Raw genomic sequence first — 115,343 nt, 5'->3', positions numbered from 1 at the left:
GCCCAGGGATCTGCGCGATGCTCGCCCAGGCGTTGGGCAGCGTTTTTCACGGTAAAGGACGCAGGGCCGATCTTATCGGTCAACTCTTCCCAGGCTAACGGCATCGAAACCGGAGCACTCGGCCTTGCGCGCGTCGAATAGGGCGCGACCGCGGTGTTGCCGCGGCCGTTGCGCAGGTAATCGATGAAGATGTGGCCGGTTCGCTTCGCCTTGCTTGCGACCGACAAATATGTCTGCGGGCTATCGGCACTCATGGCGTGCGCCATTGTCTCGGCCATATCCTTGACCTGCGGCCAGTCTGCCTTGGGTTTAAGGGAGGCGACCACGTGCAGGCCCTTGCCGCCCGAGGTCTTGACGAAGGAGGTAAGCCCCAGCGCAGAAAAACGCTCCCTTATTTCCTTCGCAGCCGCGATGACCTTGGCCCAGTCGACATCCTCGCCGGGATCGAGATCCATGATGATCATGTCGGGTTTTTCCCAATGATCGGTGGTGGTGCCCCAGGGGTGCATTTCCAGCGCCGCGGATTGGACGAGTGCCGCAAGACCGTCGAAATCAGCGATCATCAGCAGTTTGGCACCGCCCTTATCCTCGGGATCGGCGATTTCCTCGATATGCGGATTGATGCCTTTCCAGGCGTGTTTCTGGAAGAAGCGCGGCCCGCCTATGCCATCCGGACAACGCAGCAGCGCCAGGGGACGATTGACGACGAAAGGCGCCATGCGCAGCCAGGCCAGTGCGTAATAGTCGACGAGATCCTGCTTGCTGACGCCGTCGTCAGGCCAGTAGATCCGCTCGGGATGCGTCAATTGAACGGAGGTTTCGATCCGGTTCTCAATGGGCGTCTTTGCCATTCGCATGCGCTCCATCTTCTTTCGGCGCGAAAGCCGCGCCGAGCAAAGATTACCATTGCCCGGCGCGAAAAGTCGATCACCTCTAGCGCTTTACGGCATGAGCTGGCCGCCATTGACCTCTATGACCTGGCCGGTGATGTAGCCGGACAGTGTCGGAGAGGCCAGAAACAGATAGGCGCCGACGCAATCCTCCGGAGTGCCGACGAAGCCCATGGGAATGGTCTTGCGCTGCAATTCCATCTGTTCGTCGTTGGTATAACGCTCGTGGAACGGCGTTGCGATCACGCCCGGCGCCACCGCATTGACGCGGATCTTGTCGTTGACGAATTCCTTGGCGTGACCGTGGGTGATGGTCGAGACGAAGCCCTTGGAGGCGGCATAAAGGATCGCGCCATTGCCGCCGCCGTTGCGGGCGGCAATCGACGTGGTGTTGATGACGAAGCCGCCCTGCTTCTTGAGGTGAGGGTGGGCGGCACGGGTCGCCGCAAGTACCGAACGGGCGTTCAAGTTCATCACGCGCTCATAATGCTCGTCGCTCATGGCCGAGGTCGGCAGTCGTCCGAGCATGCCGCCTGCATTGTTCACCAGGCCGTCGAGGCCGCCAAGAGCTTCAGCGGCTTCACTGACGACGCGTTCCGTCTCGCCATCCTGCGAGACATCGCCCTGGATCAGATGAACTACGCCGCCGCTGGCCTTGATTTCGGCAGCCAGCCGTTCGGCCGGTTCGCGGCTGGCATTGAAGTGAAGGCCGACCTTCATGCCCTGCGCGGCGAAGGCGAGTGCAAGCGCCGCCCCGATACCGGTCGAAGCGCCGGTGATCAGTACACGCTTGCCGGCAAGATCGGGAATACGAATGGACGCAAGGGATTGCGCAAGTTCTGTCATGACGACTCCTCCTGAACATCAGATAATCATATGATGAAATCAGTGCAGTCTTAGCAGGCACAGCCGCGCCAAGGCAATCGGGGGGGCACCGACAAAAAGACGCGGCGCTTCACTTGCGAACTAACATCTCCAGCTTTGGGGAAGGCGGGCAAATAATCTTGTTGCCTGAAAATTTCTCCCATCGAGCATAAGAAGAGCACAGCACTCAGCCGCGAATCGATCTGGCGTTACGGTGCCACGGCGGATAAGGAAGATGGCAATGGAGTCGAGCGCCTGGTCTTCATTCACAATGAAGCGATGGCGACTGCGGCTTTCGACAACAGAGAGAGACCGAATATATCATGAGCAAGAACAAGCTGATCCGTTTCGACATTGCCGATAGTCAGGCCGGCGGCCAGCGGCGTCCTTTTGCCAAGGCCGTGCGTGCCGGGGATTTCGTCTATGTTTCGGGTCAGGTTCCCACGATTAATGGCGAGGTCGTGGTCGGCAATATCGTCACGCAGACCGAGCAGGTCATCGCCAATATCAAGGAAGTCCTCGCCCTTGCCGATTGCACCCTTGAGCATGTGGTGAAGGTCAATGTCTGGCTGGACGACGCGCGCGATTTTTCCAGCTTCAACGCGGTCTTCCAGAAGCATTTCATCGACCATCCGCCGGCGCGCTCGACGGTTCAGTCGCCGATGATGGTCGACGTAAAGGTCGAGATGGACGTCATCGCCTACAAGCCGCTCGACTGAGCTGGCGCCCCCTTGATTGTTCAGAGGCTCCGTTTTGAGGTGTGGCGTCCAAAACGGAGCTGTCTTGCAATGAAGTGATTGCGGTGCGCGCGACTGCGGCGCCGCAATCCGGATCCCGGCCAGAGTCCTGATCCTGGATGATTTCCCGATTTTCATGATTGCAATGCCGGTTGCTCTCCTATCCGGCCTTGACGACGCATTCTGATACTTGTCTGCGGGCAACAATCTGTTCCTGGGCGTTTCCCCCGTTGAACAGCAGCCCAAACCGGCCAAGCCGTGTTGCCGGCAATACGGCCGGCGCGGGCCGGGCCTGCCAGTCTCCCCATACTTCTTGATCGTAACAGATCACCGCTCAGCCGGCAGCGGCTGCGCGCGAATGCTCATGCCATCGCCTGTTGATTTCCAATCAGCGGATTGACGTCTGTTCAAACTCACGATTAAATCAATTTGATTGACTACTCGAAATAAACGAGAGGGAACTGAAAATGGGAATGAAGAAAAGCAGATTGCGTAATCTTTTGCACCGGGCTCCATGGCTTGCGACGGCGGCATTGGGCGCCACGCTGGCATTTGGTTCGGGTATCGCCTCGGCCGCCGAATCCGTGCTGACGATGCACATCGAGGAGCAGACCAGCTGGGTCAGTAACTTCAATCCCTTCGATTTGGCCGGTCGCCGCCAGAGCACGATGGATTTCATCTATGAGCCGCTGGTTATCTTCAACGCCAATGACGGCGGCAAGCCGGTCTGGCGTCTGGCGACGAGCTACAAGTTCTCCGATGATCTGATGTCGATCACCTATGATCTGCGTCCCGGCGTGAAGTGGTCGGATGGCCAGCCGCTGACCTCGGCCGACGTGAAATACACGATCGAACTGATGCTGAAAAATCCTGCCGTCGACACCGTCGGCGTTGGCCAGACCGTTGCTTCCGTCGAGGCGCCTTCGCCGACCCAGGTAAAGATCAACCTCAAGGCCGTGAATTCGGAATTCCCCGAATCTCTGGCCGACCTTGCCGTCGTGCCGGAGCATATCTGGAAGGACATTGCCGATCCGGTCGCCTACAAGAATGAGAAGCCCATCGGATCCGGGCCGATGACGGAAGTTCGCCGCTTCACTCCGCAGGTCTATGAACAATGCCGCAATCCGAACTACTGGGATGCAGCGTCGCTGCATGTGGATTGCCTGCGCCTACCGCAGATCTCGGGCAACGACCAGATGCTGGCGCTGCTGCCGGAGGGCACTGTGGACTGGATCGGCTCGTTCCTGCCGCAGATCGACAAGACCTTCGTGGCACTCGATGCTCAGCATAACGGTTACTGGCAGCCGCCCGCCGAAACCGTCGCCTTCGAGATGAACTACAAGTCCACGAATGTCGGCAACCTCGAAGCCTTCAAAGACCTCAACTTCCGCCACGCTTTCAGCCTGGCGATGGATCGCACGTCGATGGTCGATATTGCCGGCTTCGGCTATCCGGTCGTCAATCTGCACGCCAGCGGGCTGCCGCCGCGTTTCGAATCGTGGCGCAACAAGGCTGCCGAAGGCGACAAGGATGCCTTCATGGGCTTCGACATCGACAAGGCGAACAAGATTCTCGACGATGCCGGTTACAAGAAGGGTGCCGACGGCTTCCGCACGACGCCGAGTGGCAAACCGATCGTCTTCCCGGTCATCGTGCCAAATGGCTGGACTGATTGGATCGACGCCGTGCAGATCGCGGTCGAGGGGCTGCGCGCCATCGGTATCAATGCCTCCGTCGCCACGCCTGAATACGAGCAATGGCGCAAGCAGCTTCTCGATGGCAGCTTCGATGTCGTCATGAACTCGCGCGCCGATAGCGCCACACCGTTCCAGGGCTACTATCAAAGCCTGTCGACGGCCTATGCCGGCCGCCTCACCGTCGCTGCGCCTCGTTACTCCAACCCGAAGCTCGACGCACTCTTCGATCAGTATCGGAAGTCGTCCTCCGATGACGATCACAAGAAGATCTTCAACGATATTCAGGTTCTGATCGCCGACGACTTTCCGGTCGTGCCGGTATTCAACGGCCCGACCTGGTATCAGTATTCCAGCAAGCGGTTCACGGGCTGGGTCACCGACAAGGACCCAGTGATGAACCCGGAAAATCACGACAACAATCGCATGCGTCTCATGCATCTTCTGCGTCTGAAGCCGGTCCAATAAGACCACAGCAAAGGAAGCGGATATGCGTATTTCAAGCCGGCGCCTAGGCGTCTATGCGGTGGCTTTGGCCTTCGCGATTGTCGTGAACTTCATCCTTCCCCGGCTTATGCCGGGGAGTCCCGTCGACGCCATGGTGGCCCAGCTCGGGCCACGGGCAACGCCCGCCGCCGTCGAGGCGATCAAGGCGCGCTTCGGCGAGATCGATCAGCCGATCATGATGCAGTTCGTCGACTATCTCAAAGGCCTCGCGACGCTCGATCTCGGCGTTTCGGTCAAATACTATCCGCAGACCGTGGTGCAGGTGTTGAGCCGTGCCACGATCTGGACGGTCTTCCTGGTGGTGACGGCGATCATATTTTCGCTGTGCCTCGGTGTCGTGCTCGGCGCGATCTCGGCATGGCGCCGCGGCGGGCGGTTCGACACTGTCGTATCGCCTCTCTCTGTCATCATGTTCTCGATACCGCCCGTGATCATAGCCCTGACGATCCTGTTCGTCTTTGCGGTATCGCTGCGCTGGTTCCCTGTGGGGTATGCCTATGATCCCAATCTCGATCCGGGCTTCAATTTCACATTCGCCGGCAGCGTCTTCATGCATGCCATCCTGCCGGTCCTGACGCTCTCGCCCTTCCTCATCGGCGAATTTCAGACGACCATGCGCTCCTCCATGATCGTCATATTGGGGGAGGACTATGTGACCATGGGGCGGGCGAAGGGGCTAAGCAACCTCGCCGTCATGTTCAGTTATGGTGCCCGCAATGCTCTCCTGCCCGTACTGACCAACCTGGCGCTGATGCTTGGTGCCGTCTTCGGCGGCTCGATCGTCACGGAAATCGTCTTCAATTATCCGGGTCTCGGCCTGACGCTGTTCACCGCCAGCGTGGCCCGAGATTATCCCGTCATTCAGGGCCAATTGCTCCTGATGACAATGGCGACCCTCATAGCGAACTTCCTGGTCGACATCATCTACGGCCTCGTCGATCCGAGATTGAGGGAGGGGACGTAATGAGCTTCACACTACGATCGATCCTCGCTCAGAAAAAGGCTCTCGTCGGCTTCGTCATCATTGCTGTGCTATGCTTGATGGCGATTTTCGCTCCTGTCATCGCGCCGGGCGAGCCTGGTGCACGCGTTGGCCGTTCGCATCAGGCGCCATCGGTCGAGCATGTCTTCGGAACCACCAAAATGGGCCGCGACGTCTATCGTCAGTTCGTCTGGGGTGCCAGGAGTTCGCTTTCGGTAGGCTTTGCGACCGGTATTGCCATTACCGTCATCGGGACTGCCATCGGTCTTATCGCCGGCTATGCCGGCGGCAAGACGGACGCGGTGCTCGATCTCGCCACCAACGCCGTGCTCGTTATACCGAACATGCCGTTGCTCATCCTGCTCGCCTCCTTCGCAGGCACGGTCGGGCCGATGACGATCATGACGATCATCGCCTTGACGTCATGGCCCTGGGGCGCGCGCATGACGAGGTCGCAGACGATGGCGCTGCGCAATCGCGATTTCGTCACAGCCGCCAAGATGATCGGCGAGCCGGCGTGGCGGATCATCTTCGTGGAAATTCTGCCCAATCTGACGCCACTGATCGGCATCAACCTTGTCGGCAGCATTATCTATGCAATCGTCGCGCAGACCACGCTCGAATATCTTGGCTTCGGCGATCCGCTGAAGGTCACGTGGGGCACCATGCTCTACAATGCCCAGAATGCCTCGGCGATTATGGTTGGCGCATGGTGGGACATTGCAGTTCCCGCCGCCGGTATTGCGCTTACGGGCCTCGGCCTTGCGCTGATCAACTTCACCTTCGACGAAATCGCCAATCCGCAATTGCGCTCAGGACCGGCGCTGACCCGGTGGTTCCGCCTGACTCGGGCTCGCAATCGGATGATGAGGGCTGGCCAATGAGCGACAATCTGCTGGAAATTGAAAACCTCAATATCGACTATCTGGTCGACAAGGGCGACTTCCGGGCGGTGAAGAATGTTTCATTCAACATCGGCCGTGGCGAGATCTTCGGTCTCGCCGGCGAATCCGGTTGCGGCAAGAGCACCATTGCCTATGCCATAACCCGGCTTTCCAAGGCGCCGGCCTGGGTCAGCGGCGGAAGCATCCGCCTGGATGGACAGGATCTACTGCGGATGCCGGAGACCGAGCTGCAGAAGATCCGCTGGAAGCGGATCGGCATGGTGTTTCAGAGCGCCATGAACTCGCTCAACCCGCTGATGCGGGTGGAGGCGCAGTTTCACGACGTCCTGCACCGCCACACTGGATGCTCCCGCCAGGAATCCCGCGCTCGCGCCGAGGAAATGTTCAAGCTGGTGGGCATTCCCCCGCATCGCGTCAGCGACTATCCGCATCAGTTTTCCGGAGGCATGCGCCAGCGCATCGTCATTGCCATCTGCCTGGCGCTCAGACCCGAACTCATCATAATGGACGAGCCGACGACGGCGCTCGATGTCGTCGTTCAGCGCGAGATTCTGGAGCAGGTTCTCGACCTCCAGCAGACCTACGGTTTCTCGGTGCTGTTCATCACCCACGACCTGCATCTGATGGCGCAGCTTTGCGGGCGTATCGGCGTCATGCTGAAGGGCGAACTCGTCGAAGTCGGTGACGTCACGCAGGTCAGCCAGGCGCCCGCTCATGAATACACGCGCAAGCTCTGGAACGCCATTCCGCAGCTTCCAGGCAACGTCCACCTTTCCGGAGCTTTGGTATGAAACCGCAGACACAGGCATCGATTGCCGAGCCCGTCATCAGGCTCGAGAACATTCAGCGCGATTTCGGCCCCGTGCAGGCGCTCAAGAGCGTATCCTTCTCGCTCTTCGCGGGGCGTGCGCTGGCACTCGTCGGCGAATCCGGTTGCGGCAAGACCACGTGCGCCCGGATCATCGCGCGGCTCGACAGGCCGACCGGCGGCAAGCTGTTCTTTCACGGGCAGGATCGCACCGCACGCGGCTCCGCCAAGGACGAACGGCTATACCGCAAGGATGTCCAGATGGTCTTCCAGGACCCGTTCTCCTCGCTCAACCCGGCCTTTACCGTCAATCATCATCTGTCGCGTCCGCTGCAGCTGCACGGGCAGGACAAGCCGAAGGCCGAGCGCGACGAAGACATAATGCGGCTTCTGGAAAGCGTCGGTCTCGATCCGGCGCTGACGCGGCAGAAGTTTCCGCATGAGCTATCGGGGGGTCAGCGCCAGCGCGTCAATATCGCCCGTGCCCTGGCTGTTTCACCGAGCATTCTGGTGGCCGATGAGCCGACTTCGATGCTTGACGTCTCGATCCGCAAGGACATTCTGGAATTGCTCGCGCGGGTGAAGCGGGAAAACGACCTCGCCATGCTCTACATCACGCATGATATCGCCACGGCTGCCCATGTCGCCGAGGAGATCGTCGTGATGTTTGCCGGTCAGATGGTGGAGTGGGGCGACACGAGTACGGTGCTCGCCGCTCCGAAGCATCCCTATACCCAACTGCTGCTGTCTGCGGTTCCGGATGGTGGGCGCCGGTTCGTGACCGGCGGCAGCGCCCGCTTCCTTGAGCAGGCGGAGAAAATCCGCGCGCTCAGCCGTCCGATCTCGACCGTGGTCGAACAGCTCGGCGCCAATCATTTCATGCGTGCGCTTGTCGCACCGAACTAGGGGGATTTCATCTTGGATTATCTGGTCAATCTATCGACCCTGCCGGTAGATACACAGTCGCCCGAACGCATGGCGAAGGCAGGCGTCACCATCAGGCGGGCACTGCCGCCGGAGCTGAGGCTCATTGTTGGCTGGGTCGGCGAACAATTCGGCCAGGGCTGGGCAAGCGAGACGACCGTGGCGTTGACGCGTCAGCCGCCGACCTGCTTCATTGCCACGCGCAATCAGGAGCTTGTCGGCTTTGCCTGCCATGAGGCGACGGCACGCGGCTTCTTCGGTCCAACTGGCGTTGCAGAAGACGTTCGCGGTCTCGGCATCGGCCGCGCACTGCTGTTTGCCTGCCTCAACGATCAAAAGGCCATGGGCTACGCCTATACGGTCATTGGCGATGTCGGCCCATCGGAGTTCTACGAGAAAACGGTCGGCGCGGTGCCGATCCCCAATTCCGCGCCCGGCATCTATGCAGGCATACTCAAGCTTTGAACGATCCTTTAGATAAAGAGAGAATACTCATGTCGATACCGCGATCCCTGGCTCTGCGGCTGGAAACAACCTGGAACCCGCCGGCTGACGGCAAGGAATTTTCCTATGTGTTGCGGCTCAAGAACCTTTCATCCGAGCGGCTTTCGGGCTTCTCGCTTTGTGTCAGCGGCCCCGGCCGCGTCGATCCGGCCGGCATCGTCGAAGGTGCCACGGTCTCCAAGCGGCTGTCCAACTTCACCGAGTTCCGGCCGCCGGAAGGTTTCGTGCTGGCCGCCGGCGAGACCTGGACCATCACGGTCCGTGCGCTAAGCTGGCAGTTTCGCCACTGGAATGATGGCGCCAATAGCGCCTATCTCGCATTGCCCGATGGCACCACGGTTTCACTTGGCACGGAGCCGACGCGCACATCGTCAAGCAATGCGCCGTTGAAGCGCGGTGCGGAAATCTACCCGGTGCCGGCCAATCCGCCGGTGCCGTTGTCGATCATCCCCTGGCCGAACCGCGTTGCCGTTTCCGCCCGCCGCCCGCTGCCGGCAGGCTTTGCCTTGAAGGCCGCCGCGCCGGAAGCGCAGGCTGCCGCGGAAAGTTTCACGGCCCTTGTCGAGCATCTCTTCTCGGCCGAAGGTCTCATCCGCTCCGAGGCGGAAGGGGCAGTGCCGGTGGACCTGCACCAGGTTGAAGGTCTCGGTGCCGAGGGCTATAGGCTAGTGTTCTCGCCTGAGACCATCACGGTCGAAGCGAGTACACAGTCCGGCTTCGTCTATGGCCTGGTCACCATCGGCCAGATCTGGCGCGGCGCGCGTCTGCACCCGCAGGCATTCCATTTCCCGGCAGGTGGCGAGATTGTCGACGAGCCGGCCATGGGATGGCGCGGCTTGCACCTCGACGTCTCACGCCAATTCTATGCCACAGCCGAAATCAAGAAGCTGATGGCGGTGCTTGCCTGGAACAAGCTCAACCGCTTCCATTGGCATCTGTCGGATGATGAATCCTGGCGTGTCGAGATCGACGCTTATCCGGCACTGACGGAAATTGGCGCATGGCGTGGTCACGGCCTGCCGCTGCCGCCGCTTCTCGGCTCCAGCCCGGCTCGCACCGGCGGTTATTATACCAAGGCGGCGGTGCGTGACATCGTCAACTATGCCAAGGGTTTCGGCATCGAGATCCTGCCGGAAATCGATATACCGGGCCATTGCTATGCCATGCTGCAGGCAATTCCCGAGCTTCGCGATCCGAACGAAGCCGGCAGCTATTATTCGGTTCAAGGTTTTCCGGATAATTGCATCAATCCGGCGCGCGAAAAGACCTACGAGGTTATGAAGACGATCCTCTCCGAACTGATAGAGCTCTTCCCGTTCAAGACGATCCATATCGGTGCCGACGAAGTGCCGCTGGGCGCCTGGTCCGGCTCGCCGGAGGCGCTGGCGCGGCTGCGCGAACTCGCTGGTGATGAAATTGCGGAAGCACATGCCAAGCGATTGAACGTCATCACCAATACGCATGGCGCCGATGACATCCATGGCTCCGGCGCGGCATTCCTTCAAGCAGAGTTCCTGGAACGTATCCAGGCATTTCTCGCCGAAAAGGGCTGCGTGACCGGCGGCTGGGAAGAGGCGTCCCATGGCGACAGGATCGACAAGGACAAGAGCTATCTCTGCAGCTGGCGCAATGTCGAAGTCGCGGCCGAGCTTGCCGGGCGCGGATACGAGATCGTGGTTTGCCCGGGGCAGGTCTATTATCTCGACATGGCGATGCGCCCGGATTGGGACGAGCCCGGCGCAAGCTGGGCGGGCCATTCGGATCCGGAGAAACTCTACACCTTCGATCCCGTCGGTGGCTGGACGGACGCCCAGAAAGAAAAGCTTCGCGGCGTTCAGGCCTGCATCTGGTCGGAGTCGATGACTGATCGGGCCATCTTCGACCGGCTGGTCTTCCCACGTCTCTCGGCGCTTGCCGAAACCGGCTGGACGAAGCCATCGGCAAAATCCTGGGAGCGGTTCAAGGCGCTTGTCGGCACGATGCCGCTGCTCTACGGCCTGCATCAACACTGACGCATAATCGTCAGGCGCGGCAACTGAGTCGCGCCTGACAGCAGATCAATGATTTCGCCGTTCATCACATCTGCTGGACGGCGCGATGGATGATCGGCTTCTGCAGGACATCGAACTGCGGGTTCGTTTCCGAAAAGATCGGCAGGGCGGCGGCGCCGAGAATGGCGGTATCCTTGCCGGTCGCCCCGACCATCACGCGAGGAATGCTGCGCTTTTCCATCGGGTTCACGGGGATATGAAGCGGCTCCAGACGAGCCGCGAGCTGTGTCATCAGGGATGTAGGCGCGCTGCCGCCAAGCACGATTGTCTGTGGATCGAAGGCAAGCTCGAGAAAATCGATCGTCTGGCGCAGCGGCTGTACTGCCTGTTCGAGCCAGACTTCCAGTCCGCGGCTGTTGGCTGCGATCATCGCATCGAGATCGTCAGGCGAAAGCTCCTGGGCGTCTTCGATGCCAAGATATTCGTAGGCCACGGACGGCGATACATAGCGATCGAGGCAACCGCGCTTGCCGCAGCTGCACAGCCTGCCTTGCGGCTCGACGATGATATGGCCGATTTCGCCGGCATTGGCGCGGCTACCCTTGTAGAGATGGCCATCAAGGAACATGCCGGCGCCGATGCCGCCATCGCCCGCCAGAAAGAGATAGACGAAGCTCCCAAGGCCGCGCGCGACGCCGTAAAGCCGTTCACCGATCGCCGCGGCGGTCGCATCATTCTCGACAATGACAGGCACTTTGATATGCCGCTGCAGTTCGCGGGCTACCGGGAAATCCTGCCAGCCCGGCAGGTTGAGCGGGCTGAGCGATGTAACGCCGCCATCCGCATAGCGTCCGGGCAAGGCGATGCCGGCGCCGAGCAGTCGGTCACGATCAAAGGAAAAGGCCTCCAGCAAATCCCTGACGATTGCGGCAAGCACCGGCATCGCCTCGGTCGGCCCCGGCCTGTCGACATGGCGCTCGATGCGGGCGCGAACCGAGCCGGAAAGATCCGTGAGTACGCCGGCGGCCCGTTGGCGGCCGAGTTCGAGGCCGATGGAATAGGCTCCATTCGGGTTGATAGTATAGGGAATGATCGGCTGGCCACGGGCAATTCGCTGAGCTTCCATCGGGATCAGCAAATGTGAGCGCGCCAGCTCCTCGACGATATTGGACACGGTCTGCGTTGTTAGTGCCGTCATTCGGGCGATCGCTGCGCGTGACATCGGTCCGTTGGTGCGGATGGCCTCGATCACGACACGCCTGTTATGCGATTTGGCCTGTTCGAGATTCGTGCCTGAAATGGTCTTCATGAGATGATCGGAAATTTCTGGATCAGCGTTCGGATAGCGTTGTTGCTTGTCACGGGCTGCTGTTGCGTGACGGGGAGGGCGGGGCGTAATTTGCCGTTGTTCGCCCGGTATATAGCCACTTTCCATTCTTTTATCGATTGGTTCAATACGCGACGGATCAATGGGCGAAAGGTTAGCTCGTGCGGGAGGGCTTTTTCTGCTCCATCGGCGATCGGAGAAGCCTTTGCCGCGAGCTCTTACGATTCCCAAGCAGCCACCAAGAAACTGGCCGGCGCCGCTAAGACGAGGCTCGTCAAGAAGTGCATGGCCGACGCCGTCAGCGGCTGATCGCTGGATCAGACACATGGCTTCCTGTGCCTGATCCAGCGCCGGTCTGATTGATTGCCCCTTTGGCAGACGAGGGATCATTCCGTAGTCTGAGGCCGATGGGGCTCCATTTTTAAAAGCGGTGATTATAATCGCCCGGCTCGATACTGATCGACGACATTCCTGCAGGCCCGAATGGTCAATGCCATGACGGTCAGCGTGGTGCCGGCGATGCCGCTGCCCGGGAAGGCGGAGGCATCCGTTACGATCAGGTTGGGAACGTCCCAGCTCTGATTGTGGGCATTGAGTACGGAGTCCTTGTTTGAGGTCCCCATGCGCGCGCCGCCGGTCTCGTGGATGGCTGCCCCCATGCACATGGTCTTGCGAAACCACTGTCGGAACATGAAACGGCTGAATGGATCGGCATCGGGAAAGGCGCCACGGCCCATTTCCCTGAGACCGGTGGGCGAACCGATGAATTCCAGCTCGCCGCCGACGCCGCGCACCATGTCGATCAGCACCTCTTCCTGTCGACGCAGCAGAGCATGTTCCTCGTCGCCCATGATGCAACGGATGTGGGGGACCGGGATGCCCCAGGCATCCTTGCGTCTTGCGTCGAGCGTGATGCGATTGTCGGCATAGGGCAGCATGCGGCCGAAGCCGAAGAACGCCAGCCGCGCGGGCTCGTCGTCCGGCGTCGGTGCCCGGCCGATGCTGCCCTGATAGTCGAAATCACCACGGCCCGCGTCGCCTTCCCCGAAACGCGGAACGAAGATACCGCCGGAAGGATTGTAGAAGGGGTCCGTTGGAGCCGAGTCGTCGACCGCCCAGCCCTTTGCCGTCGCAAAGGAGCCGAAGGCCAGGCATGGCAGCTGATCCATGAAAAAGCGCCCGAGCATGCCCGAGCTATTCCCCAGTCCCTGGGGATAGCTGGCGGTCGCCGAATTGAGAAGCAGTCGCACGCTTTCGATCGGCGATGCCGAAAGCACCACGAGGGCTGCGCGTGCAGTCTCGACCTTGCCGGTGACGCGATCGATGAATTCCGCACCCGTTGCCCGCTTGCCGGATTGATCGGTCGTGATGCGGCGCACGATGGCGTCGTGGCGGATGGTCAGCCGACCGGTTGCCAATGCCTCGCGCAGGGGTTTTGGCGTGCGCTCGGCATCCGGCGCGATATAGCGCCAGGAAACGACGTGACGCTCCGGCCAACGTCCCTCGACTTCCGTCTTGAAGGTTTCTTCGGCAGGCGTCAGCTTCGCCGGGTGGGCGTAGACGCCATCAGGCAGGGTCTTAACGTCGTCCGGATTACCATAGAGCCCGAGGCTGGATTCGACCTCGGCGTAGTAAGGCGCAAGTTCGTCATAGGAAACTGGCCAGTCGACACCCTTGCCGGTCTTCGACCGAATCTTGAAATCATCGTCTGTCCAGCGCAGCAGCACGCGGCCGAAGCTGTGCAGTCGGCCGCCGCCCTGACGGCCGCGTATCCATAGGAACGGCGCGTCCTTCGGGGTCGTGTAGGGATTTTTCCGGTCGTTGACGAAGAAATGGCTGAACCGCTCCGTAAAGAAGGCTGCGCGCGCCTGGATAGGCTGGCCCTTCAGCGTGGCGCGTGCCCGCTCCCAGATATTGATGCTGCTGGCGGGCGCCTTCTTGCGGTTCGGGTCGAAATCCCTCGGCGTCACCGCGGGACCGGCCTCCAGCAGCAATACCGAAAGCCCTTGGGCGGTCAATTCCTTGGCGGCGAAGGAGCCGGCGGCGCCGGAGCCGATCACCAGCGCGTCATAGATAGTCTGAGACATGAGTCATTTCCGTATGCTGTGAAAGCGATTTTAAAGGCGGGCGCCATCGGCGTCGAAAAGGGAGGCTTTGGCGATATCAAGCCCCGGGGCGATCGCCGTGCCCGGTTGGAGGACGGCATCGCCCATGATGCGATAGGAGAGGCTTTGGCCTGCCCAGTCGAACCACAGCACCGTGTCAGCTCCCATGGGCTCTACGACCGAGACGATGCCCGGAATGGTGGGCCAATCGCTTGCCACACCCTCCGGCGCGATATGTTCCGGCCGGATGCCGAGCGTGGCGGGACCCGCCTTGATGGCAGCCAAAAAGGGATAGCTGGTCAGATCAATGACAAGGCCGTTACTTTCGAAGACCGGCGTGCCTGACCTCAGAACAAACTCGCCCTTGATGAAGTTCATCGCCGGTGCGCCGATGAAGCCGGCCACAAAAAGATTTGTCGGGCGATGGTAGATCTCGGATGGACTGGCGAGCTGCTGGATCACGCCGTCCTTCATGATGGCAATGCGATCGGCCAGCGTGAGCGCTTCCACCTGATCGTGCGTCACATAGATCATCGTGTTGCCGAGGCTCTGGTGCAGCTTCTTGATCTCGACGCGCAATTCGTTGCGCAGCTTGGCATCGAGATTGGACAGCGGCTCGTCGAACAGGAAGACATTCACTTCGCGCACCAGGGCACGGCCGATCGCGACGCGCTGGCGCTGGCCGCCCGACAGTTCAGAGGGTCGGCGGTCGAGCAGCTTGTCGAGATGCAGAAGCGAAGCGGTGCGGGCGATGCGCGCCTCGATCTCGGCCTTGGGAAGGCCCGCCACGCGCAGACCGAAGGAGAGGTTCTTGCGCACCGACATGCGGGGATAGAGCGCATAGGATTGGAACACCATGCCGATGCCGCGATCCTTCGGTTCGGCCCAGGTGACGTTCTTGTCCGATATCCAGATCTCGCCGTCGCTGATGTCCTGCAGGCCGGCAATGGAGTTGAGCAGGGTCGACTTTCCGCAGCCGGACGGCCCCAGCAGCACCAGGAATTCGCGCGGGGCAATGTCTATCGACATCTTCTCGATGACGGTGTGATCGCCATAGGCGATCTTGAGATCCTTGACTGACACGGCCGGCTGCATGGCGTTACCCCTTCACGGCGCCGGCGGCGACACCACGCAGGAACCAGCGGCCGGAGAAGAAATAAATGGCGAGCGGAACGACGGCAGTCAGGATGGTGGCGGCCATGTTCACGTTGTAGGCGCGCTCGCCCATGGTGGTGTTGACGATGTTATTGAGCTGCACCGTCATCGGCAGGTTGTCGCGCCCGGCAAAGACCAGGCCGATCAGGAAGTCGTTCCAGATGCCGGTGAACTGGAAGATGGAGGCGACGACGACCATCGGCACCGCCATGGGCAGCATGATCTCGAAGAAGATGCGCCAGAAGCCGGCGCCATCGACGCGCGCGGCCTTGCAGAGCTCTTCCGGGATGGCCACGAAGTAATTGCGGAACAGCAGGGTCACCAGCGGCAGACCGAAAATGACATGGACCAGAACGACGCCGGCGACCGAATTATAAAGGCTCAGATTGGCGAGCAGCCGCACCAGTGGATAAAGGAAGATCTGATAGGGAATGAGGCCGCCGGCCATCAGCAGATCGAACAGAAAGTTTGACCCCCTCGGCCGCCAGAAGGAGAGGGCATAGCCGTTGATCGCGCCGATGAAGACGGAAATGGTAACCGCCGGCACGGTGATCTTCACCGAATTCCAGAAGCCGATGCGGACGCCCAGGCATTGCGTGCCCATGCAGGCTCCCGACCAGGCCGTCTTCCACGCATCGAAATCGATTGTATCAGGCAAGGCGAAGATGCGGCCCTGGCGGATCTCCTCCATCGTCTTCAGCGATGTGACGAGCATCGTATAGAGCGGCAGCAGGAAGAACAGCGCCGCAAGGATGAGGAAGGCATAGAGCCCGATCTGGCCGGCCGTCGGCCGCGAGGGTTTCGGGCCGCGGGGATGAAGGATTGCCATCAGTGCGCGCCCCTTCTTCTGGCGCGCATGTAGAGCGCATAGCGAAACGGTGCGACGGCCATGACGACGGAGAGCACGAGCACCGTGGCGCCTGCGCTCGCCAGACCGAGGTTCTGGCGTTCGAACAGATTGTCCATGATGAATTTTGCCGGCACTTCCGTCGAATAGCCGGGACCACCGCCGGTCTGCGCCACGATGAGGTCGTAGGTCTTGATGACGCCCATGGAGAGCAGCATGCCCGATGCGGCAAGCGCCGGCCCGAGTTGCGGCAGGATGATCGAGAGATAGATGCGCCAGATCGGAATGCCGTCGATCTGCGCCGCCTTCCATTGCTCTTCGCCGATGCCGCGCATGCCCGAGAGCGCAATGACCATGACGAGGCCGGCGCCCTGCCAGACGCCGGCGAAGACGACCGTGTAGATCGCCATGTCGCGGTTGACGATCCAGTCGAAGACGAAGCTCTGCCAGCCGAGCGCCCTGACCGTGGCCTGGATGCCGAAGGTCGGGTTCAGCATCCATTGCCAGATCAGACCGGTGACCACGAAGGACATGGCATAGGGATAGAGGAAGATGGTGCGGAAGACGCTTTCGAAGCGGACCTTGCGGTCAAGTGCTGCCGCCAGCACAAAGCCGAGGGCGAGGCAGCCTCCAACATAGAGCACGCCGAAAATCAGCACGTTTTCCAGGGATGCAAGCCATCTCGACGTCCGGAACAGCTTGGCATACTGGGCAAAGCCGACATAGTTGGACGATGGGAAGATCGTCGAATCCGTAAAGGACAGGCGCACCGACCAGACCATCGTGCCGATATAGATGAAGATCGCGGCAATCCACGTCGGCAGGAGGGCATAGGTCGCAGCAAGGGGACGTCTGCGCTTGGCTTGCATCAGCAAACCCTTTCAAAAGGAATGAGCAGAGCCGATCGGCTGTCTTACTGCCGATCGGCCCGTTACGAGGCCCTACTCGAAGATCGCGAAGAACTTCTCGGCACCGGAGGCGCTATCCTCGGACGGATTGGTCCAGAACTCGTCGACGAAGTCGTTGAGCGCGCCGGCCTGCTGCGGAGAGAGGATCAGGGCTTGGTCCGGCACGATCTTGCCCGCACTCATCAGTTCCAGCCCCTTTTGCGCACATATGTCGAGCTTCGACTTGTCGACGTCGGTGCGCATCGGCACGGAACCTTTTTTGAGCGAAAATTCGACCTGCACGGCTGGATCCATCGCGACCTCCGCGAGCAGCGTCTGGCCCTTCTGGGATGCCGCATCGGCGATCTTCGGGAAGGAGAAGGAGTCGGCGACATAAACCATGCCCGGCGATTGCGGCGCGAGCATGCAGCCATAGTCCTTGCCCGGCTGCTTGCCGGCGGCAACGAATTCGCCCTTGGCCCAATCGCCCATGAATTGCACGCCGGCCTTGCCGGTGATGACCATGGCGGTCGCGTCGTTCCAGTTGCGGCCGGCCGCACCCTCATCGACATAGCCACGCAGCTTGCCGAGAATATCGAGTGTCTTCTTCACACCCTCGGTGGATGCGTCGCTCTTCTCCTTGTCGGCATAAATCTTGAGAAAGCCGTCGATGCCGACCTGGGTCAGCAGGATCATGTTGAAGACCTTGGATTCCTGCCAGGATTGGCCACCCCAGGCGACCGGCAGAACACCAGCGGCCTTGAGCTTGTCGAGAGCGGTGAAGAATTCGTCCCAGTTCTTCGGCTCGTCGCTCACGCCGGCCTTGGCGAAGGCGTCCTTGGAATAGAACACCCAGCTTTCGCCATGGGCGTCGCTGGGTGAAAGATAGACCTTGCCGTTATAGGAGATGAGATCATAGATCGATTTCGGCAGGACCTCGGCCCATTTGCCCGCTTTCGCGACGTCGTCGATCGAATTCAGAAGGCCCTGATTGACGAAATCGGTATTGGCAAGGCCGATCACGGCTTGCTTGGCAGCCGGCGGATCGCCCGCGACCAGTCGGTTCTGGAAGGCGGCATCGGCCGCTCCGAAACCGGCAATGGAGGAGTCCTTCCAGACGCCGCCGCGCTTTTCGAATTCTTGGCTGATGACGCCGAGGGCGGCGGCCTCGCTGCCGGAGGTCCAGGAGGTCATGACCTCGGCCTGCGGCTTGTCTTCGGCATAGGTCGGGGTGGATGCCGCAACGAGGGCGGCTCCCACCAATAGCAGTTTCATTCTGTTTTTCATCGTTCCACCTTTTCAAAAAGGCCCTCTTTGCGGGGCCGTTTGGTCTTTAGATCATTGGTATCAGCGATAGATCGGCAGAAGCGCCTGCCGCACGAGCGTCAGCCCGTTTGCGATGTCGCCGACCGGATCGGGCGCGGCGTCGAGCTCGAGGATGGCCCAGCCTTGATAGCCACGGTCGCGCAGGAGCCTGATCCAGCCCGGCCAATCGACGCGACCGAGGCCGAAGCCGCAGAAATAGGGGCGATGGCGGTCATGGATGTGCTCGTCGATCACGGTATCGGCCGGCATTGGCCCGAGCGCGTCTTTCCAGTGAGCGATGATGACGCGCTCATGGTGGCGGTCGACAAGTTGCAGCGGATCGGAGCCTGCGACGATGATATGGGCCGTATCCGGGCACATATGCACATAGGCGGGATCCGTCAGCAGCATCAGCAGATCGACATCGCGCGCGGCTGCGAAGATCGAGTGCGCTTCGGTGTGGAGCGCCAGCCGCACACCCTTGGCGTAAAGGGTGGCGCCGAGGCGATTGAGGAAATCGGCGATCTTGCGCGCCTGCTCGAAATCGAAGAACCGAGCAGGCTGCGCGCCGAGGGTCTGGCGAAGCGGCGCACCGATGACCATGATGTCGCTGCCGCAGGCCTTGAGGAACTCGGCGTATTTCTCGGCTTTTTCGATGATGGCGGCTTGCGCGGATGCTTCGGTGAAATCGCCGGCGGCTTCGAGCTCAGCGAAGAAACCGCTCGCCAGCGTCAGCCCACGCTTGGAAAGCTCGGCGGCGAAGGCTTCGACCGAGCCATAGGTCTTCGTCGCATCCTGCCAGTTGAACGGCGAGAAGGTCAGCTCCACGCCGGTGACGCCGGAAGCCTGCACGGCATCGAGAATCTTGTCCCAGAAGGCGCGCGGCTCGCTGCGGGACAGGGCGATGATGCCATCATAATCTCTAACGCCCCAAAATCCGGGGTGGAAGAAAGTGACGAGATCGACGCCAAAGCGAAGCCGTTCCGTTGAGGTCATGAGACTATCCGTTCCTAAGCATGGAAGATCGTTCGCGGAGCTCTGCTCCGCAGCAAATAATCCTTAATGATTTCAATGCACTGCAATTGGCAATCGTTTGCCGTGCCTAGATAGTAGACAAGTCGTTTTTATATGCAAGCGGTTTTTGGCAATCGTTTGCTAAAGCTCTGGGATTGCCGTAGCATCCCGCGCAGCAGGCATCGGGAAGGACGTAAAAAAGTGAAAAATAACAAGGATCTGCCCGTGGAAGAGCATTCCGGACCCTTGATGGCGGATGTCGCCCGGCTGGCAGGGGTCGCCATCTCGACGGTCAGCCGGGCGCTGGCCAATCCGGGCCGTGTGAATGAAAAGACGCGCGCCAAGATCGACGCCGCCGCCAAGCACCTCGGCTATACACCGAATGCCATGGCCCGAGGCCTTCGCGTCGGAAAATCCAATGTCGTCATGATTGTCCTGCCGGGTTCGCTCTACTATGGCGTCTCACAGGTCATTCCGCAGGTTCTCCAGGGCATCAACCGGTCCCTGAGCCAGAATGGCTACCATCTGATGATTGCCAACCTCGATCGTGACGAGACCTCGGAGCGTCACATCCTGGATCTGGCCTTCGGCGGCACGGTACGCGGGGCCATCATTCTCTCCTCCGATCTGCCTGTTGATGGCGGCCGGTCGCTCAAGGATTCGGCCCTGCCGATCGTTTCTCTCCTGTTCGACATGAGCCATGCGGCTCTGCCGAGCGTGGTCACCAATGATCGGCAGTCCGTTCGGGAAGCGACGAGCGAACTGATCGCTCTCGGCCACAAGCGGTTCCTTTATCTTGCCGGGCCGGTGGGCAACTACCATGACAACGAACGTTATCTTGGCGTTCTTGAAGCGCTCGCCGCGGCAGGACTGTCCGAAAAGGCAGTCGTCAGGTCCGGAGGCACCCTTGATTATCAGCACGGCTTCCAGATCGGCGTCGCCGCGGCCGCCGAATTCGCCGATCTCACGCAGAAGCCGACGGCCGTCATTGCCACGAGCGATGACATGGCCATTTCATTTATGAGCTGCGTCCAACGAACGGGCTGGAAAATTCCGGAGGATCTTTCCATCGTATCGTTCGACGGAGCGCCGGTATGCGAATATTCCTCTCCTCCGCTCTCGACGATCGAACAGCCGGTCGAGGAGATGGGGCAATTGGCTGTGAGCTTGCTGATGGAACGCATCGATGCGCCGGAAAGGGGAGCGGCGGCGCGTCACGTCATTTCGAGCAAGCTCATTCGGCGCGAAAGTTTCGGCCCGGCACGGCCGAGCAGCTAACGGCCGCATCTCGCTCCCCGTGCAATAAATCGCTGATATTTGAGGGGCGAGATATCGGAATCCGGCTTGGGGCATTCCTTTACCATCGGGCTCTATAATCCGGTATAGATGCTAATTTCGAAAGGCCTATACTGGATAAGATGCTGGGCACGGAAATCGTCGCATTCCTTGAAGCATGTCCGATGGCGGCGCTTGTGATCGACGCCAGAGGGGCCGTCGTCTTTACGAATGCCGAAGCTCGCAATTTCTTTGGCATTGGAGACCAGCCTCACACCTCCGTCATCTCGGATCTGCTGCCTGACTGGCCGCTGGTTTCGGCAGCATCGCAGCAGCTTATCGTCGCCGGCAATGGCCATGGACGGGACTGTCACGTCAAAGTCATGACGTGGCAATCGGCCTCTGACGTGATGACTGCGGTTCTTATCGAACCGGAGACCGAAGAACGGCGGGCGGCTTCGGTGGCGCGTGAGGCGAACCTGCGTCTTCGATATGTCATCGAGATGTTGCCGGAAGCCGTTTGCGTCTTCGATGCCAACGACCGTTATGTTCTCTGGAACGAGAAATATGCGGAGCTCTACCCGGACATTGCGGATTATCTCAAACCCGGCGTCGCTTTCGAGGACATATTGAAGGTGAGCCTTGCGAGCAACCGAATGCGGGAGGTTGTCGACGACAAGGAGGCCTGGCTGCGGCAGCGCATGCGGAAGTTTCGTCAGCCCGTTTCACAGGAAGAGCAGCAGCTGCGCGACGGACGGTGGCTGCGGCATGACGACCGGCGCACTCCCGATGGCGGCGCCATCGGCACGCGGGTAGACATCACCGATTTGAAACAGCGCGAGGAATGGCTGCACCAGCTTTTTGACGCCAATCCGATGCCCATGCTCCTGTGCGACGGCAGCAGCCTTCAAATCCTGCAGGCCAATCGAGCCGCATTGGATTTCTACGGTTTCGGGAAAGCGACATTGCTCTCCTGGAGAGCATGCAACATGCATGTCGAGAGCGAGACCGATCGATTTGCAAAGGCGCTTCTCGAACTTGGTGGTGACTGCGAGGCCAGAACGGTCTGGCGGCAAAGAATAGCCGATGGCAGCGAGCGCCATGTGCTGATCTATGTTCGCGTGCTGCACGAAGGCAAGGAACGCCGCCTTCTGTTGACCGTTGCCGATGTCAGTGACCGAATCCTCGCGGAGGCGGAAGCCAACCGTCTCGCCGAGCACGACATGCTGACCGGGTTGCCGAACCGGATGCGCTTCTACAAGGCCCTTGGCGAAGCATTGAGAGCAAATGATGGAAAGCGAGTCGCCGTTTTCTGCCTCGATCTCGACGGCTTCAAGCCGGTCAACGACACATTCGGGCATGCCGCAGGTGACGATGTGCTCAAGATGGTGGCCGAGCGTCTGCGAGGTGCCGCGAGGGGCAATATGGTCGCGCGGCTCGGCGGCGACGAATTCGCCATCCTGATGGAAGCTCATGCGGGAGATGTCGCCGAGCTGGCACAGGGCTGCATCGCTGCTTTCAAATCATCCTTCCTCATCGACGGTGTCCCGGTCGATATCGGCATCAGTGTCGGCGTTTCGGTGGCACCTGCGGAGGGTCAGGATGGACAAGCCCTGGTTCGGGAGGCCGACCATGCCCTCTACAGGGCCAAAGCCAATGGGCGGAATACCTGGCAAATGGCGTCCGACGGCTATCGGCATCGCAATGTTCCGAGACGTCGAAGGTGAGGTTGGCGGCGCTCGCATGCGGCTCTTGAACTTGGCCCGGCGACCCCTCATCTGATTAGCAACTGTTTCAATCTGTCGAACTGACAGCCTCTCGCTTTTTCACAGTTGCTGCCGGTCCTCGTAGCGACGCGCGTCCGCGTCGGAGGAGTTTTTCATGGGATTCATTGATCGCGACATCCAGCCCTCATCCGATGCCGGGCTGCTGGATGCCTATTCTCAATCGGTATCGAGTGCCGTCGATGTCGTCGGTCCGGCCGTCAGCCGGATCGAGCGATTGGGCGGCGGGGCCGGGCATGGCTCCGGCTTTGCCATCTCGCCGGATGGCCTCGTCGTCACCAACAACCATGTCGTAGACGATGCGAAGGCCGTCCGCATCAAGACCCCTGAGGGCGCGACCATCGAGGGCAGGGTGCTCGGCCGCGATCCGGACACCGACCTTGCCCTGATCCGCGCCAATGACTGGCCCGGCGCATGGGCTCGGCTTGGCGATTCCAAGACGCTGAAGCGCGGTCATATCGCGATCGCCATCGGCAACCCGCTCGGTTTCGAATGGACCGTCACGGCCGGTATCGTATCGGCGCTCGGCAGGTCGATGCGCGCGGCGAGCGGCCGGCTGATGGAAGATATCATCCAGACGGATGCAGCACTCAATCCGGGTAATTCGGGCGGGCCGCTGGTGTCATCGGCGGGCGAGGTGATCGGCGTCAATACGGCCGTCATCCAGGGCGCCCAGAGCATCGCCTTTTCGGTCGCCTCGAATACGGCCAAGCACGTCGTCTCGGAGATCCTGCGCTTCGGTCACGTCAGGCGTGCCTATATCGGCATCGCCGCCGACACGGTGGAACTGCATCGGCGGATTGCACTGGAAGCTGGCGTCGCGCACTCGACCGCCGTGCGGCTGCGGCGCGTCGAAAAGGACAGCCCCGCAGAAAAAGGTGGCTTGCAGGAGGGCGACTACCTGCTCGCCATCGATGGGCATGCCGTGTCAGGCATAGACGATGTCGTCAGGCTTTTGGATGGCGACAAGATCGATACAGAGATCGAGGTGCTGATCTTCAGCGTCGGTGGCTTGATCGAGCGACGGCAAGTGAAGCCGTCGGCTCGTCCTGCGATCTAACTGCCGATTGCTATCCTCTGCCGACCAATGGCATTTTCGTCGCCATGACGGTCATCGAAAGCACGTTGGCATCGAGCGGCAAGGTGGCCATGTAGACGACGGCGCGCGCCACGTGTTCGGCGGAGATCGTCGGTTCGGCGGCGACCTCTCCGTTTGCCTGCAGCACGCCGGCGCTCATCCGTGCCGTCATGTCGGTTGCCGCATTGCCGATATCGATCTGGCCGCAGGCTATGTCGAAGGGGCGGCCATCGAGCGCCGTCGACTTCGTCAGGCCGGTGATGGCGTGCTTCGTGGCCGTATAGGGTGCTGAAAGCGGGCGCGGCGTCGTCGCTGAGATCGAACCGTTGTTGATGATGCGGCCGCCGTGGGGCACCTGGTTCTTCATCAGCCGGAAGGCCTGCTGGGTGCAGAGGAATGCGCCGGTGAGGTTCGCTCCGACGATGGCGTTCCACTGTTCGAAGGTCAGTTCCTCCATCGGAACTGCGGGCAGCCCCATGCCGGCATTGTTGACCAGAAGATCGAGGCGGCCATATCGGCTGGCAATGGCATCGAAAAGGGTGCGGACGGATACCGGATCGCTGACATCGGCAGCAACCGCGAAAAATTCCGCGCCGGTCTCCTCCGTAAGCTCCGTGGCGGATTTTTCAAGGACATCTGCCCGCCGCCCGGAGATCACAACCTTGTAGCCGGCTGCACCGAGTGCTTTTGCCATGGCGCGCCCGAGACCCGTGCCGCCGCCGGTCACCAGCGCTATTCCATTGTGCGTGGTAGGTGAAGCCTCGGTCATGCAAGCCTCCCGTCCAGTTCGTCTTCGATGTGAACCTGCAAGATCTCGTCGAAGCTCTGCTCCGCCTTGAAGCCGAGATCGCCGGCCCTTTGCGCATCGAACTGTGTCGCCCACCCGGCGACGATCCGCTCGATCACCGGATCCGGTTCCCGCCGGATGAGGGCGACCGCCTTGTCGCCGGCTACCCGTCGCAGTGCGTCGATTTCATCGGAAACGAGCGCCGACAGTCCAGGCATGGTGAGATTGCGTCGCGGCCCGATCTTCGCAGTATCGAGCGTTGCGGCGTGCAGGAAGAAGCCGACTGCGGAGCGCGGGCTTGCAAACCAATGCCGCACAGTGTCGCTGACGGGCAGAATGGCCTCCTTGCCGACCAGCGGCTCGCGCAGGATGTTCGAGAAGAAGCCGGAGGCGGCCTTGTTCGGCGCACCGGGACGCACGCAGATGGTGGGCAGCCTGATGCCGATACCGTCGAAAATGCCTCGCCTGGAATAGTCAGCGAGCAGAAGCTCGGCGATCGCCTTCTGCGTGCCGTAGCTTGTCAACGGCGCGGTCAAGAATTCATCGCCGATAACCTCGGGGAAGGGCGTACCGAATACGGCGATGGACGACGCAAAGATCACGCGCGGCGTGTACTCAGTCTTCAGGCGCTGCTGGCGAATGGCTTCGAACAGCGCTCGCGTGCCATCAAGGTTGACGGTGTAGCCCTTGTCGAAGTCCGCTTCCGCTTCGCCGGAAACGATGGCGGCAAGATGGAAGATCACGTCGGGACGGTCTTCGATAAGCTTGGCTGCGACACCGGCATTCGCGAGATCCATAGTAACAGCCTTCGAAACGGCCTTGAGAGCTTCCGGTACCGGCGGCTGGATCGCATCGGCGAGCGTCAGGCGATCGATCGACTGTCCGAGAGCCTTCGGCTCGGCTGCTATCCTGTCGACAAGCTTGCGGCCGATCATGCCCGCAGCGCCCAAAATCAATACAAGCATTTCGGCTCTTCCTCCCAAGGGGCTGGTGTCGGTCTTAAAGATAGTCACCGCCGTCTCCTCGCCAATCCCCTTGCATCGGCCCAATCGACGGCGGTCAAAAACGGTTCAGATATGAACTGCTGCCCTCATCGATACGCCTGTAGCCAGGCCAGGCCAGCTTCCGTAGTGGTTGCCGGCCGATATTCAGCCCCGATGGGCCTGTCATAACCGAGCTTTTCGATAAAGCGCAGGATATAGCGGTAGTCGATTTCGCCGTGGTCCGGTTCGCGGCGATCCGGGACGGCGGCGATCTGAATATGGCCGATGGCGTCCAGATGCGCCTGCAGCCTATGCGTCAAGTCGCCCTGCATGATCTGAATATGATAGCAATCGAACATCAGCTTGATGTTCTGCGCTCCGACCGCGGAGATGATGTCGAGCGCCTGCTCCATCGTCTGCAGGAAGTATCCCGGCGCATCGCGTTGGTTCAGCGGTTCGATCAGCACGTTCGCTCCGACCTTGCCGGCACGCTCGCAGGCATAGCGCAGATTGCCAATGAAGGTGCTCCGTGCCTCTTCGCCACTGCTCTTTCCAGCCATCACATGCACGTTTCGCGTGCCGGTGGCGGCGGCATAGTCGAACGCCTGGTCGATCGCCCGGCGTGCCTCGTCCTCGCGGCCCGGCAAGGCCGCCAGCCCATTGTCGCCGGCCTCGACACGACCTCGGCTGGTGTTGAGACCAAGCATGGGGAGGCCGGTTTCAGTGAGCGCCTGACGCACGATCTCGGCTGATGTGTCATAGGGATAATGGCATTCCACCGCGTCGAAGCCGGCGGCCTTGGCGGCCCGGATCGCGTCTGGAAGCGAAAGCTCCTGCCAAAGGAAGCCCAGATTGGCGGAAAAGCGCAGCATGTTCAGTCCCACTCCACATCATAGGTGCGAACCAGATCGGCAATTTGTGCGTCGGTCAGCAGGGAGGGATTGGCCCCCCGTGTCAGGATGGCAAGTTTTGCCGTCTCTTCCAATTCCTCGATGGCATAGATCGCCGCCTCCAGATCCTTTGCCGAGACGACGGGTCCGTGCGCCGCCAGCATCACGGCGCTGCGTTTGCCGGCAAGGCCGCGGATCGCATCGCCCATGGTCGGGTCACCCGGCATGAAATAGGGCAGGAGTTTCACCTTGCCGAGCTTCATGATCGAATAGGCCGTGAGCGGCGGCAACATATTGTCGCTATCGATATCGGGCAGAACAGACAGCGCGACCGAATGGCTGGAATGGAGATGCACGACCGCGCCCGTCTTGTCCGGTCGGGTCTCGTAGAAGGCCGCATGCAGCGGCATTTCCTTCGTCGGCTTGTCTCCGCCGATCAGGCGTCCATTGCCGTCGAACAGCGAGAGGCGTGAGGGGTCCAGGCGCCCGAAGGAACTGCCTGTCGGCGTCACCAGCAGGCGACCGTCGCTGAGGCGCGCGGAAATATTCCCGGAAGAACCGGCGGTGAGGCCCCGGTCGTAAAGCGATTTGGCCATCAGGCATATCTGCTCGCGCAGCTTGGCTTCCTCGCTCATGCCGCCTCCAGCCGGGTGAAGGCATCCGTGAAGAAGGTCTCGCCGCCGAAATTGCCTGATTTCAGCGCAAGTGCAATCGTCTCGCCCTCCACATCCGCGAAGGTCCAGGGAACGCCGGGCGCTATTTCCGGGCCGATCGTCAGATGGGTAACGCCGAGAGCCTGGGTGATCGCACCCGAGGTCTCGCCGCCGGCAACGACGAAGCGGCGTGTGCCGAGGCGGAAGGCTTCGTGAGCAATCTTGGAAAGCGCGTCTTCGACCACCTGGCCGGCCTTATCTCGCCCCAATTGCTCCTGCGCCTGGCGCACTTCGTCGGGCTCGGCGGTGGCGTAGATGATTTTTGCAGCGTCAGCGGGTTGCTTCTGCAGCCACTGGCAGGCTGCCGCCGCACCTTGTTCCGCAAGGGCGATAGGATCAAGCCTCAGGCTGATACTGTGCGCCGCATAGTTGGCGACTTGCTTGCGTGTCATGGCGGAGCAACTTCCCGACAGGACGATCTGGCCGCCCGCGACGTTTGGCAATGTTTGGCGGACCTTAGGTGGTGCCGCAAGGCCTTGCTCCACGTACAGCCGCGGAAGCTGGCCGGCGATCGCGCTGCCGCCGGTCAACAGGGGAAAATCCACCGTGGCGGTGGCGATCGTGCGCAGGTCATCATCGCAAACGGCGTCGACGATCACATGCTGCACGCCGTCTTCCCCGAGCCGCAGCAGCCTCGCTCTCAGCGCCGCTGGACCCTCGGAAACCGCGATGCGGTTGGCGAGACCGGCCGTACCGCGCACCTGCGGCGTCAGAAGCCGCACCAGGCTCGAATCACGCATCGGCGTCAGCGGATGGTCCTTCATCGGACTTTCCGAAAGAAGCTGCTCACCGACGAACAGATGGCCCATGAATATGCTGCGGCCGTTTTCGGGAAAGGCCGGGCAGTAGATTGCTTGCCGGGCGCCGGTCTGTGCCATCAGCATTTCCGCGATCGGACCGATATTGCCCTCCGGGGTGCTGTCGAAGGTCGAGCAATATTTCCAGAAGAACCGGGTCGCGCCCGCGTCTTTCAGCCATTCCAGCGCCTGTCGCGCTTGCTCCACGGCAGTCTGGACCGGCGCTGTCCGGCATTTCAGGGCGATGACTTCGATGACGGCTGCATCGTTGTCGTCACGTTTCCTCTGCGGCACGCCGATCCGCAGCGACACCGGCAGTCCGCTGCGCGAGAGGAGCGCGGCAAGGTCCGTCGCTCCGGTAAAATCATCGGCGATGCAGCCGAGCAGGAGTGCCATGCTCTAGTTCTCCATGCCCGGCAGGATGGCGCCGCTCTTGCGGGCGAGGATCTTTGCGACGGCAGCGTCATCCTCGAGGCCGAGACCTGCTTCGGAAGCCTCGACGAAGAGGCTGAGCGCGGTTGTTGTAAGCGGCGTGAGGGCTCCCGCCCTTTCGGCCTCGGAGGCGACAATGCCAAGGTCCTTGACGAAGATGTTGACCGCCGAGCGTGGGGTGTAATCACCCGAAACGATGTGTTCGCCCCGGTTCTCGAACATCCATGACGAGCCCGCCGAAACGCTGATCACCTCATAAAGCGTCTTCAGGTCGATGCCGGCCTTGGCGGCAAGCGTCATGGCTTCGGCGGTTGCCGCAATGTGCACGCCTGCGAGAAGCTGATTGATCATCTTCACCTGGGAACCAGGGCCGGGCCGATCCCCCAGCCGGAACACCTTGGCCGAAATGGCGCCAAGGACAGCGGATGCTCGATCGAAGGCCTCTTGCGGGCCGGATGCCATGACGGTGATCTCGCCCGCCAGCGCGCGAACATGACCTCCGGAGACCGGTGCGTCGATGACCAGCATGCCGGCTGCCTCCAATCTTTCGGCAATTGCCGTCGTGGCGCTCGGTGCCATGGTCGTGCAAAGTAGAAAGACAGTTGACGGGCGTGCAGTTTCCACCGCACCGTTCGGCCCGAAGAGAACGTCTTCGACTTGCTTGCTGTTGATGACGTAGACGAGGACTACATCGGCCGTGTCCACTGCCGAGGCCGGCGTGGTGCAGGCGTCCCCGCCTGCTTCCGTGAAGCGCGTGAGGATATCGCTGCGAACATCGCATCCCCGTACAACAAAGCCTGCTTTGAGAAGGGATATCGCTGCGCCCCAACCCATCGATCCCAGTCCGATGACGGCTGCCTTCACTACGTCCTGCACGGCGCTACCTCTGCAAATATCAATAATGTTACCGATACCGGTATCGATACCATGGCCAATCTCCTCCGTAATTGTCAATAGACGGCAGTTTGCATTTTGGTGGAAACATCCTATGAAGAAGAGCGGCGCCAGCCAAGGTGCGGCTTGTCATCGAGGGCTGCTTGGGCATGCGCAAACCCACTCTGGAAGAAGTCGCGATCGAGGCAGGCGTCAGCAAAATGACGGCGTCGCGCGCCCTTCGCGGTTCCGCCGATGTCTCCAGGGAAACCCGTGAGAGGGTCCTCAAGGCGGCGACGCGGATGAGCTATGTGGGCAACAGGCTGGCGCTCTCGCTTTCCTCGCAACGCACCAATCTGGTCGCCGTCGTCGTGCCCAGCATGTCGAACATCGTGTTTCCCGAAGTTCTGGCTGGCATTTCCGCCGGGCTGGATGGTTCCGGCATGCAGGCCGTGTTCGGCATATCCGACTATGACGTCGCCAAGGAGCGCGACATCATCCGCGACATGCTCTCCTGGCAGCCTTGCGCCATCATCGTTACCGGTCTGGATCAGCCGGAGGAGACGGTGAGATTGTTGAAGCATGCAAACATTCCGGTCATCCAGCTTATGGATCTCGATGGTACTCCGATCGATTTCAATGTCGGGCTGTCGCATGGCGGGGCGGGCGAGGACATGGCAAGGGCACTCGTTGGGGCCGGCCGCAGACGGTTCGGCTATGTCGGCAGCGCACTCGAAAAGGATCTGCGCGCGGGCAAGCGCAAGGCCGGCTTCGAGCGTGTGTTGCGCGAGCACGGCCTGCACTTCGTGGACCAGTCGATCGATGACGCATTTTCCTCGATCGCCTTGGGCAAGCGGCTGACGACGGCCATGCTCGCGGGCGTTCCCGATCTCGATTGCATCTATTATTCCAATGACGATATGGCGAGCGGCGGATTGTTCGCCTGCATGGAGCTCGGCGTTGCTGTGCCCGAAAAGATCCTGATTGCCGGGTTCAACGGGCTGGATCTCGTCAACTCCCTGCCGTCGCCGATTGCGACATCCCGCTCACTAAGACGCTCCATGGGCGAGGTTGCGGCGCAGCTGGTCCGTCAGGCGGTGGCGGGCGATCAGGATGCCTTCCAGAAAACGGTTGCGTTCAAGCCTGTGATCACAGGAATTGACGGCTACGATGATGCGGCGGACGAGTCGGAGAAGGCTCGCTTGCTGCCATGATCAGCATGGTATGATCCCGGTCGGGCTCGGTTGTTGCTTGAGCCTTTGTTAGGTTGATGGTGATACTGGCACTACGTCACCTTCTCAAACAGAGGATATTTGAGAATGCATCGCCCCCAACAATTGCTTTTTGCCCTTACCTTCACTGCCATGACAGCCGTTTTATCAAGCGTATGGGCTGCCGGCTTTGAGAACATTATCGTCTCGACGGAGAAAGATGCCGACACGACGCAGGATAGCTTTGCCCCGGATACGCCGAAAATCTTTGTTTCGGCTGAACTCGCCGAGGACGTCCCCGCCGGAAGCAAGGTGAATATTGCCTGGATCTCCGTCGATTCCGGAGGAGCCGCTCCGCCGAACTACAAGATCGATGAGGTCAATCTCGACATCACATCGATGATCAATCACGTCAATTCCGCGTTGACCAAGCCGAACAGTGGCTGGCCGGTCGGGACATACAAGATCGAATTCTCTGTCAACGGCAAGCCGATGGAGTCGGTCGATTTCGCCGTCAAATAGGGCCTGGGCTATTTACGCCTGCAGTATATGCCTGCGCGTCAGCTCCTTGAGCATGTCCACGTCGCCTTTCTCTATCGCGTCGACCATCAGCTGATGTTCGTGGCCCGACTGCTCGATGCGGGCGCGGGTGCGCCATTGCGATACGGGCGCCGATGACGTCCGCTGCCGGATCTCCGTGATTAGTTCGACGAGTTCCTGATTGCCGGCGAGCGCCAGCAAATGCCGGTGAAAGGCAAGATTGGCTTCGTAGAGCTCAAGCATGGTGCCGGTCAGCACCAGCTCGTCGAAGCGCGAGGCAAGCGCCCGCAAATTCGCGACATCGTCTTCGCCGGCGTTTGCGACGATCCGGTCGCTGACCGCCGTTTCAAGGATGACGCGGATGTCGCTGACTTCCTGAGCGCGGCGCCCGTCCTGCTCGTGCACGTGATAGCCGCGATTGGGAACATGCTCCACCAGCCGCTTCTGCACCAGCCTGTCGAGCGCGCGGCGCACTTCCGGCCGCGTACAGTTGTATCGTCGTTCGAGATCGATCTGCTTCAGCCATGTTCCGGGCGGAAGCCTGCCGGCGAGGATATCCTGGAGAATGAGCTCGGTCACATCCGGCGTCTCCGCCTCTTTTGCTCGCGCTGTCGCTTCAGCTTCCAGCGAATTCATGTAGCTCTCCCAAGCCTCCCGATTTCCGCGATGACTATCATAGGTCCAGGCTCATCAACAACGACGTGCCCGTTGTCGCTGCCGAAAAAATATTCATGCACATCTCTTGCGCACCCATTTCAATTGGCACATAAATTGGTGCCAATTTGATATCCATTACATGAGGCGGATGCAAGTCCATGCAAAATTCTGATGCGGTCTGGGAAATCGTCGAGAGAAAACGCGCGGCGTTCTTTGCGCTCAGCGATCGGATCTGGGGTATCCCCGAGACGAATTATCTCGAATATCAATCCGCCGAAGAACATGCTCGCATGCTTGAGAGCGAGGGCTTTCGGGTCGAGCGCGGACTTGCCGGCTTGCCGACAGCAGTCATGGGAGAGGCAGGCGAGGGCGGACCGGTTATCGCGATACTGGGTGAGTTCGATGCGCTGCCGGGATTGAGCCAGGAGGCCGGGATCGCCGAGGAGCGCCCCTTGATCAGCGGCGGCAACGGCCATGGCTGCGGTCATAACATGCTCGGCTCCGGATCGATGCTGGCCGCCGCCGCCGTCAAGGATTTCCTTGCCGAAAACGGTCTGAAGGGCAGGGTGCGCTATTATGGTTGCCCCGCCGAAGAGGGCGGTTCTTCCAAGGGCTTCATGGTGCGGTCCGGCGTCTTCGATGACGTCGACATCGCGATTTCATGGCATCCGGCAGCCTTTGCCGGCGTCAACAATCCGATCTCGCTCGCCTGTAACGAGCTCAACTTCCACTTCTCCGGCCGCGCGTCGCATGCTTCTGCTACGCCCCATCTTGGACGCAGTGCGCTCGACGCGGTCGAGTTGATGAATGTCGGTGTCAACTACATGCGCGAGCACATGCCGTCGACGGCGCGCATTCACTACGCCATCACCGATGCGGGCGGTGCGGCGCCGAACGTCGTGCAGGCGCGTGCGACGGTCCGCTATCTTGTTCGCGCGCGGACCTTGCCGGAGCTTCTGTCACTGGTTGCGCGGGTCAGGAAGGTTGCAGATGGCGCCGCGCTGATGACCGAGACGACCGTACGCAGCGAGATCATCAGCGGCGATGCCAATCTGGTCGGCAATACGCCGCTCGAGGAGTGCATGTTTTCGAACCTCGAGCGTCTTGGGCCGCCGGTGTTCGATGATGCGGATCGCGAGACGGCGCGTAAATTCCAGCAGACCTTCAGTGCTGAGGATATCGCGGCTTCCTATGGTCGTTTCTCGCTGAAGCCGAAGAAGGGCCAAGCGCTCTGCGAGGAGATTTTCCCGCTGAATGCCGGTGATGGAACTCTGGTCGGCTCCACGGATGTCGGAACCGTCAGCTGGGTCGTCCCGACGGTCCAGATGCGCGGCGCCACCTATGCGATCGGCACGCCGGGGCATTCCTGGCAGCTTGTCGCCCAAGGTAAGTTGCCGGTGGCGCACAAGGGAACCGAGCATGCAGCCAAAGTGATGGCGAGCACGGCTACCGACCTCATCCGCAATCCGCAGCTCATCGAGGCCGCCAAGGCCGACCACAAGGCGCGGCTCGAGGGCACGCCTTTCGTCAATCCGATCCCGGACGACGTCAAGCCGCCCCTCCCGGAGACGGCCAATGGCTGAGCTGGCCCTGAAGCCCGATCGCGAGCGCCTGATGGCGCATATCACAGAGTTTGCCCGCCGAGTGAAGCTCTCGGGGACGCCTGAGGAGCTCGAAAGCTTTCGGTACCTTCAGTATCAGATGGATAGCTACGGTTATCGGACACAGCTCTTGTCGCATGACGCCTACATCAGTCTGCCTGGCGCGACGAAAGTGGAGATCGACGGCAAGAGCCTCCGCTGCATTACTCATTCCATGTCGGTCTCGACATCCGCGGCCGGAGTGGCCGGCGCTCTCGTTTATGTCGGCGAGGGTAGCGAGGCGGATTTTTCCGGCAAGGCCGTCGCCGGGAAAATCCTTCTGGTGGATGGGATCGCGACCGAGGAAGTGGCAGCATTTGCAAGCGCCGCCGGTGCTCTCGGCCAGCTTCATATCAGCCCGAACGAACATCTTTATGAAATGTGCGTGTCGCCGGTCTGGGGCAGCCCGTCGCAACATACGCGCGCCAATCTGCCGACGACAGCCATCTGCACCGTTGCCAAGGAAGACGGTGATCGCTTGCGCATCCGGCTTGCGAGCGGCGAAAAAGTGCAGGCAAGGCTCACGGCGGAGGTGGATACCGGCTGGCGCAAAACGCCGCTGCTGGTTGCCGAGCTTCAGCCGACCGGCGAGGATACGCCATTCGTGCTCTTTTCGGGGCATCATGACACCTGGCATTTCGGCGTCATGGACAATGGCGGCGCCAATGCGACGATGCTGGAGGCCGCCCGTCTACTTGCCCTTCACGCGGCTGATTGGCGACGTAGCCTGCGCATATGTTTTTGGTCCGGTCATTCGCACGGCCGCTATTCCGGCTCGGCCTGGTATGCGGACGAATATTTCGACGATCTCGATCGTCGTTGCGCCGTTCATGTGAATGTTGACTCCACCGGCGGCGAGGGGGCAACAGTGCTCACCAATTCCGGCGTGATCGACGAGTTGCGGCCCTTGGCTTCGGACGTGATCGAGCGCGTCACCGGGCAAAAGCACGCCGGCAGGCGGCATGGCCGGGCTGCGGACCAATCCTTCTGGGGTGTCGGCATCCCCTCGATGTTCGGCAGCCTCAGCCATCAGCCGCCCGGCCCGGTCAAGATGCTGACGGCGCTCGGATGGTGGTGGCATACGCCACATGATACGGCCGAGCATATCGACCCCGATAATCTGAGCCGCGACACACAAATCGTCCTCGAGGTCCTGTGGCGGCTCTTGACGTCGCCGGTTCTGCCTCTGGACTACACGGCCTATGCCGCAGCGCTCGGCGAACAGATCACGCGCCTGCAGACAGGGCTTGATGGCCGCATCGACATTTCCGTTTTGGCAAAGGCGGTCAACGAGCTGAACGATAAGGCGAGAGCCATCCTCGAGGCAGGTGATGTCTCTGTCGACAGGGCTGAGAGCATCAATGCTTCGATGATGCGTGCCGCGCGCCATCTGGTGCCGCTGAATTATACGAGCGGCGAGCGCTTCCATCACGATTCCGCCCTGCCGCACCCTGCCTGGCCTTCACTGGAGGGGCTGCGTGCGCTGGCCTCATTGCCCGTCAGATCGCCCGAGACGGCCTTTTATGCTGTTCACGCGCGCCAGGTCAGAAATCGTGTTGCCCATGCGCTGAGAGAGGCCAATGCGGCACTCGGATCGGCGCTGAACGACTGATTGCCAAATGCAATAACCGGCTGCGCAAAGTGGCTGTAAATAAAAAGGGAACTGAAAATGAAGAACAAAAGCCTGCTTGCCGCCGTATTCGGGGCGATCGCCGTTCTGGCTCCGCTTGCTGCCGACGCCAAGGATTGGACGCATGTGAAGGTCGGCATCGAGGGTGCTTTTCCGCCCTGGAACCTGATGGATTCCAGCGGCAAGCTCGCCGGCTTCGACGTCGATCTCATCAACAGTCTGTGCAGCCGCGCCAAGGTCGACTGCGAGCTGATCGCCGGCGAGTGGAATGCGATGATCCCGAGCCTCGATGCCGGCAAGTTCGATCTTGTCATGACGCTCGGCATCAACGAGAAGCGCAAGCAGGTCGTCGACTTCACCGTTCCCTATGCCAGCGGCGTCGCGAGCTTTTTCCTTTTGAAGGATGGCCCAGTTTCCGCGCTGCCGATGACAGGCGAACGGCTGAACCTGAACGACAAGGCCAAGGCCGATCCGGTGATGGCGGATATCGGCAAGGCCTTGAAGGGTAAGACGGTCGGCGTGGTACAGTCGACCAGCCAGGAGCAGTTGATCACCGCCTATTTCGGCTCCGATGTCACCGTGCGCGCCTATAAGAGCTCCGGCGAACGCGATCTCGATTTGAAGGCGGGCCGTGTCGATGCCGGTTTCGACAGCGGCGTCTATGAGACCTCCGTCCTCGGCAAGCCGGGCAATGAGGATCTGATGATGTCGGGCCCGATGGTCAAGGGCGCGATGCTTGCGACGGAAGTGGCGCTTGGCATGCGTAAGGGCGAAACCGATCTGAAAGCCAAGTTCGATGAGGCCATCAAGCAAGCCGCCAAGGATGGGACGATCAAGCAGCTCTCGGAAAAGTGGAGCAAGATCGATCTGACGCCGACTTTCGACGCCAATTGAGTGTCCTCGCCAGACATCATCCCTAGCTGAGGCTTAGACAATGATACGATTTGCCAGAATCTGCTCTTCCCGGGCAGCCCCATGAACCAGCCAGGCATATTTGAACTTGCCGGCTTCGGCCCGGACGGCTGGGGACATGCCCTTCTCGCCGGGGCGTGGATGACCATCCTCGTCGCGATTGCCGGCTATGCGGTCGGCGCCTTCATCGGGACCTTCGGTGCCTGGGCGAAGATTGCCGGCAATCGCTTTGCGCGCACCGTGGCCGATGCCTACACGACCGTATTGCGCGGCATTCCCGATCTGCTGGTCATCTACCTCTTCTATTTCGGCGGAAGCGCTGTCGTGACGGCAGTCGGCAAGCTTTTCGGGGCGGAAGGCTTCCTTGGCTTTCCCGGCTTCCTCGCCGGCTCGCTTGCCGTGGGCGTCACCTCGGGAGCCCAATTCACGGAGGTGCTGCGGGGCGGGTTCAAGGCGGTGCATCCCGGTGAAATCGAGGCGGCTATTGCCTGCGGCATGCCGCGCGGGCTGCGCCTACGTCGCATCATTGCGCCGCTGACGCTGCGCCACGCGCTTCCCGGCCTTGGCAATGTCTGGCAGGTCGTTCTGAAGGAATCGGCGCTGGTATCAATCACCGGCGTTGCCGAACTCTTGCGTCAGGCCCAGGTCGGTGCCGGCTCGACCGGGCTTCCATTCGATTTCTACCTGATTGCCGGCGTGATCTATCTGATGATCTCGACCCTTTCGAGCCTCATCCTCCAACAGGCCGAGCGGCGTTTGTCGCGCGGTGTGAGGAGGCGCTGATGGATTGGCAATTCCTTGAAGAGACCTTCGTAAGTCTCGTCGGCGCGCTCCCTCTGACGATCGAGCTTGCCGTGACATCGATTTGCCTCGGCGCCATCCTGGCGCTGCTGCTGGCGCTGGCGCGTCTCTCCGGCATCGCCGTCCTCGATTGGTTCGCGCGCCTCTATGTCTTCGTCTTCCGCGGTACGCCGCTGCTGGTTCAGATCTTCCTGATCTACTATGGCCTCGGCCAGTTCCCCGCTATACGACATAGCATCTTCTGGCCATTCCTGCGCGAGCCCTATTGGTGCGCCGTCCTGGCCTTGACCTTGAACACCGCCGCCTATGCCAGCGAGATCATTCGCGGCGGCCTGCTCTCGGTACCGCACGGGCAGGTCGAGGCCGCTCGTGCCTGCGGCATGCATCGCATCATGCTGTTTCGCCGCATCGTGTTGCCGCTCGCCATTCGTCAGGCATTGCCGGGTTATGGCAACGAGATGATCTCGATGGTCAAGGCGACGTCGCTTGCCTCGATCATCACGCTGATGGAGGTGACCGGTGTTGCCGCCAAGATCATCTCGGAGACCTATCGCGCAATCGAAGTCTTCGTCGTCTCGGGCGCCATCTATCTTCTGATCAATTTCGTGCTGACGCGTCTCATCCAGCTTGCCGAATACAGGTTGAGCCCGCACCTGCGCCCCGCTCCTTCCAGTACTCGCTCCACCACCGAGGCAGTTGCCGCAGGAGATCCTCAATGATGGCCATACCAGTCGCACTCAGCGTGCGCGACATGCACAAGAGCTTCGGGCCGGTCGAGGTTCTGAAAGGCATTTCACTCGACGCCCTGGAAGGGGACGTCGTCTCCATTCTCGGCTCTTCCGGTTCGGGAAAATCCACCTTCCTGCGCTGCATCAATCTTCTGGAGACACCCGATTCCGGCGAAGTGACAGTGGCCGGCGAAACGATCCGCATGCAGAGCAACACCCGCGGACCGCATCGCCCGGCGGATGGAAGGCAGGTCGACCGCATTCGCTCCCAGCTGGGAATGGTATTCCAAAGCTTCAATCTGTGGTCTCACAAGACCATCCTCGAAAACATCATCGAGGCGCCGATTCACGTCCAGCGCCGTTCGCGCGCAGAATGCGTCGAGGAAGCAGAGGCCTTGCTTGCCAAGGTTGGCATTGCCGACAAGCGCAACTTCTATCCCGCACATCTGTCGGGCGGCCAGCAGCAACGTGCCGCCATTGCCCGTGCGCTCGCCATGCGGCCGAAGGTCATGCTCTTTGACGAGCCGACGTCGGCGCTCGATCCCGAGCTTGTCGGCGAAGTTCTGCGCGTCATGCGGGCGCTTGCCGAGGAGGGGCGCACGATGCTCGTCGTCACGCATGAGATGGGCTTTGCGCGTGATGTCTCGAGCCGCGTCATCTTCCTGCATAAGGGCGTCGTCGAGGAAGACGGCAGGCCACAGGATGTCTTTGCCGGCTCGCGCTCCGAGCGCTTCCGCCAGTTCATCAGCAAATGACCAGTCAAGCTCAATCAGAAAAGGGGAACTCGATAATGAAATACCTTACCGGAATTCTCGCGGCCGTGATGATGGTCGCCACACTTGCCGTCTCGACGGTCGTGCGGGCGGAGGAAAAGAAATGGACGCATGTGACGATTGCGACCGAAGGCGCTTTCCGGCCATGGAACTTCACCAAGGCCGACGGCAGCCTGGATGGCTATGAAATCGAGCTGATCAAGTATTTCTGCGACCATATGAAGGTCGAATGCACGACCGTCATCCAGCCCTTCGACGGCATGATCCCCGCGCTCAATGCCGGCAAGTTCGATGCCATCATTTCGGGCATGTCGGCAACCGCCAAGCGCGAGGAAGTCATCGCCTTCAGCGATTCCTACGGCACGACCGGCCAGACGTTCGCGACACTGAAAGATTCCACGCTTGTCGGTCTGCCGCTGAAGGGCGAGGTCTTTTCGCTGGCGACGGACGAGGCCGGAGCGGCTGCGGCGGTAAAGCAGCTCGAGCCGATGCTCAAGGGCAAGACGATCGGTGTGCAGACGGCATCGATCGCCGCGACCTTCCTCGACAAATACCTCAAGGGTGTCGCCGATATCCGCGAATACAAGACCACCGAGCAGCACGATCTCGACCTGAAGGCCGGTCGCGTCGATATCATCATGGCGTCGATGGCCTATCTCTCGACGGCGGCTGCAAAGCCGGGCAACGAGGACATGGCCGTCACAGGCCCGCGCTTCCAGGGCGGCCTTCTCGGCCGTGGCAGCTCTGTCGGCCTGCGCAAGGAGGATACGCAGCTGAAGGCGATGTTCAACGATGCGATCGCCGCCGCGAAGGCCGATGGCACGATCGCCAAGCTGTCACAAAAGTGGTTCGGCTTCGACGTCACGCCGAAGTGAGGCTTTCCATGGTGGGGTGAATGCGATGAACCTGACGGCCGGTTATGGCCGTCAGGCCGTTACTCCCGCGACCTTTTCGGCGATATATCGGTTGCGCCGCCGTACATTTCGCAACAAGATTTCCCATAAATTTCACGGGTCAGAAACATTCGGAAACAGTCGGGGCCAAATGATCGGATAAATCAGCAACGCAGAGAGATCACCTTTGTTGCGGAGTCCGATCGCCGATGCTTCTTCCAAATCCATGGCAGCGAGAAAAGCTGAGCCATATCGTTGTGACGACCTTTCACGAGAAGGGTTATCGCGACTACGGCAAAAAATGCATAGAGACATTCCTCACTCACTGGCCGCAGGACATCTCCCTCGTCGTCTATGCCGAGAATGTCGAGATCGAGGAGAAGGATCGCCGCCTTCTGGTGTTCGATCACGATGAAACCTTGCCGCGGCTGCGTGATTTTCGTGAAGCCTATGGCCGAAACCTGCAGGCTAACGGATTTCGCCCCTCGGCCAATGGCTTGGTACGCGATTTTCGTTGGGATGCCGTTCGGTTTTCCAACAAGGTTTTTGCGGTCGCCGATGCCATCAGGCGCTATCATACCATGGTCGATCAACTGATATGGCTCGATGCCGATACGGTCACCCATAGGGACATTCCAAGGAACTTCATCGATAAGATCGCGCCGCGCGGAAACCAGCTTGCCGCCTATTTGAACCGGAGGATATATCCGGAGTGCGGATGGGTGGGGTACAACCTGCGCCATCGCGAGATATTGACCTTCGTCGAACGTTTCGAAGGCGCCTACACGTCGGGCTATTTTCAGACCCTGAAGGAAAGCCACGACAGCTTCGTCTTCTGGAAGGTGCTCCAGCAGATGGAGGGCGACGGGGAAGCCCGTTTCAAGCCACTCGGTTCGAACCTGACGAAGACCCATGTCTTCATCAATAGCGTTCTGGGCAGCTACATGGATCACCTCAAGGGCGACAGAAAGCAGGACGGAAAGAGCCGCAGGAGCGATCTGAAATGGAACCGGCGCGAGGCCTGGTGGCAATGATGGTGGATAATCGCGACTGCGACGGGCTCCGCATTTTGTAGGTAGCTACTCCATACGGGCGAGTTGCCATTATCTCGCGCAAGCGGCTAATCTGAATAGAATAAAGAATTCGGAGATTCATGTACGACGATTCGATTCTGCCGGCAGATGTCGCCGTGGTGCTGGGGTTGATGTGGAACATCATCGCCCCACTCGCCGCCTTTTGGGCCACGGGAAAATATCCACGCATGCGTTTGGTTTTTCATGGGCTCGCCTGCTTCGTTGTCCTGCTCTCCCCCTTGACGGCGATGATCCTCGGGTTGCCGGGTCTGCTTCCCGAGGAGGAAGAAAGCCCAGGAGCGCGTTTTGTGTTTTTGCCGCTTATCTTTGAGGCGGCAGTCATCCTGCTGCTATATTGTTTGGCTGGAGCAATGCTGCTCTCAAAATCGGTTCATTCGGCGATTGCGGACTGGCGCCGTAGCGATCAATCCCCTTAAACCGCCGCGGAAATCATCGCGCGCATCTTCAAGCCCCGTCGCATGACCGCTCGCCCGGCAAGGGTCACGAATAAAGCGATCGTCTACTCTCTATGTGATTTGGGTTGGATCGATGCTCTTGCCGCGCCGTCAGTTATGTCGACACGAGGGATCGTCAGAAAGGCCTCCAGCGTCTGTACGATGCTGGTCGATCTGTAGGATATCGAGTCGACCTCGGAGCTTTGCAGGATCAGTGAGCGGATGCGATCCATGAGAGCGGCATCCGGTTCTTGGCCGTCACCCACCATTTCGACCTTGATATAGACTGAAGACATAGACCCCCCGTCGCTGTCCTATCGTTTATTTCCTACCACTCGCAACGTGTCCATCAGGCGTGGACTATCACCATATCAGCAATTTATCATATTGCGAATAGACCCCAGTATGCCATGGTACGGTGCGGCGATTAAGCGACGCTGAATTGCATTCTCATGCCGGGGGCTATTCTGTTGAGATCGGTTAATTTGACTCTAGCGCCATGATGCGCCCCGACTAAACTTTATCCGGCGGCAATCGCGTTCAGGCAGAGTTCAGGCGAACCGTCGTATTGCTGCCTCCGTCTAATGGACAGAAAATGGGGGTAAGGGAATGTTTGAACGTTTGATACGACTCTCTCGCGTCGCCCTGATTGGGCTCGCCGCGATGCAATTGATGACCTCGGCCGCAACGGCGCAATACTACGGCGGCGACGATGACAACGGGCCGCCGCGTTGGCAGCGTGACCAGGGCCGGGATTGGGATCGCCCGCCAAGAGGCTGGGATCGTGATCGCGATCGGGGCGGCTGTGACCGGGGCGAACTCATGCGAGCCGCGCGTGCAGAAGGTTTTCGGCGCATCGATTCGGTTCAAAGCGACGGCCGACGCATAGTCGTTCGCGGCTGGAATGATGGTGGGCCCGACCGCATGGTCTTCGCCAACCGGCGCGGTTGCCCGTCTCTCAATTGACGCTCAAAGTGTGCTGTAAGCTGGAGCCGATGGCAAATCGGCTTCCGCTTACCTCCGCACTGACATCCGCTTTCGACTGGCTGCCAGCTGCTCATCAAGGCTGAGTGCTTCACGATTTGAGCGGCCTATCTGCAATCCCGTCCAATAAATGCCGGGCCATGCAGCAGGGCGGAAACGGTTTTTGTCCACGTTTTTCTGTTCAGCCCTCGGGCTGTCGCTTTGGTTAGGCGATAGCGAATTTTGTTTTCGCGCGGTCCGTGCTGCGGTCATGCTCGGATTTGGCCGGCGCGTCGATGTGGTCGACCTTCTGCTTGATCATGAAATGCCAAGAGACACCCCATGGATCCCGCACCTGGCTGCATCGCTCCGTCGAGCGGCCTTTGCTAAGCGCATCCCGCAACCGGTCTGCCTCAGCTTGCGTTTCGCATTCGATGGTAATCGAGGAGTCGTGGTCGGAGAAATCGAGCAGCCCCGCCTCGAAGCCCATAAATGCGCGATTGCCAAGCGTGAAGCCTGCGAACTTGACGCTGCCGGCCGGTCCGTTTGGATCGCCGTTTAGAATGTTCGACACCCACCCGATCGACGAGCCCGGGATCAGCGAGGTATAGAGTGCGATCGCCGCTTCCATGTCCCGTCGAAACCAGAGATGTTGTCTAATCTTCATCGGATACTTCCTCCTTCGTGACCCGGCCTGGATGGGTACGCGGGCTGAGGGAAAGCGGTCGTTTAATTATAATTCATGCCGCCGACGAGCCGCTTTCTTGTTGGTTTTGTTGAGCGGCGGCGCCGGCGGCATGACAGAAGAGTTACCGGGACCCGTGCGCGCTCACCCCTGCGACGCGCGGACGGCTATGCAGAACTAATTTCCTGTAACTCTTCCAGCAAGCGCCATGACGTAGTCGTCTGCTATATCTGCCAAGGTCAGAGCGACCTCCGGCTCGTTCCAGCCTGCGGCAAGCACCACCTGCACGAAATCTCGAAATGCTACTGCAAGGACTTCCTCCCGCTCGACAGCGCGGTAGGCGTCGGTGGTGGAATGTTGCGGCCTGCTGATCTGTATTGTCTGACGGGCGGATACCATTAATATGCTCCCCAAAGATCGTTTTACTGGACGCAGAGTACACTCATTATGTACTCAGCTTTTTTTAGCTGCACGGTTATTCTGCTTCTTTTTTAATGGGTTACGCGTAGCCTGTCGTTAGCCACGCATCCGGAAACTTGCAGCAGCGTACATTTTCGCAATTACTTAACTATGATTCGGAGGCTTTGCAGGGAGGCGGTCATCAATGTGCGCGCTCATGCCGCCCGAAACATCGGCGCATCCGATGAATTGATGATTTATATGAGATGTCCGCAGCGTTCAGCGGCTGTGACCAAGCGTTCTCAGCCATTCTTCGAAAGAATGAGCCCCCTCATCGTCTTGCGATAGCGGGAATGGGCGGCCGAGATAGGGCTGCGAGATAAGATTCCTGGCCTCACGCGGGCTATAGCCGAACTCCTTGCTGAAGGCGCGGCTGAAATGCGCGGCGGACGAAAAGCCGACTGCATAGGCGATGTCGAGGATCTGCTGCCGATTGGAGGGGTCGCTGAGCGCGGCATGCGCGGATAGAAGTCGGCGGCGCTGAATATAGTGATGCACACCGCCATCCTGTTCGAAGACCTGATACAGTCTGGTGCGGGACATGCCGAGCTCGCGGCATATCTGCTCCACCGTCAGATCGCTCGCGACAAGATTGCGCTCGACGAACCGCCGCACTCGCTCCATCAGGGCAAGAGTGCTGTGGTGTTCAGTGTCGGCAGACTGTGCCGCCGAAGCTGCAGCGCCAGCCCAAATCATCCCACGCACGGTTTGGACAACATGGGGCAAATCCGTCGCTATAAAGTTTGGAAGATTGGCTACGATACTATCGAGATATTCGATCAGCAGCTGGGTGAAGGTCCCCGAAAGGGCAGTATTGTTTTTGATCTCGATTGCGGCAGGGGCGTCGGACAGCAATGCGCGCGGCAGAAAGAGCGACAGAGTTTCGGCGTCGGTGGAACGCCCCCGAAAGGGGTGTCCCAGCGATCGCAGTTCGACTTTGCCCGGCTCGCCTTCGCTGACATACCCATCCACCTCGGTCCATGTCCGGCCGCTGCGCAGCACGGAAACATGCCAGTGATCGATAAGATCTGCTTTTACCTTCGCTTGCGAGCGCATGTAGCTGTGGGCAAGTGCACTGTGCTCAACGATCAACATCCCGCCCAGATTCCATGCCGTGTGGTCGGCGGCAAATTCGGTTTCCCGCGGGGCGTTGTCTGGAAGCCGAGTGTCCACGACGGGTGTCATATAGGCCCGCCACGCGGCAAATTGTGCCTCCGGTTCAAGATCATGTGTGGAGAACAGCAACGGCTTCAGTACGGAAGGTGCCTGTGACTCTTCGCTGCCAACTTTCGGCGGACGCGGAAAGCGACGCCTATCGCGCGGCGAGGTCTTGGTCTCCTCGCTCAGCACATCTTTCTTGGTTTCGACCACGGGAGATTCTTCTTCGCGTCGAAAGTCAGGCAATCTGGCCTCCCCAAATGGCATCAGGACAGAACAGAATCGTCATTGTGAATCCGCATCCATTGTTTAGCGCAAAATCGCACTCTGTTAAATCGGAGGTCGTCCAAGCCTGTTCCGGGTCGTCGTTTTCGCAGAGGCAGCCTGCCGTAAGTTGTGCTGAGGCCTCGTATATTACGCCGCCTACACATTCATTTGTTGCGCACTTTGAAAAAAACAAGGCTGGAGGGAATGTTAGCGTATCGCTCCCACAGGGATTGCCCGAAGGTTTCGATAGGTCAGCCCGATTCGATGCCGTCTGCTGCCAGCTAAAGAATACTTACATGTCGACCATATTGCCGCCAAACGGGAGTGATGCATTCACAGACGCGCTTGTCGTTAAGGCCGACATGCCGGCTACCTGCACCTGACGCGAAGGCATCTGACATATGAAGATAGATCGGCGCTCCTTCCTGATCGCAACAACCCTTGCGATGATGTCCACGAGGGTGCGGGCGGCGTCTTCAGATCCCAGCATCCCGCTATGGCCAGGCCAGCCTCCGGGCGGCGGCGGACCATCGGGTCCTTCCGAAAGCGATGGCAAGGGCGCCGTCAGCAATATAGCCGTGCTAAGCCTTGAGGTTTTCGCGCCCGCACGCGCGAACGGAGCCAGCATTCTTATTGCCGCCGGCGGCGGCTATAAGCGCATTGAGATGGAAAAAGAGGCTTATCCGGCAGCCCGCTGGCTGACGAACCGCGGCATCACCGCCTTTGTTCTGAGCTATCGCCTGCCGAGAGAAGGGTGGAATGAAGGCCCGCTGGCACCGCTTCAGGATGCACAACGCGCCCTGCGCATCATTCGAAGCCAGGCGGAGCGCCGTCGGCTGGATCCCTCGCGTATCGGGGCTCTCGGTTTCTCGGCCGGCGGTCATCTGATCGGTCTGGCGGCGACGCAGTCGGCCTTCGCGTCCTACCAGCCGATCGACACGATCGACCGCCAATCCGCGCGTCCCGATCTGGCGGCGCTGATCTATCCGGTCATCACGCTTGATCCGCCCTATGACCACACCTCCGCCCGCCGATCATTGATCGGCAGTCATCCGGATGCGGAAGCCAGCGCGGAGTGGTCGGTCGAGACGCATGTCCGCTCCGGCTGTCCGCCAGTCTTCCTGGTGCAGGCCGAGGATGATCCGATCTCCAATCCGGCAAACACGCTCATCATGGCGGATGCCTGCCGAAAAGCCGGTGTTCCGGTCGAGCTGCATCGGCTGCCGAGCGGCGGCCACGGCTTCGGCATGGGAAAACCGGGAACGCCAAGTGCTGCCTGGCCCGATTGGTGGGAGCAGTGGCTGCGCGGCAATCGCTTTTTGTCATGAGGAGCCGTACGGACGGCGTTTGCGCTGCCGATGTTTCCCGATGCAGCAAAGGGCGCCTTTCGCCGCCCTTTGCAAAGCCGGTCTGAAACTATTCCGTTTTTGTTGTGCCTTCGAGCGGGCAGGCGGAGTAAGGTCGCCATCATCTTCTTGAGGCATGGATGATGGACCACAAGCGCCACAGAATACGCGAGCTCGGTTTCGCGCCCGGTCATTTCGAACCCGGCCCCCTGAACGCGATCACCGATGTCCTCGGTGTGCATGTCGGGCATGTCACATGCCGGGAAGGCGAACGCACACGCACCGGGGCGACCGCGATCCTGCCGCATGGCGGCAATCTCTTCCAGGACAAGGTCCCTGCCGGACTTGCCGTCTTCAACGGCTTCGGAAAGTTTGCCGGTGCCACACAGATCATCGAACTCGGCGAGATCGAGACGCCGATCGTCCTGACCAATACGCTGGCCGTCGGGCGAGGCATAGAGGCTGTCATCCGCCACACACTCGCTCAGCCGGGTAACGAAAAGGTCGTGTCGGTCAATGCGGTGGTCGGCGAGACCAACGATTCGCGTCTCAACGATATTCGCGCCGCCCGCCCGAGCGTAGATGAAGTTCTGCTGGCGATCGACACCGCGACATCAGGGCCGGTCGAAGAGGGTGCGGTCGGTGCCGGAACCGGAACGGTCGCTTTCGGCCTGAAAGGCGGCATCGGAACGAGCTCGCGCCTCGTGCCTGTCGGCGCGGAGACCTATCGGCTGGGCGTGCTTGTCCAATCCAACTACGGCGGCCACCTCATTGTCGCCGGGCGCGATTATGCCGCGCTGGCGGAGCACGACAGGGACGGTTCCATCGTCATCGTGCTCGCGACCGATGCCCCGCTCTGTCCGCGCAATCTCGAAAGGCTGGCGCGCCGCTGCTTCGGCGGGCTTGCCCGCACCGGCGCGGCGCTGAGCAATGGCTCAGGCGACTACGCGTTGGCCTTTTCGACTGCAGAGGCTGTGCGACGTATTCCCGAACGCCGCAAGGGCGCGAGTGTGATCCCGACATTGGGCAATGATGCCGTCTCGCCGCTGTTCGAAGCCGCGATCGAAGCTACCGAGGAAGCAATCCTCAACTCCCTCGCTATGGCGACGGAGACCAAAGGTTTCAACGCCGCGACCGGCAAAGGCTCGGTTGTCGGCGCCATCAGCCTTCCCCATCCAGGTCATCGCTGACCGCAATTTTCTCATTTCGCATCATACGGAGTTTCCATGTCTGCCCCGACGATCCGCACCGTCTATCTCAACGGTGCCTTTTTGCCAGAGAACGAGGCGCATCTCTCCATCTTCGACCGGGGTTTCCTGTTCGGCGACGGTATTTACGAAGTCACCGCCGTACTGGACGGCAAGCTGATCGACAGCGCCCTGCATATGGCCCGGCTCGAGCGCAGCGTGGGCGAGATCGGCGGTCGCCTGCCTATCACGACTGACGAGATCGTGGCGATTGAGAAGCGTCTCGTGGAAGAAAACCACCTTACCGAAGGGCTCGTCTATCTCCAGTACACGCGGGGTGCCGAGGATCGCAATTTCTTCTACTCTGAGGATCTGCAGCCGACCCTCGTGCTGTTCACGCAGGCGAAGACGCTCGAGCATGTCGCTGCCGTCGAAAAAGGCCTCAAAGTGAGGTCCATGCCGGATCAGCGCTGGGCGCGGCGTGACATCAAGAGCGTCTGCCTGCTGCCGCAGGTGCTGGCAAAGCGCGCCGCCAAGGCAGAAGGCTTCGACGAAGCCTGGCTGGTCGAGGATGGCATGGTGACGGAGGGTGCATCGTCGACGGCCTATATCGTGACGCGTGACGGCCGCATCGTGACGCGCGCCAACAGCCACGCGACCTTGCCTGGCTGCACCAGGCTTGCCGTGCTGGAGCTTGCGCGCGAGGGGGGATTGGTGCTGGAGGAGCGGCCCTTCTCCGTCGAAGAGGCCAAGACTGCCGCCGAAGCCTGGCTGACGAGCGCATCCAACTTCATCGTCTCGATCACCAATATCGATGGCGTTGCCGTCGGAGACGGGATGCCTGGCCCGATGTTCAAGCGCCTCCGCACGCTCTACATGGAAAACGCCCGGCGCACCGCGATCTAAGCCTGGCGCAAGGATCGTCCGGTCGTCAGGGCTTGTCGAGCATCGACCAGATACGCCCGACGATCGGACGGCGATTCTCGCGCGAGCGATAGAGGCGGATTTCCACCTCGATATTCCATTTGGAATCGGCGGCATGCACCAGCCGGCCATCGACAAGTTCGGTGTTGACGAGGCTTTCCGGGATCCAGGCAAGCCCGAAGCCGGCTGCGGCCATGCCCTTCAACCCCACAGACATGCTGCCGACATGCACCCGGTTTTCGGCTGGCAGCCGCTCCCCGAAGGCGCCGGCCACCAGTTGCCCGAAGAAGGACGTCTTCTGGTAGCTGACATGGCAGAAGCCGGGTTCGAGGCGATGCAGCGGCGCGCCATCGGCGCCCGCGGCGCTCACCGGCAGGATCGTTTCCCGGCCGAGTGTGTGATGTTCGAATTGCGGATCGAGCAGCATCGGCACATGCGGGTGCTGATAGGTGAGCAGGAAATCGCATTCCCCATCGATGAGGGAATTCAGGTTTTCTTCCATGGTGCCGGAGTCCGGGCGCAGATGCGAGACGACAGGCCCGATGCGCGCGTTGAGCCGGCTTAGCCAGTCGGGGAAAAAGGTAAACGAGAGGGTGTGCAGCGCCGTCAAGGTCACGGTGCGCGCATCCGTGCCGTCTTCATACTGAAGGTTGCGCCGTGCTTGATAGAGCGCCTGTAGTGTCTGCTCCGCCACGGGTACGAAACGCTCGCCTGCGGCAGTCAGCCGGGACGGATAGGTAGCCCGATCGATCAGGCTCGTCCCGACCCAGCCCTCCAGCTGCCGGATGCGGCGGCTGAAGGCCGATTGCGTCACATGGCGCTCGTCGGCGGCCTTGGAAAAGTTCAGCGTCCGCGCCAGCGCCAGAAAATCTTCAAGCCATTTGACTTCCACTCGAAGCTCCCGAAAGAAACCGGCTGTCAAAGCCGGCTTCTCCTTGGCCCGAAAGGGCCGGGAATGCAATCAGCCGGCGCGGCGATATTCAATCATTCGTGCTCGGGCGAGCACCAGCTCGAGCCTATCCTCGGCTAGAAGGTGGAGGCAGACCCGCTTGGTCCAGGGACCGTCCTTGAGGGTGAACAGGAAGCGTCCGGAGCCCAGCGCCTGCAGGGGCATGCTATGGCGCACCGGGCCGACACCCATGATGACGCTGCCATTGTCGATCTCGAAGCTGGCGCCTTCCGAAGAGTTCCAGACACCGGATAGCGAAGCCGGCACTTCGTGCTCTCCGACAGGCAGGAAGCGGCGCTGCGCATGTCCGACTTCCCCGACGATCGCGTCGTCCCCCATCGTCAGGCGCATTGGCGAGGAGGCCGAGCGCGAGGAGACCCAGGATCCCTCGTCCTCATAAACCGTTTCGTCGGCATCAAGATAGGTCACCGTGCTGCCGGAGACCTTTATCCACCACGGGCCGCTCTCTGTCACATAGATGCCATCGCGAAGGGTGGACGAGGGGCGCGGCAGGGCTTCGTCCATCAACGCCGCCATGGACTCGATCGCGATCTTGTAGCCGTTGGTGTCCTCGCGGTTCGATACCACCGCAAAGCCGGCTTTCCGAACCGGATCGAGCAGGAAGTAGCTTTTGTAGCCGGGATGGGAGCCGCCATGGCCGATAAGAGAGCGCTTGCCCAGCATGGTACGGCGCAGGCCGAGGCCGTATCCGCTCGGCCTGCCATCGGCGAGCTGCCGCGATTCCGACAGCTGGTCGAGCACTCCGGCAAAAGGCCCTTCGCCGCGAAGTAATCCGATCAACCATTTGGCGAGGCTTTCGCCGCTGCCGGTCATGCTGCCGGAGGCGGAAATATGCAGGCCGGCGGCCGAAAGCTGCCAGCGCTCGCCGTCACGCCAATAGCCCGGAACCAGGCCGACGACGGAAGCGTTCCATACATCCGGCGCATCCAATACGGCCTGGACCTGCGCGCCAAGCCGGTGAACGTAGTCGCGAAAAAAGACGCCCTGGCGCTCGAGCGCCGCTTCTATAAGCCGATAGCCGGTATTGGAATAGGAGATCTCCGTGCCCGCCTCGTAGTTCAACCGCGTCTGGCGGGCGAGGAAATCGAGCAACGGACCTGCTTTTGTTTCCGTATAGACAGACAGCCCAAGCAGCGACAGGCATTCGCGCGTGTCAGGCAAGCCTCCGCTCATGTCGAGAGCGCGGCCAACAGTGACATCGCGAAGGGGCGCCTGCAGCTCGGGCAGATGCTGTCCGAGCGGGTCGCCGAGACCGATCTTATCGGAATGGGCGAGCACCATGGCGCAGAAGGCGTGCTTCGTCACCGAGGCATAGCGGACGACGCTCTCAGCGGTAAAAGGAGTGAGCGTCGAGAGGCTTTCCACGCCGCCAGATTCGGCAAAACGAATGCCGTTCGCATCGAAGCCGATGACGGCTCCGCCCGGTTCGTCCTTGCCCCAATTCTGCGTGAATCCAGCTGCGCGTGCCTGCGCGGCCTTCCAGTTTCCCGTTTCAGACATGCATGCCTCGCAAATGCAGATTAGACCGGTTCCGTTTCCTCGAACTCGATGCTCAGACGGCGCAGTTCCTGCGTATGAGGATGGGCGACGTTGCCACGCCGCAAATCGTCGGCCGTGACCTGCTCGACCATCTGGCCATCGATCATGACGCCGACGTCGGTGCAGAGATGAGCGATCACGCCGAGATTGTGGCTGACCATCACGTAGGTCAGCTTTCGCTCGACCCGCAGATCGGACAGCAGGTTGAGGATTTCGGCCTGAACGGAGACGTCGAGCGCGCTCGTCGGCTCATCGAGCAGCAGGATCCTGGGCTCGGCGATCAGCGCCCGGGCGATGGCGACGCGCTGGCGCTGGCCGCCGGAAAGCTGGTGCGGATAGCGGAAGCGCGCACTTTGCGGCAAGGCCACATCCGAAAGGACGGCGGCAATGCGTCGGTCCACATCGCCCATGCGGTGAACGAGCGGCAACTCGCTCAGGATACGGTCGATCGTCTGGCGCGGATGCAGGGAGCCGTAGGGGTCCTGGAAAACCATCTGCACCTTGCGGAAGAAGTCCGGCGTGCGGCGCTGCGGAGCAGCTTCGCCGCCGAAGGCGATGCGTCCCATCCAGCTTGTGTTCAGGCCGGCCATGGCGCGCAATACGGTCGATTTCCCCGAGCCGCTTTCGCCGACGATGCCGAAGCTGCCGCCTTCGTCGACCGTGAAGGAAACGCCCTTGACGACTTCCCGCTCACCGAAGCGGATGCGCAGATTGTCGATCTCTATCGTCATTTCAGCCACTCCGGATCACGCTCGAGAATGGGCAATCGCTCTTTCGGATGGGTGAGCGAAGGAATGCAGTTCAGCAGTCCGCGCGTATAGGGATGGGCGGCGGACAACAGTTCCGATGCCTTCAGCTCCTCCATGATCCGCCCGGAATACATGACCACCACCCGGTCGCAGAAATGCGAGACGAGCGGCAGGTCATGGCTGATCAGCATCAGTCCCATGGAGCGCTCGGAGACAAGCTCCTCGATCAGCCGCAGGATTTCCGCCTGCACCGTCGCGTCCAGCGCGCTTGTTGGCTCGTCAGCAATCAGCAATTCCGGATCGGGAGCGAGCATCATGGCGATCATGACGCGCTGGCCCATGCCGCCTGAGACTTCATGCGGATAGGAGGTGGCAACCGCCTTCGGATTGCGGATCTTGACCTGCTCCAGCAGATTGGCGGCCGCTTCCACCGCCTCCCGGCGGCTGCCGCCCTTGTGCGTGCGCCATGACTCGGCAACCTGATTGCCGATGGTCTTCACCGGGTTAAGCGAATATTTCGGGTCCTGCAGGATGAAGCCCGCCCGTTTGCCGCGAATGGTGCGCATCTGCTTTTCGCTGGCGGACACTATGTCGATGCCGTCGAAGGAGAGCTTGTCGGCTTCGATGCGCGTCTGCCTTGGCAGGAGCTTCATCAGCGCGCGCGCCGTCAGGCTTTTGCCGGAACCGCTTTCGCCGACGATGCCGAGCTTCTCGGCACCCAGGCGCAACGATACGCCCTTGACGGCGGGGGCAAAGCCGGTTTGCGTCTTAAAGCCGATGCGCAGATTGTCGATCTCGACCAGCATGGATCAGTTCCCCTTCGGATCGAGCACGTCGCGCAATGCATCGCCAAGGAAATTGAAGGCGAGCGAGGCGAGGAAGATGGCGATGCCAGGGATCGTTGCGACCCACCATTGCTCGAAGATGAAGCGCTTTGCGGTCGCGATCATCGCGCCCCATTCCGGCGAGGGCGGTTGTGCGCCCATGCCGAGGAAGCCGAGGCTTGCGGCTGTTATGATGATGGAGCTCATGTCGAGCGTGACGCGAACGATCAGGCTGGGCATGCACAAAGGCGCGATATGGCGCATGATGATGCGCCAGGAAGAGGCGCCTGTCAGACGATAGGCGGCAATGAAATCGGCACCGCGCACGGTCAATGTCTCGGCGCGTGCCAGCCGGGCGTAGGGCGGCCAGGCGGTGAGCGCGATCGCAAGCACGGCGCTTTCCACGCCCGGCTTCAGCGCGGCGACGAAGGCAAGCGCTAAAACCAGCCGGGGGAAGGCGAGAAAGATGTCGGTCAGTCGCATCAGCGCCGTGTCGACCACGCCGCCGAAATAGCCGGCGATGCAGCCGATGGCGAGGCCGATCGGCGCGACGAGCACCACCACGGCGATGACCATGCCGAGCGTGACGCGGCCTCCATAGAGCAGGCGCGAGTAAATATCGCGGCCGAGTTCGTCGGTGCCAAGCCAATGGGCTGGGCTCGGTCTGGCAAGCCGGTTGGCCAAATCCTGGGCGGCTGGATCATGTGTGGCGAGCCACGGTGCGAAAAGCGCAAGCAGGATGAATAGCAGGATGATCGAAAGGCCGATCATGCCGAGAGCGTTGCCCTTCAACCCCAGCCAGATGCGATACCGATCGCCCCAGGCTGCCTGGCGTCGGGAGGTGGGGGACTCGTCGAGTGCCCAATTGCGGAAGGTTGCAAGCATCATCGCACCCTCGGGTCCAGCAGGCGATAAAGGAGATCGGCGACGAGGTTCAGCCCCACATAGATGATGCCGATCAGGAGTGTAGTGCCGATGACCGGATTCATGTCGCCGTTCATCAGCGAGGCGGTCAGATACTGGCCGATGCCGGGCCAGGAAAAGACTGTCTCGGTCACGACGGCGCCTTCCAGCAGGCCCGCATAGGTGAGCGACAGCACCGTCACCAGCTGCACCGCAACGGTCGGGAAGGCATGCCCCCAGATCACCCTGCCGAGCGACAGGCCCTTGGCACGCGCGGTAATCACGAATTCGCCCTTCAAGGCGTCGATCATGAAGGCGCGCGTCATGCGGGCGATATAGGCCATGCTGAAATAGGCGAGGATGCAGACCGGCTGTGCCATATGGGCGAGCGCATCCCAGAAGGCGTCGAGGTCGCCGGCAAGCAGCGTGTCCACGGACAGCAGTCCGGTCACCGGTGTGATCATTCCGTCATAGATAATGTCCTGCCGCCCAGGCCCCGGTGCTATGCCGAGCGCTGAATAGAAGATCAGCAGCGAGATGAGGGACAGCATGAAAACCGGAATGGAATGGCCCGCGAGGCAAACCACGCGGATCGCCTGGTCCGTGATGGTTCCCTGTCGAACGGCCGCCCAGACGCCAAGCGGAATGCCTATAATGGCGGCAAGAAGAAGCGCTGCGGTCGCCAGTTCGAAGGTCGCGGGAAAGAAGCGGGCGATATCCTGCGACACCGGGTTCTTCGTCAGCACGGACATGCCGAGATCGCCATGGAGGAGCTGGTTCAGATAATGCAGAAACTGCACCGGCAGCGGCTGGTCGAGGCCCATTTCCGCCCGCACGCGTATGACCACTGCCTCCGGTGCATTGTCGCCGACCGCGGCAATAACCGGATCGACCGGCATGACGCGGCCGATCAGGAAGGTGACGACCGTCAGCCCGAGCAGCGTCAGTACGATGCTGCTCAGGATGGCGGAGAAGGATTTGAGCCGTCGGGTCAAGCCTTGCCAGTCTCCTGGTAGGAATTGGCTTCCGAAAGAGCGCCGAGGCGGAAGCCGGAGACGGCCTTGCGGCATGCCGCTGTCTTCACCGTCTGGAACATGAAGGCGAAGGGGCTGTTCTGCATGTGCTCGCGCTGGAGCTCTTCATAGAGCGCGATGCGCTTGGCCGGATCCTTCTCGTCGCGAGCGGCTTCCGCCTTGGCGGCGAAATCGTCGTTCTTGTAGCGCGAGCGCCACAGGAAAGGCTTGCTCTTGGCGTCGTCGGAATTGTCCTTGTTGATGGTGAAGACTTCGCCGTTGGAGTTCGGGTCGAAATAGTCGGTGCCCCAGGCGGAAAGCGCCATCTCGTGCTGGCGGCCTCGCATCTTGGTCAGCACCTGACGGTTTTCGGCCGATTGCAATTTCACGCGAATGCCGATTTCGGCGAGGTTTGCCTGGATGGCCTGGGCGAGGTCCGGGTAGGGCTGGGCGGCGTAGTGATCCATCGTCACATCGAAACCGTCGGCAAGCCCGGCTTCGGCCATCAGCGCCTTCGCCTTTGCCACGTCCTTCTGGAACGGCGTGTCGCTGATCGCCGCGGGGAAGCCTTCCGCCTCGAAGCTCTGGTGGACCTTATGGGTCAGCGGCACGATGTTTTCCTGCATACCCTTGTAGTCGAGCGCCCATTTGACGGCCTGCCACACCTGTGGCTTTGCCAAGTTCGCGACACCCTGGTTGAGGGAGATGAGCACCAGCGAGGCGATGCTTTTGGTGACCAGCGTGAAATCGGCATCGTTCTGAATGGTGCGAAGCTGCTCGGAAGTCAGATCGCGGGCGATATCGGCATCGCCCTTCTTCAGCATCAAAAGCTGCGAGGCGGGATCGGTGACGTGACGCAGGATAACGCGCTTCAGATCGCCCTTGTGGGGGCCGTGCGGGTTGAGGGTGAGCGACACGGATTCGCTCGCCTTCCAGGCCTGAAGCTGGAAGCTGCCCGAGCCGGCGCTGTTCTTCTGCAGCCAGGCATTGCCCATGTCGCCATTTGCCTCGTTGGCAAGCACGACCTTCTTTTCAACGACGGCGGCGATATTGGCAGAGAGGCAATAGAGCAGGAAGGCGATCGCGGTGGGTTTCTCGGTCGTCAGTGTCAGCGTTTCGGCGTCCTTGGCGACGATCCGGCTTTCGACATTCTCCGCGGTGAAGCCGAACTGGTTGATGATGAAGGCGGCGCCCTTGTTCATCTTGATCGCGCGCTGCAGCGAGAAGGCAACGTCATCAGCCGTCACCGGCGCGCCGCTGGCAAAGCTTGCCTTGGCGAGCTTGAAGGTGAAGACCTTGCTGTCCGCATCGGCTTGCCAGGATTCCGCCAGCACCGGATCGACCTTGGAGGGATCATCGGTGTTGGGACGCACCAGCTTCTGATACATGTTGCTGATCACTTCGCCGCCGACGGCCTCGAAGCTTTCATGGGGGTCGAGGCTCGTCATGTTGTCGAGCTGCTGGGCAACGACAAGCACGTCTTTCGGCGTTGCCGCAAATGCCGTCTGTGCAAGATCGAGATAGGACAGGAAGGGCAGCGTGGCGCTGCCAATGAGAAACTGACGTCTTGAAACCATGCGAAATCCCCTTTGACTCTTTTGGCAACAGCTCTATGCCAAGCATGGTGAGACTTGGTACGGTTCTGTCGCTATCGTATTTTCGCTAGCTTCTCTAACAGCGCGTCTTGCGAGCGACTAATTCCGTTTTTCGCAGACCTTATGCGCGGTTTGCATTTGCCCATCCTGCCGAGCTTGCCTAGGCAGGTATCGATGACCTTTTTGGAATGAAACATGACACAATCCTCGATAATTCCAGTATTCGACGGCCACAACGATGTGTTGCTTCGTCTGCGGCGCGATGGCCTCAATTCCGTCAGCGCCTTTCTGAATGGCGAGAATGCCGGCCATATCGATCTGCCGCGCGCGCGTCGCGGCGGGCTTGCAGGCGGGCTTTGCGCGGTGTTCATCCCATCTCCGGATCAACCCCGAGATGGGAATGGCGATTTTCCGGCTCCCTCGCAGCCCCAGGCGCTGAACGAGACTTTGGCGATGTTTCGCCTTCTCCTGGCGATCGAGGCTCAATCCGACGGTGCGCTAAAGGTTTGCCGCTCGGCCGGCGACATTCGTAGTTCCATCGCCGATGGCCGGTTTGCCGCTGTTTTTCATATCGAGGGGGCAGAAGCGATCGCGGCCGATCTCGATGCGCTCTATGTCCTTCATCAAGCCGGGCTGCGCACGCTCGGTCCGGTATGGAGCCGGCCGAATGTCTTTGCTTATGGCGTGCCTTTCCGCTTTCCCTCGACGCCGGATATCGGGCCCGGCCTCAGCGACGCGGGCAAGGATCTGGTGCGCGCCTGCAATGAACTGCGGATCATGATCGATCTCTCGCACATGAACGAACAGGGCTTCTGGGATATCGCGCAATTGTCGAATGCGCCGCTTGTCGCCTCGCATTCCAATGCGCATGCGCTTTCTCCCCACAGCCGCAACCTCACGGACAAGCAGCTCGATGCGATCCGCGACACCGACGGTCTGGTCGGCATTAATTTCGGGGTGTTGTTCCTGCGCGACGATGGTGTGAGAAACACCGATACATCCCTCGATGTTCTCGTTCGTCATATCGTTTACATAGCCGACCGGATCGGCATCGAACGCGTCGCACTCGGCTCCGATTTCGATGGCACAACCATCCCGCAATCGCTTGGCGATGCCAGCGGCCTGCCGAAGCTGATCGACGCCCTGCGCGCGCATGGCTTTGACGATCAGGCGCTCGGAATGATTGCCCACCAAAACTGGATCCGCGTGCTCGAACGCAGCTGGGGCGCTTGACGCTGGAAGTAAGGCTCTCAGCTCACCCTATGTCCGAAATAGGGAAGGCGGCCCGGCGGTCTATCGTTCGACCAGATTGATCGGCAGAGGATGCATCGGCCGCAACGTGACCTTCATGACCGGTTTGGGCGAAGGCTCGTCCGGACCGGTCACGCGGAATCTTTGCAGCAGGACGGCAAGGATCGCAACGGCTTCCATCATGGCAAAGCCATTGCCGATGCAGACGCGCGGGCCGGCGCCGAAGGGCATGAAGGCATAGCGGTGGCGGCTTTTTGCAGCCTCGGGCTCGAAGCGCTCGGGGTCGAAGACCAATGGCTCTTCCCAGATTGACGCGTGACGATGCACGGCATAGATCGGCACATAAAGGATCGTGCCGGCCGGGATCGTATAGGCGCCAAGGGTAAATTCGCGCAGTGCCGCGCGCGAGATGATCGGCGCCGGCGGGTAGAGCCGCATCGCCTCGGAAAAGACCTGTCTCGCATAGGTGAGTTTGCCGACATGTTCGGCGAGGAGCGGGTCGCCCTCGGTGACAGCGGCTATCTCGTTGAAGAGCCTCGCCTGGCAGTCAGGATATCGGGCAAGGAGATGGAGCGTCCAGGCAAGGCCGAGCGCCGTCGTTTCGTGTCCGGCGGTGATGAAGGTCATCAGATTGTCGATGATCTCTTCATCGTTCATCATGCGGCCCGTTTCCGGATCGGCTGCGCCAAGCAGCATGGAAACAAGGTCGCTGCGCTCGATGCCGCTGCGTCGCCGTTCGGCAATAACAGTCGCAAGGGTCGCGCGCAGGAAGGTCACGGCCGCCTTTGCCTTTTCCTTGCCGGGATGCGGCATCCACTCTGGCGCACCGAGCAGGCCCAGCGCAAATTTCCAGCCAGTCGGCTTGAGATAGTCGGTGATGTTGCGCTCGACCCTGTCGACGTCGATGCCGTCGCCGCCCGACATCATCGTCTCGACGATAATGTCGAAGGTCGTGCGCATCATTTCCTGGCAGAGGTCGAGAGCGCTGTCTTTATGCGTGAGCCAAAGATCGCGTCTGCGCTCGGCGGCTGCGATCATGGCCGGCTGAAGTTCGAGAAGCTTTTCGTGACGAAAGGCACCGGCCACGGATTGACGCTGCCATTTCCAATGAGCGCCATCCGAGGTCAGGATGCCATTGCCAAGCGCTGGGCCGAGCAAACGGCGGACATCTTCGCCCTTGCCGAGCGCATCAGCATTCCGGACGAGCGCTCGGTAGATCAACTCCGGATCGGCGAGATAGACCCGCAATTTTCCACCCATCCGCGTAAAGACGAGTGGCTCCGAGAAGATCTCGGACGGCAGCGCATCAAGGGGATTGCGGATCAATGAAAGAAGCACATGCGGCATCGAGCGCGGCGTGAGGGGAAATGCGCCCGGCGATGGATCGGCCGTGTTTACGCGTGCATTCATCCTTCGACCTCCTTGTTCAGCTCCACGGATGCCTGTAGATCAGGATTAAGGCATTTACCTTAGAACAGGTAAGGTGAATACCTTAGGCATTCAAGAGGAAAAAGCGTGTCGAAAAACAAAGGCAAAAGAACGGAGCCGACAGCACGGCCAAGTACGCGCGAACGGATACTTGTCTCGACATTATCGCTCTTCAACCAAAAAGGCCCCGAGGCAGTGACAACGGCGGAAATCGCAGAGGCTGTCCGTATCAATCAGGGTAATCTCTACTACCATTTCCGCACCAAGGAGTCCCTGGTACTGGCCCTGTTTTCCCGGTTCGAGGCTGATGCGCTGGCGCTCGTCGCCGAGGCGGATGCCGTGCCCGCGCCTGACTCGAAAGCCTATGCCGGCTTTCTGCGCAAATGGTTCTCCCTCGTCTGGACCTATCGCTTCCTCTTTCGCGACCTTCCGGGCCTATTGGCGACCGCGCCGGGATTGAGGGAGCCGATCCTGGCTGTCAGTGCCGGCATGCGCCTTTCGGTCGATGTCATTTTTCAACGCATGGAAGCAGCCGGTCTCATCAGCGTCGCCGCGGATGACCGGAAGCCGCTATTGGCCAATGTCTGGATCGTCTCAACCTATTGGGCCGTCTATCTCGGGCTGCAGGAAGGCGTTCGCGACCTCAGCCCGTGGCACGTCCATTGGGGGCTGAGCCAGGTCGCGAGCCTCTTGCGTCCCTATCTTTCACCCCAGGCAAAGGCCGATCTTGAGGATATGCTTTCAGAGCCCTTTGCCTGAGCTCTGAATACCGGCATAGCTGGGTGGTCTCGCGAGCTTAAGATGCGCGCGCAACAGCATCGCGGAGATTGCGATAGCCGGTCGCCGGATGCGGTGCAACAAGCCTCGGTCCGCTGCCGCCGAGTTTTTCCCGCAGTGTTCCCGGCCGGTATTCCGTCTTGTAAACGCCGCGCTTCTGCAGCTCGGGAACCAGAAGATCGACCGCATCCTCGAAGCTTTCGGGCGTCACGGCATAGGCCAGATTGAAGCCATCGACATCGGTATCCTCGATCCATTCCTGCATCAGGTCGGCGACGGTCTGCGGCGAACCGACGAAGACCGGGCCGAAGCCGCCGATGCCAACCCAGTCGGCCATCTCGCGCACCGTCCACTCTTTGTTCGGATCGATCGTCGTGAAGGTCTCGACAGCGGATTGTACAGCGTTGGTATGGCGATGACGAAGCACCTCGTCCGGAGAGAACCGGCCGAAATCGATGCCGGTCCAGCCGGAGATCAGCGTCTGAGCCCCCTCAAAGGAAGCATATTGGCGGTATTCGTTGAACTTGCGCTGCGCTTCGGCGTCGGTCTCGCCGAGGATCACGGTCTGGAGGTTGAAGGCGAGAATTTCGCGCGGGTTGCGTCCGACACGCTCGGCAGCTTCGCGAACATTGGCGACATAGCGCTTCAGCACCGGCTTGGAGGGCGCTGCCACGAAGATGCATTCGGCATGGGCGCCGGCGAAATCCTTGCCGCGGCTGGAGGCGCCTGCCTGGTAAAGCACCGGCGTGCGCTGCGGCGACGGTTCGCTCAGATGAATACCGGGAACGGTGAAATGCTTGCCGGAATGGCGGATGGGATGCACCTTCTCCGGCCGCGTGAAAATGCCTTTTTCCCGATCGCGAACGACCGCATCGTCCTCCCAACTGCCTTCCCAGAGCTTGTAGCAGACTTCGAGATATTCTTCCGCCAAGCCGTAGCGGTCATCGTGCTGCGTCTGCGCCGACTGGCCGATGTTGAGAGCGCCGCTGTTCAAATAGGAGGTGACGATATTCCAGCCGACCCGGCCCTTGGTCAGGTGGTCGAGCGTCGAGATGCGTCGCGCGAAAGTGTAGGGATGTTCGAAGGAGAGCGAGGCGGTCAGCCCGAAGCCGAGATGTTCGGTCTCGTAGGCCATCGTCGGAATGAGCTGTATTGGGTCGTTGACCGGCACTTGCGCGGAATGGCGCAGCGCCGCGTCGACATTGCCGTTCAGCACGTCGTAGACGCCGAGCACGTCGGCGATGAAGAGCCCGTCGAACTTGCCGCGCTCTAGCGTCTTTGCCAGATGGACCCAATAATCCATATCCTTGTAAGTCCAGGACTTGTCGCGCGGATGGCGCCACAGGCCCGGGGACTGGTGTCCGACGCAGTTCATGTCGAAGGCATTGAGCCTGATTTCGCGGGTCATGTTGCTATTCCTGCATGATATGGATCGGCCGCACTCAGGCGCCGACGGCTTTCTTGTTGACGAAGCTGAAGGCGAGCACCGCAAAGATCAGCAGTCCGGTGCCGACCTGCTGCCAGTAGAAGTTCAGGCCCGTCAGAAGCAGGCCGTTGGCGACGATGCTCAAAAGCAGCACGCCGAGCACCGTGCCGGCGACGTTCGGCCGCCCGAGCGGCGAAAAGGTCGTGCCGATGAAGGTTGCGCCGATGGCGTTCAGCATGAAGCCGTTGCCGGAGGAGGGAATGTAGACGGTCACCGTCGCCGTCAGGATCAGCCCGGCAAAGGCGGCGATGATGCCGGCGAGAATGAAGGTGGCAGCGACATGGGCTCTCAGCCCAATTCCCGAATAGCGCACGGTGCGCGGCTGGATACCGATCGCCAGAACCACACGCCCGAAGCGCATTCTCGCAAACAACACGGCAGCACCGGCGATGATGACGGCTGCGATCAGAAGTGGCACGGGGATATTGCCGAGCGTTCCATGCCCGATAAAACGAAATGCCTCGGGCACGCCGGATGGCGGCAAATAGACCGGATTGCCGCCGTCCGTCAGCAGCTGCTGGATGCTGCGGCCGATGAACAGCGTTCCAAGCGTTGCCAGGAATGGCGATACGCCGATCCCGGAAATCAGCACTGCGTTGAACGCCCCGACCAGCGCCCCGGCGCCAAGGCCAGCCAGAGCAGCCAAAGGCACCGGCACGCCAGCCAGAATGCTGGAAACGAAAGCAAAGCTCGCAAAGTCGACTGCTGTCCCCACAGAAAGATCGATGCCACCGGCCGCAACGGCAAACGTCATGGCGATCGAGACGATGGCGAGCAGCGTGAAGTTATTGACGAGAATGCTCTGCAGGTTGCCAGCACTCAGGAATGTCGGCGCGACCGTCGAGAAGAGAGAGAAGACAGCGACAAGCGCGACGATAAGGCCATATCGGGCAACGCCTGCGAGCGGTCGTCCTGAAGCAGCGGTAGCGGACATGGTCAGATCTCCCGTTTGCGCAGCAAGGTGGTCGCCGAGACGACGATCAGGATCAGCAGCCCCTGAACACCGCTTACCAGCGTGCTCGGCAGGTTCAGAAGCTGGAAACCGTTGATGAGGAAGCCGACGAACAGGGTCGAGATCAGCGTTCCACCGATCGTCGGCACCAGCCGGCGCGAGAAGACCGAGCCGAGCAGGGCCGTTACGACGACCGGCAGCAGCATCTCGCCGGAACCGGTCGTGCTGCCGCTGAGATAGGATACCGATAGGATGCCGGCGATCCCGCCGCAAAGTCCGCTGGCGACGAAAGCGCCGGCGACCAGCTTCTTCAGCGGCAAGCCGGCCGCGCGCGCGGCTTCGGGAAATTCGCCGACAGCGTAGAGGCGCAGGCCGAGCGGCGTATATTGCACGATGGCCGTGACGATGATCGTGAAGCCGATCAGGACATAGGCGAGGATCGGTATGCCGAAGCCATCCGAGGCCGAAAGGACCGTCAGAAAATCGGTCGCGGCGGGAAGAACGGTATTCTGGGTCAGGACCAGTTCCAGGCCGGCAACGACGTTCATGACAGCCAGTGTCGCCAGCAAGGGCACGATGCCCGCCAGCACGATCGCCAGCGCGTTGACGGCACCGATTGCAAGTCCTGTCGCAAGCGCACCGGCGCCTGCAGCAAGATCGTTGAAGCCCAGCTGGATCAGCGTTGCGTAGACCGCGGCGCTCAGGCCCATATTGGCGGCAAGCGAGAGGTCGATGCCTCCGGTGACGACGTTGGAGCCGCCGGCGATGAGGACGATCGTCAGGCCGATGGCGAGAACGCCCGAAATGGCCGATTGGCCGAGCACGTTGCCGATATTGCCGACGGTCAGGAAGTAGGGTGCCGTCAGCGCGAAGATCACGAGGATCGACACGAAGGCGAGCAACGAGCCGAACCGCAAGGTTGCGGCTGCAAGCTTGCTGCCCGATGGCAGCGATCGCCCAGGCGGAGCCTCGGGGAGGGAGGCAAATTGGACATCAGCCGACATGGCGCAATCCTTCCACGGCGCCGGTCGATGCCGACAGCACTTCATCCGTTGTGGTCTGTGAGGAAATGAGCTCGCGCGTGAGGCGGCCGCGGAACAGCACGAGGATCCTGTCGGTAATACCCACGAGTTCAGGTAGGTCCGACGACAGCACGATCACGCCGGCGCCGCGTGCGGCAAGCTCGCCGATGAGCGAGTAGATCTCCACCTTGGAGCCGATATCGACCCCGACGGTCGGCTCATCCAGCAGATAGATTTCCGACTTGCGGCTCAGCCATTTGGCGATCGCTACCTTCTGCTGGTTGCCACCCGAGAGCGTGCGAACCAGGGCTTCGCGCCCGGACGTCTTGATCTGCAGGCGTTTGATGAGATCGTCGGTATCGCTGCCCTCGCGTTTGCGGTTGAGAAAGCCGAAGCGCGTGTAGCGGGAAAGGCTCGAAAGCGTGATGTTTTCGCGCACGCTGAGATCGAGGCCGACGCCGTGGCCGCGACGATCCTCCGGCACCAGCGCCAGCTGATGGTTGACCGCCTCCACCGGACTGCGCGGCTTCAAGGCCTTAGTTTCGATTTCGATCTCTCCGCTCGTCGCCGTCTGCAGCCCGAAGAGGGTGCGCACGAGATCCTTTGCCCCGGAGCCGAGCAAGCCGGTGATGCCGAGGATCTCGCCGCGGCGCAGCGTGAAGTTGACATCGTGGAAGCGGTTGGCTGCCGAGAGATTGCGGACTTTGAGAATTTCAGCGCCGAACTCCACCTGCCGCTTCGGGAACATCTCTCCGATATCGCGCTCGACCATCAGGGTCGCGATCCCGTTGGCCGAGGTCTCGCTCATGGGCAGGGAGGCGACGTCGACGCCGTTGCGGAGCACCGTGACGTCGTCGCACAGGGCCTCGATTTCGTTGAGATAATGCGAGATGTAGATGATGGTCACGCCTTCGCTGCGCAGGCGGCGGATCAGGCGGAAGAGGATGTCCGCCTCCTGCCGCACCAGGGCGGCGGTCGGCTCGTCGAAGACGAGGAGCTTCGGCTGGTGCAGCAGCGCCCGGGTGATCTGAACGATCTGCTGTTCCGCCGTCGAAAGCTCGCTGATCAGTGCATTCTTCGGCAAGTCGACGCCGAAGTAATTGGCAAGGATCTCACTGGCGCGGCGCTGCATCGTGCTGCGGTCGATAAAGGGCGTGCCGCTAAGGCGCAGCTCCCTGCCGAGAAACAGTGTCTCGCCTACTGTAAATGTCGGAACCAGTAGCCGGTCCTGGTGGATGAAGTGAATGCCGAGTTCTTCGCACAGATGCGGCGTCAGCCGATCATAGTCTCGGCCTTCGATCTCGATGCGGCCCTCATCGGGCCTGTGCAGGCCGGCAAGAAGCTTGATCAGCGTCGATTTGCCGGCACCGTTCTGCCCGACAAGCCCATGCACGGTGCCGCGCCGCACGGTCAGCGAGGCGCCGGCCAATGCCTGTGCGCCGCCGAAACGCTTCACGATGCCGTCAAAGCGGACGACATGGTCCCGGCTATCTGCCGCAGGCGCTGGCTCGGTTGCTGTCATTGGAAAAAGCCCTCGCATTAAGCGGGGCGATGCGGCGAAAGCCGCATCGCCGGTTCATATGTCAGCCGATGCCGAGCTTCTTGACGACGTCGGAGACGTTGCTCTTGTTGGCCAGGAGGGCAGGCACGTAGGTCTCGCGCGGCAGGGTCTGCCCCGCCAGTAGCTTGGCGACGTTGCGGATGGCGGTGCGGCCGATTTCTGCCGGTTGCTGCGCCGCATCGGCGCCGGCAGGCGAGTTCGGATCGGCGACCAGCTGCAGCACTTCCGGGCTGCCGTCGACACCATAGGTGCGGATCTCCGTGCGGCCGGCGGCGGCAAGAGCCTGTGTGGCACCCAGCTGCGGAATATCCCAGGCCGACCAGATGGCCTTGATCGAGCCCTTTTCCGGATACTTGTTGAGGATCGCGGTGATCTGGGTGAAGGCGTCCTGAACCGTATTGGGAATGACGTCCCGCAGCTCAGGCTGAATGATCTTCACCTTCGGGAAATACTTGACGACATTCACAAGCTGATCGTAGCGGATTGCGCAGGGCGTGACGCCATAGAAGCCGTTGAAGGCGATGATATTGCCTTCGCCGCCGATATCGGACACGAGCTGCAGCGCCAGATCCTTGCCGATGCCCCAGTTGTCGGATGTGGTGTTGTTGATCGAATTGGTGGAGCCGACATCGACGGTCAGAACGGGAATACCCGCGTCCCGCGCCTTCTTCAGCCAGGGGTCGATGACGCTCAAGGTGCCGAGGATCTGGACGATCGCATCCGGCCGTTGAGCGATCAACGTCTGCAATTGCGACACCAGCTTGCCGTCGTTGCGGCCGGCATCAACTGCGATCGGCGTGCTGCCCAGCTTCTTCACTTCATCGATCTGGGCATTATAGGCCTGCAGATCGAAGTAGTGGTCGGTTCCGGTCGCGCTGATGGCGATGCGCTTGCCCTTCAGGGACAAGGCGTCGTCTGCCGCCGCTGCCTTGCTTGAGATCAGCCCGGCAGTCGCCAGGGCTGCGCCGGCGGCGGTCAGTTTCAAAATGTCTCGGCGCCCAAGGCCGGTCGTTTGCTTATTGTCCATTAAAGAATCCTCTCTAGCAATAGAGCATAAAATAGATAGATTTAGACGCATTACAGAGGAATGGTTTTCCAAAACACGAGTGGCCGGGGAAATTTCCGTGGGCCGCTTCCGGGCCTCAGCGATCGGGGTTTCTGCCGAGCCCGTAGGTTAGCGCCAGTGCACCTACGAGAACGGCACCCTTGACGAAATCCTGCGTATAGTACGGGGCGTTCAGCATGGTGAGCCCGTTCAGCAATACGCCGACGAATACCGCTCCGACGATTGTGCCGAGCACGTTCGGATGTCTGAGGTTGAGGACGGCGTAGCCGATCAATGCGGCCGCGACGGAATCCATCAGCAGGGAGCCGCCGGAAGAGACGTCGCCGCGTCCGACGCGGGCGGCAATGACGATGCCGCCAAGGGCTGCGAGCACGCCGGAAATCACATAGGCGAATGTCTTCAGCCGCGTTGTCGACGCGCCGGCGAGCCGGGTGGCGAGTTCGTTGCCGCCGGTGGCGAAGAGCAGCCGGCCGATGCGGGTCCGCTCGGTCAACACGAAGAGCACGATGGCGACGACCGCCATCAACACGACGGCGACCGGCAGAATGGAAAAGAGATTATAGCGGCCGATCAGAAGGAAGGATGGATCAAAGGCGCCGGTCGCCTTCGAGCCGTCCGGCAGCACCATGCCGGTCGAAATCGAGCGTCCGGCCGTCGGGATCAGTTGCAGGCCCGAAAGCAGGAACATCACTGCGAGCGTGGCGAGCAGATCCGGCACGCGCAGGCGCACGATGAGGAAGGCGTTGACGAGGCCGATCACGGCGCCGAAGGCCAGCACCAGAGGCACGGTTGCGAAAGCGTCCAGGTGCCAGACGATCATGGCATAGCTTGCCGCCATGACGCTGGAGGCGGCAATCGCCCCGATGGACAGGTCGAAGCCGCCGACGGCAAGGGTGACCGTGACGCCGGCGGCGAGGATGGCAACCACTGACACGGCCTGCAGGATGCTCATGAGATTGGCGATCGTGATGAAGGCGGGCTGTGCCACGGTAAAGCCGACCAGCATGGCCACGAGCAGGAGGAACACTGCGCTGGCGCGGAGATGGTGGCCGATTACTGCGAGGCGGCCTTTGACGCCGCGGCCGTCTTGCGCAGCCGCAGCCGCAAACCTGTCGTCGTCGATCGTTGTCATGCAGAAATGCCCTCAATAGCTGCGGAAATGGTTTTGTCGCCTGCGACAGGGCGCAGCACATGGCGATCCATCGTCAAGATGCGATCGGCAACCTCGTAGGCTTCCTCCGGGTCGGAGGTGGCAATCAGCGTCGCGCGGTCGCTGCGCGCACGGATCGCCTTTATGATGTCCTGCCGCGCGCCGACATCGACCCCCTGAAAGGGTTCGTCGAGCAGCAGCAGCGGGCTCGGTTCCGCCTCCCAGCGCGCGATAACGACCTTCTGCTGGTTGCCGCCGGATAAGGTCCAGATCGAGGCTTGCGGACCCGCCGCCTTGATGCCAAGGCGCGAAATCGCCTTTTCCGCTTCGCGCCGCTCGCGGCCGCCGAGCAGGAAGCCATGGGGATACCATTTATCGAGATGCGGCAGGCTGATCGTCGCAGCCAGGGAGGAGCCCGGCCACGCATCCGGCATGAGCGAAGAGCGATGGCGATCCTCCCCTGCCATGGCGACGCCGGCTGCGACTGCCTCGCCGGGCGATCGGGGCCGATAAGCTCGCCCGTTGAGCAGCATATCGCCACCGGCCAACCGGGCGGTGCCAAAGATCGCCGCCAGCAACCGGCTCTTTCCGGCCCCGAGCACGCCCGTCACGGCAACCACTTCGCCAGCATGAAGTCTGAGGTCGAAGGCTTCGCTTTGCGCAAGTAGCCGCGCGCCGCGCATTTCAAAGACTGCCGGGCCTGTCGCCTGCCGCACATCGGGGCGCGCGCTATCCAGCCTGCGGCCGATCATCGCTTCGATAGCGGCCGAAAAGTCGATCGGCCGAGAAAAGCTGCCGACCACCCGTCCGCCGCGCATGACCAGCGCGCGATCGGCGATGGCCTCCAGATCTGCCGTCCGATGCGAGATATAGAGAACCGCAAGACCCTGAGCACGCAGCCGCAGGAGGACATCGAAGAGCCTCCGGCTTTCGCTCCCCGAGAGACTGGCGGTGGGTTCGTCGAGGATCAGCAGCTCCGCCTTGTTGGCCAAAGCGCGCGCGATTGCCACGAGCTGGCGGTCGGCAGCCGAGATATCACCAAAATCACGATCGAGCGGCAGAGAGAAGCCGGCTGCGTCCAGCATGGCTTTGGCCTCGCGCCGAACGCTCTTGCGCGAGACGAAGAAGGGTGTTCCACGCTCGGCAAACCGATTGAGCAGCAGAACATCGGCGACGGTCAGTCCGGCGGGACCGACGAGATCTGTCGACTGATGGACGGTGACGACACCCGCCCGAGCCGCTTCGGAAGGGCTTCTCGGCAAGAACGGTTGCCCGTTGAGCTGGATCGTGCCGCCGTCTGCGGCAAACACGCCCGACAGAATCTTGACCAGCGTCGATTTTCCAGCGCCGTTGGCGCCCATCAGCGCGACGATCTCCCCGCGCTCGATCGCAAAGCGCGCGGCATCGACAGCGCGTGTCGAGCCGAAGCTATGCGTAATATTGGAGACGTCAAGAAGCGCCATTCAGAGGGACCCGGGTTCCTGTTCGAGCGCTGATACTGCGCCGCATGGCCACTGGATTTCCAGGCAAGCCCTTGCCGTCAAGGCCCGCCGAGGCGAACAAAGAATCTCAGAAGGCCGCGAAAATCGGATGATTTACTCTACTAAAAAGATAGAGATTATATCTAATAATTTCATGCGTCGCAGGGTTGGCCATTCCGTCAGACGACGCTTCCGATTGATCACGAGGATCGCGATGATGAAATCCCTTCTACGGCTTGCCCTGTCAGCCGCCATTCCGCTCTTTTTCACGCAAGCCGCAATGGCCGGCGGCGTGAACGGCGCTCCTGCACCCTTCGACAAGGGCGGCGTCAAGATCGCTCTCATCAGCTATATTTCCGCCGGCGATTTCTTCCAGGCCTATCAGGCCGGCGCCGAAGCCCAGGCCAAGGCGCTCGACATCGATCTGCGCGTCTTTCCGGGACGTCAGGATGCCGCCGAACAGCGTGAGCAGATCCTGCAGGCGATCAATCTCGGCGTTTCCGGGATCGTCATCGATCACGGCCTGCCGGAATCCCTGAGCGATGTCGTGCAACAGGCGCTCGACAAGGGCATCAAGGTCGTCGCCTTCGACGTCAATCTCAACAATCCGAAGATCCCGCAGGTCGAGCAGAGCGACCACGAGCTCGCCGATACCGCCTTGAAACAGGCCGTCAAGGATAACGGCAATAGTTTCAAGGCGGGCTATGTCTATGTCGCAGGTTTTGCGCCACTCGACCGCCGCAACGAGGTCTGGGAGACGTTCAAGTCGCAAAATTCAGGCGTGGTTGAAAAGGCCCGCTTCGGCAATGTCAGCGATACGACGGCAACCTCCACGGCCGACCAGGCAAAGGCGGCGCTGACGGCAAACCCCGATATAACTGTCGTCTTTGCCCCCTATGACGAGTTTGCCCGCGGCGTGAAGCTCGCCGCCAACGATCTCGGCATCGCAAGCAAGCTGAAGATCTATTCGGCTGACGTTTCCACCGCAGACATTCAGGAGATCATCGAGCCGGGCAGCCCGTGGGTTGCGACCGTCGCGACCAATCCGGCCGTTGTCGGCGCCGTTTCCATTCGCGCCGCCGCCCTGCAGGTCGCCAGCCAGGATGTTCCGCATCAGATCACCGTCAAGCCGACGCTTTTGACCCAGGAGGGACTGCGCGCCGCCGGTGTCAAGACGATCGAGGAACTGGCGCAGAAGGTTCCGGCCTTCAGCACGAGCGATGCGGCGACCGCCAGCTGGATCCCGGACAAGCTTTTCTAAGCTGCCTGTCTCGATTTGTCGGCGGGGTCACGAGACCCCGCCGGCTCATGTCATAGAATCGGAGTGATATCATGAGCCAGTCCAACGTTGTCTTCGCGAGCAATCGGAATGCCACGCGAGAGGATCTCTTTGCCAGGGCCGAGGAAATTACGGCTGACCTTTCGAAACGCGCCGCTGAACTCGACCGCGAAGGCCAGCCGCCGCTTGGCGAAATCGTCAAGCTGAAGAACGCGGGATTGCTGAATGCGCTGCATGCGCCGCAGATCGGCGGCGGCGGTCTCGATTGGGTTGATGGCCTGCGGCTGGTGCGTATCCTTGCCCGCGGCGAAAGCTCCATCGGCCAGCTTCTCGGCTATCATTTCGTCAACAGCCAATATGTCTACTGGGCCTTCGACGAGGTGCGCGCACAGGAGCTCGGCGGCAAGACGGTCGCCAACAGCCTCTATTGGGGCGCCGCCGTCAATCCGCGCGATCCCGGCCTCGTGCTGACGCGGCGCGGCAGCGGCTATGTCCTCAACGGCCGTAAATCCTTCTCCACGGCGGCCCACGTCTCCGATTATATCAACGCCAATGCCACCCTCGACGACAAGATCGTCGGCTTTGCCGTGCCGACCAATCGGGCGGGTTACAAGGCCAATGACGATTGGGATAATTTCGGCCAGCGCCTTTCCGACAGCGGCAGCGTCGAATTCCATGATTTCCCTGTTTATGAGGAGGATCTGGACGAGGTAGCAACGACGGGCGGTGCAGCACCCGTGTTGGCTACGTTTAACACGCCTCTCATTCAGCTGGTTTTCGTGAACTTCTATCTCGGGACCGCCGAAGGCGCATTGCGCGAGGCGGTCGATTATGTCCGCACGACGACGCGGCCCTGGGTGACCTCCGGTGTCGAGCGGGCGGCCGACGATCCTTACATCCTTGAGCGTGTCGGCGAGCTGACCGCTGCCTTGAAGGCGTCTGCGGCTCTAGCCGATAGCGCCGCCGCTGTCGTTCAGGCCAATCTTGCCAAGGGCCATAAGGCGACCGCGCGTGAACGCGGCGAGGCCGCGGCCGAAGCCTATGCGGCGAAGGTCCATGCCACGCATGTTTCACTGGATGTAACTGCTCGCGTTTTCGAACTCACCGGCGCGCGTTCGACGGCCGAGAAATATCGCTTCGATCGTTTCTGGCGCAATGTGCGGACCCACACGCTGCACGACCCCGTCTTCTACAAGGCCAGGGAAGTCGGAGAATTCGTTCTCAACGACACGATCCCCGAGGTCAGCCTCTACAGCTGAGTGCACATGGTTATGAGGTATTTCACAGTGTGAGCGAAGGGCTGTTTAACAGAGAGTGTTACAGTGCTTCGTTCATTCCTCGTGCTTCTCTGATGCGGCCTGCTTACGCCGGCGGGCCTCATTCAGCTGGCGAATAGCTTCGCATGTGCCAGACCCACGATTCCATCGTCAGACGATCGCCAATCCGATTCTTTTATGCCATCCAAATAGAGCCGAATTCGGCAGGTCAGGCCAGGCGGCCACAGTTCCCTATATCATCTAGGGGACCCCTAAAACTGATTGCCGAATCCAAACCGGAAGTTTTCGACTTTATCATAATCTTGCTTGAGAAATGGCACCGCGTAGCTGAGATTGATGACGCCAAACGGGGAGGACCACGTTAAGCCAACCCCCGCCGAGGCACGGAGTGCAGAACTATCCTTGAGTATGTCTCCGTAGAGGTCAGCCTGGTTTCCATAGAGCGTCCCGCTGTCCACGAACACAGAACTGCGAAGACCTATGTCCTGCGGCATTCCAGGTGTGGGCATGCTTGCCTCTGCAGAAGCCGTGAAATACTTCGTGCCGCCCAGAGCGTCCCCATCGGAGGTTCTGGGGCCGATGCCAGCGTCTTCGAACCCTCTGATTTCGCTCCCCCCGATCATGAATTGATCGAAGATGTTCAAATCCTTGCCGTCCGTGGACACGACGTCACCGGCACCGACCGTGACCGAACCAATGATGTCTTTCGAATCGGAAAGGGTTTGGTAGTAGCGGGCCTTCCCACTGATCTTATAGAAGTTGGAGTCGCCGCCGAGGCCGGCGAATTCCTGCGTGAGCTTGGCGATAAAGCCCTCACGGGGCAGGTTTTGGTCGTCGAGCGTATTGTAGGTAAAGGTCTGTGAAACGGTAGATTGGGTCCATGGACCGTTATTGATCAGATTTTGATAGGGGGCGGAGAGATTGTCCTGCCAGTCATTTTCGCCCGTATATGTGATCACCTTGTAATTATAGCGAAGGGTGGTCGCAAAGTTCTCTGTGATGGGTGCCGTAACTCGCAGCGAGAAGCCTTCCTCTCCATAGTCGTAGTAGTCGCTGCTGGTGGTGGTGCTCTTGAACAGATCAAAGCCAGCTGCCAGGCGCTCTCCGAGAAAATACGGTTCCGTAAATGAGAGATTGTAGGTCTGGCTTCCGCTTGTACTCGCTCCCGCGGCAATCTTGATATATTGACCGCGGCCAAGGAAATTCTTCTCTTCCACCGAAGCCTCAACCAGCGGCCCTCCATTGACGCCAACGGCATAGCCGCCGCCAATCCCGAATGATCCGGTCGGCTGATCTTCGACATTGACGACGATGACCACTCTGTCCGGAGCACTGCCGGGAGCCGTCTTTATGTCGACAGACGTGAAGTAGCCGAGCGCATCCAAGCGATGTTTGGCTCGCGTGATCATCAACTCGTTGAAAGCGTCGCCTTCGTTGATATCGAATTCGCGACGAATAACATAATCCCTGGTCCGGGTGTTGCCGCGGATTTCGATGCGCTCGACATAAGCGCGCTCTCCCTGATCCACCAGATATTCTACGGAGACGGTGCGATCCGTTGGATTGCGATTGCCGCGAGGTGTGACATGAGCAAAGGGGTAACCGGCCTCTTCGACCCGCTTCGAGATCGCGTCTATCGACTTCTGGATATCCTGAGCATTGTAGGTATCGCCCTTGCGCGTGATGATCAGGCTCTTCAAATCGTCCGCTTTAATGCCATCAACGGATGAGTTGATGGAGATATCGCCATACTTATATTTCTGGCCTTCATCCAGCGAGAATTGGACGTTGTAGGCGTTGGATTCCGTGTCCAGCGTTGCGTCGGCAGAGATAACCCTGAAATCGACGTAGCCGTGATTGTAATAGAATTTACGCAAGGCATCTTCGTCGGCAGTTTGTTTCTCCCTGCTATAGATATCCTTGCGAGTAAGAAATGAGAGAAAATCCGATTTCTTGGTGCTGATTACGGCAGACAGACGGCTGCTGCTAAATGCAGCATTCCCCGAAAAGCCTATCTTGTCTATCGTCGTGCGCTTTCCCTCATTAATGACGAAGGCCAGATTCACCCGATTTTTCGCGATATTAAAGACCTTGGTCGTCACCTGAACGTCATTGCGACCAATTGCTACATAGGCGTCCTTGATGGTGTTAACGTCTGCCTGGGCCTGGGCTTCGCTGTAGGGCTGCGCGGCATGCGACCCTACCATCTGCTCCAATTTATCTGTTTTTATTTGCCGATTTCCGTTGAACACAACGGCGTTAAGCAAGTTGTTTTCTTGAACCGAAACAACAAGGCTTTGTCCTTTCACCGATATGTGCACATCGGAAAAATAGCCGGTAGCATAGAGCTGTTTGATGGACTGCTCGATATCTCCTTCCGAAAAGCTCTTGCCGGGAGATATCGTTATGTTGTCGGTTACCGCTTCGGCCCCAACCCGCTCTATCCCCACGACCTTTATGTTAGAAACAACAGCTGCTTGCGCAGATAACGGTATGAAAATCAGAGCAAAACCCGTCCCGATGAGTGCGAAGATTGCAATTTTTGAGCTCAGTGGTCTTGGCTTTGGATAGCGCGAAGCCGAATTCATTTATGCTTCTTACCTTCTCGTAATTTGTAAGCAGCTGCTGACGTTCCACCTGATAAATTTTGCTTGAGCTGTCAGTATCGAGGCTATCAATCGGCATCACAGATCGTTTATCAGCTCTCTCAGTGCCGCGGTGTTAAGTGATGTAAATTGTGTTGCTGGCTCGTTTCGATCTGCCGATCGCATCCTATGTAAGTCAGCAGATTTGATTGCGGCTGCACCCTTGTGTAGGTGCAGCCGAGGCCACGGAGCATTGAGCGATGAGGCGTTGGAAGGGGGACGCCTGGCGGCTTTGTTCAATCGCCGCCGAACTTGACGTCGCCCAGGGTGCGGAACGTGATGTGGGCCATTATGGCCCAGTCGACCCCGGTTGTGCTCGATGTGTCCCGCTTCCAGGTATAGTCCAGGCTCGCTGTTGCACACTCGTCGGAATAGGTGACGCCAAAGTCATGTTCACTTAAGTCTTTGGCGCGCACGTCATAACCGAGCTTTGTGTTTACCGACCATTCGTCCGTCAGCTTTAGCTTTGCCTGAGGCTGGATTTCATCTTCATCAGTGGGAATATCGTAGTCGGGTTGAGCTCTTAGATGTGTGTAGGTTATCTGAGTGCTTATAATGGGATTGTCGTAGCTGAGGGTTACGTCGCCGCGCTTGAGTGCATAGTCATCATGATCGAACCGATCTGAGGTCGAAAGAGAAACACCCTTCGGCAAGGTGATGCCGAAATAGGACACATAATCTGACCGCGCATATTCGAGCCCGGACTCAAGACCGGCACCCACCAAATCGGATGTCGCGAACGAGTTCATGCCCGCAAGCTGATAAGATTGGCCAACGATACCGTCCAGCTTGTAGCCGCGTTCAAAGCTTCCCGTATAACGCATGCCGACATTGGCGCGCGTGCCGCCCTCGATCCGGTCGAAGCCCGAGAATTTATCGCGATCGAAGAGATTGGTCGCATCGAACACGAAGCTTTGGGCATCTTCGTTCGGCAGTTGACCTGCAAGCTGTTCGTTAGGGCGAACATAGATTTGCGCGATCGGCTCGAAGACCTGCGAGGAGTTCTTAGTCGTCACCAATATCGGATACTTCGCCTCAAGGCCGGCGGTCGGCATGTCGCGGGCAGCGAAGTTCTCGCTGTCGTAGGTTCCTGCGTAGGAATAGGACGCGCCAAGCGAACCTGGCGCAGCCATTCCGTTGTCGATTGTGTCGCCGCGGGCCGCAAACAGCGGCGTCAGTTCCAAACCCTGAGGCGTTACAAATGAGCGTTGCCACTGAACCTCTGTGCTAAGACGGGTATAATCCCCCGAAAGACCAAGGAAGCGGTCGGTATTGTCTGGATTGACCACGACATCGGCGGCGCTGCGCGTGATATTCGTGAAATTGACTGTGGCCGACAGCTCGCCGCCCGCGACGGGTTTGGGGGCAATATAATGGTAGTCGATGACTGGATAGACCACCGCCTGCTGCTTTTGAGCGGTGCTGCTCGTCGTCGCATCCTGCTCATCGTAATAGGCGCCGCGCATATCAAAGTAGTTCTGCTTGCCAAGCCCGGTCAGATAGGCCTGGTTCGTATGCGTGCTTTGATTGAGGCCTTGAAGATTGTATGTCCGCGCGAAATTGTTATCGCTCTGCGCCATGACATCCCAGCCGAAAGTCCAGCGGGGATTGATCCTGAAGTCTCCCTTCGACGCAACCAGTGTCCTTAGCTTGGCGTTCGCATCGCTGGTGCCGGCCGTGAACAGCGATGGATCGGCTTGGTCGATGGCCGCGGCCCTCAGGACATAAGACCCGTTCTCGAGCCGTTGACGGAATTCGGCCTGGAGCAGGACCCCTTGACTGGTGTACCCGGTCGCGGTGATCGTCGCGTCCATGCTCGGGGAGATGACATAGTAATATGGGATGGCGACGCCGAAGCCGAGATTTTGGGAATCGCTGAAGGTGGGAAACAGAAAGCCTGATTTCCTCTTGACGGTGTTATCAGGCACGGTCATCCAGGGAACATAGGCGATTGGCTGTCCAAACAGCTCGAGCCTTGCATGCTCCAGCCTTATTGTATGCGTTATTCCATTCTGAATAATCCTTTCAGCTTTCACCTGCCACAGGGGAGATCGCCCCTGCTGGGAGCAGGGAGCGCAGGCTGTATAGACGCCTTTGGTCAGGATCACCTGAGATCCACCAACACGATTGCCTTTTACCGCCGCCAGCCTGGTGTTATCTGGCATTTCGACCCTTAATGCGGTCATGAAGCCGTCTGCGAAGCCGTTGGTCACATCCATGCTGTCGCCGTATGTCCGATTTCCGTCGGGCGAAAGCAGCTCGACATTTCCGGTCGCGACCATCCGCTTGGTGGTTTGATTGTAATCGACGCGCTGGGCTACCATCCTGTAGCCGCCATAATTGATCTGAACGGCGCCACGCGCGGTAACGATCTGGGTATCCTTGTTATAAATCAGATCGTTGGCTTCGAGGATCATCTTTGCGTCCGCCGGAACCTTGATGTTCATCGCGGTGGGCAGCGCTGGTTTCTTTTGAGCGGCGTCTTGAGCATGGACGACTGCCGCCGTGCCAGCAACACCCGAGGTGATCGCAATTGTGGTCGTCAAAGCTACGCAAATATTCCGGGGACGTCTGCCGCTTGCGCGCGTCAAAATGCTGTACTCCTCAAGAAGCATGCCGGTCGCCCAAGCCGGCGGGATTCCGATGCCGTGTAATTTATCGAGACCAACTGGATGCTCGGTGGGGAAGCCGGGCAGCCAACTGTCCCCGGCGTTTTGATGGCGAGATCAAGTGCGTTGCCAACGATAATACCGGTGTTGCCACCGTGCTGCTCGCGGCTGAAGCGATGCCCAATCAGCGCATTCTTTTGCTTGGGCGTGATACGCAACAAACGGATTGATCATTGACCGCAGCTAGTCGGCGCAAACACAGTACTTTCGCCATCGGAATGTTCGATTCTTTCTCGCCGGTCACTACAACGGCGAGAAACGGCGTTTTGCAGCTATCGGAGCGCCGCCGTGCGGGCCTAGGTCACCACACGAGAGTACGCGAAGCTGCAGCACGTTTCGCAATGCAAACCCTGGAAGCGCTATGCCAACCTTCATCTCAAGGAAACTCCTGTGTTCTCGACAAGAGATAACCGAAGCGCTGCTCCGCGTGGGTTAAGTTATGTTAATTGTGTTTCGCCATGTTTCTGGTTTTCTCACTGAGTACAGTCGCGCGAGCGATCGGTCGGCGATCAACTGCGCGCCGGTCATGACGCTATCGCATGCGGCCATAAGCTCGACAAAATTGAGTGTTCGGTCCTTGTACTAGGAGCGTCGATATCTCTGTGATCATCGATACGTCCGAGCGAGATCAGCAAAACTTCGCGGCATCTCCCTAAAGCTTTAAAAGCGCTGGAACTAACTTGAACCGTGGCAGTGGTATCGATGAACACTAGCAAGCCTGTGACCAAGGGACAAAAGCAGTCGGTCCTGTTTGTGGAGGACGATCGCGAAATCGCACGTTTGTTGTTGGCGGTACTTGCCGAGAACGGCTTTCAGGGTAGTTGGGCATCCTCATCCGACGAGATGGATAAAATGCTCGATGACAATCCGCCGGATCTCATCGTTCTCGATGTCATGCTGCCCGGGGAGAGCGGATTGAGCATTTGTCGGCGGTTGAGGGCAGTCTCGTCCGTTCCGATCATCATCCTGACCGCTCGCGGAGAAGACGTCGATCGGATCATCGGATTGGAGATTGGCGCCGATGACTACGTCACGAAGCCCTTCAACTCTCGGGAGCTTATCGCGCGAATTCGCGCGCTGTTAAGGCGTTCGCAATTCAGTCATCCGCCGAACGATCCATTTAGCGCCGCCTTTTGTTTTCACGGGTGGCGCGTGGAGCCGGCGCAGCGTCAACTATTCAGTCCCGACGGCGCCCGCGTGACGCTCACAAGCGCTGAATTCGATCTTCTTTTGGCGTTCTGCCAGAACTCGGGACGCGTTCTTACCAGAGAGCGGCTTCTTGAGATGACACATAGTGGCCTTGCCGGCCCGATTGGACGTAGCGTTGATGTTCACATAAGCCGGATACGCCAGAAAATCGAACCCGATTTGCGATATCCGACGGTGATAAAAACGGTCCGATTGGGAGGCTATATTTTCACGCCAGCCATTGAAATAGTATGATGGGAAGGCTTCGATTTCTTAACCCAAAATCCATCGTCACACAGATCACCGCAGTTGTCTTGGCCGCAGTCATTCTTGGAATTCTGTGCACATCTGCCGCATTCTTCTTGCTTACTTACGGATGGCGTTCCGAGGTAAACCCGAGACTTGCGGCCGCCGCTACGGCCGCGCGGATCGCCACCATATTGGAAGATGCTCGTGGAAGCTCTTCCGTGGCCGATCTGAAAAAAGTCCTGGAGGTGTCGCATTGGCCGGAAATGAAAATGGAAATTGTACCGAGCGCGACATCCCGCTCGGCCTCGATTCCAGCGCCCGCGACGGGCAAAGATAATTTCATGGAGGATGTGCGAGACGAGCTTCATGCGCATTGGGGCCTGCCGCAATCGGATCTGATGATGTCCTCTCTGACTTCCATGGTTGTCAAGGTCGATGACCGCTATGCCTTGGTTTTCCAAGGCTCTTCCCTTCCTCCCATGCAACGGTTCATCTTCATCCAGGTGGGCTTTGCAGTCGCCACGATCACAGTCGTGATGCTTTTCCTGGCCGTCTACGCAATCAAACGACTTACCGCGCCATTGTCATCAATCGCGGCCGCAGCGCATTCATTGGGCCACATCTCTGCTCGCGTCGATCCGATTAATGAAGTCGGCCCCGAAGAAATCAATCTGGTGGCTAGAGCGTTGAACCAAATGCACGGCCGCCTACAGTCATTGATTGAAGAGCGGACTCGAATGTTGACCGCGATAAGCCATGACCTGCGCACTCCGCTCACACGCTTGCGCCTTCGAATTGAGCGTCATGTCCATGCTGCCGAAGTGAGAGGCATGCTTGAGGAAATCGAAACCATAGACATCATGATCTCGGAAACCCTACTTTATCTTCGCGAGGGGAATGACAAGAATTCCAGATACCTGGTGGATATCCCAAGTCTTCTTCGCACCATTTGCCATGATTTTTCAGACATTGGATATGATGTGTCATATGACGGGCCGTCGCGATTGGCATATTTCTGCGAAGCATCAGGCATAAGACGGGCAGTATCCAATATTGTTGATAATGCAACGAAACACGGATCGAAGGTTATAGCATCATTGGCGGTCACCGGAGAGACGGAGTTCGAGATCAAGGTCTCCGACGATGGGCCTGGAATTCCGGAGGAACTTCAAGAGAAGGTTTTCGAACCCTTTTATAAGGGCGACGATGCCAGAGGCCTCGTGGGAAGAGGCGGATTTGGCTTGGGTCTGTCCATCGTTCGAGACGTAGTATCACGCCATGGCGGAACCATCTCGCTTTCGAACAACAACCCATCGGGTCTCATTGTCCAGCTGTGCTTCGACCGATCGCCGGCGACAGCGAATGTCGCGCGCACTGCGTGATACTACATGCATAGAAAACCACTTGTTGGCCACGATACCTGCTGGATAGCCCTGCGGAACTGCTCAGTTCCGAGACGGAAAAACAACTCTGGCAATGAGGCCGGTCGGTAGCCTGTCGATCAGTTCCAGCGTTCCCCCATGGGCCTCGACGATCTCCTTGACGATAGAGAGGCCAAGACCCACGCTTCCAGGCCGGCTGGATCGCGACGGATCGAGCCGAACGAAGGGCTCCACGACATCCCGCAGCCGGTCTTTCGGGATGCCGGGACCGTCATCGGCGAGCTCGACCACGATGGTGCCAGCTTCGAGCGATGCCGTGACGAGGATAGTCTCGCCGAAATGGATCGCGTTCTCGATGAGGTTGATCAAAGCCCTGTTGATCGCGTTCGGCCGGCAGAAGATCGGCATCTGTTCGGGGCCTTCATAGGAGATGATTGCGCCCGTCTCTTCATATTCGTCGCAGAGCGTCGACAGAAGCGCGCCGAGATCCAGCCATTCCTTGTCTTCCTCGTCGAAATTGCCACTGAGAAAGGCGAGCGCTGAGGCGACCATCGACTGCATCAGGCCGATATCACGCAGGAGCTTGTCGCGCATGAGATCGGTTTGCTCCGTTTCGAGCTGCAGGCGCATGCGTGTAAGGGGTGTGCGCAGATCATGGCTGATGGCGGCCAGCATGCGCGTGCGATCATGTATCGAACGCGTGACGCGCTCCTGCATGAGGTTGAAGGCGCGTGCCGCGCGCCTGATCTCCACAGGCCCCTCTTCTTCGAGAGGCACAACGGCGACGCTGTGCCCGAAGGCATCGGCCTTGGCAGACAGGCGCCGCAGCGGGCCGATCACGCGCCACACTGCCCATGCCGACATCGCGGCGACAGCGACGCAGAGGAAGAGGAGCGCCGAGATGACCGGAAAGGCAAACCGGCGCGGCTCCTCAGGCTTGTCGACACGAATCTCAAGCGCTTGATTGTCCAATTCGATTAGAATTTGGATTCTGGCCGCGGGATCTCCGGATTCACATAAGCGCGACGTGATCTTCGGTATATTGCTCTGAAGCTCGGACCTGAGCACTGTTTCCAATTTGCGTGTGTCCGCCGTCAACGTCTCGCAAACAGCGGGTGCCTGCGTCAGCTTGATCGACATATCGGGTCGTTGGGCAGCGGCTATGATAGCGCTGCGCTCGCTCTCCGGCACCGCCCGAAGGCTATCGACGAGGTCGGCTGTACGATAGACGATCTGCCAGGGCCACGGCGGAGGCGGCGGTGCGTCGGGATAGAGTACCGACAGAAGGGCGAGGAACAACAGAAAGGTGATCAGCGAAGAGCCGGTGATGATTGCCAGTATCTGCCCAAGCGTTGTTGCGAAGAAGCGGCGCATCATTCAACCGTGACATGGGGCTGAAAGAGATAGCCGTCTGTTCGTACAGTGCGGATCGGATCGGCAAGGAGGTCGTCGCTTGCAAGCTTGCGGCGCACGCGGCTGACGAGGAGATCGATCGATCTGGTCGATATGGCAAAACCTTCGCCACGTGTGAGATTGATCAGTTCCGAGCGGGAGAGGACCTGCTGCGCATGCTGGCAGAAAATAAGGAGCAGATCGGTCTCCGCCCCCGTCAGAGGGATGCGCACTCCGGCCGGCGAGCGGAGAAACCGGCGGTGCGGATGGAACGCAAAGCCGGAGAAGCGCAGCACCATTTCCGATCCGGATCGCTGCGGTGCGCCGTCGGTAATCGATGCACGCCGTAAGACGGCGCGAATGCGGGCCAAAAGCTCGCGCAGGTCGAAAGGCTTGGATACATAGTCGTCCGCGCCCAATTCCAGCCCGATCACTTTGTCGATCGGCTCTGAAAGAGCGGTCAGAACGATAATGCGCGGCCCATCCGAGGACCGCAGCCGCCGGCAAAGAGCGAGACCGTCTTCCCCGGGTAGCATGACATCGAGCAGGACGAGATCGATTTCGCCATCTTCCAGAATGTCCCACGCGGCTTCGGCGCTCGCGGATACCGAAGTGACAAATCCCCTGTCGCGCAGGAATCCCGCCAAAGGCGTGCTGATTTCCGGGTCGTCCTCAACGATGAGGATGTGGGTCGCAGTCAACGGATCCTCGGCCAGTCGTTTCGCGGGGCTCCGCAAGAGCTTCATTCGATGTCTTCAGACGACCATCCCGGACAGAGCGATCCGGAGAGCCGCTGGCATCGCCCGCGTCTCATTCTCAATAAGTGCGATGGTAGGCGAATGCAATTCCGCAAATATGTCAATCTCTACACAATGTATAAATATCTATATTACCAATAAGTTAGTTGATCCAAGGCAGTCATCCGCCTCCATATTCTTTCGCAATCGCACCCATTCCGGGTCCGGCTGTTCTTATCATTGCGATCGGTCATGGATACACGAATTGAACCCTCTCCAGCGTCGGACGCTCCGATCCAGTCGAAGCGACCAAGACGTCGCCGTGCCTGGCCGTGGTTCCTGCTCCTCGTCGTCGCCGTCGCAGCGCTGGTGGTCTGGCGTCAGCCGTGGAAGCCTGCCGGTGCGGGTTACAGGCCGCACGGTGGACCGTCCGTCCAATCGGTGCAATCGGTCGGCACAGCTACCGCAGCGAAGGGTGACATTCCGGTCACGCTGACATCACTGGGCACGGTGACCTCACTCGCGACGGTGACGGTCAAATCGCAGATCAGCGGCTATCTCACGGAAATCAATTTTCGCGAGGGGCAGACCGTGAAGAAGGGCGATCTCCTCGCCCAGGTGGACCCGCGACCCTACCAGGCGGCGCTCAACCAGTATGAGGGTCAGCTCGAAAGGGACCAGGCGCTGCTCGACAATGCCCGCCTCGATCTGCAACGCTACCAGCGTCTGATCAAGCAGGATTCCACATCGGGCCAAACAGTCGACACGGCGGCAGCCACCGTTCGGCAAGATGAGGGGACCGTCCGCTTAGACCAGGCGCAGGTCGACACCCAGAAGCTCAATCTGACCTATTGCAGGATCGTCTCGCCGGTGGACGGCCGGGTCGGCCTTCGGCAGGTCGATATCGGCAACTACGTCACTGCCTCGGACACAGACGGCATCGTCATCGTCACGCAGACGACACCGATCTCGGTGGTATTCACGCTGCCGGAAGATAGTCTGCGGCAGGTCATGAAGCCCTTGCAGAGCGGCGCGCACCTCAGCGTCACGGCCTATGACCGGACCGGTACGGAGAAGCTGGCCGAAGGTGCGCTCGAGACCATCGACAACCAAATCGATACAACCACCGGCACGGTGAAATTGCGGGCGATGTTCGACAACGCCAATGGATCTCTGTTCCCGAACCAGTTCGTCAACGTCACATTGCTCGTGGACACGTTGCACGACGTCGTCACCGTGCCGACTGCGGCAGTTCAGACAGGCACGCCCGGAACCTTCGTATATCGAGTGAATGCCGACGACACGGTCTCGCTTCGCAAGATCAGCACCGGCGCATCGGCCGATGGCCGCGTCGCCGTGCTATCGGGTCTGGCGGCAAGCGATCAGGTGGTGGTGGATGGCGCCGATCACTTGAGCGACGGCGCCAAGGTCAGCATTCCAGCCGCTGCCCCTTCGCACGAAAAGAGTGCCAAACCGGCGACGGCGACAACACCGGATGCGGGACGATGAACCCATCCCGTCTTTTCATCCTGCGCCCCGTCGCGACGACATTGCTGATGGCGGCACTGCTGATGGTCGGTATCGTCGCCTGGCGCCAGCTGCCGCTCTCCGCGCTGCCGACAGTGGAATACGCGACGATCCAGGTGCAGACCTTCTATCCCGGAGCGAGTCCGGACGTGATGACCTCGGCGGTCACGGCGCCGCTCGAAAAGCAATTGGGCCAGATGGCCGGGCTACGCCAGATGTCCTCACAGTCATCGGGCGGTGCATCGGTGATCACGCTCCAGTTCGATCTTTCTGTCTCGCTTGACGTCGCCGAGCAGGAGGTCCAGGCCGCGATCAACGCCGCCAACAGCCTGCTGCCCGATGACCTGCCGGCTCCGCCTGTTTATGCCAAGGTAAATCCGGCCGACACCGCAATCCTCACTTTGGCGATGACTTCGCCGACGCTGCCGCTGACCGAGGTTCAGGCGCTTGCCGATACGCGTCTGGCGCAGAAGATATCGCAGCTTCCGGGCGTCGGCCTGGTGACCTTGAGCGGAGGCCAAAAGCCGGCCGTCCGCGTTCGCGCGAATATCCGCGCCATGGCCGCCTATGGGCTGAACATCGACGATCTGCGCACCACGCTCGACAATATCAATGTCAACACGCCGAAGGGCACGCTGGACGGACCGCACCGGTCCTACACGATCGATGCGAACGACCAGATCTCGAAGCCGACGGATTATCTCAGCACGGTGATCGCCTATAAGAACGGTAGACCGGTGCGGCTCTCCGATGTTGCGGATGTGATCCACGGTCCGGAGAATACTGAGCTCGGCGCCTGGATGAACACCACGCCGGCCATTATCATGAACGTGCAGCGCCAGCCTGGCGCCAATGTCATCGAAGTCGTCGACAGCATCAAGGCGATGTTGCCGCAATGGGAGGCAGGGCTTCCGTCTTCCGTCGGCATCGCCGTGCTGACCGATCGGACCACGACCATTCGCGCCTCCGTCCAGGATGTGGAGTTCGAGCTGACCCTGGCGGTTGGCCTGGTCGTGATGGTGATCTTCCTGTTCCTGCGCAATCTGCGCGCCACCATCATCCCGAGTCTGTCAGTGCCGCTGTCGCTTGTCGGCACTTTCGGTGCGATGTATTTGTGGAACTTCAGCCTCGACAATCTGTCGCTGATGGCGCTGACCATCGCGACGGGTTTCGTGGTCGATGATGCGATCGTCGTCATCGAGAATATCAGTCGCCACATCGAAGCGGGCTTGCCGCCGCTCGAGGCCGCGCTGAAAGGCTCCAGGGAGATCGGGTTCACCATCATCTCGCTGACGGTCTCGTTGCTTGCGGTGCTCATCCCGCTCCTCTTCATGAGCGATGTGATCGGACGGCTGTTCTATGAATTTGCCGTGACGCTGGCCGTTACCATCGTGCTTTCCGCGATCGTGTCGCTGACGCTGGTGCCGATGATGTGCGCGCGGCTGTTGCGCGGCCACTCATCCGGGCCGGCGCAGCTTTCGAAAGTACAGCGCCGAACCTGGTTCGATCGCCTGCTTCAGGGCTACGACTGGGCACTGAAGCTGGCGCTCGACCACCAGTTTGTGACGCTTGCGATCGCGACTGCAACGGTCGTCCTCACCGCCTGGCTTTATCTCGTGGTGCCCAAGGGCTTCTTTCCCATCCAGGACACTGGGGTCATTCAGGGCATCACCCAGGCGCCTCAGTCGATCTCCTTCGCGCATATGAACGAACAGCAGGTCGCCCTGGCGGAGGCCGTGCTCAAAGACCCCGATGTTGTCAGCCTCTCGTCCTTCATCGGCGTGGACGGCAGCAACACGACCCTCAATGTCGGCCGTATGCAGATCAACTTGCGGCCGAAGGATCAGCGGAGCGCTTCGGCAAGCGAAATCATCCGCCGCCTGCAGCAGGAGGTGAGCGGGGTTGCCGGCATCACGCTCTATATGCAGCCTGTACAGGATCTCACGGTCGACACCCAAGTCAGCGCGACCCAATACCAGTTCATTCTCGACAATCCCTCGCTCGACGTCCTGAGCGCCTGGACGCCGAAACTGGTCGCGGAGCTTCGAAAGGCGTCCGTACTCGCCGACGTGACGAGCGACCTCCAGGACAACGGTCTCTCCGCGACCATCGAAGTCGACCGGGCGACGGCCGCCCGCTTCGGCATCACGCTCGCAACGATCGACAATGCGCTCTACGACAGTTTCGGACAACGGATCGTCAGCACCATCTTCACCCAGTCGAACCAGATGCGGGTCATCCTCGAAGCCGATCCCAATCTGGACAAGGGGCTTGCGGCACTCGACTCGATCTATCTGCCGTCAGCGACCGCAGCCACCGGCCAGGTGCCGCTGAGTGCCATCGCGCATGTCGTCATCAACCATAAGCCGATACAGATCAGCCATCTCGCACAGTTTCCCGCAACCACGATCTCGTTCAATCTGGCGAGCGGCGCCTCGCTCGGCAGCGCCGTGACGGCGGTCAAGAAGGCGGAGCAGGCAATCGGGCTGCCGGAAAGTTTCGCGACCAACTTCCAGGGAGCGACCGAGGCATTCCAGTCGTCATTGGCAAACGAACTCTATCTCGTGCTGGCCGCCGTTCTCGTCATGTATGTCGTTCTCGGCGTCCTCTACGAGAGCTTCATCCATCCGCTGACAATCCTGTCGACGCTTCCTTCGGCCGGCATCGGCGCGCTCCTCGCCATGGAGGTCACGGGGGCTGATCTGGACATCATTGGGATCATCGGGATCATCCTCCTGATCGGCATCGTCAAGAAGAATGCAATCATGATGATCGACTTCGCCATCGCGGCGGAGCGAGACGAGGGGCTGACGGGGCGCGAAGCCATCCACCAGGCGTGCCTGCTGCGCTTTCGACCGATCCTGATGACGACCATGGCGGCTCTCATCTCGGCGGTGCCGCTGGCCTTCGGGTCTGGCAGCGGCTCGGAACTTCGCCAGCCGCTCGGCATAGCGATGATCGGCGGCCTGGCCGTCAGCCAGTTGCTGACGCTCTTCACTACGCCTGTCGTCTACCTTGTCCTTGATCGTATCGCGGGGTGGTTGCGCCAACGCGGGATCGGAACCCTCGAGCCCGAGCGAGGCGTGTCGTGAACGTCAGCGCTCTCTTCATCCGGCGACCGGTCGCAACGATCCTCATGACCATCGCGATCGGCGTCTCGGGCTTGCTCGCTTTCGGTTTTCTTCCGGTGGCGCCGCTGCCGGCGGTGGATTTTCCGACCATCCGGGTGCAGGCGCAGATGGCGGGCGCTAGTCCGGACACGATGGCGGCGACGGTGGCGGCGCCCCTCGAGCGGCATCTTGGCTTGATTGCCGATGTCACCGAGATGACCTCGCAGAGCAGCCTCGGCTCGACGAACATCACCCTGCAGTTCGGCCTCGATCGCGACATTGCAGGCGCATCGCGCGATGTCGAGGCGGCGATCAATGCGGCGCGCGCCGATCTGCCGAGCGCACTCAAGAGCAACCCGACCTACCGCAATTTCAATCCCGCCGATGCGCCGATCCTGATCCTTGCCTTGACCTCGAAGACCCTGAAGCAGGGCCAGCTCTATGACAGCGCGGCGACGGTTCTGCAGCAGAGGCTCTCCCAGGTGGAGGGCATCGGCAATGTCGATGTCGGCGGCAGTTCACTGCCGGCGGTGCGTGTGGAGCTCAATCCCGGTGCCCTGTTCAAATATGGCATTGGCCTGGAAGACGTGCGTGCGGCGCTGTCGGCTGCCAACGCCAACAGCGCCAAGGGCTCGATCGATGATGGCGACCGGCGATACCAGCTCTACGCCAACGACCAGGCGCTGCGCGCCGCCGATTACCGCGACCTTGTCATTGCCTGGCGCAACGGTCGGCCGGTGTTCCTGCGGGACGTGGCGGAGGTCGACGATTCGGTCGAAAGCCTCCGTAACCAGGGCTCGAGCAATGGCGAGCCCGCCGTCCTGCTGCTGCTGTTCAAGCAGCCCGGCGGCAACATCGTCGACACCGTCGACCGTGTGAAAGCGCTTTTGCCGCAATTGCAGGCAGCCTTGCCCGGCGGCGTCAAGCTCACTTTATCCGGCGACCGCAGCAGCACGATCCGCGCCTCGCTGGCACATACCGAGCAAACGCTGATCATCGCCGTGATCCTGGTGGTGGTCGTGGTCTTCGTCTTTCTGCGCAGTCTGCGAGCGACCCTTATCCCGGCAGTCACCGTGCCTGTCTCCATTCTCGGCACATTTGGGGTAATGGAGCTGTGCGGCTATAGCCTCGACAACCTCTCGCTGTTGGCGCTGACCATTGCGACCGGCTTTGTGGTCGACGACACGATCGTTGTTCTGGAGAACATCACTCGCCATCTGGAGACGGGCGTGTCGCGCTTCGAGGCGGCGCTGCAGGGCGCCAAGGAGGTGAGCTTCACGGTCGTTTCGATGAGCGTCTCGCTGATCGCGGTGTTCCTGCCCATCCTGTTGCTTGGCGGCATCGTCGGACGGCTCTTCCGCGAGTTCGCGGTCGTGCTGTCTATCGCGATCGGGGTCTCGCTCGTCCTATCCCTCACGACGACGCCGATGATGTGCGCTCTTCTTCTCCGTCGCGGCGACCATGGCGGGCCCGGACGCGTGGCTCGTCTGGTCAATGGCGTGTTCGACGGATTGCAGCACCTCTACGATCTGTCCCTCCGGCGTGCCCTCGCCCATCCCTTCCTGGTTCTCCTTACGCTTCTCGTTACGGTCGGGCTGAACATCCTTTTGTTTGTCGTCGTGCCTAAGAGCCTGTTTCCGCAGCAGGATGGCGGTCTTTTGATGGGCGGCATCACGGCGGACCAGAGCATTTCATTTCAGGCGATGCGCACCAAGCTGGCGCAAGCCCAGGCCATCGTGCAGGCGGATCAGGCTGTCCAGACCGTGACGGGTTTCACCGGCGGCCGCGGCACCAACCAGGCGCAGGTCTTCATAACGCTGAAGCCGCTGGAGGACCGCGATGCTTCGGCTTTCCAGGTCATGGCGCGGCTGCGCCCCAAGCTTGCCGCGATTCCCGGCGCCCAACTGATGATGTTCCCGATGCAGGACCTCTTCGTTGGCGGTCGCATGAGCTTTGCCCAGTATCAATATACCCTCCAGGCCGACAGCACGCCCGAGCTTCAGCAATGGGCGGATAAGCTCACGGCCGCCATGAAGCAAAGTCCTGTTCTCGCCGATGTCAGCTCGGACCAGCAGACGGGCGGCCTGGAGACAAAGGTCGTCATCGACCGGCCAACAGCGGCACGCTTTGGCGTGACGCCTGATATCATCGATGAGACACTCTATGACGCCTTCGGAGAGCGTCAGGTCTCGACCATCTACAAGGCGCAGAACCAGTACCATGTCGTCATGGAGCTGGCGCCGCGCTATCTTCAGGATCCCGATTCCCTCAAGCTGATTTATGTCAGCACATCAGGCGGATCGGCGAGCGGCACTTCCGCCACCAACGCTGTTTCCGGGACGGTGACGAGCAGCAGTACATCCGCGACATCCTCCAGTTCATCGGCAAGTAATCAGGCGACCAACTCCATCGCCACCAGCAGCGGCGGCAGCGCCTCGAGCGGCGCGGCGGTCAGCACCAGCAGCAGCACCATGATCCCGCTGTCCGCCTTCGCGCGGCTGGCTGCGGCAACCACTCCCGTCCAGGTCAACCACCAGGGTCAGGCGGCCGCGACGACAATCTCCTTCAATCTCGCGCCAGGCTACAAGCTCGCGGATGCGACCGCGGCTATCCAGCAGGCGGTTGGCGACATCCACATGCCGACCTCCATTCACGGCGGCTTCGCAGGCTCGGCCGGGGCATCGCAATCGACCATCGCCACCATGCCTCTCCTGATCGGCGCCGCGCTGCTTGCCGTTTATGCGGTGCTCGGCATCCTCTATGAGAGCTACGTACATCCGCTGACGATCCTCTCCACGCTGCCGTCGGCTGGCGTGGGAGCCGTGCTGGCGCTGCTCCTGACCGACACTGAATTCTCCTTGATTGCCATGATCGGCGTGTTCTTGCTCATCGGCATCGTCAAGAAGAATGCCATCATGATGGTGGACTTCGCGCTCCAGGCCGAGCGCACCGAAGATCTATCGCCCGAGGACGCGATCCGGCAGGCGAGCCTGATGCGATTTCGTCCGATCATGATGACGACCTGCGCGGCGTTGTTCGGCGCCGTACCGCTCATACTCGATCATGGCATGGGCGCGGAGCTGCGCCGCCCACTCGGCATTGCCATCATCGGCGGCTTGATCGTCAGCCAACTGCTGACGCTCTACACCACGCCGGTCGTCTATCTCTACCTCGATCGTTTCCGGCATCGTTCGCTCAGGTTCTGGCGCCGTGTGTTTCCGGGGTCGGTCATTACAGGAGCCGCACAATGAAGTGGATCGTGACCACCGGCGCGCTGTGCGCCGTGTTGCTGGTGCTTCAATCCTGTATGGTTGGACCGAATTATCTCAGGCCCGATGTCGCGACCCCGGTTGCCTTCAAGGAGGCGCCGAAGGGATGGAAGATTGCCGATCCGAGCAATGGCGCGGACCGGGGGCCGTGGTGGAGCGTCTACAAGGATCCGCAGCTCAACGAACTCGTGCCGCAGGTCGCGATCAACAACCAGAACCTCAAGGCCTATGAGGCGGCCTATCGGGAGGCGCAGGCCGTCGTGCGCGAAGCGCGCTCGAACCTGTTTCCGACCGTAACTGCAAGCCCCAGCGTCACGCGTGCGGGCAGTTCAGGATCGGCCGCAACCACGCAGACGCTTGAGGCAAGCGGGAGTTGGGACCTCGATCTCTGGGGCAAGGCGCGTCGTCAGATCGAAAGCGACCAGGCGGGGGCGCAGGCAAGCGCCGCGGAGCTGGCCGATCTGACGCTTTCGGCCCAGGCGGAGCTGGTGACGGATTATTTCGAGCTGCGTTATCAGGATTCGCTTGCCCGTCTGCTGAACGACACGGCGAGGGCCTATGAACGCAGCCTCACGATCACGCAGAATCAATTTACGGCAGGCGTCGCGGCTCGTTCGGACGTGATTACGGCCCAGACACAACTTGCGTCGACCCGCGCCTCCGCCATAGCCGCGGGACAATTGCGCGCGCAATATGAGCACGCGATCGCGCTCCTGATTGGCAAACCGCCGTCCGCGCTGACGATTCAGCCGGCCGCATTGGCGCAATCGGTGCCCGAGATCCCACTCCAGGTTCCGTCTTCGATCCTCGAACGCCGCCCGGATATCGCCGAGGCCGAACGCACCGTGAAGCAGCAAAGCGCGCTCATCGGCGTGGCTGTGGCGGCTTTCTATCCGACCATCAATCTCTCGGCCGTTGCCGGCTACTCGGGGGCGGCGCCGTTGATCTCGGCCGCAAACGCGGTGTGGTCGCTCGCGGCCAGCGGTAGCCAGACCCTGATCGACGGCGGCGGACGCTCCGCGGCCGTGGATGCGGCACGTGCGAACTACGACCAGAGCGTCGCGAATTATCGCCAGGCGGTGTTGACGGCGTTCCAGGATGTCGAAGATCAACTGTCGAATCTCCGCATCCTGAAACAGCAGGCCGTCGCGCAGGACCAAGCGGTACGGCTCGCCCGGCAGGCGGTTACGATTTCGCTCAACGAGTATCAGGCCGGTACATCGGCTTACACCGCAGTGGTCACGGCCCAGGCGACCGCGCTCTCCAACGAAGAGGCTGCTCTGCAGATCCGCGAAAACCGGCTGGTGGCCAGCGCCAATCTGATCAAGGCGCTTGGCGGCGGCTGGAACGTATCGCAGCTAGTTCATGAAGCGCAACGATAAGGACTATGCGTTATCGCTGTTAAGAAGGTCGATTTTGAATATTGGTCTGCGAACGGGGAGCAAACCGCCGCGTTGCGACGGAGAGCTGGGAGGAGATTTTGGCAATTCTTGAAAGGTACTGGCCTGATATTGCCGCGACAGTAAATCGACCAAAATGCGTTTAAACACACGGGGGTCCAGTATTCACAGTCCGGGTGCTCAGGTTAATCCCAGAATAGTCGCCCGTTCAAAATCTTGCCTTGCTTGAATTTTTGTCGCTTTCGTGCAATTAGTGCGAGTATAGGTCGATTATTTCGAGCTTGAGGACTGTACGATGTCGGGGAGCGGGCAGGGGGCACGACCGGTTGCGACGGCACTTCTTCTTAAGTTGCGCGGCAATAGCGGCTTTGGGATGTCGATGGAGGCACGAAACCTCGCCCAAGGCGGTGAGCTTTTGCTTGAGGTCGGCACCGAAAATACGGACATCGGACTAGCTGGTTCCGGACCGGCACAGTGGATTCGTGTCAATGCCGACGACAATCCTTGGGATCAAGCGCATGCGATGATGCGCGCCGGTTTCGCAGTGGGGAGCGGCGATCTGCTTGCCGCAGAGCCCGATTTCGAACAGCAATGGGCGGCGCTACCTCCGAAATCCAACCGGTGCACAGTCAATCCGCAGAACGATAGTGGCGGCCGTGCGGTTGGCCCACATGACGGGTGGCATCTTGGTGCCGGCTTTAGCGGCCTTGCCGATGCGCGTGGCAGCGTACCCGACGCTGCACAGCGCCAGGTTCTCATCGCTCATGTCGATACCGGCTATGATCGCAATCATGATTTCAAGCCAGCCCACATCGACACGCATGAGCATAATTTCGTCAAGGGCGAGGGGACACCTGGCAGTGCGCAGGATGTGACGCCGAATGGCGTGATGAACAATCCCGGTCATGGGACCGGAACGATCGGGATCCTCGCGGGACCACAAATCGGCGGCGCGCCAGGCGTGCGGGTTCTTCCAATTCGGATCGCCGATTCCGTGGTGCGTTTCCGTACCGGCACGATGGCACAAGGTTTTGATTATGCCCTGTCGCAGGGTGCCCATGTTCTGTCGATGAGCATGGGTGGCCTGGCTTCGGCAGTTCTCGCCGACGCGGTCAACAAATGCTATTCTGGCGGCCTGGTCATGGTGACGGCAGCGGGCAACAATTTCGACGGGCTGCCGGTGCGTTCCATCGTTTATCCCGCCCGCATGCGCCGGGTTGTCGCCGCTTGCGGCATTATGGCAAACTTCAAACCCTACACCGATCTGCATTTGGGAACGATGGAAGGCTGCTATGGCCCGGCCAGCAAGATGCTGACCGCCTTGTCAGGTTTCACGCCCAACATTCCCTGGCCGGAAATCGGCTGTCCCGGTGTCATCGATGAAGACGGACAGGGTACGTCGGCGGCAACGCCGCAGATTGCCGCCGCCGCGGCACTTTGGATCGCCAAATACATGTCGCAGCTCATCGCCATGCCTGAGAAATGGAAGCGCGGTGAGGCGGTACGGCAGGCGCTTTTTCGCAGCGCCTCGCTTGCCGGACGTGGCAAACCAGATCCCAAGCTCGGATGGGGCGCTATTCAAACTGGAGCACTACTTGATGAGCTTCCGTTGCCGCAGAGCCAATTGACGGCGGCGCCATCCGCAACCGCAAGCTGGGCCTGGCTCAAGCTTCTCACGGGCGAGGGCGTGGGACTCGCCGTTTCCGGCGTCGAAGCCGCCAACCGTTTGCTTGGATTGGAGCTCACCCAGATCACTCAGCTGGATCCTACAGTTGCAAAGGTTCTCGCCGATCCGGATGCCGATCAAGTGCCGAGAGCGAGCATAAGGAAGTTCCTGGAGGCGGCAGAGGCTTCCGAATTGGCATCAACTCCGCTGAAGAAGGCGCTGGGTGCCGCCCTATCGGGAAAGATCAAGGCACTCACATCTCCCAAGGCGCCACCGCAGACGCCGCCTGCCTCCGCGACGGCAGTGGCACCCAATCCCGTAGCTGCACCGGAGCGCCGGCGGTTGCGAATATTCGCGATCGATCCAAGCCTTGGCGGTTCACTCAATTCCTACGAGGACCAAATCGCCACCATCGATGTGCGGAACGAACGCGATCTCGCGGCGGGACCTGTTGGCGAATATATCGAGGTCGTCGATATCGACCCCGCCTCGGACCGAGCCTATCCGCCTGTCGATCTCAATAATCCGAATCTTCTTCTGCAAGATGGTGCCACGCCCTCCGAGGGCAACCCGGCTTTCCACCAGCAGATGACCTATGCCGTTGCCATGCGCACTATCGAGCATTTTGAATTAGCGCTGGGTCGCAGGGCGCTTTGGGCATCGAAATGGTCGGGGCGCACGGGCGATCCCAATGTCTTCGTGCGTCGCCTTCGTATCTATCCGCATGCGCTTCGGCAGCAGAATGCCTATTACAGCCCCGATCACAAAGCGCTGATGTTCGGTTATTTCCCCGCGAATTCACGTGTGTCCGACCTGACGCCGCCAGGCACCATGGTGTTCACCTGTCTGTCGGCTGACATTATCGCTCATGAGACAACTCATGCGCTGTTGGATGGCCAGGCCCGCACAATGCGGGAACCATCGAACCCCGATGTGCGTGCGTTTCACGAGGGCTTTGCTGACATTGTGGCGTTGTTCCAGCAGTTCACCTATCGAGATCTCGTTCGCCGAGAGATCGCCCGCGCTCGCACCGATCTCTCGGCGTCCACCATGCTCGGTAAGCTTGCACCGCAATTCGGTGAGGGCACTGGCCTGGGCGGCGCCCTGCGGCGCTATCCGGATCTGCCCTCGCAGATCAATTATGCAACCACCTTCGCGACGCATGCACGGGGTTCTCTTTTGGTGGCCGCCGTATATCAAGCCTTCCTCGCCATCGTCGAGCGGCGAACGGGAGACCTGATCCGACTGGCGACTGGAGGGTCGGGTGTTTTGCCCGAAGGCGCCATCCACCCCGATCTTGTCAATCGGCTGACGGACGAAACGTGCAAGGCAGCGGCGCATGTGCTCAAAATGTGCATCCGCGCGATTGACTACTGCCCCCCTGTCGACATCACGTTCGGGGAATATTTGCGGGCAATCATTACAGCCGACCTGGAAGAGGTGCCTGACGACCGGTACGACTATCGGGTCGCCTTTCTCGAAGCCTTCCGGCGGCGCCAGCTCCTGCCCCGAAGTTTGCGAACGGTGTCGGTCGAGACATTGTGCTGGCGCCAGTGGGCGGGTGCCCAGCCGCCGTGGCTTGCCCCAACCATTGCCCAGTTGAACATTGATGTCACCGCCCACTTTTCGCGTGAGAAAATATTCACCGTGAGCGAGCAGCGATGTGACATGCTGCGGGCGGGCATCATGAAAACATTGACCTCACAAGCCAGTTGTGATGCGCTTGGACTACAATACAAGCTGCCATACTTTGCATCGCTCGCCGCCAAGGGCTATGCGAGCAACACGACCTTCATGGTGGACAATGTCCGTGTTGCGAAGAGGGTTCGCAGGGATGGTGAACTTAGCGCGCAGCTCATCGTCGTCGTCCGGCAAAGACGGCCCGAAGCGGTGACTGTTGGCGGCCCCGGAGACCAGTCGCAAAAATTCTGGTTTCGAGGCGGCGCGACACTCATCATCGATCTCTTGGGTGAAGATGGGCCACGCGTCCGATATGCCATCCTGAAGCCGATCGTCAGCCCAAGCAGGCTCGGACGCGAACGCAACTTCAGGATGGGCGATCCCGGTGACGCCCTGCGCTCCATGTATTTTGCCGGCAATGATTTTGCCGAACGCGAACCGTTTGCCATCATCCATCAATCGAGGGACGAAGATGAGCAATCTCACGATTGATGTTCGTTGCTATTGCCAGGGCTTGGGTGATTGTATGCTGCTCAAACTGCCGGCCCCAGGCGGCAAGCCATTTTGGATCCTGATTGATTGCGGCATCCACAGCGCTACCAGCGATGGATCTGCTAAGATGCGTGACGTCGTCGCCGATGTTATTGACCAGACCAACGGTCGGCTCGACGTCTTGGTCATCACTCATGAACATTGGGATCACCTCTCGGCGTTCGTGCAGGCGGCGGATCTGTTTGTTGGACTCGAAGTTGGCGAGGTCTGGTTCAGTTGGGCCGAGAATCCGAGTGATCCCGACGCTCGGAAGCTTGACCGGTTCAAGGCGGACGCCACCTCGGCTCTCGCGACCAGCGCGCTACGCCTCGCAGGGGCGCCTGGCATGTCCGAGACCGCCAGCAGTATTGATGCCCTGCTCGGCTTTGTTTTTGGCCTCGAGGGCGAAAAGGTGAGAATGGCGCGCGAGAATGCGAGAAGAATGTCTCCTGTCGTCCGCCATCTTGACCCCGGTACACTCGCGCCGCTGCCAAAGGTGCCCGGCATTCGTGCCTACGTGCTCGGACCTCCCCGCGATCCGAAGCTGCTCGGTATTGAAGACATCATTTCAGAAACCTATGCCATCGGTGCCGGTGCGCCATCGGTCGCGCCGGTCGCCAATGGACTAAACCTTAACGACGGAACGCTCAGGATTGACGACGATCCAGCCGCACCGTTTGATGGAATGGTCGGGACGCAATTGTCAGCACTGAGGCAAGGTCAATGGCCGCCGGATGCTGCGACGGCCTCCTTCTTATGGGAGCGCTATTTCGGGCCGGACACGACGACAGGCGCCGGCAACGATCAAGCCTGGCGGCGTATTGATTACGACTGGCTCACGACTTCGCTTGACCTTGCATTACAGTTTGACAGCAAGACCAATAATACCAGCCTGGTGCTTGCCTTCGAGATTGTCGAAACCGGTCGGGTTCTTCTGTTTGCTGCCGATGCGCAGGTTGGAAATTGGCTCAGCTGGTCGACGGTTAGTTTTCCTGCCGAAGCCGGCCGCCCCGCAATTTCCGCCGATGATCTGATCCGCAGGACTGTTTTCTATAAGGTTGGGCATCACGGCAGTCGCAATGCCACACGCGTGGCCGCGCTCGAGAAGATGGATCGATCCGCATTGGTGGCGTTCAGCCCGACCGACGAAGCCCTAGCCGGAAAAGTACGCTGGAAGGATTTTCCGGCGCCCAAGACATCCGAACGGCTGCAGGAGTTGACCTCCGGGCGTTTTATTCAATCCGATGCGAAATGGGTTCACGATGCTGCGTTGCCAAATCCGATTGCTAAAGGCGGGGCCCTTCAAGCGGACGTCGTTCGTGGGAAAGCTGGAAGGGTTTCATATGTCGACCTGCGGCTTGCATGAATAACAAATCCGGCACGAGCCACCCGTCGAATTCGAGCGACAACAGAAAGCGTAACCCGATATCGTCTACAAGACTCGGGGCTATTTAGTTGCAGACGTCATAAAATAATCGCGTCGTTGGTTCTTGTCCCCTCAAGGCTGCGAGGCTTCTTCGCGCGCTTCAACAAAGGGAACCACGTTCGTGTGTGCACTGTGGCTTGCAGATATGCGGTTAGGCTGACAACTGAAAATTCCTACAATGACAGCAGGTTGGGAGCGGCCCTCGCCGCTGGCCTATGGGGCGTCTCGCAGGGCACCGTGGTGGTTCGCTCTGACATGGAGGGATCGGCATCGATGAGAGCGGTCAGGAAATCGATGACGATCTTGACGCGTTGGGGAATGTTCCGGCGCGAGGGGTAGACGACGTAGATCGGCAGCCTTGCCGGGGGGAAATCCTCCATCAAATGGATCAGCCGGCCGGCGGATATGTCAGGCACGGCGATGATGTGGGAAAGGACGGCAAGGCCGGCGCCCGCAAGGGCGGCGCGGTGGATGGAAAGGGCATTGTCCGCCACCAGCCGCGGCGATATCGGCACGGCGATATCCTCGGATCCATCGGAGAAAAGCCAGGTGCGGCGGTGGCTGCCCCTGGTGTAGCAGATGCAGTCATGGGCCGGGATATCGGCGGGGACCTTCGGCGGAGAGCGGCGAGCGACGTAGGACGGGGCGGCGACGAGGAATGCCGTCGTCCAGCCGACGCGGCGGCAGATGAGGCTGCTGTCGGCCACCGCGCCGATGCGCACTTCGAGATCGATGCCCTCTTCGATGAGATCGGAGGCCTGCTCCCGGAAGGCGAGTTCGAGCGACAGGTTCGGGTGCGCGCTGAGCAGTTTCACCAGCCGGTCGCTGAGGAGAAGGCCGAGGGGAGCGGGCAGGGCGAGCTTCACCTTGCCTGATGTGCGCGTGCCGTCAGGGCATAGGGCGTCGCCGAGATCGTCGACATTGCCCAAGATCTGCAGCGCGATCGGCAGCACGCGCTCGCCTTCAGCCGTCGGCGACAGGCCGTTGGTCGTGCGGTGCAGGAGCCTCGTATTGAAGTGGCTTTCCAGCGCCGCAACCTGCCGCGATACCGCCGGCTGCGTCAGATTGAGATCGGTGGCGGCCGCGGAAAACGAGCCGGTTTCCGTTACCCGCAGAAATGTCCGCAACGCCGAAACGATATCCATTTCGCTGTCCCCCATACTTTTGGACATAAGCCTTATGCACGCAGCATAGGCCGGGAGGACTTTACAGTCCAGCAATTAAGGATATTTTATATCCATGAGGATGATCAATATCCTTAATAGGAGAGAGACGATGACCCAGCGTTTGAATTATGCCCAGCAGTCGCCAGAATTGTTCAAGAAATTCATGGAGTTCAGCATGGCGCTGAAGAACAGCGTGATCGAAGACAAGGTCCACGACCTCGTGCAGATCCGCGCTTCGCAGATCAACGGCTGCGCCTTCTGCCTCGACATGCATGTCAAGGAAGCCAAGATTCACGGCGAGACCGAATTGCGCCTCTACCACATCGCTATCTGGCGCGAATCCAATCTGTTCGTGCCCCGCGAGCGCGCGGCTCTTGCATGGACTGAAGCGCTGACGAAGCTGCCGGAAGGCGGCGTGTCCGACGAAATCTATGAGCGCGTGCGCGGACAGCTTTCGGAGAAGGAGATTTCCGATCTCACTTTCCTCGTGATGGCGATCAATGCCTGGAACCGTGCCAGCATCGCCTTCAAGGCGGTACCGGGCTCGGCCGACAAGGCCTACGGCCTCGACAAGGCCGGCCTGAACTAATCCTGTCGCCCCGAGCACCCATCAAACGATGCGTGTCCGCACGGGTGGCTGCGAAGACATCTCATGAAAACCGTCATTATCGGTGGAACCGGCTTGCTCGGTTCCAAGACCGTGTTCCACAGGAGACAGACATGACCGTAGACAACATCTCCCATCCCCGTAAGCCGGCCAAGGACGAGCTGGTTCCATCACGCTACGCGGTGCGCGTCGGCGAAATTGAGGTGCTGGTGATCAGCGATGGAGTGCTGCCGCTCCCCACCACGATGTTGGCACACAACGCCGACCCGACCGTCCGGGCGGCGTGGCTGAACGACATGTTCCTGCCGCAGGACGCTTTCGACTGGTCGCTGAACGTGGTCGTAGTGCACAGCGGCGGGCAGACCATACTCATCGACGCTGGACTAGGATTGGACCCGAACCTGAATTTGCCGCGGGCCGGACAGTTGATCAAGCGACTGGAGGCCGCCGGCATCGATCTTGCGGCCGTGACCGACGTGGTGCTTACCCACATGCACATGGACCACGTCGGCGGGCTGCTCGTCGACGGCGTGAAGGAGCGGCTGCGTCCGGACTTGAGGATCCATGTGGCGGCCGCCGAGGTCAAATTCTGGGAGGCGCCCGACTTCACCTACGTCTCCATGCCGCCAGGGTTCCCGGACGCGCTTCGGGCGGCCGCCAAGCGGTTTGCGGAAGAATACCGCAGCCAACTGCGGTTGTTCGATGAGGAATACGAGGTTGCGCCGGGTGTGATCGTCCGTCGCACCGGCGGCCACACCCCTGGGCACAGCGTGGTCCGCCTGGCGTCCGGCGGCGATCGACTGACCTTCGCCGGCGATGCCGTGTTTACGGTCGGGTTCGACCACCCCGACTGGCACAACGGTTTCGAACACGACCCCGAAGAGGCGGCTCGTGTTCGGGTCCGTCTTTTGACGGAGCTGGCGGCGACCGGCGAACAGCTGGTGGCCACTCACCTGCCATTCCCCTCCGTCGGCCGGGTGGCGGTCGATGGCGACGCCTTTCGCTGGGTACCGGCCTTCTGGGACTACTGACGCTTGTCGGCCGATAAGACATACGCGGCCTGAACCACAACCACCATCCAGAAACGAATGGACAATGCGGCGCGCGCTGAGCGGCCGCGAATGGAGAAGCTTATGAAAATCGTCATCATTGGCGGAACCGGCCTGATCGGTTCAAAGACAGCCGACCGCCTTAGCAAACAAGGTCATGAAGTCATTGCCGCCGCTCCAAACACCGGCGTCAATACGATCACCGGCGAGGGACTAGCCGAAGCACTCGCTGGCGCCTCTGTCGTCATCGACCTCGCAAACTCGCCGTCCTTCGAGGACAAGGCCGTGCTCGAATTCTTCGAGACCTCGGGCCGCAACCTGCTTGCCGCCGAGAAGATCGCCGGCGTCAAGCATCACATCGCGCTTTCCATCGTCGGCGTCGATCGCATACCTGACAGCGGCTACATGCGCGCCAAGGTCGCTCAGGAAAAGATCATCCGGGGGGCCGGCATTCCCTATACGATCGTCCACTCGACACAGTTCATGGAATTCCTCAGCGGCATCGCCCAGTCCGGCACGATCGGAGACACGGTGCATCTGTCGCCGGCCTACGTCCAGCCGATCGCCTCGGACGATGTGGCTGACAACATGGCCGCCGTTGCGACGGCCGAGCCGATCAATGGCATTGTGGAGATCTCAGGGCCGGAGCGCGTCCGGCTGAATGAGCTTGTTGCCCGCTACCTGAAAGCAATGGGCGATGCCCGCAAGGTCGAGGCAGATCCGGAGGCTCGCTACTTCGGCGCCAAACTGGATGATGGCTCGCTCGTTTCCGACAACAATCCGCGCCTCGGCCACATCACCTTCGAGCAATGGTTCGCCAAGGCAGGCCGGCCGAAGTGACCTGCAATCTTTGATGTAACCCCGCGTGCCGGGCGGTTCAGCCGCCTGACATGCTATTCACCAAAAGGAGATCGAGATGTTCAGAACGCAACTTATCGCACTCAGCATGCTGCTCGCCGCCGCAGGCGCCGCAAAGGCAGACGACAACCACGCCGCCAAAGTCAGCCTCGTCTACGAGCACGAACTGCCGAACGTTCCCGGCAAGAGCATCAAGGGCATTCTCGTTGAATACGGGCCGGGCGGCTTTTCCGAGGGTCATACCCATCCGAGCTCGGCCTTCATCTATGCCACGGTTCTTGAAGGAGCGATCAAAAGCCAGGTCAATGACGGCCCGGTGAAAGTCTACCACGCCGGCGAAAGCTTCTCCGAGATGCCGGGCGACCGCCACGGCGTCAGCGCCAACGAAAGCAAGACCGCGCCCGCCAAGCTGCTAGCCGTCTTCGTCGTCGATACCCGCCAGAAAGAGCTCACCTATCCCCTCAAGAAGTGAGTGCTGAAAGCGCGCCGCACTGGCTTTGGGCCGGTGCGGCGTTCTTTCAAGCGCAGGAGAGGAGCTCGCCATGTTGCAATTGCTTCCCGATGTCTTTGCCAATTCATCACTTACCTCGCTGATCGGCGTCGGCCTTGCGGGGATCCTCGTCTGGCATCTGATCCCGCGTGCGTCGGCCTATACCCGGCTTGTGGTGCAGATCATCTTTTTCGGCGTCATGACCGCCATTCTGCTGAACGGCGGCATCGCCCCCAACAGCTTCGAGGGCTATGGCGCCGACGATGCCCGTTCGCTCAACGTCATCCTGGCCAAATCCCTCTGGTGGCTGCATCTCTCATGGGCGGTGATCGGTTTCGTGCGCATCTATCTGGTGCTGGAGGGGCGCCCGCGCGAAGCTCGCCTGCTACAAGATATTGTCGTCGGCCTGGTCTATCTCTGCGTCGCCCTTTCCGTTCTCGCCTTCGTCTTCGGTGTGCCGATCGGAACGTTGGTCGCGACCTCGGGCGTCGTAGCGATCGTGCTCGGCCTTGCCTTGCAGAATACGCTCGGCGACGTCTTCTCCGGCATTGCGCTGACGATCGGCCGTCCCTATTCGCTCGGCGACTGGATCGTGCTTGCCGACGGAATTGAAGGGCGGGTGATCGCCAGCACATGGCGCTCCACCCACATCCTGACCGGCGCCAACAATATCGCCATCCTGCCGAACAGTCTGCTGGCCAAGCTTGCGCTCACCAATGTCAGCCAGCCCGACGAGACGCATCTCGTCACCATGACGTTCCGCGTCGCCCCGACCAGAATGCCTTCGATCGTCGAGGATGTGATGTGCACGGTTCTTGCCGGCTGCAACACGATCCTTCGCGAGCCGCCGCCTCTTGTGGCGCTGAAGGGCGTGGACGCGACCGCGCTGGAGATCGAGCTGCAGTTTCGCGTGACGAGCTCGTCCGTGCGCATCAGGGCGAGAAACGAGGTCATCGATCTCTTCTATCGTCACTGCAAATCGGCGGGATTGCTGCTTGCCATGCCGCCGGCCGCCGCCACCCTGATGGCGGCACTTCCGACCGAGGAGGCGGCAAAGCCGCCGGAGGTGGCGCCCCTCGATCTCATCCGGGCGATCCCGATCTTTTCAAGCCTGACCCCGCAGGAACAGGAGAGCCTGGCGGACGCGACCGTCACGCGCGAATTCCACAAGGGCGATGTCATCGTGCAGAAGGGGCAGATGCTGCCGTCGCTGATGATGATCCGCACGGGGATCGTGACGATGCGCGAGGAGGGACGGGAGCTGAAGCGGCTTTCGCCCGGAGACTTCTTCGGCGAAACCGGCCTGTTGGCCGGTATGGAGGAGGCCTTCACGCTGGAGGCGCTGACGCGGGTGGTGGTCTACGACATTGGCCAGCCGGCCTTCGAACCGTTGTTTGCGGCGCGCCCCGCTCTTGCCGAGGAGATCGCCGCCCATCTTTCGCTGTACACCGGGCATCTGTCGGACCACGCGTTGCCGCATGAGCGGGAGCGGCGCGCGCTGACGATCCTGAAGGCGATGCGAATGATCTTCGGCCGTTGAAACACACCACGGATTTCTTACCCGGCGCGCTGCAAAACCCACTCGAAGGTGTTTTTCCAGATGTCGGCCGGGACGTCTTCCGATAGCGTGTCGACGAGGTCTGCGAGGCTAACGCTCTTCAACGTGTTGCGCCAGGCCTCGTCGGCCTGCCACATGATGCGAGCAACCGAGCAGGGCTTGCTGTCGCAGAAATCTTTCGGACGGCAGGGATTGTTTGCCCGGATATTGGAGCAGGTGAAGGTGCGCGACTTCCCTTCCACCGCCTCGACGATATCGAGAAAGTTGATCTCCGAAGGTGACCTTGCCAGACGATAGCCGCCGCTCGGCCCAAGCGTCGTTTCGACCAACGATGCTTGCGACAGGCTTTGCAGCGCCTTGGAAAGATATTCCTTCGGCAGGCCATGGAGTTCGGCCAGGGCTTTCGTGGAAAGATACCGCCCTGGCGGCAGACCTGCGAGAATGGCGCAGCAATGCAGCGCCCATTCGACCTGACTTTTGAGGATCATTCTGGCTCACTCGATGCCGGCCGAGCGCCGACGCTCTTTATTAAGGACAATATATATCCGCAAATGAAGTGGCTGTAAATTGAATGTTTGTCAGAGGCAATTGAATGGGGTTGCGAAATGCGAACACCTGACCATCCTAGTCCTTCACCGGCTCGCCGAGTGTGTGCATCAGGCGGTTCGCCCAGCCGAAGATTGCGGCGGAAAGGACAAGATCGAGACGTTCCAGCTCGTCGAGACCGACGTCGCCAAGGCCCTGCGCGTCGGCCGCTGTGGCCTCCGGGGGCGTCGTCGACAGCCGTGCCGAGAAGTCGAAGATCGCCTGCAGGTGCTCGTCGAGCGCCGCGTTGAGACCATCTGTGAACACCGCTTCGATGACGTCGTCCCGCTTCGTCTGGTTTGTGAAGCGGGAGGCGTGCACGGCGGCGCAGTAGACGCAACGGTTGACGACGGACGCAGCGACGGCGCCCAGCTCGCGCTCGCTCGAAGCCAGTCCGTCCTTCCCGTACATAATCAGGTTGAACAACGGCGAGCGGACTGCGAGGGATTCGGGATCGTGCGCCAGCGTGAGGACATAGGGCGAGATGCCCTTGTTGGATGGCGTCGCCTGCATGGCCGACCGCTGTTCTTCGGTAGCAGTCTCGAGATCGACGGGGACGACGTAAGGGTTCCAGCGCGGGACCGTCGTGGTGAAGGTGTGGACGACCTCGCTCATTTCATTCCTCCAATAAGGGTCATGCCGGCGATCACGCGCACCTGGTAATTGACGAAGGCGGCCAGCTCTGAGAGCCGGACGATATCGGCGTCGGTCACTCCGACTTCGCGCAAAGCCTCGATATTGCCGCGTGTCGCCTCGCGTGGCGCGACGGTCAGCATGTCGGCATGACGGACGATTTCCGCGGTACGCGGGTCGGAGACGTTCGTGCCGGGCGTGGCCAGTAGAACCGTGTCGGGTTCGCCCGCGCGATCAACGAGGGTGTCGTAATGAGCGGCAAGCGCTTCGTTGCCATTGTGCCGCGCCATGCGGGCAGCAAGCGCGGCCCTGAGACCGTGCGACAATCCACCGGGATCGCGCGGCAGCAGCACGGCGTCATGTGCCGCCTGGCTTAGGCGCAGGATTTCCGCGCGTTTCTCCATGGCGTTGGCGAGCGCGGAGCCCGGCTTCGCGGAGACGAGGGTTTCGATGATGTTCAAAACGGGCTCCTTGGTCACTCGGCAGGCATTCAATCTAGGTAGGCGCGGCACCTCATCATGTCAATCGCGAATGATTATGTGCAAAGGATGCAGAATTATTATCTAATGACGATCGCCAATTGAGAATTGTCATGCTTTACTGACATGAAGGAGAGTGTTCCATGTCGATTATGCATTCTAACTCTTTTGATATTCGTCAGCTCGAAGCATTTGCAGCCGTCATGTCCGCAGGAAGCGTGACGGGCGCCGCACGCCTGCTCGGGCGATCTCAGCCGGCGGTCACCCGGTTGATACAGGATCTGGAAGCGGACATCGGCTATGCTCTTCTGCACAGGAGTGGCCCCCGCATCGCGCCGACGGCGCGGGGTCTCTTGTTCCATGCCGAAGTCGAGCGGCATCTCTCGAGCCTCTCCCACATCAGGGAGCGCGCGAACGCCATCGGGCTCGACGAGCCGGCCTCGCTGACGATCGCGGCGACGCCATCGCTCGCGACGGGCGTCTTGCCTCAAGCGATCGCGGCGGTGGCGCCTGGGCTGATCCCGCGCCATCTTCACGTACAGGCGCTCGCAGCCGAAAACGTCGTCCAGGCCGTGCTCGCCCGCTCTGCGGACTTCGGCATTTCGAGCCTGCCGCTGGAACATCCCGGCCTCGACGTCCACTGGGTCGCCGACGCGCCTTGCGTCGTCGCCCTCGCTGCGGACGATCCGCTTGCCAGCGACGACGTCGTTCGTCTCGCCGATCTCGCCGACCGCCGCATCATCACTTTGGCGAACCCGTATCGCCTGAGGCATCGCATCGACGAGGCTCTGGAAAAGGCGGGCGTTGTCCCGCAACAGATGATCGACGTCAACGCTTCGATCACGGCCCTTACGATGGTCCGCGCCGGACTGGGAGTTGCCATCGTCGAGCCCGCGACCATCGTCGGCGTGCCCCTCGAAGGCACCGTAATGCGCGTGCTCGACCACAACATCCCATTCCTGTTCGGCGCGATCTCGCCTGCTGCATCGCCGATGACCCCGGCCGTCACCGCCATAATCGATGCCGCCCGTGCGGTGGCGCTGGCGATGCCTGGCTGCCGGCTGCATGAATCGGGCGGTGTCGAGGCCTTGGCCGACACCGTGTATGGACAGACCCCGCTGCCTGAAGGAATTCCGACATGAGCGACCTGTCCTCCGTCCCTCAAGGACTCGACGCCCTCGAGGCGCGCCTGAAACAGGATCTCGCCTGGCTGGAGCTGCCGGCCAAATCCTGGGTTCCGCTCCGCGTCGTCGATGGCCGCCCGGTTGTCGACGTCGTGATCATCGGCGGCGGCATGGCCGGGCTCGTCGCTTCGGGCATGCTGAAGAGGCTCGGCGTCGCCAACCACGTCGTCCTCGACAAGGCGCCCGCCGGACACGAGGGGCCGTGGATCACCTTCGCCCGGATGCGCACCCTCCGCTCTCCCAAGCAGTTGACCGGACCGGCCATGGGGCTCCCGGCCCTCACTTTCCGCGCCTATTACGAGGCTCGCTACGGCAGCGACGCGTGGGTCGCTCTCGACCGGGCGCCGCGCGAGGTCTGGATGGACTACCTTGTCTGGTACCGTAGGGTCCTTGACCTTCCGGTGCGCAACGGCATCTCCGTCGACGCCGTCCTCCCGCGCAGAGACGGCATGTTCGATCTGCTCTGCAGTCAGGACGGCCGGACCGAAACCGTCGTTGCCCGACACGTGGTGTTGGCGACGGGCCGTGACGGCCTAGGTGGTCCCTACGTGCCACCCATCGCCGACGGCATCGATCGGAAGTTCTGGGCTCACACCGCCGACCAGGTCGATTTCGCTGGGCTGAAAGGCAAACGCATCGGCGTTATAGGCGCAGGCGCGTCCGCAATGGACAACGCAGCGACCGCTCTCGAGGCCGGAGCGGCTCGCCTCGACATGTTCGTGCGCCGCAAGGAACTGCCCCGCATCAACAAGTTCACCGGCATCGGTAGCCAGGGCGTGGTGCATGGGTTCGCAGGCCTTCCCGACGAGTGGAAGTGGCGGTTCCTGAGCTACGCCATGGGCCAGCAGACGCCGCCACCACGGCCGAGCGTCCTGCGCGTCAGCGCGTTCCCGCAGGCCCACCTCCATCTGGAAAGTCCGATCACGTCGCTGGAACAGGAGGGCGATCACCTTGTGGTGGTCACGCCGAAGGGTCGCCATCCCACAGACTTCCTGATCTTCGGTACCGGCTTCAAGATCGAGCTGACCAACCGGCCGGAACTCGCCGCAGTCGCGCCTCACATCCGTCTTTGGCGGGATCGCTTTCCGACGCCCACAGACATGCGCAACGGCGAGTTCGAAGCCTCGCCCGACCTTGGCGACGCATTCGAGTTCCTCGAAACGGAGCCCGGCGCATGTCCTGCACTGGCGAGGATCCACTGCTTCAATTTCCCTGCCACGCTGAGCCACGGCAAGCTGACCGGCGACATTCCCGCGATCAGCGAAGGCGCCGATAGACTGGCGCGCGGCATTGTCCGTGCGCTGTTTGTCGCTGACCGCGAGCGTCATTTCGAAAACCTCAAGGCCTTCGACACGCCCGAGCTCCTTGGAGACGAATGGGCCGGCGACGAGAGCGAAATGCTTCCCGAACTATCCTCCGAAAGGACACCGACCTGAAATGCTTGAGATCAAGAACCTAAAGCTGTCCTACGGAAGTACGCAGATCCTGAACGGCGTCGATCTCTCGGTGCAGCGCGGCGACGTGGTGTCGATTATCGGTCCGAGCGGGACCGGCAAGACGACGCTGCTGAAGTGCATCAACCACCTCGCCAAGCCCGCGTCCGGGACCATCGCGTTCGATCAGATCAAGATGGACTTCCAACGCCCAGACAAGAACGCGATCCAGGCGATCCGGCTCCGGACGGCCATGGTCTTCCAGCAGTTCAACGTCTTCAAGAACATGACGGTCATTCAGAACGTGATGGATCCCCTTGTCGTCGTCCAGCGCAAGTCGAAGGACGAGGCCCGCGAGATCGCCCGGCGCGAACTTGACCGGGTAGGCCTCTCCGACAAGCTGGACAACTATCCTTCCCAGCTCTCGGGCGGCCAGCTCCAGCGGACCGGTATCGCGCGTGCACTGGCGGTCAGGCCGGACGTGATGCTCTTCGACGAACCGACGTCGTCGCTCGATCCAGAGCTCGTCGGCGAGGTTCTGAAGGTGATCAAAGACGTCACGTCGTCGGGGATCACCTCGCTGCTCGTCACCCACGAGATGCAGTTCGCAAAGAACATCTCCAACCGCATCGTCTTCATGGACCGGGGCGTCGTAGCCGCCGAAGGCACCCCGACCGAGATTTTCGACACGCCTCCCAATCCGCGCCTCGTCCAATTCCTCAGTTCCGAACACTCCCTCCAGTAGAGAAAGGATGCCTGACATGTCTTCCATCAGCTCAACCTCTCGCCGTGGCTTCGGCCTTGCCGTAGCCTGCGTCGCCTTCGCCCTGGCAACCGCCGGCGTATCCCATGCCGAAGACGTCCGCACGATCAAGATCGCGACGGCCGCCGAATCCAAGCCGCTGTCGTGGGGCGCGATCGGCGTAGAGCCACAAGGCTACGAACCCGACGTCCTGAAGGCGATCAACGCCAAGCTGCCGCAGTACAAGTTCGTGATGGAAGGCGCCGCCGATATCGCGCAGGAAACCGGCCTTGCCACCGGAAAGTACGACATCGCGACCGGCGGCTATTATCGGGCGCCCGCGCGCGAAAAGCAGTTCCTCATTCCGGAGAGCCCGATCGGCGCCAGCCTGATCAAGATCTACAGCCGCAAGGACAGCGGTATCAAGGAGATGAAGGATCTGGTCGGCAAGAAGATCGTGCCCGTCACGGCCGGCGGCGGCATCTACAAGTTCGCCACGGCGTGGCAGGAAAAGAACCCCGACACCAAGATCGAGATCACAGCATCGAGCGCCGGCGTTCCGTATCCGGACCGCCTGAAGGAAGTCGAGAACGGCAAGTACGACGCCCTCGTACTGCCGTCGAACCTCGGCGAGCAGACCGTCATCGACCAGCAGAAGCTCGACATCAAGGCGAGTGAGCCGGTCGCGATCAACAACACCTTCATCCTGATCCACCGCTCCGAGGAGAACCAGGCCCTTTCCGATGGCATCGACAAGGCTCTGAAGGAGCTCAAGGCCGATGGCACGCTCGCCAAGCTTTCGCAGAAATGGTTCGGCGAGGACATCACGACGTATATGAAGTAACGCCTCGCCGCGAACTGACGATCAAGGCTGAAATCGCAAGAAGGAGTGTTCCAAGGTGGACCTTTCCATAATGATCCCCGAGCTGCTCAAGGCATTGCCGCTGACGCTCGCGATCACGTTTACAGCCATGATCGTCGGCTTCTGCCTGGCTTTGATCGCAACGACGCTCCGGGTTCGCAGGGTGCCCGTGGTCAGCCAGCTGGCCGATCTCTACGTGTCCTATGCCCGGAGCGTTCCGGTCGTCCTCCAGTTGTTCGTGGCCTTCTACGGGCTTCCATTGGTGGTCGGCCTGTTCGAAGTCGAGGACTTCATATCCCCGAACGTTGCCGCCATGGTCGGCCTCAGCCTCTATCACGGGGGCTACCTGTCCGAGGTTCTACGGCCGGCCTACCTTGCCGTGGAGCGCGGGCAGCACGATGCGGCCGACAGTCTCGGATATACGTTTCGTCAGAAACTCCTCCGTGTCGTCGGACCACAGGCGGTGCACATCGCCCTGCCGGGTTACGGCAACTCCATCATTTACCTAATCCATAACGTCGCGCTCGTCATGTACATCGGCGCCGCTGACGTGATGGCAACGGCGCATCTGGTCATGGAGCGGGACTACAACCAGTATCAGTTCGAGACCTACCTCGTGCTGGCGGTGATCTATTCGCTGCTCTGCCTGGTGGCATGGCTCGTCGTTCGGCTCTTCGAGAAGCGAAACTCCAAGTTCGCGCCCAACACCGCGCCCGCCAAAGCCACCATGATGGCAAGCGTCTGATCGAATAGGAGGTCTCACATGTTCGATTCCGAAGTCCTTCTCCCGGATCTCTGGGACATCCTTGGCGCGGTTCCCGTGACGCTCGCCATGGCGCTCGCGATCTTCGTCCTCTCCACGATCGTCGGCAGCCTGTTTGCGATGGTGGAGTATCGGCGGATTCCCGTTCTGCGGGAACTGGTCGTCGCGTACAAGGTCGTCTTCAAGGGCGTTCCGATGGTCATCGTGATCTTTCTCGCCTACTACGGCCTTCCACCGGCGCTGCAGTTCCTGAGCTCGCTGGTCGGCGTGGACTACAACGGTCACTCGACGCCGAACTGGGTCACGCTCGTTGTCGCCCTAACTCTTTGCGTCGCCGCTTTCCAGGCGGAAGTCGTGAAGGGCGCCCTGAATTCATTCGACAAAGGTCAGGCAGATGCGGCCTACTCGTTGGGCTACAAGAAGAGCCAGCTATTCCGCCGGGTTATGTTGCCCCAGGTCATCGTGGCAGCCATCCCGGATCTCGCGAACTCGATCATGGTCATCATGAAGGCGCTGTCCCTTGGGTTCGCCATCGAGGTCGTCGATATCTTCGCGCAGTCGCAGTTGACCGCCGCGTTGAACTTCTACTACCTCGAGGCCTTCCTGATCGCCGTTGTTGTCTACATGGTGATCGCCTACGCCGTGACACGCGGCGCCGACAGGGTGGAAGCCGCCCTTAGGGTACGGACCTAAGGGTCACCTCGTTGCAACTCACTAGATCGGAATCCATTCAGATTGTATCGCGGCCTCCGACAGAGAAGTAGGGACACCCTATGGGGATCGGAACAGGGCCTTTCAAATTCTATTCTAGTGACCCCTGATCATTCCTCCGTCGACGCGGATCTGCGAACCGGTGACATAGCTCGCCTGTTCGCTGGCCAGGAAAACGGCAACGGCGGCGAATTCTTCCGGTCTGCCGTAGCGACCTGCGGGAATCGTTTTCCGCGACGCTTCCCGCACGGCATCGAGAGACTTCTCGTTCTTTTCCGCCTGCAGATGGTCGAGTTCGCGTACCCGGTCGGTATCGATGCGTCCTGGCAAGATCATGTTGACGGTGATGCCGTGACCTGCCACTTCGCCGGCAAGCGTCTTCGACCAGCCGGCAACAGCGGCCCGGACGCCGTTCGACAAAGCGAGGTTCGGAATAGGCTGCTGGACACCCGATGAACCGATGGTGATGATCCGGCCCCATTTTCGGGCGATCATTCCTTCCAGAACTGCGTCGGTGATCTCGAAGATCGAGGCGGCCATGGCATCGAAGGCGGAGAGCCAGCTTTGCCGTGGCTGGTTGATGGCAGGGCCGGCTTTCGGTCCCCCGGAATTATTGACAAGAATATCGACGCCACCTTGCAGGCGCAGTCGTTCCTTGAGCACCGCGACCGAGGAGGGATCGGTCAGATCGACCGCCATGCGCGTGATGGAGGGGGAGGTTTCGCCGCTTTGCGTCGTGCGGGCTGCTGCGAGCACATCGACGCCCTCTGCTGCCAGTCCATGCGCAATCGCAGCGCCAAGACCGCGGCTTGCCCCGAGAACTAAGGCTTTCTTGCCTGAAATCTGCAGATCCATCAGTTCAGTTCCTCAAGCTTGTGCTGCTGGCGCGCCATGAGACGTTCCACTTCCTGGACAGAGGCGGCATTGAGGGCGGCGGCGGGCCGGCGCTGGGCAGCACTGGCGATGGCGCCACGTTTAGCGAGCACATATTTTCGGACGGCAAGCCCCAGGCCCGGTTGCTGTTCGTAGCGCATCAGCGGTAGATAGGCATCGAACAGGTCCTGCGCCGCTTCCAGCTTTCCCTCTGCATTGAGACGGTAAACATCGACCATCATTTCGGGGTAGCCAAAGCCGGTCATCGCACCGTCGGCGCCGCGGCGCAGTTCCTCAGTCAGGAACATGCCGCCATTGCCGCACAGAATCGAGACGCGGCGGCATCCCTTCGCTTCGTCATCGCGCAGATCTGTGATCTTCTGCAGACCGGGCCAGTCTTCGTGCTTCAGCATGACGATGCTCGGATGTGCTTCGAAAATCGTCCTGAGCGTTCTCGACGCAATCTGTACGCCCGTGGAAAGCGGGAAATCCTGCAGCACCATTGGTACCTCGGTGCCAATGGTTTCGACCACGTTTCGATAATAGGCCACGATCTGATCGTCGGTCTTGAGTGATGACGGTGGTGCAACCATCACGCCGGCAGCGCCCATATCCATGACCGCTTTGGTCAACTCGTGGATGGCGGCAAGGCCGGGAGCGGAAACGCCGACGATCACGGGCTTGCCGTCAGAGCAGCGGAGCGCCTGTCGGGTGACGTCGATCGCCTCATTTTGCGTCAACTTCGGGGCCTCGCCCATCATACCGAGGATCGTCAGGCCATCGGCACCCTTGTCATAATAGAAGTCGATCATGCGATCGATGCTGGCATGATCGATCGCGCCGTTCTCCTCGAAGGGCGTGACGGCGATGACGAAAACGCCTTTCGTGTCGGATGTGATTAGCGGCATCTCCTGCTCCAATTCTGGCGGAATACGTGAATGAGAGAGCTCGGTCGGCGATGGTGCGTGCCAGGGAGCCGCAGCAGACAAGGTTTGATCTCGGCGCTAAGCCGATGGCGATCGCTCATCGTCCAACCCTATTTTACGAATAGCTGTCTCGGAAAATTAGTGAGCCTCTCATAGCCGTTGTCTGTGATGACAATCGTCTCGGACATGCCGAAGCCGCGAGCCAGCACATAGGTATGAAAGGTCTGCCCAGGCTCGAATGTCCAAGCGCTGCTGGGAGCGGCCTCCAGCGGTTCGCCGCCATTCGGCTGCAACAGAAGACCAACTGAATAGAAGGTCTTGTTGGTATAGGTTTCACGCAGCCCCGCAGACAACACCCCATTACGATAAATCGCGTCGGGCACGCTTGCCGAAACACCCGGCCGCACCTCGCGAAGAGCAGCGTCTTGAATGCTGGTCAACAGCTCGACGACATGCTGATCGTCATCCCGAGCCGGGCCAATCCTGATCGGCCGCATGAAACGCGCGTGATAATGCCTCACATTTGGTGTGGTTTCGATCTGGACGATATCGCCAGGTTCCAACACACGGTCGGAATATCCGCCATGAAGATGAAAGGCGCGTTCACCGGAGGACATGACGCCCGGACCCGGCAGATCGCTGCCGGCGCGGATCATTGCCGCGCAGATCTCGGCTGCCATCTCGCGCTCGCTGATGCCTGCACCGGCACTGTCGATTGCAGCCTGCATACCGGCTTCGGCGGCGCGGGCAGCGCGGCGTTGATAGGCGATTTCAGCGGGCGATTTGATGAGCCGCATACGCGGCGTCAGATCGCTCTCGTCTTTCCATTCGACATGCGGCAGCGCGGATTTCAGATATTCATAGCGACCGGCTGAGAGTGGCCAAGCCGAAAGTTCGATACCAAGTCTCGCAGATCTTCCGATGCGGCTCGCAATTGCCTCGGCCGCGACCTTCATGCGATCGTCGCTGTCGGACCACATGATCCGGTCGGAAAAAACGCAGGTTGCGTCGAGATAATATTCCTCGACATCACGGCAGAACAGGGTTGGCGCGCCTTCCGCCGGAATGATGGCGAACTGAAGCGTGCTGTAGGCGCGGGTGAAATAGCCGGTGACCCAGGTTACGGTTTCCGGCAGGAAGGCGATCAGGCCGTCCAGTCCCTTCTCTCGCAGAGCCTGTTGGACGCGATGCAGGCGTGCGAGAAATTCCTCTCGTTCAAACCAATAGTCAGGCGTCGCCATGGCCGGGTTTCCTTGTATCGATCGTTGCATATCTCAGCCGTTCTGAACCAGTTCGGCGAAGCGGGTGAGCATGGTCTTGGCTTCTGCGGCCTCATCGGCCTGGGCCTTCAAGATCTCGATATCGGCACCATCGGCTTCCATGCGAGCGCGGTTTTCCTCAAACCAGATTGGGGCCTGCGTGCGTGTTATCTCAGGATGGCCCTGAATGCCCCAGATCTCAGCATCGCGATATCGCCAGATCTGGTTGGGGCAGTCGTCCGAATGAGCAAGGATCGTCATATCCGGGTGATCGGCCCGTACCTCGTCATTGTGCCAAACGAACATGCGGAGTTCGTCCGTCAGGTCCTGGCAAAGCCTGTCGGCGCCGGCTGCTGCTGTTAACGGCAGGGTCTTGTAGCCGATTTCGCAGGTGCTCCGGCGGAAGACCTGATCGCGGCCGCAAAGGGCCGAAGCGAGAATCTGGCTGCCGAAGCAGATGCCGAGCATCGGAATTGCGAGCTCCGCGGCCTCCCGGATCAGATCATGTTCGCGCAGAATGAAGGGCACGTCCTCATAGGCACCATGCGGGCTGCCGGACAGAAAGATGCCGTCGTAACCCTTCAGCGAGCCCGGGAACTGGCCATCATAAGCCCAATATCTGTCGACCTTCAGGCCCCAGGTCTCGAACCGGTCATCCAGTTTGGCAATCGACTGGAACTTGCGTCCGTTGCCGAGATAGAGAAGGCGTTCCGCCATGCTTCGTTCCTCATTTTCGATCTCTTCGTATCGATGACGTGCAGATCGCGTTTCAGAAGATGTCCGGGGTTTTCTGGATCTTGATGCAAAGACACGGCATCAAGCGATTGCCGCCGCCCCTTGCGATAACAGCTTCAGTGGCAGATCGAGACATAGGGCCGAGATGAGGCGTGCTGCCTCGGCAAAATCGGCCATCTCCATCTGCTCGTGGGGATTGTGACTTCCATGGGCGTTGCGGATGAACACCATGCCCGTTGCAACGCCGGCGGCGGCGAAGACGGCTGCGTCATGACCCGCGCCGCATGCCATGGTTTGCGTTTCTATGTCGAGCTTCTGCGCAAGATCGCTTAATGCGTTGACGAGATCCTTATCCATCCTGGCGGGCGTGCTTGCTGTGAGACGTCCGAGTTCGAAGCGCACTCCATGCTCAGCTTCGATCTTGGCTGTTATGCCGGATACGATCGTTTTCATGCGATCAAGTGTCTGCGGCTCCTCGCTACGAACATCCAGCGAAAAGCTGAGATGGCCGGCGATCTTGCTGAATGCGGCCTCGGCCGGATCGGTGGAGAATTGACCGAAGGTGACGACGAGATCGGCGCCTTCCCGTGAAAGCTGTGCCCAGGCGGCGTCCAGTTCGACGACGAGAGCGGCGGCGGCGCGGACCGCATCCTGTCGATATTCGCGCGGCGTTGCGCCCGAATGCGCATAGGTTCCGACACATCGCGCCTCGCGGTAGCGGAAGGAGCCGCGAATGCCGGTAACAATGCCAACAGGCAAACGGCGCTCTACCAGAACGGGACCTTGCTCGATATGCGGCTCGATGAACAATGCGATTTTTGTGGTGTCAAGAAACACGTCGCCGGCGCGAAGTGCGGCGGTGTCACCGCCGGCTGCATCGATCGCCGCGCCGAGCGGGATCTGATCGGAGGATCGCTTGACGTGATCCAGCTCCTCGGCGCTCAGCAGCCCGAAGGCTGCGCGGCTGCCGATATAGGATGCGCCGAACCAGGTGCTTTCCTCGGCCCGGATCGCCATGACGGTGATATCTCGCGTTGGGCGGATGCGGGCACCGACATAGCCCGAGAGCACCGAAAGCCCCAGCAATACGCCGGCCGCTCCGTCGAAATTGCCACCCATGGGCACGGAATCGAGATGAGAGCCGATGAAGATCGCCGGCCCGGCCTCGCGGCCCTTCATTGTCATGTAGAGGTTGCCGGCCGCATCAGTGGTAACGTCCAGTCCCAGTTTTCTTGCTTCGCGCCGCACCATGTCATGGGCGATCTGCTCGCCGAGCCCATAGGATGCGCGCGTGATCCCCCGATCTCTCGACGTGCGTCGCCGCAACTCATCAAACAGGCGTTCGGCCAGGCCGATATCGACCGGCGCCCGGATATCGGTATCAGGATATTGATGGGCGTCGCCATGCGACCGAATGCTCATGTGCGGGTCAATCTCTTGATAATGCTGTCTTTCACGTGCCCAAGGTGCTGCCGCATGGCTTGCGCGGCCTCTTCTCCCCGGCCATCACGCAAGGCCCCGATGATGTCCAAATGCTCCTGGCAGGTCGCTTCGAAGCGTTCCGGCACGCTCCTGAGGTCGAATATCTGCGTCTGTCGCCGCAATGTGCGGATGATCTGCGCAAGTTGAGGATTGCCGGCTGCATCTCCTATGCCGCCATGCAGCCGATCGTCGACATCGCGAACTGCGCTTCTGTCCGGTTTGCTTTGCCCCAAGCGGCCATCTTCCACCAGCATTTGCAGCGTTTCGCCGAGGCTGTCGAGCAATTCGACGGGCATGTTTCCGGCGGCAAGACGCGCTGCTTCCGGCTCCAGCAACAGGCGGATCTGCAACGCATCCATGTAGTCTTCGATACGCATCTGCTTGACCTGAAGCCCACGGCTGCCTTGACGGATGAGCAGGCCTTCACCTTCGAGCATGAGAAGTGCATCGCGAATTGGCGTGCGAGACATGTTGAGGGTCTCGGCAAGGCGACGCTCCGTGATCATCGTTCCCGGTGGTGTCATGCCCGACATGATCAGATTGAGGATCTGCTCGTAGGCTTGCAGCGCAAGCCGCTTGTCCGTTTCCATTAGCATTCTTGTTATTTCCTCCCGTCTACACGCGGCGTTGGTCTTTTGTCTGGTGCCACATGAGCTGCCTCTTGTCATCCATGTGCCGGTGGTGCCGGAGTCCGGTTCGCGGGCCTGATTTCGCTGATTTTGAAAATATGTATTCCAATGGTTGACGAGTGGTATACCAAACAATAGGGTGATGCAACAGCCGCCTTTGGGCAGCGATGGCAAAGGACATGTCTGTGGTCATGATTGCGGAGCCCAACTTGCCGTTTCCCCGTAGCGAACATCTTGCGCGGCAGGATCGGCTGCGTGTGGAACTTGCTGAGACCGGGTTCGAAGCCATGTTGGTCTTTGCCCAGGAGAGCATGTACTGGCTGACGGGTTTCGACACAGGTGGCTATGTCTTCTTCCAATGCCTCGTCGTTCCGACGGATGGGCGACCGCCGATCCTTTTGACCCGTCGTCCCGATCTCGCGCAGGCACGTCAAACCAGCATCATCGAGGATATTCGCATCTGGTGGGACGCAGAGGATGCCAATCCGGCCTCTGATCTGAAGGCCATCCTTGAAGAATTGGGGTTTGCCGGCAAACGGATTGCGATCGAGCTTAACACGCATGGCCTGACCGGCTGGAACCTTTGGCGCGTTCAGCAGACGATCGGGGACTGGTGCCGGCTGGAAAACGACGATCATCTCATCCGCAAATTGCGGCTCATCAAATCTCCGGCTGAGATCGCCTATACGCGGCGGGCGGCCCAGATCCTCGACCAATCGTTGACGGCCGTCATTGAGGCGGCACGCCCTGGCATTCTCGATAGCGATCTGAAGGCGGTCTATCTGACATCGATACTGGGGCAGGGGGCCGACATGCCGCCGAATGCGCCGCTGTTCAATTCCGGGTCGCGCGCCGTGTACGGACGCGGGGTTTCTGATCCGCGCCGCATTGAGCAGCACGATCAGATTCTCGTCGAATATCCGGTTGCTTACCGTCGCTACAATGTGAAAACAGAATGGACGATCCTGTTCGGCAAGGCTTCCGACGCACATCGCAAGATGTACGACGTCGGTCGGGAAACCCTGCGCCGGATGACGGAGGTTGCCCGTCCCGGAACGACGCTTGGCGAGATCTTCGATATCTATGCCGATGGCCTCGACCAAGGCGGCTACAAGCGCGCCCGCTATGGCGCCACGGGCTATTCGGTCGGCTGCACCTTTGCTCCCACGAGCATGGATGTGCCGCCGATGATTTATTCGGGCAACCCCACCGAATGCAGGCCAGGCATGACCCTATTCTACCATGTCATGAATGGAGACAGTGATACCGGCCTTGCCATGGGAGTCGGGCACACCCTTCTTGTGACGGAAGGGGCGCCTGAAGTGCTGACTGCTCTGCCGGAGGATCTGACTGTGATCACCTGATCCTTAAGGCGCATTGGCAACGGGCGATCATAACAAGAAAACCACCGCTCGAGCCGAATACCAACCAACTTTCAAGAGGGCGAAATGACGAATTTCATGATTTCCCGTCGTGCGGTGGTGAAGGGACTGGCCATGACGGCACTCCTGCCAGGCATCGATATGTCGAGCGCCATGGCCGCGACCCCGAAGTCCGGTGGCACCCTGAAGATAAGCCACTCCACCCGTATCGCGACGCTGAACGTTTTGAACCTGTCGGGTCCAGCGGAATATCCTGTGGCGGATATGTTGTATTCGGGGCTGACCCGTATGGGGCCAGACAATAAGCCCATGGCGGACCTCGCAGAGCGCTGGGAGGGTAGCGCGGACGCGAAAAGCTTCAGCTTCTATCTCCGCAAGGGCGT

General features: G+C 60.4%; 100 protein-coding genes (2 of these 100 running past the window's edge). 51 read left to right on the top strand and 49 right to left on the bottom strand.

What is annotated here, in order from left to right; all coding sequences use genetic code 11:
* Both ligD and JTP94_RS12215 read right to left on the bottom strand, forming a co-directional pair.
* On the bottom strand, positions 1–851 hold the 5' portion of the coding sequence (gene ligD, locus JTP94_RS12220; RefSeq protein WP_204850756.1) for a non-homologous end-joining DNA ligase. It extends 37 nt beyond the left edge of the window; the window shows 851 of its 888 coding nt (coding positions 1–851); the start codon lies at positions 849–851; the stop codon falls past the left edge of the window.
* Positions 852–941: 90 nt separating this feature from the next.
* Positions 942–1,736, bottom strand: a complete 795-nt coding sequence (locus tag JTP94_RS12215; protein ID WP_204850755.1) for an SDR family NAD(P)-dependent oxidoreductase — start codon at positions 1,734–1,736, stop codon at positions 942–944.
* 341 nt (positions 1,737–2,077) lie between these two features.
* On the opposite strand from JTP94_RS12215, the gene JTP94_RS12210 reads away from it, so the two are divergent.
* The 8 genes from JTP94_RS12210 to JTP94_RS12175 all read left to right on the top strand — a co-directional run bounded on the left by JTP94_RS12210 (position 2,078) and on the right by JTP94_RS12175 (position 10,827).
* Positions 2,078–2,473 (top strand): RidA family protein, encoded by a 396-nt coding sequence (locus JTP94_RS12210; protein ID WP_204850754.1) that lies wholly within the window; start codon positions 2,078–2,080, stop codon positions 2,471–2,473.
* 485 nt (positions 2,474–2,958) lie between these two features.
* Positions 2,959–4,653, top strand: coding sequence for an ABC transporter substrate-binding protein (locus JTP94_RS12205; RefSeq protein ID WP_204850753.1), 1,695 nt, complete (start codon positions 2,959–2,961; stop codon positions 4,651–4,653).
* A gap of 22 nt (positions 4,654–4,675) precedes the next feature.
* Complete coding sequence (locus JTP94_RS12200) at positions 4,676–5,656, top strand: ABC transporter permease (protein WP_204850752.1); 981 nt, start codon at positions 4,676–4,678, stop codon at positions 5,654–5,656.
* Positions 5,656–6,558, top strand: coding sequence for an ABC transporter permease (locus tag JTP94_RS12195; protein WP_204850751.1), 903 nt, complete (start codon positions 5,656–5,658; stop codon positions 6,556–6,558). The genes JTP94_RS12200 and JTP94_RS12195 overlap by 1 nt, the downstream gene beginning before the upstream one ends.
* Positions 6,555–7,370: an ABC transporter ATP-binding protein gene (locus tag JTP94_RS12190; RefSeq protein WP_204850750.1), complete on the top strand. Its 816-nt coding sequence runs from the start codon at positions 6,555–6,557 to the stop codon at positions 7,368–7,370. The genes JTP94_RS12195 and JTP94_RS12190 overlap by 4 nt, the downstream gene beginning before the upstream one ends.
* Positions 7,367–8,293 carry an ABC transporter ATP-binding protein gene (locus JTP94_RS12185; RefSeq protein ID WP_204850749.1) on the top strand — a complete coding sequence of 309 codons (927 nt, stop codon included), beginning with the start codon at positions 7,367–7,369 and terminating at the stop codon, positions 8,291–8,293. The genes JTP94_RS12190 and JTP94_RS12185 overlap by 4 nt, the downstream gene beginning before the upstream one ends.
* Positions 8,294–8,305: 12 nt before the next feature.
* The gene (locus tag JTP94_RS12180) at positions 8,306–8,776 is read left to right on the top strand and encodes a GNAT family N-acetyltransferase (protein ID WP_204850748.1); all 471 of its coding nucleotides are present in this window, start codon (positions 8,306–8,308) and stop codon (positions 8,774–8,776) included.
* A 29-nt stretch (positions 8,777–8,805) separates the two neighbouring features.
* The gene (locus JTP94_RS12175) at positions 8,806–10,827 is read left to right on the top strand and encodes a beta-N-acetylhexosaminidase (RefSeq protein WP_204850747.1); all 2,022 of its coding nucleotides are present in this window, start codon (positions 8,806–8,808) and stop codon (positions 10,825–10,827) included.
* A gap of 64 nt (positions 10,828–10,891) precedes the next feature.
* On the opposite strand, the gene JTP94_RS12170 is transcribed toward JTP94_RS12175, so the two are convergent.
* From JTP94_RS12170 to JTP94_RS12140, 7 genes are all read right to left on the bottom strand, one after another.
* Positions 10,892–12,115, bottom strand: coding sequence for an ROK family transcriptional regulator (locus JTP94_RS12170; RefSeq protein ID WP_204850746.1), 1,224 nt, complete (start codon positions 12,113–12,115; stop codon positions 10,892–10,894).
* Between the two features lie 452 nt (positions 12,116–12,567).
* Complete coding sequence (locus JTP94_RS12165) at positions 12,568–14,220, bottom strand: GMC oxidoreductase (protein WP_204850745.1); 1,653 nt, start codon at positions 14,218–14,220, stop codon at positions 12,568–12,570.
* Positions 14,221–14,250: 30 nt separating this feature from the next.
* Positions 14,251–15,333 carry an ABC transporter ATP-binding protein gene (locus tag JTP94_RS12160; protein WP_204850744.1) on the bottom strand — a complete coding sequence of 361 codons (1,083 nt, stop codon included), beginning with the start codon at positions 15,331–15,333 and terminating at the stop codon, positions 14,251–14,253.
* A gap of 4 nt (positions 15,334–15,337) precedes the next feature.
* A complete protein-coding gene (locus JTP94_RS12155; protein ID WP_204850743.1) occupies positions 15,338–16,222 on the bottom strand; it encodes a carbohydrate ABC transporter permease in 885 nt (294 codons plus the stop codon).
* Complete coding sequence (locus JTP94_RS12150) at positions 16,222–17,109, bottom strand: carbohydrate ABC transporter permease (RefSeq protein ID WP_204850742.1); 888 nt, start codon at positions 17,107–17,109, stop codon at positions 16,222–16,224. The genes JTP94_RS12155 and JTP94_RS12150 overlap by 1 nt, the downstream gene beginning before the upstream one ends.
* 72 nt (positions 17,110–17,181) lie before the next feature.
* A complete protein-coding gene (locus JTP94_RS12145) occupies positions 17,182–18,414 on the bottom strand; it encodes an ABC transporter substrate-binding protein (RefSeq protein WP_204850741.1) in 1,233 nt (410 codons plus the stop codon).
* Positions 18,415–18,474: 60 nt separating this feature from the next.
* Positions 18,475–19,428 carry a sugar phosphate isomerase/epimerase gene (locus JTP94_RS12140; RefSeq protein ID WP_204850740.1) on the bottom strand — a complete coding sequence of 318 codons (954 nt, stop codon included), beginning with the start codon at positions 19,426–19,428 and terminating at the stop codon, positions 18,475–18,477.
* Between the two features lie 219 nt (positions 19,429–19,647).
* Here JTP94_RS12140 and JTP94_RS12135 point away from each other — a divergent pair, with 219 nt between their 5' ends.
* The 3 genes from JTP94_RS12135 to JTP94_RS12125 all read left to right on the top strand — a co-directional run bounded on the left by JTP94_RS12135 (position 19,648) and on the right by JTP94_RS12125 (position 23,565).
* Positions 19,648–20,724 carry a LacI family DNA-binding transcriptional regulator gene (locus JTP94_RS12135; RefSeq protein ID WP_204850739.1) on the top strand — a complete coding sequence of 359 codons (1,077 nt, stop codon included), beginning with the start codon at positions 19,648–19,650 and terminating at the stop codon, positions 20,722–20,724.
* Positions 20,725–20,906: 182 nt separating this feature from the next.
* Positions 20,907–22,448: a diguanylate cyclase domain-containing protein gene (locus JTP94_RS12130; protein ID WP_204850738.1), complete on the top strand. Its 1,542-nt coding sequence runs from the start codon at positions 20,907–20,909 to the stop codon at positions 22,446–22,448.
* 154 nt (positions 22,449–22,602) lie between these two features.
* Positions 22,603–23,565, top strand: coding sequence for a S1C family serine protease (locus tag JTP94_RS12125; RefSeq protein ID WP_204850737.1), 963 nt, complete (start codon positions 22,603–22,605; stop codon positions 23,563–23,565).
* A 10-nt stretch (positions 23,566–23,575) separates the two neighbouring features.
* On the opposite strand, the gene JTP94_RS12120 is transcribed toward JTP94_RS12125, so the two are convergent.
* The 6 genes from JTP94_RS12120 to ltnD form a co-directional block, all read right to left on the bottom strand.
* Positions 23,576–24,352, bottom strand: a complete 777-nt coding sequence (locus JTP94_RS12120; protein WP_204850736.1) for an SDR family oxidoreductase — start codon at positions 24,350–24,352, stop codon at positions 23,576–23,578.
* The gene (gene denD, locus JTP94_RS12115) at positions 24,349–25,335 is read right to left on the bottom strand and encodes a D-erythronate dehydrogenase (RefSeq protein WP_204850735.1); all 987 of its coding nucleotides are present in this window, start codon (positions 25,333–25,335) and stop codon (positions 24,349–24,351) included. Before denD ends, JTP94_RS12120 begins: the two co-directional genes overlap by 4 nt.
* A gap of 125 nt (positions 25,336–25,460) precedes the next feature.
* Positions 25,461–26,225, bottom strand: coding sequence for a hydroxypyruvate isomerase family protein (locus tag JTP94_RS12110; protein ID WP_204850734.1), 765 nt, complete (start codon positions 26,223–26,225; stop codon positions 25,461–25,463).
* Between the two features lie 2 nt (positions 26,226–26,227).
* Positions 26,228–26,878: a 3-oxo-tetronate 4-phosphate decarboxylase gene (gene otnC / locus JTP94_RS12105; protein ID WP_204850733.1), complete on the bottom strand. Its 651-nt coding sequence runs from the start codon at positions 26,876–26,878 to the stop codon at positions 26,228–26,230.
* The gene (gene otnK / locus JTP94_RS12100) at positions 26,875–28,149 is read right to left on the bottom strand and encodes a 3-oxo-tetronate kinase (RefSeq protein ID WP_204850732.1); all 1,275 of its coding nucleotides are present in this window, start codon (positions 28,147–28,149) and stop codon (positions 26,875–26,877) included. Before otnK ends, otnC begins: the two co-directional genes overlap by 4 nt.
* 3 nt (positions 28,150–28,152) lie before the next feature.
* Positions 28,153–29,061 carry an L-threonate dehydrogenase gene (gene ltnD / locus JTP94_RS12095; RefSeq protein WP_204850731.1) on the bottom strand — a complete coding sequence of 303 codons (909 nt, stop codon included), beginning with the start codon at positions 29,059–29,061 and terminating at the stop codon, positions 28,153–28,155.
* A gap of 167 nt (positions 29,062–29,228) precedes the next feature.
* Between ltnD and JTP94_RS12090 the strand changes: the two genes are divergently transcribed.
* Both JTP94_RS12090 and JTP94_RS12085 read left to right on the top strand, forming a co-directional pair.
* Complete coding sequence (locus tag JTP94_RS12090; RefSeq protein ID WP_204850730.1) at positions 29,229–30,272, top strand: LacI family DNA-binding transcriptional regulator; 1,044 nt, start codon at positions 29,229–29,231, stop codon at positions 30,270–30,272.
* Between the two features lie 105 nt (positions 30,273–30,377).
* Positions 30,378–30,791: a hypothetical protein gene (locus JTP94_RS12085; protein ID WP_246754849.1), complete on the top strand. Its 414-nt coding sequence runs from the start codon at positions 30,378–30,380 to the stop codon at positions 30,789–30,791.
* Positions 30,792–30,803: 12 nt separating this feature from the next.
* Here JTP94_RS12085 and JTP94_RS12080 read toward each other — a convergent pair whose 3' ends face one another.
* A complete protein-coding gene (locus JTP94_RS12080; RefSeq protein WP_204850729.1) occupies positions 30,804–31,445 on the bottom strand; it encodes a GntR family transcriptional regulator in 642 nt (213 codons plus the stop codon).
* Between the two features lie 179 nt (positions 31,446–31,624).
* Between JTP94_RS12080 and JTP94_RS12075 the strand changes: the two genes are divergently transcribed.
* The 9 genes from JTP94_RS12075 to JTP94_RS12035 all read left to right on the top strand — a co-directional run bounded on the left by JTP94_RS12075 (position 31,625) and on the right by JTP94_RS12035 (position 40,353).
* Positions 31,625–33,049 (top strand): M20 family metallopeptidase, encoded by a 1,425-nt coding sequence (locus JTP94_RS12075; protein ID WP_204850728.1) that lies wholly within the window; start codon positions 31,625–31,627, stop codon positions 33,047–33,049.
* Positions 33,042–34,718 carry a M28 family peptidase gene (locus JTP94_RS12070; protein WP_204850727.1) on the top strand — a complete coding sequence of 559 codons (1,677 nt, stop codon included), beginning with the start codon at positions 33,042–33,044 and terminating at the stop codon, positions 34,716–34,718. The genes JTP94_RS12075 and JTP94_RS12070 overlap by 8 nt, the downstream gene beginning before the upstream one ends.
* 57 nt (positions 34,719–34,775) lie before the next feature.
* Positions 34,776–35,630, top strand: coding sequence for a transporter substrate-binding domain-containing protein (locus JTP94_RS12065; RefSeq protein ID WP_204850726.1), 855 nt, complete (start codon positions 34,776–34,778; stop codon positions 35,628–35,630).
* A gap of 81 nt (positions 35,631–35,711) precedes the next feature.
* Positions 35,712–36,431: an ABC transporter permease gene (locus tag JTP94_RS12060; RefSeq protein ID WP_204850725.1), complete on the top strand. Its 720-nt coding sequence runs from the start codon at positions 35,712–35,714 to the stop codon at positions 36,429–36,431.
* Positions 36,431–37,168, top strand: coding sequence for an ABC transporter permease (locus JTP94_RS12055; RefSeq protein WP_204850724.1), 738 nt, complete (start codon positions 36,431–36,433; stop codon positions 37,166–37,168). Before JTP94_RS12060 ends, JTP94_RS12055 begins: the two co-directional genes overlap by 1 nt.
* Positions 37,165–37,932, top strand: a complete 768-nt coding sequence (locus tag JTP94_RS12050) for an ABC transporter ATP-binding protein (RefSeq protein WP_204850723.1) — start codon at positions 37,165–37,167, stop codon at positions 37,930–37,932. The genes JTP94_RS12055 and JTP94_RS12050 overlap by 4 nt, the downstream gene beginning before the upstream one ends.
* A gap of 35 nt (positions 37,933–37,967) precedes the next feature.
* The gene (locus JTP94_RS12045) at positions 37,968–38,825 is read left to right on the top strand and encodes a transporter substrate-binding domain-containing protein (protein ID WP_204850722.1); all 858 of its coding nucleotides are present in this window, start codon (positions 37,968–37,970) and stop codon (positions 38,823–38,825) included.
* 227 nt (positions 38,826–39,052) lie between these two features.
* Positions 39,053–39,877, top strand: coding sequence for a hypothetical protein (locus JTP94_RS12040; protein WP_204850721.1), 825 nt, complete (start codon positions 39,053–39,055; stop codon positions 39,875–39,877).
* Between the two features lie 119 nt (positions 39,878–39,996).
* Entirely contained in the window at positions 39,997–40,353 is a 357-nt protein-coding gene (locus JTP94_RS12035) for a hypothetical protein (RefSeq protein ID WP_204850720.1), read from the top strand.
* Positions 40,354–40,436: 83 nt separating this feature from the next.
* Here JTP94_RS12035 and JTP94_RS12030 read toward each other — a convergent pair whose 3' ends face one another.
* Positions 40,437–40,667: a hypothetical protein gene (locus tag JTP94_RS12030; protein ID WP_204850719.1), complete on the bottom strand. Its 231-nt coding sequence runs from the start codon at positions 40,665–40,667 to the stop codon at positions 40,437–40,439.
* Positions 40,668–40,980: 313 nt separating this feature from the next.
* On the opposite strand from JTP94_RS12030, the gene JTP94_RS12025 reads away from it, so the two are divergent.
* The gene (locus JTP94_RS12025; RefSeq protein WP_204850718.1) at positions 40,981–41,337 is read left to right on the top strand and encodes a hypothetical protein; all 357 of its coding nucleotides are present in this window, start codon (positions 40,981–40,983) and stop codon (positions 41,335–41,337) included.
* Positions 41,338–41,560: 223 nt separating this feature from the next.
* On the opposite strand, the gene JTP94_RS12020 is transcribed toward JTP94_RS12025, so the two are convergent.
* From JTP94_RS12020 to JTP94_RS12010, 3 genes are all read right to left on the bottom strand, one after another.
* Positions 41,561–42,001, bottom strand: a complete 441-nt coding sequence (locus tag JTP94_RS12020) for a VOC family protein (RefSeq protein WP_204850717.1) — start codon at positions 41,999–42,001, stop codon at positions 41,561–41,563.
* Positions 42,002–42,196: 195 nt separating this feature from the next.
* Positions 42,197–42,418 (bottom strand): hypothetical protein, encoded by a 222-nt coding sequence (locus JTP94_RS12015; protein ID WP_037191508.1) that lies wholly within the window; start codon positions 42,416–42,418, stop codon positions 42,197–42,199.
* Between the two features lie 279 nt (positions 42,419–42,697).
* Entirely contained in the window at positions 42,698–43,882 is a 1,185-nt protein-coding gene (locus JTP94_RS12010; RefSeq protein ID WP_246754847.1) for a helix-turn-helix domain-containing protein, read from the bottom strand.
* Positions 43,883–44,349: 467 nt separating this feature from the next.
* Between JTP94_RS12010 and JTP94_RS12005 the strand changes: the two genes are divergently transcribed.
* From JTP94_RS12005 to JTP94_RS11995, 3 genes are all read left to right on the top strand, one after another.
* Positions 44,350–45,231, top strand: coding sequence for an alpha/beta hydrolase (locus JTP94_RS12005; RefSeq protein ID WP_246754880.1), 882 nt, complete (start codon positions 44,350–44,352; stop codon positions 45,229–45,231).
* 161 nt (positions 45,232–45,392) lie between these two features.
* On the top strand, positions 45,393–46,439 hold the full coding sequence (locus JTP94_RS12000) for a P1 family peptidase (RefSeq protein WP_204850924.1): 1,047 nt from the start codon (positions 45,393–45,395) through the stop codon (positions 46,437–46,439).
* A 36-nt stretch (positions 46,440–46,475) separates the two neighbouring features.
* The gene (locus JTP94_RS11995; protein ID WP_204850714.1) at positions 46,476–47,342 is read left to right on the top strand and encodes a D-amino-acid transaminase; all 867 of its coding nucleotides are present in this window, start codon (positions 46,476–46,478) and stop codon (positions 47,340–47,342) included.
* Between the two features lie 25 nt (positions 47,343–47,367).
* On the opposite strand, the gene JTP94_RS11990 is transcribed toward JTP94_RS11995, so the two are convergent.
* From JTP94_RS11990 to JTP94_RS11960, 7 genes are all read right to left on the bottom strand, one after another.
* Complete coding sequence (locus JTP94_RS11990; RefSeq protein ID WP_204850923.1) at positions 47,368–48,252, bottom strand: LysR family transcriptional regulator; 885 nt, start codon at positions 48,250–48,252, stop codon at positions 47,368–47,370.
* 69 nt (positions 48,253–48,321) lie between these two features.
* Entirely contained in the window at positions 48,322–49,830 is a 1,509-nt protein-coding gene (locus JTP94_RS11985; protein ID WP_204850713.1) for a serine hydrolase, read from the bottom strand.
* 20 nt (positions 49,831–49,850) lie between these two features.
* Positions 49,851–50,600: an ABC transporter ATP-binding protein gene (locus JTP94_RS11980; RefSeq protein ID WP_204850712.1), complete on the bottom strand. Its 750-nt coding sequence runs from the start codon at positions 50,598–50,600 to the stop codon at positions 49,851–49,853.
* Complete coding sequence (locus tag JTP94_RS11975) at positions 50,597–51,424, bottom strand: ABC transporter ATP-binding protein (protein ID WP_204850711.1); 828 nt, start codon at positions 51,422–51,424, stop codon at positions 50,597–50,599. The genes JTP94_RS11980 and JTP94_RS11975 overlap by 4 nt, the downstream gene beginning before the upstream one ends.
* Before the next feature lie 3 nt (positions 51,425–51,427).
* On the bottom strand, positions 51,428–52,330 hold the full coding sequence (locus JTP94_RS11970; protein WP_204850710.1) for an ABC transporter permease: 903 nt from the start codon (positions 52,328–52,330) through the stop codon (positions 51,428–51,430).
* Positions 52,327–53,340: an ABC transporter permease gene (locus tag JTP94_RS11965; protein WP_204850709.1), complete on the bottom strand. Its 1,014-nt coding sequence runs from the start codon at positions 53,338–53,340 to the stop codon at positions 52,327–52,329. The genes JTP94_RS11970 and JTP94_RS11965 overlap by 4 nt, the downstream gene beginning before the upstream one ends.
* On the bottom strand, positions 53,337–54,935 hold the full coding sequence (locus JTP94_RS11960; protein ID WP_204850708.1) for an ABC transporter substrate-binding protein: 1,599 nt from the start codon (positions 54,933–54,935) through the stop codon (positions 53,337–53,339). Before JTP94_RS11960 ends, JTP94_RS11965 begins: the two co-directional genes overlap by 4 nt.
* A 213-nt stretch (positions 54,936–55,148) precedes the next feature.
* Here JTP94_RS11960 and JTP94_RS11955 point away from each other — a divergent pair, with 213 nt between their 5' ends.
* The gene (locus tag JTP94_RS11955) at positions 55,149–56,186 is read left to right on the top strand and encodes a dipeptidase (protein WP_204850707.1); all 1,038 of its coding nucleotides are present in this window, start codon (positions 55,149–55,151) and stop codon (positions 56,184–56,186) included.
* Positions 56,187–56,246: 60 nt separating this feature from the next.
* Here the strand turns inward: JTP94_RS11955 and JTP94_RS11950 are convergent, their stop codons facing one another.
* Positions 56,247–57,614, bottom strand: a complete 1,368-nt coding sequence (locus JTP94_RS11950) for a cytochrome P450 (RefSeq protein WP_204850706.1) — start codon at positions 57,612–57,614, stop codon at positions 56,247–56,249.
* A gap of 105 nt (positions 57,615–57,719) precedes the next feature.
* Between JTP94_RS11950 and JTP94_RS11945 the strand changes: the two genes are divergently transcribed.
* Positions 57,720–58,391: a TetR/AcrR family transcriptional regulator gene (locus tag JTP94_RS11945; RefSeq protein ID WP_204850705.1), complete on the top strand. Its 672-nt coding sequence runs from the start codon at positions 57,720–57,722 to the stop codon at positions 58,389–58,391.
* 37 nt (positions 58,392–58,428) lie between these two features.
* Here the strand turns inward: JTP94_RS11945 and JTP94_RS11940 are convergent, their stop codons facing one another.
* From JTP94_RS11940 to JTP94_RS11910, 7 genes are all read right to left on the bottom strand, one after another.
* Entirely contained in the window at positions 58,429–59,817 is a 1,389-nt protein-coding gene (locus JTP94_RS11940) for an LLM class flavin-dependent oxidoreductase (protein ID WP_204850704.1), read from the bottom strand.
* A 34-nt stretch (positions 59,818–59,851) separates the two neighbouring features.
* Positions 59,852–60,829: an ABC transporter permease gene (locus JTP94_RS11935; protein WP_204850703.1), complete on the bottom strand. Its 978-nt coding sequence runs from the start codon at positions 60,827–60,829 to the stop codon at positions 59,852–59,854.
* A 2-nt stretch (positions 60,830–60,831) separates the two neighbouring features.
* On the bottom strand, positions 60,832–61,851 hold the full coding sequence (locus JTP94_RS11930; RefSeq protein ID WP_204850702.1) for an ABC transporter permease: 1,020 nt from the start codon (positions 61,849–61,851) through the stop codon (positions 60,832–60,834).
* Complete coding sequence (locus JTP94_RS11925; RefSeq protein WP_204850701.1) at positions 61,841–63,391, bottom strand: sugar ABC transporter ATP-binding protein; 1,551 nt, start codon at positions 63,389–63,391, stop codon at positions 61,841–61,843. Before JTP94_RS11925 ends, JTP94_RS11930 begins: the two co-directional genes overlap by 11 nt.
* A 61-nt stretch (positions 63,392–63,452) precedes the next feature.
* On the bottom strand, positions 63,453–64,457 hold the full coding sequence (locus JTP94_RS11920; RefSeq protein WP_204850700.1) for a sugar ABC transporter substrate-binding protein: 1,005 nt from the start codon (positions 64,455–64,457) through the stop codon (positions 63,453–63,455).
* 115 nt (positions 64,458–64,572) lie between these two features.
* Entirely contained in the window at positions 64,573–65,628 is a 1,056-nt protein-coding gene (locus JTP94_RS11915) for an ABC transporter permease (protein ID WP_204850699.1), read from the bottom strand.
* Complete coding sequence (locus JTP94_RS11910; RefSeq protein WP_204850698.1) at positions 65,625–67,109, bottom strand: sugar ABC transporter ATP-binding protein; 1,485 nt, start codon at positions 67,107–67,109, stop codon at positions 65,625–65,627. The genes JTP94_RS11915 and JTP94_RS11910 overlap by 4 nt, the downstream gene beginning before the upstream one ends.
* Before the next feature lie 235 nt (positions 67,110–67,344).
* On the opposite strand from JTP94_RS11910, the gene JTP94_RS11905 reads away from it, so the two are divergent.
* Positions 67,345–68,388 (top strand): substrate-binding domain-containing protein, encoded by a 1,044-nt coding sequence (locus JTP94_RS11905; protein WP_204850697.1) that lies wholly within the window; start codon positions 67,345–67,347, stop codon positions 68,386–68,388.
* 71 nt (positions 68,389–68,459) lie between these two features.
* Entirely contained in the window at positions 68,460–69,665 is a 1,206-nt protein-coding gene (locus JTP94_RS11900) for an acyl-CoA dehydrogenase family protein (protein WP_204850696.1), read from the top strand.
* Between the two features lie 269 nt (positions 69,666–69,934).
* On the opposite strand, the gene bamA is transcribed toward JTP94_RS11900, so the two are convergent.
* Together bamA and JTP94_RS11890 are read right to left on the bottom strand one after the other, a co-directional pair.
* Complete coding sequence (gene bamA / locus JTP94_RS11895; protein WP_204850695.1) at positions 69,935–72,271, bottom strand: outer membrane protein assembly factor BamA; 2,337 nt, start codon at positions 72,269–72,271, stop codon at positions 69,935–69,937.
* Between the two features lie 293 nt (positions 72,272–72,564).
* On the bottom strand, positions 72,565–74,943 hold the full coding sequence (locus JTP94_RS11890) for an LPS-assembly protein LptD (RefSeq protein WP_204850694.1): 2,379 nt from the start codon (positions 74,941–74,943) through the stop codon (positions 72,565–72,567).
* 756 nt (positions 74,944–75,699) lie between these two features.
* Here JTP94_RS11890 and JTP94_RS11885 point away from each other — a divergent pair.
* Both JTP94_RS11885 and JTP94_RS11880 read left to right on the top strand, forming a co-directional pair.
* Positions 75,700–76,440 carry a response regulator gene (locus JTP94_RS11885; protein ID WP_204850693.1) on the top strand — a complete coding sequence of 247 codons (741 nt, stop codon included), beginning with the start codon at positions 75,700–75,702 and terminating at the stop codon, positions 76,438–76,440.
* Positions 76,437–77,816 (top strand): ATP-binding protein, encoded by a 1,380-nt coding sequence (locus JTP94_RS11880; RefSeq protein WP_204850692.1) that lies wholly within the window; start codon positions 76,437–76,439, stop codon positions 77,814–77,816. Before JTP94_RS11885 ends, JTP94_RS11880 begins: the two co-directional genes overlap by 4 nt.
* Positions 77,817–77,879: 63 nt before the next feature.
* Here JTP94_RS11880 and JTP94_RS11875 read toward each other — a convergent pair whose 3' ends face one another.
* Together JTP94_RS11875 and JTP94_RS11870 are read right to left on the bottom strand one after the other, a co-directional pair.
* Complete coding sequence (locus JTP94_RS11875; RefSeq protein ID WP_246754843.1) at positions 77,880–79,190, bottom strand: ATP-binding protein; 1,311 nt, start codon at positions 79,188–79,190, stop codon at positions 77,880–77,882.
* Positions 79,190–79,954 (bottom strand): response regulator transcription factor, encoded by a 765-nt coding sequence (locus JTP94_RS11870; protein WP_246754841.1) that lies wholly within the window; start codon positions 79,952–79,954, stop codon positions 79,190–79,192. The genes JTP94_RS11875 and JTP94_RS11870 overlap by 1 nt, the downstream gene beginning before the upstream one ends.
* 243 nt (positions 79,955–80,197) lie before the next feature.
* Between JTP94_RS11870 and JTP94_RS11865 the strand changes: the two genes are divergently transcribed.
* The 6 genes from JTP94_RS11865 (at position 80,198) to JTP94_RS11840 (ending at position 94,494) form a co-directional block, all read left to right on the top strand.
* Entirely contained in the window at positions 80,198–81,454 is a 1,257-nt protein-coding gene (locus JTP94_RS11865; protein WP_204850690.1) for an MdtA/MuxA family multidrug efflux RND transporter periplasmic adaptor subunit, read from the top strand.
* A complete protein-coding gene (locus JTP94_RS11860; protein ID WP_204850689.1) occupies positions 81,451–84,564 on the top strand; it encodes an MdtB/MuxB family multidrug efflux RND transporter permease subunit in 3,114 nt (1,037 codons plus the stop codon). Before JTP94_RS11865 ends, JTP94_RS11860 begins: the two co-directional genes overlap by 4 nt.
* Positions 84,561–87,833, top strand: coding sequence for an efflux RND transporter permease subunit (locus tag JTP94_RS11855; RefSeq protein WP_204850688.1), 3,273 nt, complete (start codon positions 84,561–84,563; stop codon positions 87,831–87,833). Before JTP94_RS11860 ends, JTP94_RS11855 begins: the two co-directional genes overlap by 4 nt.
* A complete protein-coding gene (locus tag JTP94_RS11850) occupies positions 87,830–89,233 on the top strand; it encodes an efflux transporter outer membrane subunit (RefSeq protein ID WP_204850687.1) in 1,404 nt (467 codons plus the stop codon). The genes JTP94_RS11855 and JTP94_RS11850 overlap by 4 nt, the downstream gene beginning before the upstream one ends.
* Positions 89,234–89,546: 313 nt before the next feature.
* Entirely contained in the window at positions 89,547–93,089 is a 3,543-nt protein-coding gene (locus JTP94_RS11845) for a S8 family serine peptidase (RefSeq protein ID WP_246754839.1), read from the top strand.
* Entirely contained in the window at positions 93,070–94,494 is a 1,425-nt protein-coding gene (locus tag JTP94_RS11840; protein ID WP_204850686.1) for an MBL fold metallo-hydrolase, read from the top strand. Before JTP94_RS11845 ends, JTP94_RS11840 begins: the two co-directional genes overlap by 20 nt.
* A gap of 233 nt (positions 94,495–94,727) precedes the next feature.
* Here JTP94_RS11840 and JTP94_RS11835 read toward each other — a convergent pair whose 3' ends face one another.
* The gene (locus tag JTP94_RS11835) at positions 94,728–95,699 is read right to left on the bottom strand and encodes a LysR family transcriptional regulator (RefSeq protein ID WP_204850685.1); all 972 of its coding nucleotides are present in this window, start codon (positions 95,697–95,699) and stop codon (positions 94,728–94,730) included.
* 130 nt (positions 95,700–95,829) lie between these two features.
* On the opposite strand from JTP94_RS11835, the gene JTP94_RS11830 reads away from it, so the two are divergent.
* The 5 genes from JTP94_RS11830 to JTP94_RS11810 all read left to right on the top strand — a co-directional run bounded on the left by JTP94_RS11830 (position 95,830) and on the right by JTP94_RS11810 (position 100,264).
* Positions 95,830–96,309 (top strand): carboxymuconolactone decarboxylase family protein, encoded by a 480-nt coding sequence (locus tag JTP94_RS11830; protein WP_204850684.1) that lies wholly within the window; start codon positions 95,830–95,832, stop codon positions 96,307–96,309.
* A gap of 131 nt (positions 96,310–96,440) precedes the next feature.
* A complete protein-coding gene (locus JTP94_RS11825; protein ID WP_204850683.1) occupies positions 96,441–97,358 on the top strand; it encodes an MBL fold metallo-hydrolase in 918 nt (305 codons plus the stop codon).
* 102 nt (positions 97,359–97,460) lie between these two features.
* Positions 97,461–98,216: an SDR family oxidoreductase gene (locus JTP94_RS11820; protein WP_204850682.1), complete on the top strand. Its 756-nt coding sequence runs from the start codon at positions 97,461–97,463 to the stop codon at positions 98,214–98,216.
* A gap of 76 nt (positions 98,217–98,292) precedes the next feature.
* Positions 98,293–98,706, top strand: a complete 414-nt coding sequence (locus JTP94_RS11815) for a cupin domain-containing protein (RefSeq protein ID WP_204850681.1) — start codon at positions 98,293–98,295, stop codon at positions 98,704–98,706.
* A gap of 79 nt (positions 98,707–98,785) precedes the next feature.
* Entirely contained in the window at positions 98,786–100,264 is a 1,479-nt protein-coding gene (locus JTP94_RS11810) for a mechanosensitive ion channel family protein (RefSeq protein WP_409456606.1), read from the top strand.
* A gap of 17 nt (positions 100,265–100,281) precedes the next feature.
* Here JTP94_RS11810 and JTP94_RS11805 read toward each other — a convergent pair whose 3' ends face one another.
* From JTP94_RS11805 to JTP94_RS11795, 3 genes are all read right to left on the bottom strand, one after another.
* The gene (locus tag JTP94_RS11805) at positions 100,282–100,770 is read right to left on the bottom strand and encodes an Rrf2 family transcriptional regulator (protein WP_204850679.1); all 489 of its coding nucleotides are present in this window, start codon (positions 100,768–100,770) and stop codon (positions 100,282–100,284) included.
* A 136-nt stretch (positions 100,771–100,906) separates the two neighbouring features.
* The gene (locus JTP94_RS11800) at positions 100,907–101,482 is read right to left on the bottom strand and encodes a peroxidase-related enzyme (RefSeq protein WP_204850678.1); all 576 of its coding nucleotides are present in this window, start codon (positions 101,480–101,482) and stop codon (positions 100,907–100,909) included.
* Positions 101,479–101,961: a CMD domain-containing protein gene (locus JTP94_RS11795; RefSeq protein WP_204850677.1), complete on the bottom strand. Its 483-nt coding sequence runs from the start codon at positions 101,959–101,961 to the stop codon at positions 101,479–101,481. The genes JTP94_RS11800 and JTP94_RS11795 overlap by 4 nt, the downstream gene beginning before the upstream one ends.
* A gap of 161 nt (positions 101,962–102,122) precedes the next feature.
* On the opposite strand from JTP94_RS11795, the gene JTP94_RS11790 reads away from it, so the two are divergent.
* From JTP94_RS11790 to JTP94_RS11765, 6 genes are read left to right on the top strand one after another with little or no spacing between them, the layout of a single operon-like run.
* A complete protein-coding gene (locus JTP94_RS11790) occupies positions 102,123–103,121 on the top strand; it encodes a LysR family transcriptional regulator (RefSeq protein WP_204850676.1) in 999 nt (332 codons plus the stop codon).
* Positions 103,118–104,599 carry an NAD(P)-binding domain-containing protein gene (locus JTP94_RS11785; RefSeq protein WP_204850675.1) on the top strand — a complete coding sequence of 494 codons (1,482 nt, stop codon included), beginning with the start codon at positions 103,118–103,120 and terminating at the stop codon, positions 104,597–104,599. Before JTP94_RS11790 ends, JTP94_RS11785 begins: the two co-directional genes overlap by 4 nt.
* A gap of 1 nt (position 104,600) precedes the next feature.
* Positions 104,601–105,341, top strand: a complete 741-nt coding sequence (locus JTP94_RS11780; protein WP_204850674.1) for an amino acid ABC transporter ATP-binding protein — start codon at positions 104,601–104,603, stop codon at positions 105,339–105,341.
* A gap of 16 nt (positions 105,342–105,357) precedes the next feature.
* Positions 105,358–106,182 (top strand): amino acid ABC transporter substrate-binding protein, encoded by an 825-nt coding sequence (locus JTP94_RS11775; protein ID WP_204850673.1) that lies wholly within the window; start codon positions 105,358–105,360, stop codon positions 106,180–106,182.
* A 55-nt stretch (positions 106,183–106,237) separates the two neighbouring features.
* On the top strand, positions 106,238–106,945 hold the full coding sequence (locus JTP94_RS11770) for an amino acid ABC transporter permease (protein ID WP_204850672.1): 708 nt from the start codon (positions 106,238–106,240) through the stop codon (positions 106,943–106,945).
* Positions 106,946–106,963: 18 nt separating this feature from the next.
* Positions 106,964–107,656 carry an amino acid ABC transporter permease gene (locus tag JTP94_RS11765; protein ID WP_204850671.1) on the top strand — a complete coding sequence of 231 codons (693 nt, stop codon included), beginning with the start codon at positions 106,964–106,966 and terminating at the stop codon, positions 107,654–107,656.
* 114 nt (positions 107,657–107,770) lie between these two features.
* Here the strand turns inward: JTP94_RS11765 and JTP94_RS11760 are convergent, their stop codons facing one another.
* The 6 genes from JTP94_RS11760 to JTP94_RS11735 form a co-directional block, all read right to left on the bottom strand.
* Positions 107,771–108,529, bottom strand: a complete 759-nt coding sequence (locus JTP94_RS11760) for an SDR family oxidoreductase (protein ID WP_204850670.1) — start codon at positions 108,527–108,529, stop codon at positions 107,771–107,773.
* Positions 108,529–109,455, bottom strand: coding sequence for a dihydrodipicolinate synthase family protein (locus tag JTP94_RS11755; RefSeq protein WP_204850669.1), 927 nt, complete (start codon positions 109,453–109,455; stop codon positions 108,529–108,531). The genes JTP94_RS11760 and JTP94_RS11755 overlap by 1 nt, the downstream gene beginning before the upstream one ends.
* 128 nt (positions 109,456–109,583) lie before the next feature.
* Entirely contained in the window at positions 109,584–110,714 is a 1,131-nt protein-coding gene (locus tag JTP94_RS11750; RefSeq protein WP_204850668.1) for a Xaa-Pro peptidase family protein, read from the bottom strand.
* Between the two features lie 33 nt (positions 110,715–110,747).
* On the bottom strand, positions 110,748–111,449 hold the full coding sequence (locus tag JTP94_RS11745; protein WP_204850667.1) for a type 1 glutamine amidotransferase: 702 nt from the start codon (positions 111,447–111,449) through the stop codon (positions 110,748–110,750).
* 99 nt (positions 111,450–111,548) lie between these two features.
* Positions 111,549–112,889, bottom strand: coding sequence for a hydantoinase/carbamoylase family amidase (locus JTP94_RS11740; protein WP_204850666.1), 1,341 nt, complete (start codon positions 112,887–112,889; stop codon positions 111,549–111,551).
* A complete protein-coding gene (locus tag JTP94_RS11735) occupies positions 112,886–113,752 on the bottom strand; it encodes a GntR family transcriptional regulator (RefSeq protein ID WP_204850665.1) in 867 nt (288 codons plus the stop codon). Before JTP94_RS11735 ends, JTP94_RS11740 begins: the two co-directional genes overlap by 4 nt.
* Before the next feature lie 35 nt (positions 113,753–113,787).
* Here JTP94_RS11735 and JTP94_RS11730 point away from each other — a divergent pair, with 35 nt between their 5' ends.
* Positions 113,788–114,942: a Xaa-Pro peptidase family protein gene (locus JTP94_RS11730; RefSeq protein WP_204850664.1), complete on the top strand. Its 1,155-nt coding sequence runs from the start codon at positions 113,788–113,790 to the stop codon at positions 114,940–114,942.
* A gap of 84 nt (positions 114,943–115,026) precedes the next feature.
* Positions 115,027–115,343, top strand: the 5' portion of a protein-coding gene (locus JTP94_RS11725) for an ABC transporter substrate-binding protein (protein WP_204850663.1). It continues 1,231 nt past the right edge of the window; 317 of the gene's 1,548 nt are visible here — the first part of the coding sequence; it begins with the start codon at positions 115,027–115,029; its stop codon lies beyond the right edge, outside the window.

Source organism: Martinezella lusitana (genome assembly GCF_016901135.1).
Taxonomy (GTDB): domain Bacteria; phylum Pseudomonadota; class Alphaproteobacteria; order Rhizobiales; family Rhizobiaceae; genus Rhizobium; species Rhizobium lusitanum_D.
Note: the sequence above shows the minus strand (reverse complement) of the source record. Positions and strands in the feature narration are given on the sequence as shown.

Coding starts and splice junctions, on each gene's coding strand:
- JTP94_RS12215 (WP_204850755.1), bottom strand. CDS start 1,736: ATGACAGAACTTGCGCAATCCCTTGCGTCCATTCGTATTCCCGATCTT.
- JTP94_RS12210 (WP_204850754.1), top strand. CDS start 2,078: ATGAGCAAGAACAAGCTGATCCGTTTCGACATTGCCGATAGTCAGGCC.
- JTP94_RS12205 (WP_204850753.1), top strand. CDS start 2,959: ATGGGAATGAAGAAAAGCAGATTGCGTAATCTTTTGCACCGGGCTCCA.
- JTP94_RS12200 (WP_204850752.1), top strand. CDS start 4,676: ATGCGTATTTCAAGCCGGCGCCTAGGCGTCTATGCGGTGGCTTTGGCC.
- JTP94_RS12195 (WP_204850751.1), top strand. CDS start 5,656: ATGAGCTTCACACTACGATCGATCCTCGCTCAGAAAAAGGCTCTCGTC.
- JTP94_RS12190 (WP_204850750.1), top strand. CDS start 6,555: ATGAGCGACAATCTGCTGGAAATTGAAAACCTCAATATCGACTATCTG.
- JTP94_RS12185 (WP_204850749.1), top strand. CDS start 7,367: ATGAAACCGCAGACACAGGCATCGATTGCCGAGCCCGTCATCAGGCTC.
- JTP94_RS12175 (WP_204850747.1), top strand. CDS start 8,806: ATGTCGATACCGCGATCCCTGGCTCTGCGGCTGGAAACAACCTGGAAC.
- JTP94_RS12170 (WP_204850746.1), bottom strand. CDS start 12,115: ATGAAGACCATTTCAGGCACGAATCTCGAACAGGCCAAATCGCATAAC.
- JTP94_RS12165 (WP_204850745.1), bottom strand. CDS start 14,220: ATGTCTCAGACTATCTATGACGCGCTGGTGATCGGCTCCGGCGCCGCC.
- JTP94_RS12160 (WP_204850744.1), bottom strand. CDS start 15,333: ATGCAGCCGGCCGTGTCAGTCAAGGATCTCAAGATCGCCTATGGCGAT.
- JTP94_RS12155 (WP_204850743.1), bottom strand. CDS start 16,222: ATGGCAATCCTTCATCCCCGCGGCCCGAAACCCTCGCGGCCGACGGCC.
- JTP94_RS12150 (WP_204850742.1), bottom strand. CDS start 17,109: ATGCAAGCCAAGCGCAGACGTCCCCTTGCTGCGACCTATGCCCTCCTG.
- JTP94_RS12145 (WP_204850741.1), bottom strand. CDS start 18,414: ATGAAAAACAGAATGAAACTGCTATTGGTGGGAGCCGCCCTCGTTGCG.
- JTP94_RS12140 (WP_204850740.1), bottom strand. CDS start 19,428: ATGACCTCAACGGAACGGCTTCGCTTTGGCGTCGATCTCGTCACTTTC.
- JTP94_RS12130 (WP_204850738.1), top strand. CDS start 20,907: ATGGCGGCGCTTGTGATCGACGCCAGAGGGGCCGTCGTCTTTACGAAT.
- JTP94_RS12125 (WP_204850737.1), top strand. CDS start 22,603: ATGGGATTCATTGATCGCGACATCCAGCCCTCATCCGATGCCGGGCTG.
- JTP94_RS12120 (WP_204850736.1), bottom strand. CDS start 24,352: ATGACCGAGGCTTCACCTACCACGCACAATGGAATAGCGCTGGTGACC.
- denD (WP_204850735.1), bottom strand. CDS start 25,335: ATGCTTGTATTGATTTTGGGCGCTGCGGGCATGATCGGCCGCAAGCTT.
- JTP94_RS12110 (WP_204850734.1), bottom strand. CDS start 26,225: ATGCTGCGCTTTTCCGCCAATCTGGGCTTCCTTTGGCAGGAGCTTTCG.
- otnC (WP_204850733.1), bottom strand. CDS start 26,878: ATGAGCGAGGAAGCCAAGCTGCGCGAGCAGATATGCCTGATGGCCAAA.
- otnK (WP_204850732.1), bottom strand. CDS start 28,149: ATGGCACTCCTGCTCGGCTGCATCGCCGATGATTTTACCGGAGCGACG.
- JTP94_RS12090 (WP_204850730.1), top strand. CDS start 29,229: ATGCGCAAACCCACTCTGGAAGAAGTCGCGATCGAGGCAGGCGTCAGC.
- JTP94_RS12085 (WP_246754849.1), top strand. CDS start 30,378: ATGCATCGCCCCCAACAATTGCTTTTTGCCCTTACCTTCACTGCCATG.
- JTP94_RS12080 (WP_204850729.1), bottom strand. CDS start 31,445: ATGAATTCGCTGGAAGCTGAAGCGACAGCGCGAGCAAAAGAGGCGGAG.
- JTP94_RS12075 (WP_204850728.1), top strand. CDS start 31,625: ATGCAAAATTCTGATGCGGTCTGGGAAATCGTCGAGAGAAAACGCGCG.
- JTP94_RS12070 (WP_204850727.1), top strand. CDS start 33,042: ATGGCTGAGCTGGCCCTGAAGCCCGATCGCGAGCGCCTGATGGCGCAT.
- JTP94_RS12065 (WP_204850726.1), top strand. CDS start 34,776: ATGAAGAACAAAAGCCTGCTTGCCGCCGTATTCGGGGCGATCGCCGTT.
- JTP94_RS12060 (WP_204850725.1), top strand. CDS start 35,712: ATGAACCAGCCAGGCATATTTGAACTTGCCGGCTTCGGCCCGGACGGC.
- JTP94_RS12055 (WP_204850724.1), top strand. CDS start 36,431: ATGGATTGGCAATTCCTTGAAGAGACCTTCGTAAGTCTCGTCGGCGCG.
- JTP94_RS12050 (WP_204850723.1), top strand. CDS start 37,165: ATGATGGCCATACCAGTCGCACTCAGCGTGCGCGACATGCACAAGAGC.
- JTP94_RS12045 (WP_204850722.1), top strand. CDS start 37,968: ATGAAATACCTTACCGGAATTCTCGCGGCCGTGATGATGGTCGCCACA.
- JTP94_RS12040 (WP_204850721.1), top strand. CDS start 39,053: ATGCTTCTTCCAAATCCATGGCAGCGAGAAAAGCTGAGCCATATCGTT.
- JTP94_RS12035 (WP_204850720.1), top strand. CDS start 39,997: ATGTACGACGATTCGATTCTGCCGGCAGATGTCGCCGTGGTGCTGGGG.
- JTP94_RS12030 (WP_204850719.1), bottom strand. CDS start 40,667: ATGTCTTCAGTCTATATCAAGGTCGAAATGGTGGGTGACGGCCAAGAA.
- JTP94_RS12025 (WP_204850718.1), top strand. CDS start 40,981: ATGTTTGAACGTTTGATACGACTCTCTCGCGTCGCCCTGATTGGGCTC.
- JTP94_RS12020 (WP_204850717.1), bottom strand. CDS start 42,001: ATGAAGATTAGACAACATCTCTGGTTTCGACGGGACATGGAAGCGGCG.
- JTP94_RS12015 (WP_037191508.1), bottom strand. CDS start 42,418: ATGGTATCCGCCCGTCAGACAATACAGATCAGCAGGCCGCAACATTCC.
- JTP94_RS12005 (WP_246754880.1), top strand. CDS start 44,350: ATGATGTCCACGAGGGTGCGGGCGGCGTCTTCAGATCCCAGCATCCCG.
- JTP94_RS12000 (WP_204850924.1), top strand. CDS start 45,393: ATGGACCACAAGCGCCACAGAATACGCGAGCTCGGTTTCGCGCCCGGT.
- JTP94_RS11995 (WP_204850714.1), top strand. CDS start 46,476: ATGTCTGCCCCGACGATCCGCACCGTCTATCTCAACGGTGCCTTTTTG.
- JTP94_RS11985 (WP_204850713.1), bottom strand. CDS start 49,830: ATGTCTGAAACGGGAAACTGGAAGGCCGCGCAGGCACGCGCAGCTGGA.
- JTP94_RS11980 (WP_204850712.1), bottom strand. CDS start 50,600: ATGACGATAGAGATCGACAATCTGCGCATCCGCTTCGGTGAGCGGGAA.
- JTP94_RS11975 (WP_204850711.1), bottom strand. CDS start 51,424: ATGCTGGTCGAGATCGACAATCTGCGCATCGGCTTTAAGACGCAAACC.
- JTP94_RS11970 (WP_204850710.1), bottom strand. CDS start 52,330: ATGATGCTTGCAACCTTCCGCAATTGGGCACTCGACGAGTCCCCCACC.
- JTP94_RS11960 (WP_204850708.1), bottom strand. CDS start 54,935: ATGGTTTCAAGACGTCAGTTTCTCATTGGCAGCGCCACGCTGCCCTTC.
- JTP94_RS11955 (WP_204850707.1), top strand. CDS start 55,149: ATGACACAATCCTCGATAATTCCAGTATTCGACGGCCACAACGATGTG.
- JTP94_RS11950 (WP_204850706.1), bottom strand. CDS start 57,614: ATGAATGCACGCGTAAACACGGCCGATCCATCGCCGGGCGCATTTCCC.
- JTP94_RS11940 (WP_204850704.1), bottom strand. CDS start 59,817: ATGACCCGCGAAATCAGGCTCAATGCCTTCGACATGAACTGCGTCGGA.
- JTP94_RS11935 (WP_204850703.1), bottom strand. CDS start 60,829: ATGTCCGCTACCGCTGCTTCAGGACGACCGCTCGCAGGCGTTGCCCGA.
- JTP94_RS11930 (WP_204850702.1), bottom strand. CDS start 61,851: ATGTCGGCTGATGTCCAATTTGCCTCCCTCCCCGAGGCTCCGCCTGGG.
- JTP94_RS11925 (WP_204850701.1), bottom strand. CDS start 63,391: ATGACAGCAACCGAGCCAGCGCCTGCGGCAGATAGCCGGGACCATGTC.
- JTP94_RS11920 (WP_204850700.1), bottom strand. CDS start 64,457: ATGGACAATAAGCAAACGACCGGCCTTGGGCGCCGAGACATTTTGAAA.
- JTP94_RS11915 (WP_204850699.1), bottom strand. CDS start 65,628: ATGACAACGATCGACGACGACAGGTTTGCGGCTGCGGCTGCGCAAGAC.
- JTP94_RS11910 (WP_204850698.1), bottom strand. CDS start 67,109: ATGGCGCTTCTTGACGTCTCCAATATTACGCATAGCTTCGGCTCGACA.
- JTP94_RS11905 (WP_204850697.1), top strand. CDS start 67,345: ATGAAATCCCTTCTACGGCTTGCCCTGTCAGCCGCCATTCCGCTCTTT.
- JTP94_RS11900 (WP_204850696.1), top strand. CDS start 68,460: ATGAGCCAGTCCAACGTTGTCTTCGCGAGCAATCGGAATGCCACGCGA.
- bamA (WP_204850695.1), bottom strand. CDS start 72,271: ATGAATTCGGCTTCGCGCTATCCAAAGCCAAGACCACTGAGCTCAAAA.
- JTP94_RS11890 (WP_204850694.1), bottom strand. CDS start 74,943: ATGCTTCTTGAGGAGTACAGCATTTTGACGCGCGCAAGCGGCAGACGT.
- JTP94_RS11885 (WP_204850693.1), top strand. CDS start 75,700: ATGAACACTAGCAAGCCTGTGACCAAGGGACAAAAGCAGTCGGTCCTG.
- JTP94_RS11880 (WP_204850692.1), top strand. CDS start 76,437: ATGATGGGAAGGCTTCGATTTCTTAACCCAAAATCCATCGTCACACAG.
- JTP94_RS11875 (WP_246754843.1), bottom strand. CDS start 79,190: ATGCGCCGCTTCTTCGCAACAACGCTTGGGCAGATACTGGCAATCATC.
- JTP94_RS11870 (WP_246754841.1), bottom strand. CDS start 79,954: ATGAAGCTCTTGCGGAGCCCCGCGAAACGACTGGCCGAGGATCCGTTG.
- JTP94_RS11865 (WP_204850690.1), top strand. CDS start 80,198: ATGGATACACGAATTGAACCCTCTCCAGCGTCGGACGCTCCGATCCAG.
- JTP94_RS11860 (WP_204850689.1), top strand. CDS start 81,451: ATGAACCCATCCCGTCTTTTCATCCTGCGCCCCGTCGCGACGACATTG.
- JTP94_RS11850 (WP_204850687.1), top strand. CDS start 87,830: ATGAAGTGGATCGTGACCACCGGCGCGCTGTGCGCCGTGTTGCTGGTG.
- JTP94_RS11845 (WP_246754839.1), top strand. CDS start 89,547: ATGTCGGGGAGCGGGCAGGGGGCACGACCGGTTGCGACGGCACTTCTT.
- JTP94_RS11840 (WP_204850686.1), top strand. CDS start 93,070: ATGAGCAATCTCACGATTGATGTTCGTTGCTATTGCCAGGGCTTGGGT.
- JTP94_RS11835 (WP_204850685.1), bottom strand. CDS start 95,699: ATGGATATCGTTTCGGCGTTGCGGACATTTCTGCGGGTAACGGAAACC.
- JTP94_RS11830 (WP_204850684.1), top strand. CDS start 95,830: ATGACCCAGCGTTTGAATTATGCCCAGCAGTCGCCAGAATTGTTCAAG.
- JTP94_RS11825 (WP_204850683.1), top strand. CDS start 96,441: ATGACCGTAGACAACATCTCCCATCCCCGTAAGCCGGCCAAGGACGAG.
- JTP94_RS11820 (WP_204850682.1), top strand. CDS start 97,461: ATGAAAATCGTCATCATTGGCGGAACCGGCCTGATCGGTTCAAAGACA.
- JTP94_RS11815 (WP_204850681.1), top strand. CDS start 98,293: ATGTTCAGAACGCAACTTATCGCACTCAGCATGCTGCTCGCCGCCGCA.
- JTP94_RS11805 (WP_204850679.1), bottom strand. CDS start 100,770: ATGATCCTCAAAAGTCAGGTCGAATGGGCGCTGCATTGCTGCGCCATT.
- JTP94_RS11800 (WP_204850678.1), bottom strand. CDS start 101,482: ATGAGCGAGGTCGTCCACACCTTCACCACGACGGTCCCGCGCTGGAAC.
- JTP94_RS11790 (WP_204850676.1), top strand. CDS start 102,123: ATGTCGATTATGCATTCTAACTCTTTTGATATTCGTCAGCTCGAAGCA.
- JTP94_RS11785 (WP_204850675.1), top strand. CDS start 103,118: ATGAGCGACCTGTCCTCCGTCCCTCAAGGACTCGACGCCCTCGAGGCG.
- JTP94_RS11780 (WP_204850674.1), top strand. CDS start 104,601: ATGCTTGAGATCAAGAACCTAAAGCTGTCCTACGGAAGTACGCAGATC.
- JTP94_RS11775 (WP_204850673.1), top strand. CDS start 105,358: ATGTCTTCCATCAGCTCAACCTCTCGCCGTGGCTTCGGCCTTGCCGTA.
- JTP94_RS11765 (WP_204850671.1), top strand. CDS start 106,964: ATGTTCGATTCCGAAGTCCTTCTCCCGGATCTCTGGGACATCCTTGGC.
- JTP94_RS11760 (WP_204850670.1), bottom strand. CDS start 108,529: ATGGATCTGCAGATTTCAGGCAAGAAAGCCTTAGTTCTCGGGGCAAGC.
- JTP94_RS11755 (WP_204850669.1), bottom strand. CDS start 109,455: ATGCCGCTAATCACATCCGACACGAAAGGCGTTTTCGTCATCGCCGTC.
- JTP94_RS11750 (WP_204850668.1), bottom strand. CDS start 110,714: ATGGCGACGCCTGACTATTGGTTTGAACGAGAGGAATTTCTCGCACGC.
- JTP94_RS11745 (WP_204850667.1), bottom strand. CDS start 111,449: ATGGCGGAACGCCTTCTCTATCTCGGCAACGGACGCAAGTTCCAGTCG.
- JTP94_RS11740 (WP_204850666.1), bottom strand. CDS start 112,889: ATGAGCATTCGGTCGCATGGCGACGCCCATCAATATCCTGATACCGAT.